Annotated in this window: 102 protein-coding genes and 3 pseudogenes (2 of these 105 only partly in view); 49 read left to right on the plus strand and 56 right to left on the minus strand. The window is 32.6% G+C overall.

From position 1 onward, the window contains the following. Positions 1 to 2367 carry the 5' portion of a TonB-dependent receptor domain-containing protein gene (locus OD917_RS19090; RefSeq protein WP_263525014.1) on the minus strand. The gene continues 21 nt to the left of window position 1, outside the view, so the window shows 2367 of its 2388 coding nt (coding positions 1-2367); the start codon lies at positions 2365 to 2367; its stop codon lies off the left edge, out of view. Positions 2368 to 2522: 155 nt separating this feature from the next. Continuing rightward, positions 2523 to 3263, minus strand: a complete 741-nt coding sequence (locus tag OD917_RS19095) for a helix-turn-helix domain-containing protein (RefSeq protein ID WP_263525015.1) — start codon at positions 3261 to 3263, stop codon at positions 2523 to 2525. Positions 3264 to 3825: 562 nt separating this feature from the next. Here OD917_RS19095 and murQ point away from each other — a divergent pair. The 12 genes and pseudogenes from murQ to OD917_RS19155 form a co-directional block, all read left to right on the plus strand. Then, the gene (gene murQ / locus OD917_RS19100; protein WP_263525017.1) at positions 3826 to 4638 is read left to right on the plus strand and encodes an N-acetylmuramic acid 6-phosphate etherase; all 813 of its coding nucleotides are present in this window, start codon (positions 3826 to 3828) and stop codon (positions 4636 to 4638) included. Between the two features lie 82 nt (positions 4639 to 4720). Then, on the plus strand, positions 4721 to 4942 hold the full coding sequence (locus OD917_RS19105) for a DUF6095 family protein (protein WP_263525018.1): 222 nt from the start codon (positions 4721 to 4723) through the stop codon (positions 4940 to 4942). Between the two features lie 27 nt (positions 4943 to 4969). Further along, positions 4970 to 5200 carry a hypothetical protein gene (locus OD917_RS19110; RefSeq protein WP_263525019.1) on the plus strand — a complete coding sequence of 77 codons (231 nt, stop codon included), beginning with the start codon at positions 4970 to 4972 and terminating at the stop codon, positions 5198 to 5200. Continuing rightward, entirely contained in the window at positions 5185 to 5499 is a 315-nt protein-coding gene (locus OD917_RS19115; RefSeq protein WP_263525020.1) for a type II toxin-antitoxin system RelE/ParE family toxin, read from the plus strand. Before OD917_RS19110 ends, OD917_RS19115 begins: the two co-directional genes overlap by 16 nt. Next, the gene (locus OD917_RS19120) at positions 5487 to 6059 is read left to right on the plus strand and encodes a pentapeptide repeat-containing protein (protein WP_111286573.1); all 573 of its coding nucleotides are present in this window, start codon (positions 5487 to 5489) and stop codon (positions 6057 to 6059) included. The genes OD917_RS19115 and OD917_RS19120 overlap by 13 nt, the downstream gene beginning before the upstream one ends. A 2-nt stretch (positions 6060 to 6061) precedes the next feature. After that, a complete protein-coding gene (locus OD917_RS19125) occupies positions 6062 to 6637 on the plus strand; it encodes a DUF1572 domain-containing protein (RefSeq protein WP_263525021.1) in 576 nt (191 codons plus the stop codon). Positions 6638 to 6729: 92 nt separating this feature from the next. Continuing rightward, positions 6730 to 7101, plus strand: coding sequence for a DNA topoisomerase IV (locus OD917_RS19130; RefSeq protein WP_263525022.1), 372 nt, complete (start codon positions 6730 to 6732; stop codon positions 7099 to 7101). Between the two features lie 174 nt (positions 7102 to 7275). Next, positions 7276 to 9195, plus strand: coding sequence for a DUF294 nucleotidyltransferase-like domain-containing protein (locus tag OD917_RS19135; protein ID WP_263525023.1), 1920 nt, complete (start codon positions 7276 to 7278; stop codon positions 9193 to 9195). Between the two features lie 2 nt (positions 9196 to 9197). Beyond that, positions 9198 to 9827, plus strand: a complete 630-nt coding sequence (locus tag OD917_RS19140; RefSeq protein WP_263525024.1) for a PolC-type DNA polymerase III — start codon at positions 9198 to 9200, stop codon at positions 9825 to 9827. A gap of 159 nt (positions 9828 to 9986) precedes the next feature. Further along, positions 9987 to 11465, plus strand: a complete 1479-nt coding sequence (locus OD917_RS19145; protein ID WP_263525025.1) for a PhoX family protein — start codon at positions 9987 to 9989, stop codon at positions 11463 to 11465. A gap of 69 nt (positions 11466 to 11534) precedes the next feature. Next, complete coding sequence (locus OD917_RS19150) at positions 11535 to 13319, plus strand: cytochrome-c peroxidase (protein WP_263525026.1); 1785 nt, start codon at positions 11535 to 11537, stop codon at positions 13317 to 13319. A 156-nt stretch (positions 13320 to 13475) separates the two neighbouring features. After that, positions 13476 to 14138, plus strand: a pseudogene (locus OD917_RS19155) (AAA family ATPase); the annotation flags it as partial. 50 nt (positions 14139 to 14188) lie between these two features. Here the strand turns inward: OD917_RS19155 and OD917_RS19160 are convergent. From OD917_RS19160 to ychF, 10 genes are all read right to left on the minus strand, one after another. After that, positions 14189 to 16903, minus strand: a complete 2715-nt coding sequence (locus OD917_RS19160) for a DNA gyrase/topoisomerase IV subunit A (RefSeq protein ID WP_263525027.1) — start codon at positions 16901 to 16903, stop codon at positions 14189 to 14191. A 23-nt stretch (positions 16904 to 16926) separates the two neighbouring features. Then, positions 16927 to 18030: a YhcG family protein gene (locus OD917_RS19165; RefSeq protein ID WP_263525028.1), complete on the minus strand. Its 1104-nt coding sequence runs from the start codon at positions 18028 to 18030 to the stop codon at positions 16927 to 16929. 19 nt (positions 18031 to 18049) lie between these two features. Then, a complete protein-coding gene (locus tag OD917_RS19170; protein WP_263525029.1) occupies positions 18050 to 19918 on the minus strand; it encodes a DNA topoisomerase IV subunit B in 1869 nt (622 codons plus the stop codon). A 163-nt stretch (positions 19919 to 20081) separates the two neighbouring features. Continuing rightward, positions 20082 to 21257, minus strand: a complete 1176-nt coding sequence (gene pncB / locus OD917_RS19175) for a nicotinate phosphoribosyltransferase (RefSeq protein WP_263525030.1) — start codon at positions 21255 to 21257, stop codon at positions 20082 to 20084. A gap of 76 nt (positions 21258 to 21333) precedes the next feature. Next, entirely contained in the window at positions 21334 to 22308 is a 975-nt protein-coding gene (locus tag OD917_RS19180; protein WP_263525031.1) for a transglutaminase domain-containing protein, read from the minus strand. A 4-nt stretch (positions 22309 to 22312) separates the two neighbouring features. Further along, positions 22313 to 22837, minus strand: coding sequence for an NADPH-dependent FMN reductase (locus tag OD917_RS19185; protein ID WP_263525032.1), 525 nt, complete (start codon positions 22835 to 22837; stop codon positions 22313 to 22315). A 101-nt stretch (positions 22838 to 22938) separates the two neighbouring features. Then, the gene (locus OD917_RS19190) at positions 22939 to 23856 is read right to left on the minus strand and encodes a YihY/virulence factor BrkB family protein (RefSeq protein ID WP_263525033.1); all 918 of its coding nucleotides are present in this window, start codon (positions 23854 to 23856) and stop codon (positions 22939 to 22941) included. 105 nt (positions 23857 to 23961) lie between these two features. Beyond that, positions 23962 to 24633 carry a hypothetical protein gene (locus OD917_RS19195; protein WP_263525034.1) on the minus strand — a complete coding sequence of 224 codons (672 nt, stop codon included), beginning with the start codon at positions 24631 to 24633 and terminating at the stop codon, positions 23962 to 23964. A gap of 8 nt (positions 24634 to 24641) precedes the next feature. After that, positions 24642 to 25319, minus strand: coding sequence for a TIGR02117 family protein (locus OD917_RS19200; RefSeq protein ID WP_263525035.1), 678 nt, complete (start codon positions 25317 to 25319; stop codon positions 24642 to 24644). Positions 25320 to 25648: 329 nt separating this feature from the next. Next, complete coding sequence (gene ychF, locus OD917_RS19205) at positions 25649 to 26743, minus strand: redox-regulated ATPase YchF (RefSeq protein ID WP_263525036.1); 1095 nt, start codon at positions 26741 to 26743, stop codon at positions 25649 to 25651. Positions 26744 to 27038: 295 nt separating this feature from the next. Here ychF and OD917_RS19210 point away from each other — a divergent pair, with 295 nt between their 5' ends. Further along, a complete protein-coding gene (locus tag OD917_RS19210; protein ID WP_263525037.1) occupies positions 27039 to 29672 on the plus strand; it encodes a TonB-dependent receptor in 2634 nt (877 codons plus the stop codon). Positions 29673 to 29758: 86 nt separating this feature from the next. Here the strand turns inward: OD917_RS19210 and OD917_RS19215 are convergent, their stop codons facing one another. Further along, positions 29759 to 30925: a hypothetical protein gene (locus OD917_RS19215; protein ID WP_263525038.1), complete on the minus strand. Its 1167-nt coding sequence runs from the start codon at positions 30923 to 30925 to the stop codon at positions 29759 to 29761. 167 nt (positions 30926 to 31092) lie between these two features. Continuing rightward, positions 31093 to 31443, minus strand: coding sequence for a 4Fe-4S dicluster domain-containing protein (locus OD917_RS19220; RefSeq protein ID WP_111286635.1), 351 nt, complete (start codon positions 31441 to 31443; stop codon positions 31093 to 31095). Positions 31444 to 31591: 148 nt separating this feature from the next. On the opposite strand from OD917_RS19220, the gene OD917_RS19225 reads away from it, so the two are divergent. The 6 genes from OD917_RS19225 to OD917_RS19250 all read left to right on the plus strand — a co-directional run bounded on the left by OD917_RS19225 (position 31592) and on the right by OD917_RS19250 (position 36546). Further along, positions 31592 to 32656: an acyl-CoA reductase gene (locus OD917_RS19225; RefSeq protein ID WP_263525039.1), complete on the plus strand. Its 1065-nt coding sequence runs from the start codon at positions 31592 to 31594 to the stop codon at positions 32654 to 32656. Positions 32657 to 32749: 93 nt separating this feature from the next. Next, positions 32750 to 33820: a 3-phosphoserine/phosphohydroxythreonine transaminase gene (gene serC / locus OD917_RS19230; RefSeq protein WP_263525040.1), complete on the plus strand. Its 1071-nt coding sequence runs from the start codon at positions 32750 to 32752 to the stop codon at positions 33818 to 33820. 139 nt (positions 33821 to 33959) lie between these two features. Next, a complete protein-coding gene (locus OD917_RS19235) occupies positions 33960 to 34910 on the plus strand; it encodes a D-2-hydroxyacid dehydrogenase (RefSeq protein ID WP_263525041.1) in 951 nt (316 codons plus the stop codon). A 102-nt stretch (positions 34911 to 35012) separates the two neighbouring features. Beyond that, positions 35013 to 35576 carry a DUF937 domain-containing protein gene (locus OD917_RS19240; RefSeq protein ID WP_263525042.1) on the plus strand — a complete coding sequence of 188 codons (564 nt, stop codon included), beginning with the start codon at positions 35013 to 35015 and terminating at the stop codon, positions 35574 to 35576. Positions 35577 to 35771: 195 nt separating this feature from the next. Beyond that, positions 35772 to 36206 (plus strand): DUF6146 family protein, encoded by a 435-nt coding sequence (locus OD917_RS19245; protein ID WP_263525043.1) that lies wholly within the window; start codon positions 35772 to 35774, stop codon positions 36204 to 36206. Between the two features lie 34 nt (positions 36207 to 36240). Continuing rightward, complete coding sequence (locus OD917_RS19250; RefSeq protein ID WP_263525044.1) at positions 36241 to 36546, plus strand: DUF6787 family protein; 306 nt, start codon at positions 36241 to 36243, stop codon at positions 36544 to 36546. Here OD917_RS19250 and OD917_RS19255 read toward each other — a convergent pair. Then, positions 36543 to 36836: a hypothetical protein gene (locus tag OD917_RS19255; protein ID WP_263525045.1), complete on the minus strand. Its 294-nt coding sequence runs from the start codon at positions 36834 to 36836 to the stop codon at positions 36543 to 36545. The two genes, OD917_RS19250 and OD917_RS19255, sit on opposite strands and share 4 nt — an antisense overlap. Before the next feature lie 236 nt (positions 36837 to 37072). Here OD917_RS19255 and OD917_RS22615 point away from each other — a divergent pair. The 5 genes and pseudogenes from OD917_RS22615 to OD917_RS19275 form a co-directional block, all read left to right on the plus strand. Next, positions 37073 to 37285 (plus strand): annotated as a pseudogene (locus tag OD917_RS22615) (ATP-binding cassette domain-containing protein); the annotation flags it as partial. A 216-nt stretch (positions 37286 to 37501) separates the two neighbouring features. Then, positions 37502 to 37951, plus strand: a pseudogene (locus OD917_RS22620) (ABC transporter ATP-binding protein); the annotation flags it as partial. Then, a complete protein-coding gene (locus OD917_RS19265; RefSeq protein ID WP_263525047.1) occupies positions 37951 to 39651 on the plus strand; it encodes an LIC_10190 family membrane protein in 1701 nt (566 codons plus the stop codon). The pseudogene OD917_RS22620 and the gene OD917_RS19265, both read left to right, overlap by 1 nt. Continuing rightward, entirely contained in the window at positions 39644 to 40408 is a 765-nt protein-coding gene (locus tag OD917_RS19270; RefSeq protein ID WP_263525048.1) for a TIGR02757 family protein, read from the plus strand. The genes OD917_RS19265 and OD917_RS19270 overlap by 8 nt, the downstream gene beginning before the upstream one ends. Positions 40409 to 40564: 156 nt before the next feature. After that, entirely contained in the window at positions 40565 to 41911 is a 1347-nt protein-coding gene (locus tag OD917_RS19275) for a DEAD/DEAH box helicase (protein WP_263525049.1), read from the plus strand. Between the two features lie 68 nt (positions 41912 to 41979). Here the strand turns inward: OD917_RS19275 and OD917_RS19280 are convergent, their stop codons facing one another. Beyond that, entirely contained in the window at positions 41980 to 43092 is a 1113-nt protein-coding gene (locus OD917_RS19280) for a lactonase family protein (RefSeq protein WP_263525050.1), read from the minus strand. 261 nt (positions 43093 to 43353) lie between these two features. On the opposite strand from OD917_RS19280, the gene OD917_RS19285 reads away from it, so the two are divergent. The 5 genes from OD917_RS19285 (at position 43354) to OD917_RS19305 (ending at position 48300) form a co-directional block, all read left to right on the plus strand. Further along, the gene (locus OD917_RS19285) at positions 43354 to 45282 is read left to right on the plus strand and encodes a vWA domain-containing protein (protein WP_263525051.1); all 1929 of its coding nucleotides are present in this window, start codon (positions 43354 to 43356) and stop codon (positions 45280 to 45282) included. A 68-nt stretch (positions 45283 to 45350) separates the two neighbouring features. Continuing rightward, a complete protein-coding gene (locus OD917_RS19290) occupies positions 45351 to 46601 on the plus strand; it encodes a dihydroorotase (RefSeq protein WP_263525052.1) in 1251 nt (416 codons plus the stop codon). 4 nt (positions 46602 to 46605) lie between these two features. After that, positions 46606 to 46932: a hypothetical protein gene (locus tag OD917_RS19295; RefSeq protein ID WP_263525053.1), complete on the plus strand. Its 327-nt coding sequence runs from the start codon at positions 46606 to 46608 to the stop codon at positions 46930 to 46932. A 36-nt stretch (positions 46933 to 46968) separates the two neighbouring features. Beyond that, the gene (locus OD917_RS19300) at positions 46969 to 47613 is read left to right on the plus strand and encodes an alpha/beta hydrolase (RefSeq protein WP_263525054.1); all 645 of its coding nucleotides are present in this window, start codon (positions 46969 to 46971) and stop codon (positions 47611 to 47613) included. A 48-nt stretch (positions 47614 to 47661) separates the two neighbouring features. Continuing rightward, positions 47662 to 48300, plus strand: a complete 639-nt coding sequence (locus OD917_RS19305; RefSeq protein ID WP_263525055.1) for a hypothetical protein — start codon at positions 47662 to 47664, stop codon at positions 48298 to 48300. Positions 48301 to 48395: 95 nt separating this feature from the next. Here the strand turns inward: OD917_RS19305 and OD917_RS19310 are convergent, their stop codons facing one another. From OD917_RS19310 to OD917_RS19320, 3 genes are read right to left on the minus strand one after another with little or no spacing between them, the layout of a single operon-like run. Further along, positions 48396 to 48824, minus strand: coding sequence for a hypothetical protein (locus tag OD917_RS19310; RefSeq protein ID WP_263525056.1), 429 nt, complete (start codon positions 48822 to 48824; stop codon positions 48396 to 48398). 44 nt (positions 48825 to 48868) lie between these two features. Beyond that, on the minus strand, positions 48869 to 49372 hold the full coding sequence (locus tag OD917_RS19315; RefSeq protein ID WP_263525057.1) for a hypothetical protein: 504 nt from the start codon (positions 49370 to 49372) through the stop codon (positions 48869 to 48871). A 12-nt stretch (positions 49373 to 49384) separates the two neighbouring features. Then, the gene (locus OD917_RS19320) at positions 49385 to 50149 is read right to left on the minus strand and encodes an MBL fold metallo-hydrolase (protein ID WP_263525058.1); all 765 of its coding nucleotides are present in this window, start codon (positions 50147 to 50149) and stop codon (positions 49385 to 49387) included. Between the two features lie 90 nt (positions 50150 to 50239). Between OD917_RS19320 and OD917_RS19325 the strand changes: the two genes are divergently transcribed. Further along, a complete protein-coding gene (locus OD917_RS19325; protein ID WP_263525059.1) occupies positions 50240 to 51700 on the plus strand; it encodes a TonB-dependent receptor in 1461 nt (486 codons plus the stop codon). Between the two features lie 292 nt (positions 51701 to 51992). Here OD917_RS19325 and bcp read toward each other — a convergent pair whose 3' ends face one another. Beyond that, entirely contained in the window at positions 51993 to 52445 is a 453-nt protein-coding gene (gene bcp, locus OD917_RS19330; RefSeq protein ID WP_263525060.1) for a thioredoxin-dependent thiol peroxidase, read from the minus strand. A 76-nt stretch (positions 52446 to 52521) separates the two neighbouring features. Here bcp and OD917_RS19335 point away from each other — a divergent pair, with 76 nt between their 5' ends. Then, the gene (locus tag OD917_RS19335) at positions 52522 to 53184 is read left to right on the plus strand and encodes an endonuclease III domain-containing protein (RefSeq protein ID WP_263525061.1); all 663 of its coding nucleotides are present in this window, start codon (positions 52522 to 52524) and stop codon (positions 53182 to 53184) included. Positions 53185 to 53231: 47 nt separating this feature from the next. Here OD917_RS19335 and OD917_RS19340 read toward each other — a convergent pair whose 3' ends face one another. The 3 genes from OD917_RS19340 to OD917_RS19350 all read right to left on the minus strand — a co-directional run bounded on the left by OD917_RS19340 (position 53232) and on the right by OD917_RS19350 (position 55667). Beyond that, positions 53232 to 54296, minus strand: coding sequence for a tetratricopeptide repeat protein (locus OD917_RS19340; protein ID WP_263525062.1), 1065 nt, complete (start codon positions 54294 to 54296; stop codon positions 53232 to 53234). Between the two features lie 592 nt (positions 54297 to 54888). Continuing rightward, positions 54889 to 55032 (minus strand): hypothetical protein, encoded by a 144-nt coding sequence (locus tag OD917_RS19345; RefSeq protein WP_263525063.1) that lies wholly within the window; start codon positions 55030 to 55032, stop codon positions 54889 to 54891. Positions 55033 to 55082: 50 nt separating this feature from the next. Further along, positions 55083 to 55667: an RNA polymerase sigma factor gene (locus OD917_RS19350; protein ID WP_263525064.1), complete on the minus strand. Its 585-nt coding sequence runs from the start codon at positions 55665 to 55667 to the stop codon at positions 55083 to 55085. A 533-nt stretch (positions 55668 to 56200) separates the two neighbouring features. Here OD917_RS19350 and uvrA point away from each other — a divergent pair. Then, positions 56201 to 58996, plus strand: coding sequence for an excinuclease ABC subunit UvrA (gene uvrA, locus OD917_RS19355; RefSeq protein WP_263525065.1), 2796 nt, complete (start codon positions 56201 to 56203; stop codon positions 58994 to 58996). 84 nt (positions 58997 to 59080) lie between these two features. On the opposite strand, the gene OD917_RS19360 is transcribed toward uvrA, so the two are convergent. The 5 genes from OD917_RS19360 to OD917_RS19380 all read right to left on the minus strand — a co-directional run bounded on the left by OD917_RS19360 (position 59081) and on the right by OD917_RS19380 (position 65584). Next, a complete protein-coding gene (locus OD917_RS19360; RefSeq protein WP_111286690.1) occupies positions 59081 to 59380 on the minus strand; it encodes a hypothetical protein in 300 nt (99 codons plus the stop codon). Positions 59381 to 59785: 405 nt separating this feature from the next. Further along, positions 59786 to 61255, minus strand: coding sequence for a polysaccharide biosynthesis C-terminal domain-containing protein (locus tag OD917_RS19365; protein ID WP_263525066.1), 1470 nt, complete (start codon positions 61253 to 61255; stop codon positions 59786 to 59788). Positions 61256 to 61301: 46 nt separating this feature from the next. Then, the gene (locus OD917_RS19370) at positions 61302 to 62591 is read right to left on the minus strand and encodes a glycosyltransferase family 4 protein (protein WP_263525067.1); all 1290 of its coding nucleotides are present in this window, start codon (positions 62589 to 62591) and stop codon (positions 61302 to 61304) included. A 49-nt stretch (positions 62592 to 62640) separates the two neighbouring features. Beyond that, on the minus strand, positions 62641 to 65247 hold the full coding sequence (locus OD917_RS19375) for a YfhO family protein (protein ID WP_263525068.1): 2607 nt from the start codon (positions 65245 to 65247) through the stop codon (positions 62641 to 62643). 49 nt (positions 65248 to 65296) lie between these two features. Next, positions 65297 to 65584: a DUF4834 family protein gene (locus OD917_RS19380; protein ID WP_263525069.1), complete on the minus strand. Its 288-nt coding sequence runs from the start codon at positions 65582 to 65584 to the stop codon at positions 65297 to 65299. Between the two features lie 124 nt (positions 65585 to 65708). Here OD917_RS19380 and OD917_RS19385 point away from each other — a divergent pair, with 124 nt between their 5' ends. Then, positions 65709 to 66677, plus strand: a complete 969-nt coding sequence (locus OD917_RS19385; RefSeq protein ID WP_263525070.1) for a transporter — start codon at positions 65709 to 65711, stop codon at positions 66675 to 66677. Positions 66678 to 66720: 43 nt separating this feature from the next. Then, the gene (locus tag OD917_RS19390) at positions 66721 to 67839 is read left to right on the plus strand and encodes a GTP cyclohydrolase (RefSeq protein WP_248726133.1); all 1119 of its coding nucleotides are present in this window, start codon (positions 66721 to 66723) and stop codon (positions 67837 to 67839) included. Between the two features lie 310 nt (positions 67840 to 68149). Here OD917_RS19390 and OD917_RS19395 read toward each other — a convergent pair whose 3' ends face one another. Both OD917_RS19395 and OD917_RS19400 read right to left on the minus strand, forming a co-directional pair. Further along, the gene (locus tag OD917_RS19395; protein WP_263525071.1) at positions 68150 to 68635 is read right to left on the minus strand and encodes a hypothetical protein; all 486 of its coding nucleotides are present in this window, start codon (positions 68633 to 68635) and stop codon (positions 68150 to 68152) included. Positions 68636 to 68758: 123 nt separating this feature from the next. Continuing rightward, positions 68759 to 70018 (minus strand): aminotransferase class I/II-fold pyridoxal phosphate-dependent enzyme, encoded by a 1260-nt coding sequence (locus OD917_RS19400; RefSeq protein WP_263525072.1) that lies wholly within the window; start codon positions 70016 to 70018, stop codon positions 68759 to 68761. Positions 70019 to 70307: 289 nt separating this feature from the next. On the opposite strand from OD917_RS19400, the gene nirK reads away from it, so the two are divergent. From nirK to OD917_RS19415, 3 genes are read left to right on the plus strand one after another with little or no spacing between them, the layout of a single operon-like run. After that, positions 70308 to 71696: a copper-containing nitrite reductase gene (gene nirK, locus OD917_RS19405; RefSeq protein ID WP_410501069.1), complete on the plus strand. Its 1389-nt coding sequence runs from the start codon at positions 70308 to 70310 to the stop codon at positions 71694 to 71696. Positions 71697 to 71712: 16 nt separating this feature from the next. Continuing rightward, on the plus strand, positions 71713 to 72495 hold the full coding sequence (locus tag OD917_RS19410; RefSeq protein WP_411970396.1) for a formylglycine-generating enzyme family protein: 783 nt from the start codon (positions 71713 to 71715) through the stop codon (positions 72493 to 72495). A gap of 15 nt (positions 72496 to 72510) precedes the next feature. Further along, a complete protein-coding gene (locus OD917_RS19415) occupies positions 72511 to 73107 on the plus strand; it encodes an SCO family protein (protein WP_263525073.1) in 597 nt (198 codons plus the stop codon). 202 nt (positions 73108 to 73309) lie between these two features. On the opposite strand, the gene OD917_RS19420 is transcribed toward OD917_RS19415, so the two are convergent. The 5 genes from OD917_RS19420 to OD917_RS19440 form a co-directional block, all read right to left on the minus strand. Continuing rightward, positions 73310 to 74533 carry a cbb3-type cytochrome c oxidase subunit I gene (locus OD917_RS19420; protein WP_263525074.1) on the minus strand — a complete coding sequence of 408 codons (1224 nt, stop codon included), beginning with the start codon at positions 74531 to 74533 and terminating at the stop codon, positions 73310 to 73312. Positions 74534 to 74674: 141 nt separating this feature from the next. Continuing rightward, positions 74675 to 75406 carry an iron-sulfur cluster repair di-iron protein gene (ric, locus tag OD917_RS19425; protein WP_263525075.1) on the minus strand — a complete coding sequence of 244 codons (732 nt, stop codon included), beginning with the start codon at positions 75404 to 75406 and terminating at the stop codon, positions 74675 to 74677. Between the two features lie 24 nt (positions 75407 to 75430). After that, complete coding sequence (locus OD917_RS19430; RefSeq protein ID WP_263525076.1) at positions 75431 to 77665, minus strand: nitric-oxide reductase large subunit; 2235 nt, start codon at positions 77663 to 77665, stop codon at positions 75431 to 75433. Positions 77666 to 77762: 97 nt separating this feature from the next. Continuing rightward, positions 77763 to 78290: an azurin gene (azu, locus tag OD917_RS19435; protein WP_263525077.1), complete on the minus strand. Its 528-nt coding sequence runs from the start codon at positions 78288 to 78290 to the stop codon at positions 77763 to 77765. 23 nt (positions 78291 to 78313) lie between these two features. Further along, the gene (locus OD917_RS19440) at positions 78314 to 78763 is read right to left on the minus strand and encodes an RrF2 family transcriptional regulator (protein WP_129748402.1); all 450 of its coding nucleotides are present in this window, start codon (positions 78761 to 78763) and stop codon (positions 78314 to 78316) included. A 200-nt stretch (positions 78764 to 78963) separates the two neighbouring features. Here OD917_RS19440 and OD917_RS19445 point away from each other — a divergent pair, with 200 nt between their 5' ends. Together OD917_RS19445 and OD917_RS19450 are read left to right on the plus strand one after the other, a co-directional pair. Next, positions 78964 to 79743, plus strand: coding sequence for an NYN domain-containing protein (locus OD917_RS19445; RefSeq protein WP_263525078.1), 780 nt, complete (start codon positions 78964 to 78966; stop codon positions 79741 to 79743). 36 nt (positions 79744 to 79779) lie between these two features. After that, positions 79780 to 81294 (plus strand): FMN-binding glutamate synthase family protein, encoded by a 1515-nt coding sequence (locus tag OD917_RS19450; RefSeq protein WP_263525079.1) that lies wholly within the window; start codon positions 79780 to 79782, stop codon positions 81292 to 81294. 51 nt (positions 81295 to 81345) lie between these two features. On the opposite strand, the gene OD917_RS19455 is transcribed toward OD917_RS19450, so the two are convergent. The 3 genes from OD917_RS19455 to OD917_RS19465 form a co-directional block, all read right to left on the minus strand. Continuing rightward, the gene (locus OD917_RS19455; protein WP_263525080.1) at positions 81346 to 81777 is read right to left on the minus strand and encodes a hypothetical protein; all 432 of its coding nucleotides are present in this window, start codon (positions 81775 to 81777) and stop codon (positions 81346 to 81348) included. A gap of 270 nt (positions 81778 to 82047) precedes the next feature. Beyond that, complete coding sequence (locus OD917_RS19460) at positions 82048 to 82455, minus strand: hypothetical protein (protein ID WP_263525081.1); 408 nt, start codon at positions 82453 to 82455, stop codon at positions 82048 to 82050. Positions 82456 to 82461: 6 nt separating this feature from the next. Then, on the minus strand, positions 82462 to 83640 hold the full coding sequence (locus tag OD917_RS19465) for a glycoside hydrolase family 88 protein (RefSeq protein WP_263525082.1): 1179 nt from the start codon (positions 83638 to 83640) through the stop codon (positions 82462 to 82464). A 285-nt stretch (positions 83641 to 83925) separates the two neighbouring features. On the opposite strand from OD917_RS19465, the gene OD917_RS19470 reads away from it, so the two are divergent. Next, the gene (locus OD917_RS19470; RefSeq protein WP_263525083.1) at positions 83926 to 84309 is read left to right on the plus strand and encodes a DUF2809 domain-containing protein; all 384 of its coding nucleotides are present in this window, start codon (positions 83926 to 83928) and stop codon (positions 84307 to 84309) included. Here OD917_RS19470 and OD917_RS19475 read toward each other — a convergent pair. Next, positions 84290 to 86068, minus strand: coding sequence for an ABC transporter ATP-binding protein (locus tag OD917_RS19475; RefSeq protein WP_263525084.1), 1779 nt, complete (start codon positions 86066 to 86068; stop codon positions 84290 to 84292). The two genes, OD917_RS19470 and OD917_RS19475, sit on opposite strands and share 20 nt — an antisense overlap. A gap of 76 nt (positions 86069 to 86144) precedes the next feature. On the opposite strand from OD917_RS19475, the gene OD917_RS19480 reads away from it, so the two are divergent. From OD917_RS19480 to OD917_RS19490, 3 genes are all read left to right on the plus strand, one after another. Next, positions 86145 to 86723, plus strand: coding sequence for a non-canonical purine NTP diphosphatase (locus OD917_RS19480; RefSeq protein WP_263525085.1), 579 nt, complete (start codon positions 86145 to 86147; stop codon positions 86721 to 86723). Positions 86724 to 86926: 203 nt separating this feature from the next. Beyond that, entirely contained in the window at positions 86927 to 88846 is a 1920-nt protein-coding gene (locus OD917_RS19485) for a DEAD/DEAH box helicase (protein ID WP_263525086.1), read from the plus strand. A gap of 207 nt (positions 88847 to 89053) precedes the next feature. Continuing rightward, positions 89054 to 89836, plus strand: coding sequence for a carboxypeptidase-like regulatory domain-containing protein (locus OD917_RS19490; protein ID WP_111286742.1), 783 nt, complete (start codon positions 89054 to 89056; stop codon positions 89834 to 89836). Positions 89837 to 89954: 118 nt separating this feature from the next. Here the strand turns inward: OD917_RS19490 and OD917_RS19495 are convergent, their stop codons facing one another. Next, positions 89955 to 91415 carry an aminoacyl-histidine dipeptidase gene (locus tag OD917_RS19495; RefSeq protein WP_263525087.1) on the minus strand — a complete coding sequence of 487 codons (1461 nt, stop codon included), beginning with the start codon at positions 91413 to 91415 and terminating at the stop codon, positions 89955 to 89957. A gap of 207 nt (positions 91416 to 91622) precedes the next feature. Here OD917_RS19495 and OD917_RS19500 point away from each other — a divergent pair, with 207 nt between their 5' ends. Genes OD917_RS19500 through OD917_RS19510 form a run of 3 tightly spaced genes read left to right on the plus strand, consistent with a single transcriptional unit; the run spans position 91623 to position 93862 of the window. Beyond that, on the plus strand, positions 91623 to 92684 hold the full coding sequence (locus tag OD917_RS19500; RefSeq protein WP_263525088.1) for a DUF3810 domain-containing protein: 1062 nt from the start codon (positions 91623 to 91625) through the stop codon (positions 92682 to 92684). A 42-nt stretch (positions 92685 to 92726) separates the two neighbouring features. Next, on the plus strand, positions 92727 to 93221 hold the full coding sequence (locus OD917_RS19505; protein ID WP_008462500.1) for an RNA polymerase sigma factor: 495 nt from the start codon (positions 92727 to 92729) through the stop codon (positions 93219 to 93221). 8 nt (positions 93222 to 93229) lie between these two features. After that, entirely contained in the window at positions 93230 to 93862 is a 633-nt protein-coding gene (locus OD917_RS19510) for a hypothetical protein (protein WP_263525089.1), read from the plus strand. A 98-nt stretch (positions 93863 to 93960) separates the two neighbouring features. Here the strand turns inward: OD917_RS19510 and OD917_RS19515 are convergent, their stop codons facing one another. Then, positions 93961 to 94770, minus strand: coding sequence for a lysophospholipid acyltransferase family protein (locus OD917_RS19515; RefSeq protein ID WP_263525090.1), 810 nt, complete (start codon positions 94768 to 94770; stop codon positions 93961 to 93963). Positions 94771 to 94896: 126 nt separating this feature from the next. Then, on the minus strand, positions 94897 to 95547 hold the full coding sequence (locus tag OD917_RS19520) for an NUDIX hydrolase (protein ID WP_263525091.1): 651 nt from the start codon (positions 95545 to 95547) through the stop codon (positions 94897 to 94899). Positions 95548 to 95639: 92 nt separating this feature from the next. On the opposite strand from OD917_RS19520, the gene OD917_RS19525 reads away from it, so the two are divergent. Next, the gene (locus OD917_RS19525; protein WP_263525092.1) at positions 95640 to 96074 is read left to right on the plus strand and encodes a DUF4268 domain-containing protein; all 435 of its coding nucleotides are present in this window, start codon (positions 95640 to 95642) and stop codon (positions 96072 to 96074) included. Between the two features lie 68 nt (positions 96075 to 96142). Here OD917_RS19525 and OD917_RS19530 read toward each other — a convergent pair whose 3' ends face one another. From OD917_RS19530 to mnmA, 5 genes are all read right to left on the minus strand, one after another. Then, positions 96143 to 98587, minus strand: a complete 2445-nt coding sequence (locus OD917_RS19530) for a T9SS type A sorting domain-containing protein (RefSeq protein WP_263525093.1) — start codon at positions 98585 to 98587, stop codon at positions 96143 to 96145. Between the two features lie 211 nt (positions 98588 to 98798). Continuing rightward, a complete protein-coding gene (locus OD917_RS19535) occupies positions 98799 to 99209 on the minus strand; it encodes a hypothetical protein (RefSeq protein WP_263525094.1) in 411 nt (136 codons plus the stop codon). 19 nt (positions 99210 to 99228) lie between these two features. After that, positions 99229 to 100173, minus strand: coding sequence for an NAD(P)H-dependent flavin oxidoreductase (locus OD917_RS19540; protein WP_263525095.1), 945 nt, complete (start codon positions 100171 to 100173; stop codon positions 99229 to 99231). A gap of 10 nt (positions 100174 to 100183) precedes the next feature. Next, positions 100184 to 101791, minus strand: a complete 1608-nt coding sequence (locus tag OD917_RS19545) for a S8 family serine peptidase (protein WP_263525096.1) — start codon at positions 101789 to 101791, stop codon at positions 100184 to 100186. Positions 101792 to 101832: 41 nt separating this feature from the next. After that, positions 101833 to 103020 carry a tRNA 2-thiouridine(34) synthase MnmA gene (mnmA, locus tag OD917_RS19550; protein WP_263525097.1) on the minus strand — a complete coding sequence of 396 codons (1188 nt, stop codon included), beginning with the start codon at positions 103018 to 103020 and terminating at the stop codon, positions 101833 to 101835. Positions 103021 to 103162: 142 nt separating this feature from the next. Here mnmA and OD917_RS19555 point away from each other — a divergent pair, with 142 nt between their 5' ends. After that, positions 103163 to 105040, plus strand: a complete 1878-nt coding sequence (locus OD917_RS19555) for a PEP/pyruvate-binding domain-containing protein (protein WP_263525098.1) — start codon at positions 103163 to 103165, stop codon at positions 105038 to 105040. On the opposite strand, the gene OD917_RS19560 is transcribed toward OD917_RS19555, so the two are convergent. The 6 genes from OD917_RS19560 to OD917_RS19585 form a co-directional block, all read right to left on the minus strand. Then, entirely contained in the window at positions 105037 to 105594 is a 558-nt protein-coding gene (locus OD917_RS19560) for a DUF4956 domain-containing protein (RefSeq protein WP_263525099.1), read from the minus strand. The two genes, OD917_RS19555 and OD917_RS19560, sit on opposite strands and share 4 nt — an antisense overlap. 36 nt (positions 105595 to 105630) lie before the next feature. After that, positions 105631 to 106104 carry a DKNYY domain-containing protein gene (locus tag OD917_RS22625; RefSeq protein ID WP_411970405.1) on the minus strand — a complete coding sequence of 158 codons (474 nt, stop codon included), beginning with the start codon at positions 106102 to 106104 and terminating at the stop codon, positions 105631 to 105633. After that, the gene (locus OD917_RS19570; RefSeq protein WP_263525100.1) at positions 106085 to 106456 is read right to left on the minus strand and encodes a DKNYY domain-containing protein; all 372 of its coding nucleotides are present in this window, start codon (positions 106454 to 106456) and stop codon (positions 106085 to 106087) included. The genes OD917_RS22625 and OD917_RS19570 overlap by 20 nt, the downstream gene beginning before the upstream one ends. Before the next feature lie 17 nt (positions 106457 to 106473). Then, the gene (locus tag OD917_RS19575; RefSeq protein ID WP_263525101.1) at positions 106474 to 107199 is read right to left on the minus strand and encodes a toxin-antitoxin system YwqK family antitoxin; all 726 of its coding nucleotides are present in this window, start codon (positions 107197 to 107199) and stop codon (positions 106474 to 106476) included. A gap of 93 nt (positions 107200 to 107292) precedes the next feature. Further along, entirely contained in the window at positions 107293 to 109206 is a 1914-nt protein-coding gene (gene yidC, locus OD917_RS19580) for a membrane protein insertase YidC (protein ID WP_263525102.1), read from the minus strand. Positions 109207 to 109287: 81 nt separating this feature from the next. Then, complete coding sequence (locus OD917_RS19585; RefSeq protein ID WP_263525103.1) at positions 109288 to 110901, minus strand: CTP synthase; 1614 nt, start codon at positions 110899 to 110901, stop codon at positions 109288 to 109290. 272 nt (positions 110902 to 111173) lie between these two features. On the opposite strand from OD917_RS19585, the gene OD917_RS19590 reads away from it, so the two are divergent. Then, positions 111174 to 111455 (plus strand): hypothetical protein, encoded by a 282-nt coding sequence (locus OD917_RS19590; RefSeq protein ID WP_263525104.1) that lies wholly within the window; start codon positions 111174 to 111176, stop codon positions 111453 to 111455. Positions 111456 to 111521: 66 nt separating this feature from the next. On the opposite strand, the gene OD917_RS19595 is transcribed toward OD917_RS19590, so the two are convergent. From OD917_RS19595 to OD917_RS19605, 3 genes are all read right to left on the minus strand, one after another. Further along, positions 111522 to 111752, minus strand: a complete 231-nt coding sequence (locus tag OD917_RS19595) for a DUF3820 family protein (RefSeq protein WP_008462478.1) — start codon at positions 111750 to 111752, stop codon at positions 111522 to 111524. A gap of 292 nt (positions 111753 to 112044) precedes the next feature. After that, complete coding sequence (gene nagB, locus OD917_RS19600) at positions 112045 to 113973, minus strand: glucosamine-6-phosphate deaminase (protein WP_263525105.1); 1929 nt, start codon at positions 113971 to 113973, stop codon at positions 112045 to 112047. A 24-nt stretch (positions 113974 to 113997) separates the two neighbouring features. Beyond that, a protein-coding gene (locus OD917_RS19605) for a sugar MFS transporter (RefSeq protein WP_263525106.1) crosses the window boundary here: on the minus strand, positions 113998 to 115343 show its 3' portion. The gene runs 34 nt beyond the window's last position; only the last 1346 of its 1380 coding nucleotides appear in the window; its start codon lies off the right edge, out of view; it ends in the stop codon at positions 113998 to 114000.

A 115343-nucleotide genomic window follows, 5' to 3' on the forward strand; every position in this document is an offset into this window, starting at 1 on the left:
CTCTTCCTGATTTCCAAAAGCGCGTTCTTTCACGTTGATCTTTTTATTTCCAAAATTGTAAATCACAGATAAACGAACAAAGCGATTACTTTCATTTTGAGTATAAACCTGTTTTACGCCATTTACAACCGAAGTAAAATCTTTCAAATAAGAACTATAAAAAATATCATTTGCCAAAAATGCAATTTGTAGTGTTTTATTAAGCAAATCTTGTTTGAAACCAATATCAAAACTTGACACATATCCTACTTCATACAAACCATTTTTAAAAGGCGTGCTGTAATTAAAATCGATCTGAAGCTTACTGTTTTTACCTAAAATAAAAGTATTATTTGTAGTAAAATCAATTTGAAGACTGTTTGATGGCGTTGCATTAATATCCTTAATGAATTCGGTTTTTGAGCCTAAAAAGTACAAAGTATTTTCACTCTGCCACCAATCTGCAAAACTAGCCGAATAACTTTCTCCTAAACCATAACTCAAACCTTTATAATAGTTTTCGCGAGTTACAATCTGCGTATTGGTTTCTGGATTTGAGGTAAAAACAACTCCATATCCGTTTGTAATAGCATTTACAAAAATGCTTGTTCTTAAAACCTCTTTATAAGAATGAGCCAATTCAAAATTATCGCTAAACGAAGGCTTCAAAAACGGATTTCCTTCAGAATAACTGTTACTATTAATATAAACCCTAAATGGATTTAGCAAATCAAACCGTGGTCTATTGATTCTTTTTCCATAATTTAAACTAAAAGTATTGTTTTCGTTTTTCTTGTACGAAGCATACAAGGTTGGAAACAACTTCAAATAATTATTTATTGTTTCTTGATTCAACGTTTCAGAAAATCCGTTTGTTTGAGTATTTTCAAGTCGTAATCCCATTTGGAGATTCCATTTTTCATTTATTTTTTTATCTCCATTAATGTAAATCGCCTGATTATTTTCAGTATATTCAAATCGGTTTGACTGGTTCGGGTCTAATTCTGGAGTTCCGCTAATAGTATTGTAGTAAAGTATATTGCTTTTGCTATTTGTAAAACTAATTTTTGCTCCGTAAGATAAGTTCAACGCCTGAAGCGGATGTTCCATATCTGCTTTAAAACTTAAATTATCAATATCTTGATTCGAAATATTTCTTCCTGATTGGTTCACATCAACAAATTCCATATCTGGCGTATAATTGTTTGCCTTAAAATCGCGGTCGAATTTTGAATGATAATTAAAATAATCCACATCAAAAGATAATTTTCTATTTAAAGAATCTAATTTGGTAATCAAATGCGCATTATAAATTTGATTACGAGAACCTTTGTCTGTGTAGCTTTTATTTAATGTAACATATTCAAGCTCATTTTGAGTATTGTATTTATCAATTCTAATATCTGAACCAAAATCTGGATTATATTTGTCATTCATAACCTGAAAACCAATAGTCGTGCGTTCAGAAAAATTATAATCCAAAGCCAATTTTCCTGAAAGATTTTCATCTTTAACTTTTGTTACAGCATTCATTGTTGAAATACCATCAGGAAAATACATTTCGAGCGATTCATTAGCATTCTTATATCCTGTTTTTCCATTGACACTTGCCGAAAATCTAAACTTATTTTTGTTGTAAAAGAAATTATCTCTTAAAGTGTAAATTCCGTATTTATTCTGATCGTAAGAAACTGTAGTCGAATTTTTCCATGAATTGCGAACTCCTTTTTTCATGATAATATTAATGAGTCCGCCCATTCCATCGGCTTCATATTTCGCTGGCGGATTGCTAATAATTTCAATATTTTTGATATCTGCCGCTGAAATTGATTTCAAAAAATTATTCAATTCCTCTCCTGTCAATTCAATCAAACGTCCGTCGATCATGACACGCGAAGTTCCTTTACCTAAAATTGTAATTACATCATTTTTCACCACAACTCCAGGCGCTGTATTAATGGCATTTAAAGCATCGCCGCCAGTTGTAGTGACATTATTTTCGAGATTATAAACCAAACGATCCGTTTTCTGCTCGATTGTATTCTTTTTAGATTGAATAACAACTTCGCCTAAATTGGTTGCAGTTTCTTTCAGAATAATAATACTTAGATCAATATCTTTTTCTAATGAAATTTCTTTTTCATAATCAGAAAATCCCAAGAGACTGATTTGAATTTTATAAAATCCATTTTTAAGATTCATTTCAAAAGAACCATCTTGTTTTGCAGTAGTTCCATCAATAATTTTTCCTTCTGAATTTAAAATCGAAACTTCTGCCCATTCTAAAGGCTTAGTTTCACTTACTATTTTTCCTTTTAATTTTAATGTCGATTGTGCTAAACAAAATAAAGGCAATACTAAAAAGATTAAAAGATGTGTTTTTTTCATGATTTCTAATTTTAACTTGTTCGATTAATTTGAAGCAAAGTTGCCTTAGAAAATATTCCTGTGCGACCGACAAAAAAAGTCGAACCATTTTCTAACTAAGAAATTGGTTCGACTTTATTAGGTTTGAAGTACGACTTTTTACAAAATGCTTATTTTCAACTATTTCTATACGCTGTCGGCGTTAAATTCGTGTATTTTTTAAAAGAGGTATTAAATGAAGATTTAGAATTAAAACCTACTTCGTATAATATTTCCAGAACAGTTAATTGATTTTTCGAATGATCTTTTAAAATTTTCATGGCTTTTTGGATACGATATTCATTCACAAAATCAAAAAAATGCTGATCAATATGGTGATTGATCAATACAGATAAATCGCGAACTGGAATATTAATCTGATTTGCCAATTCCTGAATAGTAAGCGAAGGATCCAGAAATGGTTCTTTCTCAGTCATATATTGCCTCAATATTGCTATTTGAGTATTTATCAAATCGCTTTGTTCATTAACAGCTTCTGACTCTTTTTCAATCTCGGGCAGAATTTCTTTAGTTAATTTCAATTTAGAATTAACTCCTCTAAAAAGTTCTGGATATTTTAAAGCTTTCATTATAAACCAGCACGTTATGAACAAAGCTATAGTCCCTACCAGTACATTTGCCCAAAGAAATATTTCTCTGAAACCGCTATAGCGTAAAGCATTTTTTAAAGCGACAATAGAATGTGCTGCCAAAAAAACGCACGTCATTTGGAAAAGCCATTTATAAGTCGAAATCCCAGAATTTGTATAATTTTCCAGATATATTTCTTTGTATTTCTTCAGGATAAAAAACACACTCACGATGTAGAAAACATATTGACACTCAATTAAAATCTGAATAAAATAGATTTCAGACATTGTATTTAAGGGACCAATAAAACTCCCGTCTTCAATGCGCAAATAAATTCTCGGTATATAAATTAAATTGACAATTATAAAAGGAAGTGCGTGAACTAGATGTTTCCATTTTAATCTAAAATCAGAATAACATACAGATAATACATAAAGATAAAATGTTGGCATGCCAAATAAGCAAAAAGTTGATCTGAAAATCTCTAGGCTTCTATTATCTTCAGTGTATAAATACATAAAAAAACCGCTGAGATCAATAGCAGAAAAAATAAAAAAGAAAGCAAATAGACGATTTGCGAGTTTATTTTCCGTTTTAACGGTTAGCAGAAAAAATGCCATTAATAAGGAAACGAAAACAGAAATTCGAGCAATTCCCTGTAGTAAATCTAATTTGTCCATTTATCTTTATGAATATTAAACAAATATAATATTTTCATTTTTGTAACAAAGTCACATTTAAACCGTCTTTATGCAGAAAAATAGAAGAAAAAAAATGATTTTAAATCTCTGAGACTTTGCAAGATTGAGATAAAATATATTAATTTTGACGAGTCTAAATAACGATAAAATGACATTTACAAAAACCACTGAACAAGCCTCAAAATATGAACATTTAGAGAAGATGTCTGTTCATGAATTGTTATCCAATATTAATGAAGAAGACAAAACTGTTCCCTATGCAGTTGAAAAAGCTTTGCCACAAATCGAAGCTTTGATTCCGCAGATAGTTACAAAACTAAAGCTGGGCGGCAGATTGTTCTATATTGGTGCAGGAACATCTGGCCGACTTGGCGTTGTTGATGCTTCAGAGTGTCCGCCAACTTTTGGAGTTCCTTTTGATTTAGTAAATGGTATTATCGCAGGCGGTGATACGGCCATAAGACGTGCTGTAGAAAATGCAGAAGATAACCCAACACAAGCTTGGATTGATCTTCAAAATCATAACATTAGCTCAAATGATGTTGTAATCGGAATTGCGGCTTCTGGAACAACTCCGTATGTTATTGGCGGTTTAGAAACTTGCAATCAAAACAATATTATTACAGGCTGTATTACTTGCAATGAAGGAAGTCCGTTGGCTTTAACGGCTCAATTTCCTATTGAAGTCGTTGTTGGACCAGAATTTGTAACGGGAAGCTCTCGAATGAAAGCTGGAACTGCACAGAAATTGGTTTTAAATATGATTTCGACCGCTGCAATGATTCAGCTGGGAAAAGTAAGAGGAAACAAAATGGTCGATATGCAGTTAAGCAACGTTAAACTAGTTGATCGCGGTATAAAGATGATTATGGGCGAAATTCCTGTTTCATACGAAGAAGCTTCTGAATTATTGAAAAAATACGGCAGCGTGAGAAATGCTGTTGATAATTATAATAAGTAAAAAGTTTTCTGTAAAATGTAAAATGTTGTTTCAAACTACAACTTGAAACTTCAATCAAAGAAAACTTTAAACAAAAAACAAAATGGCAACAAATAAAGAATTACTAAAAAAAGGAGTGAAATATTTATCAGGCGCTCTGCCTTTGATGTTTCTTGGGCCATCGTTGATTTACAATGCTTTTCAGAATCAAGGCAACAACTGGCATTATCTTGTTTTAGGAATTGGAATTGTGGCTTGTCTTTCTTCTATGCTTTTGATCTTTTTGGGATTGAAAATCATAATGAAAGGTATATTTAATGACTAATTTGTATCTTTACTAAAATTCTTTGTTATGGATATACAAGCAGAAATAAACTGGATTCATCAAGAAATTGATAAAGTAAAAGACCCCACTTTTGTTGAAAAACTTAAACATCTTTTACAATCAATAAATAATACCGCAATTGATTCGGATGCAGCTTATAATTTAGATATTGAAAATGCCTTAGACGATATTAAAAAAGGCAATTTTTATACTGAAGATGAAGCCAAAGAAATTGCAAAAAAATGGGGAAGAAAATAATTTGGACAAGCAATGCTTTGAACCAGTTAGAAGATATTCATTTTTACATCTTCTTTGAAAGTAAATCGATTACTATTGCTGATAAAGTAGTTAATACTATTTTTGAAAGCACAGAAATTCTTAAAACACAACCAGAAATCTACAAACTGGACAAACAGAAAACCAACAATGATGATAGTTTTAGAGTTTATTCTGTTTACGATTATTCCATTTCTTATCAAATAACGAAAGAGAACATCTATATACTTCGAGTCCGTCACAATGCACAAAAACCTAAAAAACATTCATGGAAAGTCTAATTCACATTCAGAAAACATTCGAAAAAGTTGTTTATATTGATAAGAAAATAAACAATCGCGAGTTTGAAGATTGTGTCTTTAAAAACTGTGACTTTTCCAACAGCAATTTCAATTCTAATACTTTTCTTGATTGCGAATTTATTGACTGCAATCTCTCTATGACGAGTTTGGCAGGAACAAGTTTAAAGAATGTCACTTTTAAAAACTGCAAGCTTTTAGGAATTGCTTTTAACGAATGTGACGATTTCTTATTTCAGGTTTATTTCGAAGATTGCGTTCTAGATTATGCATTGTTTTCGAATAAAAAAATGCCGAAAACTAAGTTCATTAATTCTTCCGTTCGCGAAGTTACTTTTATTGGAACTAATTTAACAAGTTCTGTTTTTGACAATTGCGATCTTGACGGTGCCATATTTAACGAAACACAATTAGCTTCAGTCAATTTTAAAACTGCTTATAATTACAAAATTGATCCTGAATTTAATCCGATGAAAAAAGCACAATTTTCTACTGAAGGAATCGTCGGATTATTAGATAAATATGATATTAAAATCGTTTAGTTATGAGCGCCAATCAATCTTATCTAGAAAGTGCCAAAAAACAGTTTTTATACTATAAAACATTAGGCGAGAAAGCTATTGATCAGCTTGAACCTGAACAGCTTTTTATTGCTGTTAATGAAGATACAAATAGTATTGCAACCATCATAAAGCATATTTCGGGTAATATGCTGTCGCGTTGGACCGATTTTCTAACTTCTGATGGTGAAAAAGAATGGCGGAACCGTGATGCCGAATTTGAAAATGATTTACAATCTAAAGAAGAAGTTTTAAAACTCTGGAGTAAAGGCTGGAATTGTCTTGAAAATGCTTTAGAAAACTTAAAACCTGAACAGCTTTCTGATATTATTTACATTCGAAATGAAGGACATACTGTAATAGAAGCCATAAATCGTCAATTGGCACATTATCCATATCATGTTGGGCAAATTGTTTTTTATGCCAAACAACTGAAAAAAAGCGAATGGGAAAGTTTATCGATTCCAAAAAACAAATCTGCAAATTACAACGCCGAAAAGTTTGCCAAAGAAAAAGAAATTAAGAACTTTACCGATGATGAATTAAAAAGATTGAAATGATCCAAGATGCACGTTATAGGCTTTAGGCAATAAACAGAGTTGCTTACTACCTTAAGCATAAAGCCTATTGCATAAAGCTTAAAACATAAAAAATGAAAAAAATTATATTCTTATTTCCGATACTAGCTTTAGTATCTTGTTATAATGCAGAACACAATTGTAAAGATTTTAAAACAGGAAAATTCAAATTTGAAACCGAAGTAAACGGAGTAAAAAAAACGACTTACTTTGAGCGTAAAGACGATATCGAAATTGAAACTTTTGAAGGAAAAACCGATACCGCAACAATTCGCTGGGTTAGTGACTGCGAATATGTGCTACAAAAGAAACACCCAAAAAACATGGCTGAAGAAAAAGCAATCAGCATGAAAATTTTAAATACTTCTAAAGATTCTTATACTTTTGAGTTTGGCTTAGTTGGTTCTGAAGAAAAACAACGCGGAACAGTTTATAAAGTTGATTAAGACTTTTTTCTTATAATAGTGAAAGCTCCACAATTGGAGCTTTTTTTATGCTATAAAATGGCTAAATCGCATAGTTTTTTTATTCTCATTTTTTAAAACTTTGCTACTAAAAAATGAACGTGTTTCTTTTACATTTCTAATTTAAATAGTATTTTTAAATTCTAATCTAACCAAATGAAAAATACCATTTCACAGAGAGTTGCAGACTTCTTAAAGAATTATCCTCCATTTAATTTTTTGCATCAGAAAGATCTAGAAAAGCTTTCTGAGCAGATTTCCATTATATATAAAGAAAAAGATGCCGTGATTTTTGCCGAAAACGACAAAACACACGATTCTTTTTATGTGGTACATAAAGGTGCTGTTGCTTTGAAAAAAAGCACTAAAAATACAGTTTTAGATATGTGCGATGAAGGAGATATTTTTGGTCTTCGTCCATTGTTGGCACAGGAAAATTATATTATGGAAGCTGTAGCACATGAGGAAAGCATTTTATACGCTATTCCAATTGCAGTTTTTAAACCTTATGCTCTGGAAAATAGAAATGTGGGTAATTTTTTGATTGAAAGTTATGCTTCTAATACTCGAAATCCATATTCAGATATTCACAAGGATAAATTATATGGAGATGATCAATTAAATGAAAATCTTCATTCTAGCAATCATTCTTTTGATTTAGCACCAATAAAATATTCAAAGAAAATTGTAACCTGCAGTCCGTCAACAACAGTTAAGGATATTGCAAAAATCATGAGCAAGAAAAAAGTTGGCGCAATTTTGATTGTAGACGAAATGCTTCCAATTGGTATTTTGACAGATAAAGATCTTAGAAATAAAATAGTTACCGGAGATTTCCCAATCACGACTACTGCCGAAACTATTATGACAAAACCCGTTATCACCTACCCTAAAAAAATGACGGTTACTGAGGCGCAGATGGCAATGATGAAAAGCAATATCAGTCATTTATGTTTAACAAAAGACGGAACGGTAAATACCAAAGCAGTCGGAATTTTATCCAAACATGATGTAATGGTTGCACTTGGAAATAATCCTGCCGTTTTGATAAAAGCTTTAAAACGAACTAAAAAAATTAAAGAAATAAAGCCAATTCGTAATCGAATTATGCAACTGTTGCAAGGTTATCTGGATCAAAATATTCCGATGACTTTGATTACCAAAATCATTACCGAATTGAATGAAGCCTGCACCACTCGTGTTATCGAAATTTGCATCGAAAAAATGAGCAGTCCGCCGCCTGTAAAATTTGCGTGGCTTGCACTTGGAAGCCAAGGTCGAGGCGAACAAATGTTACACACCGATCAGGATAATGCTATTGTTTATGAAAATGTAAATGAGGTTTTTAGAGACGAAACTAAAATTTATTTTCTAAAATTTGCTGGACTTGTCAATAAAGGTCTTTTTGAAATTGGTTACGATTACTGCCCTGCCGATATGATGGCTTCAAGTCCTAAATGGTGTATGAGTTTGGATGAATGGAAAGCTCACGTACATCATTGGATTACAAATCCAGGTAAAAATGAGGTTTTACTTTCGTTTATTTTCTTTGATTACAGCAAAACTTATGGTGATTCTGAAATCGTTAACGAATTGTCTAATTATATTTTTGAAGATGTAAAAGCCAATCCGATTTTTTATATGCATTTAGTAAGTGGAGCTTTGCAAAGCCCATCTCCTACTGGTTTCTTTAGGCAGTTTTTGGTTGAGCAAGATGGTGCCAACAAAGACAATTTTGATATTAAACGAAGAGCTTTAATGCCTTTAACCGATGCAGCGCGTCTTTTAATTTTATCCCATTCGGTAAAATCGATCAGCAATACGGCAGAGCGTTTTGAGAAATTAGCAGAACTGGAACCAAATAATAGAGAGTTGTATTTGTCTTGTTCTTATTCGTTTAAAGCCTTACTAAAATTCAGAACCAAACAAGGTCTTTTACACCATGATTCTGGTCAGTTTATCGAATTGGAATCTTTAACCAAAATGGAAAAAATCAAACTAAAACGTACTTTTAAAACTATCAAAGAACTTCAAGAGCTTATTTCTGTGCGTTTTAACATCTCAAATCTAGTATAATAATGAGTTTATTCAATTTTTGGAAAAAAGAAGAAAATAATTTATTCGATGAAAATATTACAATCGAAGAAACTCGTTTTGTAGTTTTAGATACCGAAACTACTGGTTTTGACTATGAAAATGACCGCATTTTATGCATTGGAGCGCTAGTTCTTCAAAACGGAATTATTAATGTCCAAGAGAGTTTTGAAGTGTATTTAGAACAAGATCATTACGATAAATCGACAGCTCAGATTCATGGAATCTTAAAAGATTTACTTATTAAACGACCGACCGAACTAGAGGCTCTGCAGCAGTTTTTGGCGTTTTTAGGCGATTCAATAATCATTGCTCATCATACTATTTTTGATATTACGATGATTAATAAAGCTTTGGAAAGAAACGGACTTCCACAATTAACAAATAAAACTTTAGATACTGCTTATTTATATAAAAAGACTTTAATTCAGTCTCATCTATTTGAACGAAAAGACCATTATACTTTAGATGATTTGGCAGATAAATTTGATATTTCTAAAAAAGATCGTCATACTGCTTTAGGCGATGCCTATATAACTGCTATTGCTTTTCTTAAAATTGTAAAAAAATTAAAGGAGAAAAAAGCAGTTAGTTTGAATCAGCTTTTTAAGTAATTAAGATTTTTTTAAGAGTCTTAAATTTACATTTATAACCTAGAATTTACTATTTAGTAATACAAGACTTATAAATATTAGCAATTAGAAAAAATAGCCATAACCTGTAATTTGTTTTTGAAAGATAGCTTTGCTTTAATCAAAAAAACAAAAACACTTATGAAAGCTAACTTTTTAAAATCAATTACTTTGCTTGGAATTACAGGTCTTTCTGTAATCAGCTGTCAAAATGATGACAAAGATTCTTCGAATAATGTAAACGCTAATATCGATTTTACTTCGCATTCAAATGTACCGCCATTTGTATATGCGATGACAGGTTTCGAAAATTTAAAAATCAGCACTTTAATTGCTAGTACAGACGTGCTTGCTCAATCGCCTACTTTTGTTTACGGTGCTCAACCTGATGGAGCCGGATTAATGAAAGATCCAAATGGTGATGGCTATATTATGATTACAAATCACGAGATTCTACAATCGGTTTCAAGAGTTTATTTAGATAAAACATTTAAACCTGTAAAAGGAGAATATATAGTTGACGGAGTTGGTGGTTTAACTCGTTTGTGTTCTGCAACATTGGCGACACCAGAAATCCACGGATTTGGACCAATGTTTTTAACTGCTGGAGAAAGCGGACAGGAAAGTATGGTTCACGGAATCAATCCGCTAGGATTAACTTCTGATAAAGCTAGAAAAGACAGAGTTTTGCCAGCTTTAGGAAAAGCAAGTATGGAAAACGCGGTTCCGCTACCAAAAGAAGCTTATCCAGGAAAAACAGTTATTTTGATTGGAGAAGATCAATCTTATGCAACTTCACACGTAAGTGCAGGGCAATTAATTATGTATGTAAGCACGGTTGGTGATTTGAACAACGGAAAATTATATGCATTAAAAAGAACAGACGGAAACCAAGTTGAAAAAACTATAGTATTGAATAGTTCTTATCCTGTTGAATTTGTTGAAATTCCAGATGCTAAAAACTTAACTGGTGCGGTAATCAATACAACGGTTAATGATTTAAAAGCAATTCGTTTTTCTAGAGTTGAAGACGTAGACTACAGAAAAGGAAGCGCGAACAATAATAGAGAAATATATTTTACAGCTACAGGTCAGGCGACAAATAATGCTCCAGTTGAAGGTTACACGATGTGGGGAAGAGTTTATAAATTGAAATTAGACGCTTCAAATCCATTAAAAGGAACTTTAGAATTAGCTGTTGAAGGCGACAGTACTCCTGGAACTGGAATCATCAATCCTGATAACTTATGTGTAACTGAAAACTACGTTTATATTCAAGAAGATGGTGACAGTTATTATGCCGATGCAAAACACGATTCATACATTTGGCAGTACGACATCGCTACAAAACAAAATAAAGCTTGGTTAAACATGAACCACAAAAGAACAGATGTTGCTTGGAACACACTTTATAACCAAACTGGCGAAATGAGATTTGGAAGCTGGGAATTTGGTGCTATGCAAGACATTTCAGACATCATTGGTGTTCCAGATACTTTCACGGTAAATATTCACCCTCACACATGGCAGAGCGATGCATTCAAAAATGCTGACGGTTCAGGAACTCAAACTAACAAAGAGGGAGGACAAACTGTAATTATTAGAAACGTACAACGCTAATAATTTCTACCAAAATCTTATTGACAACCCTTATTTTTCGATAAGGGTTGTTTCTATTACAACACCATTATGAAATTAAAACATCTTACTTTTCTATTCCTACTGCTTTCTTTTTTCTTTTCATGCAAAGAAAGCGAAGCCTCAAAACCAACGGTTAAACAAGAATTACTTGTCGATTTAAGTAAACTTAGCAATGAAATTACTCAATTTCAGAAACTTGTAACCAGCAATTCTTCAGAAAAAGAAATTGTCGAACAATTTAAAAAATCTCGTCTGGCATATAAAAAAGTCGAATGGGCAATTGAATATTTCATTCCTGAAACAGCTAGATTCATGAATGGCCCAGCTTTGGATGAAATGGAACTAGAAGAAAACAGATCTTTTGAACCTCATGGTTTTCAGGTTATGGAAGAAATGATTTATCCAGAATATGACAGCAAAAGCAAAGAAGATTTAATACGAGAGTTGAATATTTTTCAATCAAATATTAAACAGCTCAAAAGCACTTTTGAAGTGATTACCATTAGCGATGATTATGTTTTGGATGCCATGCAGCAGAATGTTTTTAGAGTTATTGCTTTAGGAATTACTGGTTTTGATAGTCCGATTCTGCAGTCTTCAATTCCAGAAACTGGCCAGAGTTTAATCTCAATTCCAGAAACGCTTGAAAAGATTGATGCTGGTAATAAATCGGTATCTGAATTAAGAGAGTTAACAAAAAACGCACAAAAATACTGCACTGAAAATAATAATTTCAATGCTTTCAATCGTGCCGTTTTTATAACTGAATATTTGAATCCGATTTCGAAAAAACTGAAAACTTTTCAGAAAGAAGAAAACATTAAAAATGTAAAGAAGAGCAGTCCGCTAAAACCAACAATTGAAACTTTATTTGATAAAGACGCTTTTGATGTAAATGCTTTTGTGCTTTCAAAAGAATATAATTATACTAAAGAAAAAGCAGTTTTAGGAGAAAAATTGTTTTATGATACAAGTCTTTCAAAAAACAATGACCGAAGCTGTGCAACTTGCCATAATCCAGAAAAAGCTTTTACTGATGGCTTAAAAACTAATGTTTCATTAACGGGAATGAATTTACCCCGAAACACTCCTACTCTAACCTACGCTTCTCTGCAAAATGCTCAATTTTGGGATATGCGCCAATTGGATTTAGAAAAGCAGAGTGTAGATGTGATTCAGAATAAAGATGAAATGCACGGCTCGATGGAAAACATTCATGCTAAAATTCAGCTGGATAAAGAATATGTAAAACTATTCAAAAAAGCCTTTCCAAAAACCTCAAAACCTGAAGCTTGGCAGATTCAAAATGCTATTGCGAGTTATGTACGCTCTTTAAACTCTTTTGATTCCAGATTTGATGAATATATGAGAGGAAATAAAAACGTGCTGAACAATGAGGAAATCGAAGGAATGAACCTTTTTATGGGAAAAGCAAAATGCGCTACCTGCCATTTTACACCTTTATTTAACGGAACGGTTCCTCCAAGTTATTCCAAAACCGAACACGAAGTTATTGGAACTCCTAGTGATGTTTCTGGAAAATCTTTAAGTTCAGACAAAGGCCGTTATATATACAATCAAATGCCTCAATTAATTGGTGCCTTTAAAACGCCGACGGTTAGAAATTCGGCTGTTACAGCTCCGTACATGCATAACGGAGTTTTTAAAACGCTGGAAGAGGTAGTTACTTTCTACAACAAAGGAGGCGGAATTGGCTTGGGCTACGAAGTAGAAAATCAGACCCTCCCTTTCGATAAACTGAATTTAACGGTAAAAGAAGAAAAAGCTCTTGTTGCTTTTATGAAAACGCTCACGGATAAAAAATACCAGTAAAACCAAAATAAAACTCTATTAAATAAAAACGCCGAAAATTAATTTTTTCGGCGTTTTTTCATTTTTTTATTCTTCTATAAAAAGGCGATAAGGAAATACATTTGATGACCTATTTTTTAAGTTCTTTATAAAGCTCTCGCATAAATAATCCCATTCTATGGTGCACCTCCAGGATATGTTGGTTATGAAGAAGGTGGTTTATTAGTAAACAAGATTAGACAAAAACCATATTCTATTGTTTTATTTGACGAAATTGAAAAGGCACATCCTTCCGTTTTTGACGTATTTTTACAGATTATGGACGAAGGAAAACTGCACGATCGCTTAGGTAAAGAAGGCGATTTTTCCAATGCCATAATTCTCTTTACATCGAATATTGGTGCAGATCATATCGTAAATACATTTAACAATGGTGAAATTCCAACTTCAGGTTCTTTAATGGAAATTATGGCAAATTATTTCAGACCTGAATTTTTGGGAAGATTAACTGAAATCATACCTTTTGCACCTATAAGCAAAGAAAATGCATTGAAAATTTTTGAAATCCATCTTAAAAAGGAATTTATGGATTTATTAAAAAACATCAATATTAAAGTAGAGATTCCGATGGAAGCCAAGCTCTATCTTGCTGAAAATGGTTATAATGCTAAATATGGAGCTAGACCTATTAAAACCATTATCAGAACTCATTTAAGAAGACCTCTAGCTAAAAAAATAATTTCTGGTGAAGTGCAAGATGGAGATACAATTAAGGTGATTATCGAAAACAACGAAGTGCAATGGGTTAAAGAAGAAGCTTTTACTTCCGTTGAAAAATAAATTTAAACCATAAAAAAACGCTAAGATTAATTTCTTAGCGTTTTTCATTTCTATTCTAAAACCAAACCTATTTGGCCATCATCATCTAATTCTGTTTCAACAGGATCGTCTTCTGGGATTTCTGGTTTTTCAGGAACTTCTTCAACAGGCTCTTCATAAGGAAGCGGATCTAATAAATTTACTTGTCTTAATTTATCAGTTGTCAATTGATTTCCAAGAGCTTTGAAACCTTTTACGGCTATAAAGTCTTCTACATCAATATGAAGATCGTCTTTTTGAACGCCTTTTACTTTCGCAAATACCAATTGTGCTACAGGTCTATAATCTGTAGAAACAATCTCTAATTGAGAATTTGGGTGATCTGTAATAAAGCTTTCTTCTTTTCCTTCATTTTCAACCAAGAAACGTTTCAAAAAGTAACGCTCTTTTTCTCCATCATAGTAAATTGCAGAAATCGGTTTTTTAGGTTTCCATTTCTCCAAAACAATCATGTCTTCATCGAAATGCGTAGATAACTCTGGAATAATTACTTTCAATTTCCCTGACTGACTAATTACTAAGATTTTGTCTGTCGGTTTAAATTCTCCTAGCAATTCTCCTCTTGCATCAACATTTAAACGTTTTACGGTATCGTCAAACCAAACTTTTCTTGGAAGTAAAGTCGAAATTCCTTTTTCTTTTAATTCGATCTTCTTGATTGGATATTTGGTTACTAAGTTTCCTTTAGAACCACGTCCTTTGATTGCTAGTTTCGCAAAATCAATATCGAATTTCAGCTTTTTAATTGTTCCAACCTGACGCAGTAAAATCGTTACAACCTCAGCTTCTCCATTTGGATTATGTGAAAAATAAACTACTTGAGAACCGTTTGTTCCATTTGTCAAATCGTACGCTTTATCACGTGTTACACCAGTAACATTAAAACGTTTGATATAAGATGGCCCAGATTTACCATCACGGTACATCATATTATAAATGGTGCGTTTATCGTTTTTATCAAAAACGGCAGCGTGTATAATATCTTTTCCGATAAAAGTTTTGGCATCGACTTTTGTAATCATCAATGTTCCGTCTCTTAAAAACACGATAACATCATCAATATCAGAACAATCTCCTACGTATTCATCTTTCTTTAAACTCGTTCCAACGAATCCTTCTTCACGGTTCACGTAAAGTTTTGTGTTACGTAAAACTACTTTTGTCGCTTCCACGTTGTCAAAAACACGAAGTTCTGTTTGACGTTCGCGTCCTTTTCCGTATTTCTCTTTTAATTTTGTAAAGTAAGCAATTGCAAAATCTGTTAAATGTTCCAGATTATACTCTACTTCTTTCATTTCTTCTTCCAATCTCGAAATCAATTCATCTGCTTTATCAGAATCAAAACGAGTGATACGAATCATCGGAATTTGAGTCAAACGCTGTAAATCATCGTCGTTAATTTCTCTAACGAATGATTTCTTAAAAGGTTCAAATCTATCATACAAGTATTTGTATAATGATTCTCTATCCCCGTATAATTTGAAGTCAATATACATTTCTTCACGAATGAATATTTTCTCCAAAGTAGAAAAGTGCCACTTATTTTTTAATTCTTCTAGCTGAATTTCAAGCTCTTGTTTTAGCAAATCAACAGTTCTTTCTGTTGAAATTCTCAACATTTGAGAAACACCAATAAATAATGGCTTATTATCTTCAATAACACATCCTAAAGGCGCAACAGATGTTTCGCAGGCAGTAAATGCAAACAAAGCATCAATTGTTTTGTCTGGTGAAACACCTGGGAAAAGATGAATTAAAATCTCAACATCGGCTGCTGTATTATCTTCAATTTTCTTGATTTTGATTTTACCTTTTTCATTGGCTTTCAAAATACTGTCAATTAAACTCGATGTATTGGTAGAAAACGGAATCTGTGTAATCACCAATGTATTTTTGTCTAATTGCGAAATCTTAGCACGCACACGCACACGTCCGCCTCGCATTCCGTCGTTGTAGTTGGAAACGTCGGCAATACCCTGCGTCATAAAATCAGGATAAAGCGTAAATGGTTTTCCTTTTAAGATTTTAATCGAAGCGTCTATTAATTCATTGAAGTTATGAGGCAAAACTTTTGTTGAAAGTCCAACCGCAATACCTTCAGCCCCTTGTGCTAAAAGCAACGGGAATTTGACAGGAAGATTAATTGGTTCTGCTTTTCTACCATCATACGATAGTCCCCATTCTGTAATTTTTGGAGAATATAAAACCTCTAAAGCAAATTTCGATAAACGTGCCTCAATATAACGGGGCGCTGCCGCACCGTCGCCAGTTAGTATATTTCCCCAGTTTCCTTGGCAATCAATCAATAAATCTTTTTGACCAATCTGCACCATAGCATCACCAATACTAGCATCTCCGTGTGGATGATACTGCATCGTGTGACCAACAACATTGGCAACTTTATTATAACGACCATCATCCAGCTCTTTTAAAGAGTGCATAATACGACGCTGAACAGGTTTGAATCCGTCCTCGATAGCAGGAACTGCACGCTCCAGAATTACGTACGAAGCATAATCCAGAAACCAGTCTTTGTACATTCCGGTTACTTTGGTAATAACGTCTTCGCCTTCTTCTTCCTGATTTTCGTAAAAATGTACTCCTTCAAAATGTTTTCCTTCCCCATCAATTACATCATCATCGCCATCCTGAATGTTATCCAGATTTTCATCTGAATTATTTTCGTCGTCGTTTGGAATTATGTTATCGTCTTCTTCGTCTTTCATTTAATTATATTCTAATTATAATTCTATTTCTTTTCGAGTAATTCTTTTAAAGCTTCAACACTTGGCAAAACGGTCTTATATTTACTGGCAAATATTTGCTCATTGTTTTCTGGCAAAGTATATTTTACAACCGCTTCGCTTTTATTCTGGCAAAGTACAATTCCGATAGTTTTGTTTTCATCTTCCAAGCGCATTTCTCTATCGTAATAATTGACATACATTTGCATCTGGCCTAAATCCTGATGTTTTAATTCGCCTATTTTTAAATCTATTAGGACAAAACACCGCAATATTCTATTGTAAAAAACTAAATCAATTCTAAAATGTTTATCATCAAAAGTAATTCTTTCCTGTCTTGCAACAAAAGTAAAACCATGACCTAACTCTAGTAAGAAATGCTCTAGCTTATTAATAATTTCTTCTTCTAATTGCGATTCCGAATATTGATTCAATTCAGGTAATCCTAAAAATTCAAGAATGTAAGGATCTTTGATGATATCTTTTGGTTTCTCAATAATTTGACCTTCTTCGGAAAGTTTTAAGATTCCTTCTTTATCACGGCTTAACGCTAATCTTGTATAAAGAGCAGTGTCATATTGGCGTTTTAATTCTCTTACACTCCAATTATGTTTTTCAGCTTCTATTTTATAGAAACGCCTTTCTTTTTCATCATCAATTCGCATTAAAAAAATATAATGGCTAAAAGTCAATTTAAAAAATGAAGACAAAGTTTGATAATCCACTTTATCAAATTTCGCAGACACTGACTGCGTTTTTTGAGATTCGAATTCCGCAGACACTGTCTGCGCTTTTTGAATTTGTAAAATCCGAGACAGTGACTCGGATTTTGAGAAAGTCATATAGAACTGTCTTATTTGTTCCAAATTTCTAATCGAAAATCCTTTTCCAAACTCCTTTGTCAATTGTTGAGAAAGCCCTTTTAAAAGCTGTTTACCATATTCCGCCCTATCTTTTCCATTTTGTTCTTCTTCAACTATAATTCTTCCTATTTCAAAATAAGTAATGGTCATTGTTGAATTTACGGTACGTAAAACCTGTTGTCGGGCATTTTGCAATAACTCGGCAACTTGCTGAAAAATGACTTTATTTTGAAGACCGTCTGGCACTATAACTTTTATTTAACTATTAAGCCTCCTCCAGCTCATCAATCTCAACCTTCAGATTCTTTATAATAAAGTCCTGTCTGTCTGGCGTATTTTTACCCATATAGAAAGACAACAATTGCTCGATCGAAGTATGTTTATCCATCATAACAGGATCTAAACGAATTGTATCTCCAATAAAGTTCTTGAACTCATCTGGCGAAATCTCTCCCAAACCTTTGAATCGGGTGATTTCTGGTTTTGGCTTTAGTTTTTCGATCGCGTCTTTTCTTTCTTCTTCAGAATAACAATAAATCGTTTCTTTTTTGTTTCTAACCCTGAAAAGCGGTGTCTGTAAAATATACAAATGTCCTTCTTTTATTAATTCTGGGAAAAACTGCAAGAAGAACGTAATTAAAAGCAAACGAATGTGCATTCCGTCGACATCGGCATCGGTTGCGATTACGATGTTGTTATAACGTAATTTTTCTAGTCCGTCTTCGATATCAAGTGCAGCTTGAAGTAAGTTGAATTCTTCGTTTTCATACACAATCTTTTTAGACATTCCGTATGAATTCAAAGGTTTACCACGCAAACTGAAAACCGCTTGCGTATTTACGTCACGTGACTTTGTAATCGATCCAGAAGCCGAATCCCCTTCGGTAATAAAAAGCGTGCTTTCTAAGTTTCTTGGGTTTTTAGTGTCTGGAAGATGCGCGCGACAATCTCTTAATTTTTTATTGTGAAGATTGGCTTTTTTAGCACGATCTGTCGCCAGTTTTCTAATTCCTGACAATTCTTTTCTTTCGCGTTCTGCCTGAAGAATTTTACGCAATAAAGCTTCAGCTGTCGGCGGATTTTTATGCAGGTAATTATCGAGTTTTGTTTTGATGAAATCGTTAACGAAAGTACGAACAGAAACTGCAGGAGTTCCATCGTCAGATCCCATATCTGTAGAACCTAATTTTGTTTTGGTCTGAGACTCAAAAACCGGCTCCATCACTTTAATACTAATAGCACTAACAATTGATTTACGAACGTCTGATGCTTCGAAATTCTTGTTGTAAAACTCACGAATCGTTTTTACAACCGCCTCACGGTAAGCCGCTAAGTGCGTTCCTCCTTGCGTTGTATTTTGACCGTTTACGAAAGAGTGATATTCTTCACTATATTGGGTTTTACTATGTGTCAGCGCAACCTCAATATCATGATCTTTTAAATGAATGATTGGATATTCTAAATCTTCTTCATTAATCGTTTCTTCTAATAAATCACGAAGCCCGTTTTCTGAATAGTATTTTTCTCCGTTGAAAATAATCGTTAAACCATTGTTCAAATAACAATAGTTTTTAACCATTTTTACGACATATTCTAAACGGAATTTGTAATTTTTGAAAATCGTTTCGTCTGGCGTAAAAATTACTTTCGTCCCTTTACGTTTGGTCGTATCGATTACCTCTTCTTCTAAAACTAAATTTCCTGCCGAAAACTCCGCTCCTTTTTGTTTATCATCACGAACCGATTCTACACGGAAATAATTAGACAAAGCATTTACCGCTTTTGTTCCGACACCATTCAAACCAACTGATTTCTGGAAAGCTTTAGAATCGTACTTTCCACCAGTATTCATTTTCGAAACTACATCGACCACTTTACCCAATGGAATTCCTCGTCCGTAATCACGAACAGAAACTGTTTTGTCTTTAATACTTACTTCAATAGTTTTTCCGGCACCCATAACGAATTCATCGATACAGTTGTCTAAAACCTCTTTCAAAAGAATGTAAATACCATCATCCGGTGATGATCCGTCCCCTAATTTCCCGATGTACATACCCGGACGCATACGAATATGTTCCTTCCAATCGAGTGAACGAATATTATCTTCGTTGTATTGATTTTGCTCTAGCATAAATGAATTTAGGATTTTTGGCTAATGTACCATTTATCGGTAAAAAATGAAAGTCTATTTTTTCTTTTGTTACGAATAATAACAGTTTTTAAACCAATTTAAATTGATTTTAAAAAATACGACCGTTAAAAATATAAAAAAACAACGATGAAACAAAAAAATACTATTTGATTCCGAGTACTTCTTTTGCCAAATCAATCATTTCGGGCGTTCCCGTATTTTTGTTCTTTTCGTCAGAGAGTTTTACAACGCCTTGCCAATGTGTATTATCGGGTTTTGTATCGGTTAATTTAATGACCATATTCATTGCTGGAAGACCAACATCGTTTGTGAAATTTGTTCCAATCCCGAATGACATTTTTATTTTGTCTTGACAGAAATCTACAATCTTTTTTACTTTTTCATAATTGAGTGAATCAGAAAAAACAATCGCTTTTGATTTTGGATCAATTCCCATTTTGATATAATGCGAAATTACTTTTTGAGCAAATTCTATCGGATCGCCACTATCATGTCGAACTCCGTCAAAAAGTTTGGAATATTTTTTATCAAATTGATTGAAAAATATTTCTGTAGTATAAGTATCTGTTAAAGCAATTCCGAGATCTCCGCCATAGACTTTTGTCCAGTTTTCAAGTCCAATGGAATTCGCCATTTTAAAACCATATTGCGCAGCATGAAACATAAACCATTCGTGAGCGTGCGTCCCTAAAGGTCTTCGATTATTTACCATTGCAAAATGAACATTACTGGTTCCTATAAAACTATGCCCGCCATAAGTACGTAAAGTTTCGTTTACCAAATCTTGTACATCATAAGAATGGCGCCTTCTCGTTCCAAATTCTAAGATCGAAACTCCAAGTTTATTGTAATTATCGATTTTATCTTTGGTAAGACTTTTTACAGCTTCATCATTTAAACGAATTAGATGATTGGCTTTGTAAAACAGTTCTGAAATCAAAGCCATCAAAGGCACTTCCCATAAAATGGTTCTATACCAAAATCCTTCAACAACAACTTTAATTTCTGAACCTTCTTGACTTATCTGAACTTCTGACGGATCAAAACTATAACCCTGCAAAAAATCTAAATAAGTAGGATCAAGATATTGGCAATAATGCGACAGATAACTTTTTTCTTCTTTTGTTAAACGAAGATCGGCCATTGCATCTACCGAATGGCGAAGTAAATCTGCAAAACCATCTGGAAAAATATGTTTACCACGATTTATAAATCCGTAACGAACTTTTGCTTTTGGGAAAAGTTTGATTACAGCATGTTGCATCGTAAATTTATAGAAATCATTGTCTAAAATTGATTTCAAAAAGGTTGTTTCCATGGTATTCATGTTCGGATCATTCCTCGCTAAGATACGGCAATTTCAGGAAACATAATAGATTGAAGAACTCTTATTTTTATACAATTTTAAAAGAAACAATACTACTCGTGTCAACAAAAATGGTGATATAATTACCCACATTGCTGTCAATAAGAATTTGGAATTCTAAACCTCCTCTTCTTTCTTTTGGATTTTGAATTTTAACTGGCTGATTCTTTTTATTTAAATAAAAAACCTGATTAGATTTAGAAACGTTTTTAATTTCTACCGTTATTCTATCTCCGTTTTTCACTTCGATTATACCTGTATTGGGAGTTTTGATTTTATAATCGTTTTCGATGGTTTTATTGTAAATCAAAGGTCCGTTTAAGAAATCTTCCTTGCTTAATCTATCTCCTAAAAAAGATCCAGAATCTGGAAAATGTTTAGCGAAGAAATAGTCAGGATCGGTATCAAAATAAATTGGATTAAAATCATTAACCATTCTTCCTTTGTTGCTGTCATAATAACCTTGTCCCCAAGTTACGTCAACCAAACGCCATTTTCTATCGATATAAACCATGTTCCAAGCGTGATTTGACGAAGTATTTTTTCTTCCAATATCAGCTAATCTAGTTTTAGAATCTCCCTTAACCACTTCGCACTTCAGTCTAACCTGCTCTGCTAAATTCTGATACAAAGCAGTGAAACCTTCGCAAACTGCTTTTTTAGAGTTAAAAGCTTTTTGAATAAGATTATCGTTTAGCTGTTTAATTTTTCTTTGTTTTTCAGCTTCAGAAGAATAACTGAACCCCTGCACTCTTGGCGGATTCAAAAATGCATTATAATCGTATTTTATATTTAAAGCAATCCAAGTATAGATAGCTCGTGCACGATCTGAATCTGATTTAAAATCTTTTTCGATTCTTTCGGCTAATTTTTCGGTAGTATTAAAGCTTTTCGGGTATTTTGCAACAATCTTATCGACTTCATTTACCGGTTGGGCAAAAGCTAAATTCAGAAAGAAAGTACTCAAAAAAAGACATAGAAAAGCAATCTTTTTTAGTGGCATGTATTTAAAAACTTGATGTTATAATATCTTTTAATTGTTGATCTAATTCAGGATTTGAGATTTTATTTTCGTCTAAATCAAAATTTGAATTGAAAGAAGGAAGCGAAAAAGCTCCTTTAATTTCTGCGCCATAACGAGGAAAAAGATTCTGCGCAATTCCTAAAACTGATGAACCGCCTCTTCCTCCTGGCGAAGTTGCCAATAATAACATTGGTTTGTGCTGGAAAACATCTTTTTCTATTCTTGAGCTCCAATCGAAAACATTTTTGAAGGCAACAGAATAATTTCCATTATTTTCTGCCATAGAAACTACTAAAATATCAGCTTCTTTTAATTTATTTAAAAATGCTTGAGCCACTTCATGCTGACCAACTTCTTTTTCAAGATCAACACTAAAAACTGGCATAGCAAAATCATTCAGGTCTAAAACTTCAACATCTGCATTTTCAAATAAACTTGATGCATAAGTTGCCAAACGTTTATTGATTGACTGCTTGCTGTTACTTCCTCCAAAGGCTATAATTTTCATATTGTGGTATTTATAAGTTTTATACTTTCAAAAATTAAGCCATAAAATTACAATCCGTTTTTATTTAAACAAAAAAGACAGCATCTGTTTGGTTTATTTTTTTATTTAGATTCTATTTCAAAAACCTCTTTTTGTATTTCTACTGAATAGTCATTTGGCGAAATACTTCCTCCAAAAGCTTTTGCATACACCTTCGTAAATTCTGCTCCAAAGTATAAAATAATAGCCGAATAATAAACCCAAACCAAAATTATAATTACAGAACCCGCCGCGCCATAAACACTTGCGACGGTAGAATTTCCCAGATAAAGTCCAATTGCAAATTTACCGATCATGAATAAAATTGCTGTACTTGACGCTCCTATAAAAGCATCTTTCCATCTGATAATTCCATCTGGTAAAGTTCGGAATATAATAGCAAAAAGCAATGTGATGCTGGCAAAAACAATTACCAAATTTACTACATAAAAAAAGTAAACTGTCGTATCAGGAAAATACAATTTTAAACGAGCATTTAAAACATCTAAAGTAGCGTTAACTATTAAACTGACTAACATTAAAAACCCAACAGAAACGATCATAGAAAAGGACATGATTCTGTTTTGGATAAATTTTCGAAGTCCTTTATTGGGTTTTGCACGAAGTCCCCAAATGTAATTTATGGAACTCTGAATTTCTGCAAAAACTCCCGAAGCCCCAATCAGCAGCATCACAACCCCAAAAATGGTTACAAATACATTACTGTCTGATAATTGAACATTTTTGATTGCCTCCTGAATCTGTACCGCAGCATTATTTCCAACCAACCTATTTATTTGACCGTACAATTGCCCTGTGACTGCCTCTTCCCCAAAAAAGAAGCCACAAATAGTAATTATAATAATCAATAAAGGAGGCAAAGCAAAAATGGTATAATAAGATAATGCCGCACTGAGCTTAATAGCATTATCGTCGTTGAATTCTAAAAATGTTGTTTTTAATAAATACCAAGTTTTTGAAAAGATGTTATGATTTTTCATTTGCTGATTTTTCGATATTTACTCAAATTTAAGCATTAATGAAAATTCTTTACTTCTTGGATTTTAGCCAGATTTTACATTTTTACCATGTATGTATTTTTTAATCTATTTTGAGATTTTATTATATTCTTCTTCTCTTCCTAAATTTTTTATTTTTAATATTTTTCGAAACTCACTTCTTGTTGGTTTGAGTAAATAAGAAAGTGAATCTATTTTTTGTCCTTTAATTTTGGTAACAGAATCTATTTTTTTTACATCATCAGCAAAATCAATATATTTCATTTTTAAAATATTCTTTTGCAACGAAATAATCCTTAATCGCCAAAAAAGAGAATCTCTATCACTAATAACAAGATGGCTATTAATTATTTTTGCTTTTTGATTGTATGAGAATCTAAAAATTGTATCAATATCTTTCCTGCTTATTTCTAAAGAATCTCCAATTTCAATCATAGAATATTTTTTCAAAGTTTCTCTTTCAATAAGTTGATCATTTACGATATCGAAATAATTTTTTAAAGAGTCTAAAAAACTTTTATGATATCTATCTTTAAAGAAATATTCTTTTAAAATTCTATCTTCTTCAATTCTTAAAAAAGTAGAATCTTTATCAACATACACACCTTTAAATCTTGTCGGAAAACCACTTAATTCAGAATCATTTTCTGGTTGTGGTTTTTCAAAATAAAGACAACCATAACATTGTGCTTCTGCATCCGCTTTTATACATGAAATACTTAATGATATTAATACAAAAATTAAAATAAGCTTTTTCATAATCTGGATTATTTATAATGACAAAAAATCCCTTTATCATAAACTGTCCATAAACTTGCTTTCTGGTTCGCAGCTTTCAAAGCATTGTTTGCCCAAGTGTTGCACGTATAAAAAAGACTATAACTTCCTTTGGCTTCATAAAAAGCATCTTTTCTTCCGTAGCTGTGACCTTGAATCCATTCGGGATGAATTGGATCTCTAAAACTATCTGAAATATAGGTAACTAGTTTTTGATAATTATCTTTAGAAACTAAAATACGTTTGCAGTCTTCTCCTTCGCGCAATTGTTTAAAAAATGTCGTGTGCATAGCTGATGAACTAATTCCGAATGCGGCTTTGAAAGCTGTACTTGCTTTTAAATCTGCCCATTCTGGTGTTTCAAGATAAAATCCTTTGTCACCCCAGCCAAATGCGATATAATTCATTAATGAATCTTTTGATTGGGTTTGATTGAATTGAATCTCATTTCTCCAATCTTTAATTTCATTTTTAATCGGAACTACAATATCGGTATGAACTCCGTTTGAAAGAATGTAAATTGGAATTGCATTTTGTTCTTCAACTTTTGCAATATCTGAATTGACTGTGATTTTAGAAATCAGAAATACTGATAATATATACAAAACAAGAAAACTAAAGATTCCGAAAAGTGTCCAGCCGAGAATTTTGAATGATTTTTTTAGCATTTTTAATTGGTTGATTTTAGATTAGTAATTGGTTATTTTTTCTGTAACCAATTTTTGAGCCAAAAAAAATTAATCCTCAAAATTTATTTCTCGCAACTTTTTCGGATCGGCAGATTTCCATTTTTTTGTCATCCTGAGGAACGAAGGATCACACTAGAATTTCCACAAGCTAAGTCGCCAATCTTTGTAGAGTTTCGTGTGTGATCCTTCGTTCCTCAGGATGACAAACTTTGTGGTTGCTCATTTTAAAGCATAAAAAAACTGCTGAATCTCTTCAGCAGTTTTTTCTATTTTCTTTCTTCTTTACTCTATTATCTCAAGAAAAAAAATTAAACGTTGAAACGGAAGTGCATTACATCGCCATCTTTTACTACGTATTCTTTTCCTTCAACTCTGAATTTTCCAGCTTCTTTTGCTTTTGCCTCAGAACCGTATTGAACGTAATCATCGTATGAAATTACCTCTGCACGGATGAAACCTTTTTCAAAATCTGTATGGATAACTCCTGCTGCTTGTGGCGCAGTTGCTCCAATATTAATTGTCCATGCACGAACTTCTTTTACACCTGCTGTAAAGTAAGTTTGTTGTTTTAGCAATTTATAAGCTGCACGAATTAAAACTGATGCTCCCGGCTCTTCTAATCCCATATCTTCTAAGAAAACCTGACGTTCTTCGTAGCTTTCTAATTCTGTAATATCGGCCTCTGCTCCTACTGAAAGTACAATAACTTCCGCATCTTCATCTTTTACTAATTCACGAACTTGGTCAACATATTTGTTTCCGCTTACTGCTGAACTTTCGTCTACGTTACAAACGTATAAAACTGGTTTTGCAGTAATTAACTGGAAGCTTTCTAATAAAACTTCTTCGTCATTATTTTGAGGAACGATTGTTCTCGCAGATTTTGCCTGTAATAAAGCTTCTCTAATTCTGTTTAATAAAGCTTCTTCTGTTTGAGCTTCTTTATTTCCAGTTTTTGCAGCACGTTTTACTTTTTCTAAACGTTTTTCGATTGTTTCTAAATCTTTTAACTGCAATTCGATATCGATAGTTTCTTTATCACGGATTGGGTTTACGTTTCCGTCAACGTGTACAATATTATCATTATCAAAACAACGCAAAACGTGAATGATAGCATTACACTCTCTAATGTTTCCTAAAAACTGGTTTCCAAGACCTTCACCTTTACTCGCACCTTTTACCAAACCTGCAATATCTACGATATCTACAGTTGCCATTTGTACACGCTCTGGTTTTACTAATTCTTCTAATTTGTTGATTCTTGGATCTGGAACGTTTACAACACCAATATTAGGTTCGATTGTACAAAACGGAAAGTTGGCACTTTGCGCTTTTGCATTAGATAAACAATTAAATAATGTTGATTTTCCAACATTTGGTAATCCTACAATTCCTGCTTTCATCTGTTTGTTTCTATATTATTTATTCGACCTTTTTTATTAGGTCTAAAACATTAAACCTTGTGTTTAAATGTTTTGTGATTTAAATGCATTTTTTGCTTTTCTGCCAAAATGATATTTTTCAGCTTTAAAATTTTGCAAATATAAGATTTAATAGCTCTTGCACGAAGTAAAAATGTTCAATAATATAATTTTAGAGCTAATCTTAAAAATTTTTAAACATTTTATTAATTTTTTGTTAAAAAACATTACTTTTATAAAACTAATCAACAAAAAACAAACCAAAAAACCAATTACCATGAAAAAGATTGCATTATTACTATTTCTGCTGAATTCAGCGTTTCTCTTTGCTCAGAAAGAGGTCTCAGGTGTTGTAAAAGACAAAACTGGAGCACCACTTCCTGGCGTAAATATTGTCGAAAAAGGGACTTCAAATGGCGTTTCTACCGATTTTGAAGGTAGTTATAAAATCAAAGTAAAAGAAGGTGCAACCTTAATATTCACTTACGTAGGATTCTCAACAATTGAAAAAGCAGTTACAGGCGATAAAATAGACATTGTTTTAGGCGAAAGCGAAGGTCAAGTTTTAAATGATGTTGTTGTTACAGGATCACGAAGCACTAAAAGAACCGTTGTAAACTCTGCCGTTCCCATTGATGTTATTAGCGTAAAAGATGTTACAACACAAAGTGGTAAAATTGAAATCAATCAATTATTGCAATATGTTGCTCCGTCATTTAATGCCAATAAACAATCGGGTTCTGATGGTGCCGATCACGTAGATCCAGCTTCTTTAAGAGGTATGGGACCAGATCAGACTTTGGTTTTGATTAACGGAAAAAGAAGACACCAATCTTCTTTAATTAACTTATTTGGAACAAGAGGACGCGGAAATACAGGAACAGATTTAAATGCAATTCCGGCCGCTTCTATTAAAAGAATTGAAATTTTGCGTGACGGAGCTTCAGCACAATATGGTTCTGATGCTATTGCGGGAGTTATCAATATTATTACAAATGATAATGTAAATGAATTAACAGGATCCGTAACCTATGGTGCTTTTAATACACATGCCCAAGGCGACTTTCTTCCTGGAACTCCAAACACAAAAGGATATAGATTAGATCAACACGGAAATGGAAATTCATACGGAAAAGATCAAGATTTTGACGGCGGTTCTGTTAGGGTTGCTGCTAATTATGGTGTTTCATTAGGAACTAAAGGCGGTTATGCAAACTTTACAGGTGAATTTTTAAACAAAAATAAAACCTTAAGACCGGCTTATGATTTTAGAAAAGGTTTTGGCGACGCGAGTATGCATGGAGTAAATTTATTTGCTAATTTCTCTATTCCAATTGCAGATAAAACAGAGTTTTATGCTTTTGGAGGAAGTAATTTCAGAGATACTGATGCTTACGCTTTTACAAGAAATGATGGAGAAAGAGTTGTAGAATCGGTTTATCCTGGAGGTTACACACCAAGAATTACATCAAAAATTAATGACAATTCAGTTGCTGCGGGAATTAAAACAGAGTCTTCTGGAGGATGGAAATTTGATTTGAGTAATACTTTTGGAAAAAATAAATTCCAGTACGATATTAAAGGAACGATAAATGCTTCTCTTGAAGAAAATTCTCCACATGAATTTGATGCTGGAGGACACAGTTTGCTTCAAAATACGACCAATTTTGACATTTCTAAAAACTATGACAGCATTCTTGAAGGTTTTAATATTGCTTTTGGAACCGAATTTAGAGTAGAAAAATTTGAAATTTTTGCAGGAGAAGAAGGTTCGTACACTACTTATGATACAAACGGACAGCCAATAACAGACCCAACAACTCAAAGTGCTCCAATTGATCCTATTTCAGGTAATCCTAGACCTGGAAGTTCGCAAGGTTTCCCTGGTTATAGTCCTGCTAACGAAGTAAATGAAAGTCGTACCAATTTCTCTTTATATGCTGATGGAGAGTTGGATATAACCAAAGCTTTAATGGTAAATGCCGCTGTTCGTTTTGAAAATTACAGCGATTTTGGAAGTACATTAAATGGAAAATTAGCTTCTAGATTAAAACTTGGCGATCACTTTAATTTGAGAGGTTCTGTTAGTACAGGTTTCCGTGCTCCATCTTTAGCGCAGATTTATTATAATTTACGTTTTACCAACTTCAACGCAAGCGGTGCTACAGAAGTATTATTAGCTCCAAACAACAGTGAAATTACAAGAGCTTTTGGAATTGGTAAATTAAATGAAGAAAAAGCAGTAAATGCTTCTCTAGGTTTTACAGCTTCTTATGGCGATTTTACAGCAACAATTGACGGTTATTACATTCAAGTAAAAGACCGTATCGTTCTTACTGGATATTTTGATGCAAGCGCTTTAAATCTTGGTGTTTCTGAAGCTCAGTTTTTTGCCAATGGTGTAGATACTAGCACACACGGTTTAGACCTAGTTTTATCTTGGAAAAAAGGGTTTGATTTTGGTCAGCTTGGTGCGACTTTGGTTGGAAACATCAATGATATGAAAATTGACAAAGTTAAGAATGGCACTCTTGATGAAGCTACTTTCTTCGGAAAACGTGAAAAAGCCTTTTTATTAGCTTCTGCGCCAGACAACAAATTTGGTTTAAACTTAAATTATTCCAAAAAGAAATTCGATGCTGGATTAGCTTTTACTCGTTTTAGCAAAGTTGTTTTGGTAGATTATGCTGATGAAGATGATGTTTACAATCCAAAAGTAGTAACCGATTTAACTCTTGGGTACCAATTTACTAAAAGTTTAAAACTGACTATTGGAAGCAACAACTTGTTTAATATATATCCAACTAAACAAGACGAGCAAGGAAATACAGAAGCCGGAGGTTATTGGGATGCTGTACAAATGGGTTTCAGCGGAGCATATTACTACGCAAGACTTGGATTTAACTTTTAATCTTGGGCTTCAACTACGCTCAGCGTGACAAATAATAAAAAATCCTGAACTAAATTGTTCAGGATTTTTCTTTTTCTATTTATTAATTACAATTTAAACTCTAAAGATGCGATGATAGCTTTTTCTTCATCGGTTGCGGTAAATCCCGAAATATCCCAATAATTGGTCAGGATTTTATTCTTTTTATTGAAAAGCGATTTCTCTTTAAAAACATCACTTTCACTATAAGTAAAATTTTGTTTATTGAAACCAGTCGTTACAAAACTATTTCTTACCTGAATATTTTTCGTCGTTTTATCTTTCAAAACAAGATCATATCCAATCTCTTCATTAGAACTCAATAAATAATAATCGGTTCCGTCCCATCTATAATTTACTTTTACAAACGATTTAGTAATGTTTTTATTGCCAACATTTGTTTTTTCTTCTACTTTATCAAGAGTTGCAGGCGTTACTGTAATCGTAAATTCTAAAATGATCTTTTTTACTGGATCGTAGACAACTTCAAAATTATCGATTGCTTCTTTGGCTTTATCTAAAGGAGTAATCGACATTACATAATAATCTTTGTTTTTTGGATGCCCTTTGGTTGTAAAATCATATTGTTTCTTTGCTTTCGAATCTAATAGTGGATCAAAATATTTAAAATTCGAATAATTCTCCATTATATTATTCAAATCATATCCTTTTAAATCAGCACTTACATCTGCTTCTAATAATCCATAAGAGCGATTTTGCTCAACCAGTAAAGTGGTTGCATTATTATTTTTATCAAATTGAAAATTTACCAATCCATCATTATAATACGTGTACTGATTGTCGAGTATAAAAAACTCTCTCACATATACCTTCTGTCTATGGGAGATACTAATTTTCTTTATAGAATTGTTAACCAATTTCTGCAATATTTTTTCTGGAGATTCCTTAGACAAAACTACTTCATCCAATTTATTGTTTTTACTCTTTAAATAAATAACAAATTTTTGCTCTCCATTTAAAGAAGTCCAGCGTACAGTCAAATCTTCATAATTAGTTTCAGAAACCTGAACATTAGATCCCCCAGTGAGCATAAAAGTAACTTTTCCTTCTTCATTGCTCAATAAAATCTGCTGGGTTTTCATTATTTTAACCGTAGCATTTTGTATCGGTTCCAAAGTTTCTATATCCTTAACAATAATAGAATACTCTTCGCTTTGTGCAAAACCGCTTACATAATTGAGTAAAACGATAAATAAAAGTAACAATTTCTTCATAGGCATTATTAAATTTTTAACTAAAGTATTATTTTTTCAGCAATAAATCAACCCCCTATTAAATAAAACATTCGTTATCAACAAACTAACTTTTCAAAATACCTGATATTAGGGTAAAAAAAATCCTGAGCAAAAACTCAGGATTATATATTAGGATAATTGAAGCATTATTCTCCGTGCAAGAACGCTTGTCTTTGCAATAAAGTTTCTTCGTCTTCAACGTGGTTATCATCTGGTACACAACAGTCAACTGGACAAACAGCAGCACATTGAGGCTCATCATGAAAACCTTTACATTCTGTACATTTTCCTGGGACTATATAGTAGATTTCGTCAGAAATTGGAGTTTGCGCATCATCTGCATCCACTTCAGTTCCGTCAGGTAAAACTATTGAACCAGAAAGACTTGTACCATCTTTGTATCTCCAATCATCAGCTCCTTCATATATTGCTGTATTTGGGCACTCTGGTTCACAAGCCCCGCAATTGATGCATTCGTCAGTTATAATTATTGCCATCGTTTATTAGTCTTAAAGTTAAAAGTCTTAAGTCTCAAAGTCAAAATAAAGGCAAGCATAGCTTTTGATTTTATGCCTTTTGACTTTCGACTTAATTATGCTTATTTTTGTGCAAAATTACAATCAAAACAATTCATAAGCAAACATTATGACATTAGAAACAAAAAAAAGTGTTTTTGTTGAATTAGGAAAATTTTTAAGTCAGTTTTCTGAAGATGCTTCTGCACGAAAATCTGACGTTTTATATAATGATATCTTTTTTGATGATTTCGAAAATCTGATTCATTTATCGCAATCCCATAACGGATGGTACACACCAGAGCAAGTTTATTTCTCTGTAAAGTCATGGGCAGATGCTTTAACGACCGAAAATATTGACAAATGGCTGTCTGCTTATTCTTTCGACTCTACTCAGAATGAAAAAACGGTTGCTTTGATCTTAGCGGGAAATATTCCGTTGGTTGGATTTCATGATTTTCTATCCGTTTTAATTACTGGCAATAAAGCTCTAATTAAAACTTCGTCAAACGATCAGCATTTATTGCCATTTTTAGCTAAATATTTAATTGCTGTTGATGAAAATCTAAAAGATAAAATCACTTTCGTAGAAGGAAAATTGGAAAATTTCGATGCCGTAATTGCAACAGGAAGCAATAATACTTCACGTTATTTCGAATATTATTTCAAAGACAAACCGTCAATTATTCGTAAAAACAGAAATTCGGCTGCAATTTTAACTGGAAAAGAAACCCATGAAGAATTGGAAGCTTTAGGTGAAGATATTTTTAGATATTTTGGTTTAGGATGCCGAAACGTTTCTAAACTTTATGTCCCAAAAGACTATTCATTTGAAGCATTTTTTCAAGCAATATTTAAATATCAAGACGTCATTCATTACGAGAAATACGCTAATAATTATGACTATAATAAAGCCGTATTTTTGATGAGTAATTTCAAATTACGAGACAACGGATTTTTGACTTTGAAAGAAGATTCAAGCTATGCCTCTCCTATTTCGAGTGTCTTTTATGAATATTACGAAAACTCGGAAGAACTTGAAAAACGCCTTCAGAATGATTCAGAACAAATTCAATGTATTGTAAGCAACAATTTTACACCAAATAGCGTCTTTTTCGGTGAAACGCAAAAACCTCAATTGTGGGATTATGCAGATAACGTTGATACTATAACGTTTTTGTTAACAACAAAGTAAAAAATTGTTTAATTATTTCGAATATTTTAACGCTTTTTCGGCTCTTATTGCCGAAATTTGCGTCTTTAAAATTTTCGACTATTAACAACAACCATGAAAAAACACAACTACAGCGCAGGACCAAGTATTTTACCTCAGGAAGTTTTTGAGAAGGCATCAAAAGCAATTTTAAATTTTAATGATTCAGGATTATCTATTCTTGAAATTTCGCACCGAAGCAAAGATTTCGTTGCTGTAATGGAGGAAGCTCGTTCCCTTGCTTTAGAATTATTAGGACTTCAAGGAAAAGGTTATCAGGCTTTATTTTTACAAGGTGGTGCAAGTACAGCATTCTTAATGGCACCATATAACTTAATGAAAGAAAACGGAAAAGCAGCTTATTTAGATTCAGGAACGTGGGCAACTGCGGCGATCAAAGAAGCGAAACTTTTCGGTGAAACTGTTGTCGTAGCTTCTTCAAAAGAAGACAATTATACTTATGTTCCAAAAGGTTACGAAATTCCAGCTGATGCTGATTATTTCCACTGCACAAGTAACAATACCATCTTTGGAACTCAAATGAAAGAATTCCCATCAACAAACATACCTGTTGTATGCGATATGAGTTCTGATATTTTTTCACGTGAGTTAGATTTTTCTAAATTTGACTTAATCTATGCTGGAGCTCAAAAAAATATGGGACCTGCTGGAACTACTTTAGTAGTAGTAAAAGAAGAAATCTTAGGCAAAAACGGAAGAACTATTCCAAGCATGCTAGATTACGCTAAACACATTAAAGGAGAAAGTATGTACAATACTCCACCTGTATTTGCTGTTTACGTTTCTCTTCTAACTTTACAATGGATTAAAGAAAAAGGCGGAATCGCGGCTGTTGAAAAATTAAACAACGCAAAAGCTGAATTGCTTTACGCTGAAATCGACAGAAACCCATTGTTTAAAGGTGCTGCAAAAGTTGAAGACCGTTCGAATATGAACGTAACTTTCTTATTGAACAATCCTGAACACACTGAAACTTTTGACGCTTTATGGAAAGCTGCAAACATTTCTGGATTGCCAGGACACCGTTCTGTTGGTGGTTACAGAGCTTCTATCTACAACGCTATGCCAATTGAAAGCGTTCAGGTTTTAGTCGATGTAATGAAAGCATTAGAAAGTAAAGTTTAATCTTTTATGCGTTTAATCGTTAGTTTGATTAAGGTTTAAGCGTAAAAATGGTTCCTTTAATTTATCAAAAAAGAAAAATCAAATAGCTGGTTTATCGATTAAACAATAAACGATTTACCAAATAAACAATAAACACACAATGAAAGTATTAGCAAATGATGGAATTTCTAAAAGCGGAATTCTAGCCTTAGAAAAAGGTGGATTTGAAGTTATAACTACAAAAGTAGCTCAAGAACAAGTAGCTAACTATATTAATGAAAATAATATTGACGTAATTTTAGTTCGTTCTGCAACTAAAGTTCGTAAAGATATTATCGATGCTTGTCCTGGAATCAAAATCATCGGTCGTGGTGGTGTTGGTATGGATAATATCGATGTAGATTACGCAAAAAGCAAAGGAATCCATGTAATTAATACTCCTGCTTCATCTTCAGAATCTGTTGCTGAATTAGTTTTCGGACACTTATTTTCTGGTGTTCGTTTTTTACATGATTCTAACAGAAATATGCCTCTTGAAGGAGATTCAAACTTTGACGGTTTGAAAAAAGCTTACGCAAACGGAACTGAATTAAGAGGAAAAACTTTAGGTATTGTTGGTATTGGTCGTATCGGACAAGCTACTGCAAAAATGGCTCTTGGTTTAGGAATGAAAGTAATCGCTGCTGATAGCTTTATTCCTGAAGTTGATGTGAAAGTTGAATTTTTCGACGGACAATCAATCACAACTAAAATCGTTTCTCAATCTTTAGAATCTTTATTTAAAGAAGCAGATTTCATCACATTACACGTTCCTGCTCAAGATGGTTACATCATCGGAGAAAAAGAATTTGAAATCTTAAAAGATGGTGTTGGAATCGTAAACTGTGCTCGTGGCGGTGTTATTGATGAAGTAGCTTTAGTAAAAGCTTTAGATTCAGGAAAAGTTGCTTTTGCTGGTTTAGACGTTTTCGAAAGTGAGCCAAAACCAGAAATGGCAATCTTAATGCATTCTAAAATCTCTTTGACTCCACACATCGGAGCTGCAACTGGAGAAGCACAAGACAGAATTGGTACTGAATTAGCATCACAAATCATTACTTTGTTAAGCTAATTAACTATAATTAAATTACTTGTAAGGGATTTATTAACATTGTTTAATAAATCCCTTTCTTTTTTTGTTTAAATTTGAGTTCTAATCTAAATCCTAAATATCATGTTTGAACAATTAACCCAATTAGTACAACAATATGGAGGCGATGCAGTTGTAAACAATACCGCTGTCCCAAACGAACATAATGACGCCGTAATTAATGAAACAAGCAATTCTATTTTTGAAGGATTAAAAAAAATTGTTTCTGAAGGAGGTACAGATCAAATCGCTGGATTATTTAACGGAAACTCACCTATTGACAGTTCAAATCCAGTAGTACAGCAAATTCAACAGCAGTTAAGCGGAAGCCTTGGTGAAAAATTTGGATTAAGTAGTGCCGATTCTAGCGGAGTTGCTTCAAATTTGATTCCACAGATTTTAGGTTCTTTAGTAAATAAAGCAAAAGATCCAAACGATAATAGTTTTCAAATTTCAGATATTATAAATTCAATTTCAGGAAACAGCGGACAAGCTTCTGGAATAATGGATACCATTTCTAAATACGGAATGCAATTTGGCCTTGACCAAAACAATGACGGAAAAGTTGACGTAGCAGATGTTCTTGTTGTTACAAAAAGTAAGGGAGGAATCGCAGGTTTTATAGGGAAGTTATTTGGAAGTAAATAAGCTGCTAAGGTTCTAAGATACTAAGATACTGAGCCTTACTATCAATATTTTAAAGCGGTTTGCATAGCAAACTGCTTTTTTGTTTTAAAAAAAACTTAGCATCTTAGTATCTCAGAACCTTAGCAATCTTTACCAGAATCTTAGATTCCTGTTAAACTTCTCCTTCTTCTCATCAAATATTCGTAAATTTAAGTCATGAAAAAAGTCGTTTCCATAGTAGCAATATTACTGACTATTTTAGCTTGTTCGTCAGCATCGCAAAATATTGCGAGCAATGATACTGTGCCAAATAAAAAAGGAAATGATACCGTTAGAATTTCGAATGATTCTTTAGAATATGAAGTTATCATTATCGACAACGGATTTAATTATTGGCTCAATACCAGAGCCTATCCAAGAAATTATCATACTCTAGCATTTTTGGAAAACAAAAATTATCAATACGTAACTGAGTGGAATATTCGTGCTTCACAACCAAATCGTTACAACCCAAATTTATACGAAATGACTATCGATTACCAGCCTCAAATTCATTATGGATACGAAGTAAATTACTTAATTTACAACTACATGATTTATTTTCAAAATACTTACAAACAAAAGCTCGCCGGATATGTGCCGATAAGATAATGTTAGTATATTTGTAATGATTATAAATAAATTAATGGATAAACTTAAAAAACGCTGGGGAATCACTTCCAACCTACAAGCCATAATCATACTTATTGTTTTTGCCATCACCGGATCGGCATCTGCATGGATTTCTAGACCTTTTTGTGACTGGGTTGGAATTCACAAAGAAGATTTAGGTGCTGTTTGGTTTACACTTATCCGTTTGTTAATTATTCTTCCTGTTTATCAAGTTTTATTAGTTGCTATCGGAACAATTTTCGGACAATTCCGTTTCTTTTGGAATTTCGAAAAGAAAATGCTTAAAAGAATGGGACTTGGATTTTTATTTAAAGATTAAACTTCTTTATTTCGCTGAAAGAAATAAGTATAAATCCAAGTTAAAGTAAAAGAGGGAATTACATCTGTAAAAGGCACTATTTCTTCCAAAAAAGTCAAAACACCTGCCACTTTCCCTACCCTTCCTTTATACATCCTTGCCATAATTATTGCAGCAATAGGAGCCCAGACTACATCTGAAAACTCACCCAAAAAAGGAATCGAGAAAGAAATCATACCAATTCCGTCCAAAACTAAACCAATAAGCAGTTTTGACATTCTGTTATCCTCTACAGCTTCTAAATTTTGCATAACACATTCACTTTTAAGTTATTCGAAATTAAAAATAAATTCACGAAACTCTATTATTTCTTTTCTAAATTTAATTTCCAAGATTCCCATATCAATTTATGTACCGCTTTTAGATTTTAGATTTTCTAAAAAATCGCTTCGCTCTTTTGGGGTTTAGAATTTGATATTTGTAATTTAACCATTGTAATTTGATTTTGACCATAATCTTCGTTTCTTTGTAAAAACAGTTTCATTAAATGATACACGCAAAAAATATACATAAATTCTACGACAAACTTGAAGTTTTAAAAGGAGTCGATTTACATATCAAAAAAGGCGAAATTGTTTCTATCGTTGGTGCTTCGGGTGCTGGAAAAACGACTTTGTTACAGATTTTAGGAACTTTAGATAAACCAGACCATAATCCTGAGTCATCTTTGATAATTAATGGTAAAAATGTTCTAGAACTTCAAGACATTAAAAATGACAATTCAAAACAAGAAAAGACATTTAAAATCATTACTTGGTTAGGCTCTTTTTATATCATTGTATTAGCCGTTTTTTTATTGTTTTTTAGAAGCAAAATAGAGAATGATGTTTTTGGTTATGCCACATGGGGAATATTGTGTATGCCCATTTTTTTAATGGTGGTTTATTACAATCGTTATTTTAAAAAGAAAAGCAAACAAGACAAAATATTATCCGATTTTAGAAACTTAAATTTAGGTTTTATATTTCAGTTTCATCAGCTTCTACCTGAGTTTACTGCTCTAGAAAACGTTTGTATTCCAGCGCACATTGCAGGCAAAAAGCAATCTGAAACAGAAAAAGAAGCCGTAAAACTCCTCAACTATTTAGGGCTTTCACATAGAATCAATCATAAACCAAGCGAACTTTCGGGCGGAGAACAACAGCGTGTTGCTGTTGCAAGAGCCTTAATCAACAAACCAGATGTGATTTTTGCCGATGAACCTTCTGGGAATTTAGACACGCATTCTGCCGAAAATCTTCATGAATTGTTTTTTCAGCTTCGAGATGAGTTCGGACAAACTTTTGTCATTGTAACACACAATGAAGAATTGGCCAATATGGCTGATAGAAAATTAATAATGTCCGACGGGCAAATTCTTTATTAATGATTTTAATTGCAATTAGCTGGATTTATATTTTATTCACAACCATTAATTTAGGTGTTGGTCTGGATAAAACAATGAAACTCAACAACAAAAATTTTGCAATTACTTCAATTCTAGGATTATTTTCAACTACAATGGTTGCAAGCATTTGGGCCGTTTTTGGAAGAATTAATATAGAATTTCATATCGTTTTAATACTTCTGAATGTTTTTTTATTGCTAAAATTTCACAATTCGGTTATTGATCTTTACAAGTCATTTTTATTAGAATTACAGCAATTACAAAAAAGTTTGCAGATCATTCTGGCTGTCGTTACAGTTCTTATTCTTTTACAATGTGCTTCAATTCCTTGTGTAATTGATAACGAATCCTATTATATCCAAACCATAAAATGGCTTAATGAATATGGCTTTGTAAAAGGACTTGCAAATCTTCATTTATTTTACGGACAGACGAGCGGCTGGCATATTACGCAAAGTGTTTTTAATTTTTCCTTTTTATACAAAAATTTCAATGATTTAAGCGGTTTTTGCCTCTTATTAGGAAATGTATTTGCCATTCAGAAACTAAATGAATATAGTAAAAATGGCAATAAGAATTATCTATTAGTCGGATTATTGCCTTTATTTAATATTTTCTTTTTTCAATTTATAAGCGCACCTTCTCCAGATATTCCTGTTTATATTTTTTCATTTATTTTCTTCTTTTATTTTTTAGAAAACTTTAAACAAATAACTTCTGAGACATTTTATTTGCTTTTGATTTTAGTTCTTTTTTTACTTTACATCAAAAATACAACGCTAACATTTGCTGTTTTTCCTTTAATTCTATTGCCCTTTAATTTCAAATCGTTGTCAGGAAAACTTCTAAAACCGATTTTATTAAGCGCATCAGTAATTATACTTTTTTTCATTAAAAACCTTATTATCTGCGGATCACCTCTTTTTCCGTCTAAAATATTTCCAACACTAACAACAGATTATGCTATCCCAAGTGCAATTCAGACTTTTTATTATGACAACCTAAAATATTACGGCTATTTTATTACAGCTGAACAATATAATTCAATGTCAGTTTGGGATTTATTTATAAGATGGATTACGTTGCCAAAATTGAATGGATTATTTAATAAACTCAGCGTCTTTTTCATTTTAGTTCTACCTTTTTTTATTTATAAATTTAAAAATGAAAAAGCACTTTGGCTACTTTATGCCAACATGATACTGCAAATATTTTTGCTTTTAATAACCTCTCCGCAATATCGTTTTTTCATTCAATTCGTTTTATTTTTCTCTCTCTTTTGTTTTATCTGTTTAATACAGAACAAAAAATTAATGAATGTATTATTAGTCCTTTCGCAAATCCCAATTGCAATTATTTTATTTTTCCCTTTTAATCTAAGTAAATTTGCAAATCATAAATCGTTGATGGAAATAAGTACATTTTCTACTAATAATATTGTTTTTCCTTACCAAAATTCAAAAAGCAATACCACTTTTGAAAATATACAATTAGGAAATCTAAAATATAATTCTCCTCAAAAAAATGATTTTTTATGGGCAAGCGGTAATGGAGATTTGCCTTGTGTCAATAAAAAACAAATTGATACTTTTGAAAAATATTTTCAGTACATTCCTCAAATGCGTACTAATGAATTAAAAGACGGTTTTTACGCGAAAAAAATCTCAAAAAATGAATAAATCAGAACTGAAAGAATTTCTAGACGAAAAAGTCATTCAATATAACAATCAGGATTTCATAGAAAGTGATCCTGTCCAGATTCCGCATCTTTTTACCCAAAAAGAAGATATCGAAATCGCAGGTTTTCTTAGCGCATCTATTGCTTGGGGAAACCGTAAAATGATTATCAAAAATTCGCATAAAATGATGGAATTAATGGGCAATACGCCTTACGATTTCGTCATGTCACATTCTGATGAAGATTTAGCCAGACTAGAAACATTTGTTCATAGAACTTTTAACGGAAATGATTTTGCTGGTTTTATAAAAGGTTTAAAAAACATCTACCAAAACCACAACGGATTAGAAAATGCCTTTGCTAAAAATCAAGAAAAAGACAGTTTGCAGAAAAGCATCAGTGAATTCAAAAAAATATTCTTCGAAACAGATCATTTAGCGCGAACTCAAAAACACATTTCAGATCCGTTAAATAATTCAGCGGCGAAGAGAATCAATATGTACCTGCGATGGATGGTGCGCCAAGATGCAAAAGGAGTCGATTTAGGAATCTGGAAAAGCATTTCGCCTTCAGTTTTATCTTGTCCGCTTGACGTGCATTCAGGAAACGTTGCCCGCAAACTTGGAATCCTTTCGCGAAAGCAAAATGATGCTAAAGCTTTATTGGAGTTAGACACGAAATTAAGAGAAATGGACGCTCAAGATCCTGTGAAATATGATTTTGCTTTATTCGGATTAGGTGTTTTTGAAGGGTTTTAAACTGCTTAAAATCTAAAAATATACGATTCACGCTCTTATCGTTGCGCTCTTCGACTTCGCTGAGAGTGACATTCAAAGTGGTAATACGACATCAAAAATTACAAATTCAACAAAAAACCATGAATTTAACGTACATTTGCACAAAATTTAAAGCAAATGAGCACTTTCGAAAAATTCAATCTTCCAAAATCATTACAAAAAGCAGTTGACGAATTAGGATTTGTTACGCCTACTCCTATTCAAGAAAAATCTTTTTCTGTAATCATGTCTGGACGTGATATGATGGGAATTGCACAAACCGGAACTGGTAAAACATTTGCTTATTTACTTCCCCTTTTAAAGCTTTACAAATTCACTCATACCAATACTCCAAAGATTGTAATTTTGGTTCCAACTCGTGAATTAGTAGTTCAGGTTGTAGAGGAAGTAGAAAAACTGACTACATATATGTCGGTTAAAACTTTAGGTATTTACGGAGGTGTAAACATCAATACACAGAAAAAAGCCGTTTACGAAGGTGTTGACATATTAGTTGGAACGCCTGGACGTACAATGGATTTAGCGCTTGACGCAGTTGTTCGTTTTGATGAAACTCAAAAACTAGTTATTGACGAGTTTGACGAAATGCTAAATTTAGGTTTCAGACCGCAGTTGACTTCGCTTTTTGCGATGATGAAGACCAAACGTCAAAACATTCTTTTCTCGGCAACGATGACAGATGAAGTTGATGATTTATTAAATGATTATTTCGATTTTCCTGAAGAAGTGACATTGGCCCCATCAGGAACTCCTCTTGAAAAGATTACTCAGCTTACTTATAATGTTCCGAATTTTAATACCAAAGTAAATCTATTGAAACATTTACTGGAAACCGACGAAAGTATGAGTCGTATTTTGGTTTTCGTAAACAATAAAAAGATTTCAGATATGCTTTTCAATCGCATTGATGAGCTTTTTGAAGGACAATTTGGTGTAATTCACTCTAATAAATCTCAAAATTATCGTTTGAATACAATGGCTGAATTCCAAGAAGGAAATCTTCGCGGCTTAATTACTACCGACGTTATGGCGAGAGGTTTGGATATTTCTAATATCACACACGTAATTAACTTTGAACTTCCGGAAGAACCAGAATTGTATATGCACAGAATTGGTCGTACGGGTCGTGCAGATGCAACGGGAACGGCTATTAGTTTTGTTACTCCAAGAGAAGAAGAATTCAAAATTGAAACGGAACTTTTAATGGATCAAGAGCTAAAAATAGCTGATTTCCCTGAAGAAGTTGAAATCTCAGAAAAGCTTATTGAAGCTGAAAAAGATAAACTGCCAAGAAAGTTTTTAATGAAAAAACCAAAACTAGAAGGTGATGGCGCTTTTCACGAAAAATCTAAAAAGAACCAAAAAGTCAATCTTGGTGGTCCTTCAAAAACAAAAAAGAAAACTCACGGTTCTGTCAACAGAAATATGTTGAAGACAAGAAACGAGAAGAAGAAGAAAAAATAAGTCTCAGTTTTCAGTCACAGTTTTCAGTTTGTACAATACTGAAAACTGTGACTGCGACTGAAAACTTTCTAGATCTTAGTAAAAACTAGTCCCACTGGCGAACACAACTGTATTCTTCTTCCAGTATCTGTAATTTTTCCTGTTGCGATATCTCTTTTAAAAATAACTATATCATTAGTATATTGATGCCCTACTAAAAGGTAATTTCCTGTTGGATCAATAGCAAAATCTCTTGGCCCTTTTCCTAATGTACTTTGCTGTTCTACTAATTCTAAAGCTCCTGTTTTAAGAATTTTATAAACCGAAATAGCATTAGCATCAACACGATCAGAAACATATAAAAAGTTTCCGTCAGGCGAAAGCTTAATTGCCGCTGCTCCTGTTCCTCCTTTAAAATCTTTTGGCAAAATACTTGTTTCAGCAACTACTTTTAAACTTCCTGTTTTATCCCAGCTTAAAGTCGTTAAAGTTCCATCTAATTCCTGAACTAAATAAACAAATTTCCCGTCTTTGCTGAAAGTTAAATGTCTTGGCCCGCTTCCTGGTTTTACATCTACACTTCCTTTTAAAGTTAGAATTTCGCTTTTTGAAGCTGGATTATATTTATAAATAAAAACTTTATCTAAACCTAAATCGTTCGAAAGCACAAACTTTTTATCTGGCGAAAAAACAACCATATGCACGTGCGCTTTTTCCTGACGAGCCGCATTTGGTCCTTTTCCTTCATGCTGAATCAATTGCTGAACTTCTGTAATGCTTCCATCTGTGTTTTTCTTAAAAACTACAATGTTTCCACCAGAATAATTCGCAACGATTACATTTTTATCATCATTAATCAAATGACAGGGATCTGCTCCTAAAGCATCATTTTTATTCAAAAAATTCACTTTTCCAGAACCCGAATCGTACGAAAAGGCACTTACGGTACTTTGTGTCCCGTTTTCGTTTACTGCATAAATAAACTTATTGTCAGCAGAAACCGACAAATAACTTGGACTCACAACGTTTTCAGAAGAATTTTTCAATTTATACTCACCGTTTGTAACATCAAATTCATAAACATAGATTCCGTTACTTTGGCAAGTATTGGTATAGGTTCCAACCAATAAATTGAACTTATTTTGAGCTTTAACCGTGGTTAATGATAAAGCTGAAAATAACACTAGATATATTTTTTTCATAGTTTGTTTTTTTGAATTAGCTAAAATAAGCAATAATATTTGTTCAAAATAAATTCTTTATCACAAAGAATTTACAAAAGTTCCATTTTTTGGTATTTTTTAAAACCCTATAAGTTATATAAGTCTGACTTTCGACTTTTGACTTTCGACTTTACTTATAATCTCTTACATGAACTTATATGGTTTAATAAATTTTTAATTCGTATTTTTGACCAGCATCTTCGCGAAAAACAAAACGTAGTGAAGTAAATCGAAGCCAGAATGCATTTTAAACATCCCGAAATTCTATACTTTCTGTTTTTATTGATCGTTCCATTTTTGGTTCACTTATTTCAATTAAGACGATTTAAAACTTCCTATTTTACCAATGTTCGATTCTTAAAAGAACTTGCTATTCAGACTCGTAAAAGTTCTAAAATCAAAAAAAGACTTTTATTAGCCACACGTTTATTATTACTTACTTGTGCGATTATCGCGTTTGCACAACCTTTTTTTGAAGCCGCCGACAGCAAGAACGCTTCAAATGAAATGTATATTGTACTTGACAATTCGTTCAGTATGCAGGCAAAAGGCAAAAAAGGCGAATTGTTAAAAAGAGCTGTTCAAGAATTACTTGAAAATACTCCCGAAAACACTCAGTTTTCACTTTTAACAAACACCGAAAACTTTTGGAATACTGATATAAAATCATCTAAAAGCGCTTTACAAAATCTAAAATACAGCGCAACTTCTTTTGATCTTTCGGCAATTACAGCTAAAATTAAAGCACATAAATCGGCTTACAAAAAAGATATTGTCATTATTACAGATGCCGTTGGTTTAAAAGAAAAAGATATTGCTACTATAGATTTTGAAGAGAAACCCTATTTCATAGTTCCAGAAGCAGAACAGAAAAACAACGTTTCTATTGATAGCGTTTACATTAATCAAACTTTAGAAAACTTCTATGAAATTGGCATTAATTTGTCTGCTTATGGCGAAGATTTCAAACCTATTTCTACAGCTTTATATAATCAAAACAAACTGATTGCCAAAACAATTATCAATTTTGATACGAAGAAAAAGAAAATCAATTTCACAATTCCAAAAGAAGCTTTTCATGGATATGTTGCAATTGAAGACAACGGTTTAACTTATGACAACAAATTGTTTTTCAGTATTTCTAAAAGCAAAAAAACAAACGTTATCAGCATTGGCGAACCTGAAAAAAGTAATTTCTTGTCTCGAATTTACACATCTGCAGAATTCAATTATAACAATTACCCAATCAGCGCTTTAGATTATAATAGTTTAGAAAAACAAAATACTATTATTCTAAACGAATTAATTGACATTCCGCAAGCATTGCAAACGACTTTAAAAGCTTTTGTCTCTAAAGGAGGAAATTTGGTTGTTATTCCATCTGAAAAAACATCTCTTTCAAGCTTAAATGCATTGTTGGGGAATTTTGGGAAAATTCAATTCGGAAATTTAGAAACCAACAGTAAATTAATCACTAAAATTAATTTTGATCATCCATTATTTTCAGGCGTTTTCGAAAACAAAATAACCAATTTCCAATATCCGAAAGTAAACGGTTCGTTTGCTGTTTCGAGCTCTTATCCAGCTGTTCTCTCTTTTGAAGATCAGACTCCATTTGTAACAGCTGTTCAAAATCAAGTTGCAGGAATAACTGTTTTTACAGCACCAATTAATAGTGCAAATTCTAATTTTCAGCAATCTCCTTTAATTGTTCCTTTGTTTTATAAAATAGCTCAAAACAATCAGAAAACTGGCGTAAATGCTTTAACAATTGGAAACAATCAGCCTTATTTTGTTGATGTTTTATTGACTAAAGATGCAATTTTAGAAGTAAAAGGAACAGAAGATTCTTTTATTCCAGTTCAGCAGATTCTAAACAATAAAGTAAAATTAACTTTTAATGATTTCCCAGAAACTGCTGGAAATTATGGAATTTTCGACAAAAAAGAATGGGTAGAAAATATCAGTTTTAATTACAATAGAACCGAAAGTGATTTAAGTCAAGTAAACACTAATGTAGTTTCTGATTTTAAAACTGCCGATACGATTTCGACTATTTTTAATACGCTACAAACTGAACGAACTGACAGCCAAATTTGGAAATGGTTTGTTATCTTTGCACTGTTATTTTTAGCATTAGAAATGGCAATTATAAAATTTGTAAAATAGAATTCGCGTTTGTTTAAAAGCATTTTACTTTTTACAAAAATCATTTTACGACAAAAAAATATCTACATATGAAACTAATCATCAAAAGCGCCAAAATTATCGACTCAAAAAGTCCGTTTCACAACAAGACTGTTGATCTTTTAATTGCAGATGGTGTAATAGAAAAAATAGGAGTTTCTCTTCCAAATGACGATGCAGAAGTAGTGCGATTTGATAATCTTCATGTTTCTCAAGGCTGGTTTGATAGCAGTGTTTCTCTTGGAGAACCAGGTTATGAAGACAGAGAAACCATTTCAAACGGATTGAACGTTGCCGCAAAAAGCGGATTCACAGCAATTGGATTACAGCCAAACTCTTTACCAATTATTGACAATCAATCTCAGGTAAATTTTGTAAAAAATAAAGCAAATGGTTTTGCGACAGAAATTTTCCCAATCGGCGCATTAACTAAAGCCAGCGAAGGAAAAGACATGGCAGAACTTTTTGATATGAAAAACTCGGGAGCAATCGCTTTTGGAGATTATAATAAAAGTATTGACAACGCTAATATTCTGAAAATCGCTTTACAATACGTGCAGGATTTTGACGGATTGGTAATTGCATATTCGCAAGATCCAAACATTAAAGGAAATGGTGTTGCAAACGAAGGAATTGTTTCTACAAGATTAGGCTTGAAAGGAATTCCAAATCTTGCCGAAGAACTTCAAATTTCAAGAAACTTATTTTTATTGGAATATACTGGCGGAAAACTTCATATTCCGACTATTTCTACGGCAAAATCGGTGGAATTAATTAGAGAAGCCAAAGCTAAAGGTTTACAAGTAACTTGCAGCGCATCTGTACATCATTTGGTTTTAACCGATGAAAAACTAGACGGTTTTGATACTCGTTTTAAAGTTACGCCACCATTGCGTACAGAAGTTGACAGACAAGCTTTGCTTAACGGAGTTGCTGACGGAACTATCGACTTGATTACTTCAGACCATAATCCGATTGATATTGAATTCAAAAAAATGGAATTTGATACAGCTAAAAACGGAACAATTGGACTAGAAAGCGCTTTTGGAGCTTTATTAACGGTTTTACCAGTAGAAACAATTGTTTCGAAATTAACTGCTGCAAGAAGTATTTTTGGTTTAGAAAACAACACAATTGAAGAAGGCGCAAAAGCTAATATCACTTTGTTTACAACAGAAGGAAAATCAACTTTTACTAAAGAAAACATCCTTTCAAAATCTAAAAATTCTGCTTTCTTAGGAACTGAACTTAAAGGTTCTGTTTACGGAATTTTTAATCAAAATCAACTAGTTACAAAATAATACAATGAATAATTCAATCGAAGAAGGAAAACCAATTGCGATCACTAGCTACATTCTAATTATTGGTGTTTTGATCGCCATGAGCATGAATTCTGAGAACAAAAACAGTTTTGCTTCTTTTCATATCCGTCAATCTTTAGGATTATCTTTAACCTTTATTTCTTTGGGGGCAATCATCAGTAATTTTGATAGTTTCTTCATTACTTTCCCAATGTGGATTTGTATTTCAATCCTGTGGACTTTTGGTATTTTTAATGCTATTCAAGGGCAAATGAGACCAATTCCTTTAGTTGGGGAATTGTTTCAAAAATGGTTTAAAAAAATCGGATAAAATTTACAATTCACAATTCACAATTGACAATTAAAAATGAATCTATCTTTAGAATATAAAATACAAGAACCAAAAGTAATTTTAGATAAGAATCCGTTATTGCTTTTATTGCACGGATATGGCAGCAATGAAGCCGATTTATTTTCTTTTGCTTCAGAGCTTCCAGACAATTATTACATCATTTCTGCTAGAGCGCCTTACAATTTACAATATGGGGCTTACGCTTGGTACGCGATTAATTTCGATGCCGATCAAAATAAATTTTCTGATAATGAACAAGCAAAATCTTCTCGTGATGTAATTGCTAATTTCATTGACGAATTGGTTTCCAATTATCCAATTGATACTAACAATGTAACTTTAATCGGATTTAGCCAAGGATCTATTTTAAGTTATGCTACGGCGCTTTCTTATCCAGAAAAAATTCAGAGAGTAGTTGCTATGAGCGGTTATTTCAATGAAGAAATTATCAAAGATGGTTTTGAACAAAACGATTTCAAAGATTTAAAAATATTCGCTTCACACGGAACTGTAGATCAAGTTATTCCAATTGAGTGGGCAAGAAAAACTCCAGCGATTTTAGAGAAATTAGATATTCCAGTTACTTACAAAGAATATCCTGTTGGACATGGAGTCGCTCCGCAGAATTTCTTTGATTTTAAGAATTGGCTTTCTTTATAAGTTTTCAGTATTCACTAGCAGTTTTCAGTTTTACCAAACAATTAGTTTATGGCAACAGATTGGTATCGAAGAAAATCTTGGTCGAAAACAGATGAGGAAGAATTCTTTGCAAAACTTTCTCGTGCAAGAAAAGATGGAAGAGCTCAATATCTTAAAATTCAAGCAATAGAATTAGTTGACACTAAAAAGCCTAAGCTTTTACAAGTTGCGAAGGAATTATTAAGCAAAGTTCTAAATGAATATCCAGACGACAATTTCAACAAAGCTTCTGTTTATCACACTTTTGGAGATATTTTTCAACTTGAAAACAATATTGAAAAAGCACTCGAATATTATAAAAATGCTATTGATTTTGAAAAAGTATATCCAAATGTAATTACTCAATCCTATTTAGATTACTCTGAAATAGTGGTAAAAAACCAATTAGAAGATTTATATCCAATTGCTGAAGAAATATTAGAAAGTAAAACTTCGGGATTATTATTTCCGATTGAAAAATATAAAGTTTTCTCCTTACTTGCGATAATAAATGGGCATAATTCAAACATCGAAATTGCAAAAAAGTATTCCGAATTAGCTAATGAAAATGCGAATAAAACAACTTCAGGTTTAAGTTATCATAAACATCTCGGAATAGTTTCAGAAAGAGATAATTTACTTGAAAAATTGACAAAAAAGTTTTTATAACATCCACATTACTTAAAACTTTGTCAAAGTTTGAAACTTTGACAAAGTTCTTTTTTACAATTCAAGACTGAAAACTGAGACTGCGACTGTAAACTTTATTCTCCTGTATAAAGAATCTTTCCTGCTTTTTTCAAAACATATCCTTTCCATGGAATTAACTGCCAATCCCCGTTAACCCAAGAATCTCCTTCAGATTTTCTCTCTAAAATGATGGATTCTTTTTGAGTATCTAAAAAAAGTTCTGCTTTATTTCCGTCAAAAATCACATAAGAAACAGTAGAATACGTTTTTCCATCTTCCGCATGGTTCAGTTTTGTACTATTTTCAAAAATACGAATACAGTCTTTTTTAAGTGCTGACCAAGTATAGCCGGCTGATGCTTTACAACCATGCGAATCAACATCTGCGCCAACAACCGTTTCTTTTTTTGGTTCCTTTGGAGCTGTATTTACATTTTCCTGAGAAACTTTTTTAGCGCAAGAAAACGCGCTTACAACAATCAAAAACAAAAACATCTTTTTCATAATCCTATTTGATTTAAAGGTCAAAAAAAAATAGGATTAAAATCCTATTTTTGATATAACCAAGTTTGATTTACTTCAAAGGTAATATTATCGTCGTTATCAACAAAGTATTTTAACAAGACTTCTCCCCATAATTCTCCATTACTGTAGTCTGCAATAATCCATCTATGGTTTAAGATTTTTACCTTATTGATAATAAATTTATTTGGCCCAATTTGATCTTGTCCTGTATAAGGATTCCCTTTAGGATTTGAATTAAAATCTAAAAGTTTTTCAGTTACAACTGGAATCAGTTTTTCGTACAAAATTACTTTTCCGCCAGAAGCACTATTATCAAAATAATTTTGTGCATTTTCATTGTGTTCCAAAGAAAAATAATCAGCTTCTGCCAGTTTATTTTTCATAAGACTAATGCTGTCTCTTAATTTCTTAGTTGTTTTATCATATCTATCTTGTCCAAATTTCACTTCTCCGCTATAAAATGCGTATGTAAACACATTCATTAAAATAGCAAGAATAAAAAGATAAAGCATTAAGGATTTTTTCATTGTGTGGTATAATTAAATTGTAATTTCTAAATTGTCATAAGCCAAGAAAACATTTTCAGGAAGTTGTTTCTGCACTTCTTCATGAAAACCTAAAACGTGGCTGATATGGGTTAAATAAGCTCTCTCCGGCTTTACTAAATTGATAAAGTCCAGCGCTTCCTGTAAATTGAAATGTGTATCGTGAGGTTCAACGCGCAAAGCATTTATCACCAAAACTTTCAAACCTTTCAGCTTATCAACTTCAGATTCTTCTATCGTTTTTACATCGGTTAAATAAGCAAAATCATCAATTCGATAACCAAAAACCTGCAAATCACCATGCATTGCATTTATCGGTATTGCCATTTTGTCTCCTACTGTAAAAGGCGCATTGTTATGCACTTCGATTGTTTTTACACTCGGAGCTCCAGGATATTTATTTACAGTCTCAAAAACATAATCAAAACGGCGTCTTAAGTTATCTAAAACGCGTTTATGTCCATAAATTGGAATTTCTCCTTGTCTAAAATTAAACGGGCGTATATCGTCTAATCCAGCTGTATGATCTGCATGTTCGTGCGTAAAAAGAATTGCATCTAATTTTCTACATCCACAAGAAAGCATTTGCTGTCTAAAATCAGGACCGCAATCGATTACAAATGAATGTTCCTCCCATGTAATCCAAATGGAAACGCGGAGCCTTTTATCCTTAGCATCAGTGCTTTTACAAACAGGATGATCGATTCCGATGATCGGAATGCCTTGAGAAGTACCAGTACCTAAAAAATAGACCTTCAATTGAACTTAATTTTTTTACAAAAATAGGATTATTTCTCTTTCATTAGAACCCTAATTTACTAACTTTGTAACAAATCTATTTAAAATAAAATGGGTACAGAAATAAAACTCAAAGGTGACAAGGTCATCGAACAGATTCCTTCTATAAAAGACAAAGCATTACGCATTAATTTAAACGAGAATATTTACGGAACGTTTGCTGAAATTGGCGCTGGACAAGAAACAGTTAGGCATTTTTTCAGATCCGGAGGTTCTTCAGGAACTATTGCAAAAGCGATGTCTGCCTACGATAAAGATTTTAGTGACGCCGTTTATGGCGCTGAAACTGATGGAAGATATGTTACCGAAGAGCGTTTAAAAAAAATGCTTACCCATGAAAGCCAGATCATTGAAGAGCGTTTAAGCAGAGAAAAACACCCAACAAAACTTTTCTTTAGTTACGCCAACACTGTAGCGACGATAGATTTTGCTAAACAATTTAAAGGTCACGGATGGGTTGGAATTCGATACCAAATTGAACCAGACGAGGCTTACAACGAAATTATTCTTCATATTCGTTTTAAAGAAACTGACGCAAGACTACAACAAGAAACACTTGGTATTTTAGGAGTTAACTTAATTTACGGTGCTTTTTACAAATACAATGATCCAAAACGCTTACTTCGTTATTTATACGATCACTTAGATAAAGACCAATTAGAAATCGATACCATCAACTTTTCTGGACCTCGTTTCGCCGATGTCGATAATCGTTTGATGAGTTTGCAGTTGGTAAAAAACGGAATGACTGATGCCGTAATGTTTAATCCTGAAGGGAAAAACATTCTACCTGCAGCAATTTTATACAAAAAGAACCTTTTGGCCTTAAGAGGAAGTTTCCGTCCTGTTACTAAAGTAAATATGGACATGTACGAGAAATCTTTGGAAATGTTTCTCAAAGAAAATAAGGTTGAGAAAAACAATACTCTTGTAATTTTTGAAATTACACTTTCGAATTTAAGATCAGATGGAGAAATTGACGAAAGAGATTTTATGGACAGAGCTGAATTACTTTGTTCTCTTGGTCAAACGGTTATGATTTCGAATTTCCAAGAATACTATAAAGTAGTAGAATATTTTGCTAATTACACCAAAGCTCGTATGGGATTAGCAATGGGGGTAAACAATCTTGTTGATATTTTTGATGAGAAATACTATCGTCATTTAAGTGGAGGAATCTTGGAGGCTTTCGGAAAATTATTTTACCGTGATATGAAAGTTTTCTTATATCCAATGTTAGATGAAGATGGTTCATTGATGAATTCGAACAACTTAAAAGTTCATCCTAGAATGAAAGAGCTTTATAAATTCTTTAAATTCAACGGAAAAGTGGTAGATATTGAAGATTACGATCCGAATATCTTGAATGTCTTCTCTAGAGAAATCTTAAAAATGATCAATCAAGGCAAAACTGGATGGGAACCAATGCTTCCTCCTGGAATTTCTGAAATTATAAAGGAACATCATCTTTTTGGATATCATCCGCAGAAAGAACTAGAACAAAATACATAATAAAAAAAAGTCCCTTTATTGGGGCTTTTTTTTGTTTCATGTTTTCTTTGTTTCATGTTTCAAGTTATTCCCGAAGCGAATAAAAAATTTTAACACAAAGCACACTAAGATTTTTTTTATGAGCCAAACTTAATAAAATGCAAAGTTCGCAAAGCTTTGTAAAGATCCAGCTTTGCGAACTTTTCGGGTTTTAGCTCTAGCAAAAAATACTTAGCGTGCTTTGCGGCAAAACTAAGCGTTAAGTAAAGAAACTTGAAACTTGAAAAAAAAAAAAAACCTGAAACAAAAATCTCTATTTCAAAATCTGCGAAGCGTGTTCCTTTGTTTTTACTTTTTCGATTACTTCTTCGATAATTCCTTTTTCGTCTATTACAAAAGTAGTTCTATGAATTCCGTCGTATTCTCTTCCCATAAATTTCTTTGGTCCCCAAACTCCAAATGCATTAATAACTGATTTGTCTTCATCAGCAATTAGCGGAAAAGGCAATTCATATTTTTCTTTGAATTTTACTTGCGCTTTTTGGCTGTCGGCACTTACCCCAAGAAGTTCATAATTATTAGCTTGAAAACGGTGAAAATTATCTCTCAAATCACAAGCTTCTGCAGTACAACCCGGCGTACTTGCTTTTGGATAAAAGAAAACGACCAATTTTTTTCCAGCATAATCTGCCAGTTTATGTGTTTTTCCCTCTTGATCTGTTCCTGAAAAATTTGGCGCTTTATCTCCTGCTTTTAATGTTGTCATATCTTTTATTTTAGATTTAGCAAAGATAACTTATAACTAATAATTCTTTATTTTTACAGACATTAAAATCACCAAAATGAATAAAGAAGCTCGCGTACAATTTGTTATCGATAAATTAAAAGAACTCTACCCTACTATACCTGTCCCGCTTGACCACAAAGATCCTTATACGCTTTTAATTGCTGTTTTATTGTCTGCTCAATGTACAGATGTACGCGTGAACCAAATTACACCTTTGTTGTTTGCAAAGGCTGATAATCCGTATGATATGGTTAAAATGTCGATTGAGGAAATTAAAGAAATTATACGTCCGTGTGGTTTGTCTCCAATGAAATCTAAAGGAATTCATGGCTTATCTGAGATTTTAATAGAAAAACATAATGGAGAAGTTCCGCAGAGTTTTGAAGCCCTTGAAGCTCTACCTGCCGTTGGCCACAAAACAGCTAGCGTGGTAATGTCTCAAGCTTTTGGTGTTCCAGCATTTCCAGTAGATACTCATATTCATAGATTAATGCACAGATGGAATTTATCTAACGGAAAAAATGTTGCGCAGACCGAAAAAGACGCAAAAAGATTATTTCCTAGAGAATTATGGAATGATCTGCATCTCCAGATCATTTGGTACGGACGTGAATATTCGCCTGCAAGAGGATGGAATTTAGAAAAAGATATTATCACCAAAACCGTTGGGAAAAAATCACTTATAGAAGAGATGGAAAAAACTGCAGCAAAAAAATAAGGCACAAAAGAAAAAACCTTTGTGCCTTTGTATGTTGTAACTTAATATTACATTCCCGCTTTTAAAGCGTTGTATTCTGCAGTCATATCAAGTGATCGATAAACTCCTAATAATGTTTTTGTTGCGTCTTGATTTTTTGGTTCAAGCGTAAGTACTTTTTTCAGATACGGAATTGCGCTTCGCGTGATATCGTCTTTTCTGGCATTAAGCTTATCATACTTTTGCATTTCGGCTGGAGTGGTTCCTAAAGAGGAAATTTCATCAGCTAAATCTTTCTTCATTTGTAATTTCAAATAAGCCAAATTGATATAAGCATCAATATAATTTGGATCTAATTCTAAAACATAATTGTAAATTGATTCTGCTTTAGAATAATCTTTCTTTTCTAAATAGGCGTAAGCTAAATTATTATTTACTTCGATTTTCTTGGAAGCAACAGATTCTGTTCTTGGTTTTTCATAAAGACCTTGTGCAATTGCCGATTCTCTTGCTTTTGGAGAAATAAAAACATCTTCTTCTTTTGTTTTTTTATTGGTTGCATAATACAAAACACCTTTTCCTGAAAAATTAATCTTTTTCAAAAGTTCATAATAAGTAACTGCTGAATTAAAATCTTTTGCATTAATAGATGAAGAAGCGGCATTATATAAGTTGATAGTATCTTTTTTATCAAACAAATATACTTTGTAACTTTTCTCTGCGCTTTCTTTATACTTTTCTGCTTTAAAATCTGCCATAGCTCCATTTACAAGATTGGCTTTCATATCTTTTAAAGCCATGTTTGCTTTCACAGTCCATTTAAATTTACCTGATTCATTCTCGTATAGAAATACATCTTGATAAGATTGTGAAGCCAATGTAAAATTATTAGCTGCGTCAATATTTTTTCCAGCTAAATCTTTTAAAACATTTCCTTTTAAAAAGAAGTAATCAGACTTATCTTCATCAGTTGCGTTAAGAATAAGATATTCTGTTTTAGTCAAAACAGCCAAAGCTTCCTGGCTATTTCCTTTATCAAACAAAGACTGCGCTTCCTTAATTTTGTCTTTTTGGGCAAATGCACCTACAGCTATCAACAAAAAGCATGATAGCATTTTAATTTTCTCTTTCATTTTGCGGTTAAGTTTTGGTGGATTAAATGATTTTCTTAGTTATTCAGAGGTATAGCAAAAAAATAATAACTGGTTAAAAGATTATTTTCGTCACTATTTGATGAGTAAAATACTTTCTGGTACAAATATTAGTACTCAAAAATCAAATGAACATTAAAACCTAACAAAATAAAGTAGTGTAGTTTTTCTTCATAAATGATCTGGTTTTTGGGTTAAATATTTAATTTTTAATTTATTAGTGTTTTCAATTATTCATTCAAAAAAAAACTCTAATACGAAAAATACTTCATAAAAGCTTTTTTAATGAATAAAAGATTAGTTTTTAACTAAAATAGAATTAAAAACTAAATAAACATATAAAATCGAATCAAAATATTAAATTTTAACAAAACTTGAGAAAAGTGGCATAAAAAACTTATAAAAAATTAGGAATCAAAAAATATTTAAGCGCTATAAAAGTTCCAATTAACAGAAAGAATATTTTTACAGCAAAAAAAAACTCACTGCTTGAATAATACAAGTAGTGAGCTTTTCAACCAAAACGACCATTTGGTTTTATTTTAATAAACATCCGACAGGAGCAGTGGGCTGTTTAGTTAGCTATAATCTCAAAATTTTTATCCTCAATCTTAACTACAGTTAAGGCTTTAGAATAATTTAAAATAAAAGAAACGACTTCTTTATTAGGCTTAAGATTTTTAGAAGCTAATGCTTTTTTTGAGTAAATTTTCCCCATACTATCAAAATGTTTTATAATAGTATAACGGGCTTATTATCAAAATAGTATTAGTTGGTTAAAATAATTTGATGTTTTTCAATTATTTTTCTCAAATTCATTAGCGCATAACGCATTCTTCCCAATGCCGTATTGATGCTAACGCCTGTCACTTCTGAAATTTCCTTGAAACTCATATCTTGATACATACGCATTACCAATACTTCTTTTTGATCCTCTGGAAGCTCGTGTATTAACTTTTTTAAATCAAGTTCTACCTGATCTACAATCATTTTGCCTTCAATAGTCAATGAATCATCTGACATGATTGAGAAAATAGAGAATTCTTCCGTTTCTCTGTACATTGGCATTTTTTTAGTTTTGCGAAAATGATCTACAATTAAGTTGTGAGATATACGCATTACCCAAGGCAGGAATTTACCTTCTTCGTTATAAGAATTACTTTTTAAAGTTTTGATTACTTTAATAAATGTATCTTGAAAAATATCATTTGAAATATCTCTATCAGCAATCTTAGAATATATAAAACCATATATCTTAGATTCATGCCTTTTTATTAATGTTGCCAGAGCAGCTTCACTGCCGTCAACATAATTTTTTACTAATAGAGCGTCTGGAGTATGCAGATCAGCCATAATAACTACTTTTTTAGTTTTTGTATTAAAATTTGGAGTAATTTTCTAAAAAGTAGTTTTTCTGTATAGGCGTATCTTTTGAGTTATGTTAATATTGCGTCCAAATTTAACAAATTTTAATTTTATAATCCAAATAAAATGATTAATTATTATTAGAAAAACTTTTATTAATGTACAATAAACATAAATTTTACGTACAAAAGGCTAAAAATCTCCAAAATAAAAAGGAATTACAACTGTTAAAAAACAGACATAAATACCTTACATTTAATCCTGTAAAATTATATTTTGAGTTAAATTATAGATTTAAATTACAATTTTTTCCCGATTAAATTGGACTCTTCATAATATTTTTAAATCTGGATACTTAAATTCAAATATTGCCTCAAAAATCAATCTTTTTTTCAATCATAGTTTTATTCAAATACAAGATTTAATTCGCTCTAATTATGATAAAATAGTTAAAATTTGGAACTAAATCCTTAACTAAATCCAATTCAAAATTGATTACTTTTGTAAAAATTGACTTTTTTATGCAAATTGATCTTTCTAAAATAGACCCAAAATCAAATATTATAATTAAAGGAGCACAAGTACATAATCTAAAAAATGTAGATGTGGTCATTCCGAGAAACAAACTGGTTGTCATTACAGGTCTTTCAGGATCAGGTAAATCGAGTTTAGCTTTTGACACATTATATGCCGAAGGACAAAGACGTTATGTAGAAAGTTTATCATCTTATGCACGTCAATTTTTAGGACGTTTAGATAAACCAAAAGTAGAATATATTAAAGGCATTGCTCCGGCAATTGCGATTGAGCAAAAGGTAAATACAACAAACGCGCGTTCTACAGTTGGTACTTCAACTGAAATTTACGATTATATCAAACTTTTATTTGCCAGAATCGGCCGCACCTACTCTCCTATTTCTGGACAAGAAGTCAAAAAAAATACAGTTACAGATGTTATCGCCGACGTTAAAAGTCTTCCGCTGGATAGCAGATGGCTACTTCTTTCTCCTATTCATCTTGAAGAAGGAAGACAATTAGAAGACAAACTAAAAATACTTTTACAGCAAGGTTTTGCACGTATTTTGGTAGATAATGAAATGGTTCGTTTAGACGAGTTTTCTGCTTCAGATTTACATAAATTTGACAATAAAGATGTCTTATTAATTATTGACCGTATTGTTGTTAAAGAAGAAGAGGAATTTTATAACCGTCTAGCAGATGCTGTCCAAACAGCCTTTTTTGAAGGGAAAGGAATTTGTTATTTGCAGGAATTAAATGGAGAGAAAAGATTTTCTTATTCGAATAAATTTGAATTGGACGACATTACTTTTCTAGAGCCAAATGTTCATTTATTTAGCTTCAACAATCCTTATGGAGCTTGCCCAGTTTGTGAAGGTTATGGAAATATAATTGGCATCGATGCTGATCTAGTTGTTCCAAATACTTCATTGTCTATTTTTGAAAGTGCTATTTATCCGTGGCGCGGCGAAAGTATGAGCTGGTACAAAGATGAATTGGTAAAACATGCCTATAAATTTGATTTCCCTATTCACAAACCATATTTTCAATTAACAGATGAACAGAAAGATTTAATTTGGACTGGAAATCAATATTTTCAAGGACTTAATGATTTCTTCAGAGAATTGGAAGAAAAAAATTATAAGATCCAAAACCGTGTAATGCTGTCACGCTATCGTGGTAAAACAAAATGTCATGCCTGTAAAGGTAAACGCTTACGCGAAGAAGCTTCTTATGTGAAAATCAACGGAAAAACAGTGTCTGATTTAGTTGATTTACCAATTAAACATTTGGTTACTTTCTTCAAAAACATCGAATTAAATGTTTACGAACAGCAGATTGCTAAACGTTTGATGGTCGAAATTAATAATCGTTTATCTTTTTTAACAGAAGTTGGTTTGGATTATCTTACTTTAAACAGAAATTCAGCCACTCTTTCTGGTGGAGAATCACAGCGAATTAATCTTGCTACATCCCTTGGAAGTAGTTTAGTGGGATCTATGTATATTTTAGATGAGCCAAGTATTGGTCTGCATCCAAAAGATTCAGAAAGATTGATCAAAGTATTACTTTCTCTTCGAGATCTTGGAAATACTGTAATTGTAGTAGAACACGACGAAGATATTATGAAAGCTGCCGATATGATTATCGATATTGGTCCTGAAGCGGGAACTTTTGGAGGAAAATTGGTTGCGCAAGGTACATATGACGAAATTTTAAAATCGGATTCGCTTACGGCTAAATATTTAAATGGCGATCTAGAAATTTCTGTTCCTAAGAGACGAAGAAAATTCAAAAATCATATCGATATTATTGGCGCGCGCGAAAACAACTTAAAAAACATTAATGTTACTTTTCCTCTTGATGTTTTAACTGTCGTTACAGGAGTTTCTGGAAGTGGAAAAAGTACTTTGATTAAGAAAATTTTGTTTCCAGCAATGCAGAAGAAACTAGAAAGTGCAGCTGAAAAAGCGGGACAGTTTAGTGAAATAAGCGGTTCTTTTTCTCAGATTAAGCATATTGAATATGTAGATCAAAATCCGATTGGTAGAAGTTCTCGATCAAATCCAGTAACTTACATTAAAGCGTATGATGATATTCGTGATTTGTATGCCAAAGAAAAATTATCAAAAATAAGAGGTTATCAGGCTAAACATTTCTCTTTTAATGTTGACGGAGGACGATGTGAAACTTGTAAAGGAGAAGGTTCTATAAATGTCGAAATGGTTTTCATGGCCGATGTTTCTTTACCTTGTGAAACCTGCGGTGGAAAACGATTCAAAAAAGAAATTTTAGAAGTGACTTTCGATAATCAGAACATCAATGATATTTTGACGATGACAATTGATGATGCTATTGCTTTTTTCGAAAAAAACAAACAATCAAAAATCACTCAAAAATTACAGCCTTTACAAGATGTTGGTTTAGGATATGTGCAATTAGGCCAATCTTCTTCTACACTTTCTGGTGGAGAAGCGCAACGTATTAAATTGGCTTCTTTCTTGGTAAAAGGCGCCACAAAAGACAAAGCTTTATTTGTTTTTGACGAGCCAACAACTGGTTTGCATTTTCATGACATTAAAAAGCTTTTAGCTTCATTTGATGCTTTGATCGAAAAAGGACATTCGATAATTGTAATCGAACATAATCTTGATTTAATAAAATGTGCTGACTGGATTCTAGATTTAGGTCCAGAGGGTGGTGAAAACGGAGGACATTTACTTGCTTCAGGAACTCCAGAAGATATTGTTAAAGTAAAAGAATCTGTAACAGGAGTTTATTTGAAAGACAAATTATAATAATTATTCCTTTAAAATAATTAAGCCATAAATACAATTGATTAGTTTGTATTTATGGCTTTTATTTTATTTCTCTTTTAATGTTTAAGCTACAAGACATTTTTCTTCAAAAGGAAGACCATCTTCGTCTATAGCTACTAAAATCTTTTTCTGTTTTGATGCTTCAAAGGTAAGATACAGCCAAGCAAATGACCATAAACCCAGAGTTAAACAAAAAATCATGAAATTTAAACTGTGATTAACCACTTTTCCTCCTTTAGATAAGACTGCGAAAAGCAATTCATCGTTTCTTTCTTCTAAAGTAAATCCGTTATGAACTTTGTTTGAAATCATATTCGAAAATACTTGCATGCTTTGTTCCTGGCTGAGATGATTGTCTTTCATAATTAATTAAAATCTACAATTAATCCAATACACTTTTCTTATTCCGCAATTTCTTGCAAAATTACTCCATCCAAAAAAATAAAAAACACCTACATTTATCCATTTTGTTAGAAATAATTCTACAATTTATTCAAAGTAGTTCTAAACTTTCATGATAAAGTTAATTTTTATTAAATTAATTACAAAATATTCACGTGTTAAAATTGATTATTTAATCACTTATTTTCAATTACTTAACCATAGCAAAGGAATTTTCGGTTAATAATTTAACAATACTTTTTTATTAGTAAAGAGTTTCATCTGCTTCTAGAAATTAAAAAACTAAGGCAAAAAAGAAAATTGTCTAATAAAAATTAAAGAATATTTTTAGCTAAATGATGTCTGAAACTTTTTTCAAAAATCAAATTAAATTTTAAATCCCAGTTTCTTGAAAATAGAATCAATAACATTATTAATATCTGGAGATATTCTGAATTTATAATTCAAGTACAGATACAAAATAGTTACTAAAACCGATTTTAAAGCAATGCTAATTAATTGGAAAAATGGAAATTCCCAGAAATAAAACACTAAAAACAATGCAAAAGTAAGAACCATTGAATGAATGGTTTGCTTTGTAAATGGATATAAATCTAGCTTTTTAACTACAAAAAGCAATTTAGCCAAACTATATAAAGTAATGGAAAGAAGAGTTGCAAACGCAGAACCAAAAATTCCTAAAATAGGGATAAAAATGATGTTCAGAATTACCGTTAAAACAACCAGCATTAGTCCTAAATACAATACCATTCGGTAATATTTAGTATTGAAAATAATCGCATTATTATTTCCTAAAATCAAATCGAAATACTTTGAAAGACCAATCATAAATACTACTGGAATTCCTCCACTATACTCCTTTGGAACCAATTCGTACAATTGATCAATATTTACAAAAATACAAAGCATTACAAATCCTCCCACAATCTGAAGATTAATAGAGGTCTTTTTATAAAGCTGATTTAATTCGTCATGTTTGTTTTCATGCATTAATCTCGCCGTAATTGGATACACAATTTGGTGCATAGCACGGCTCGGAACTGAAATTACTAAAGCGATATAAGTTGCAACAGAATAATACGCAATATTTTCAATTTTCATGTACTGATTCAAAATCAATTTGTCTCCGTCTAAAAGCAAATTGGCAACACTACCAGACAAAATAATATAAAAAGTATATTCCATTACACTTTTTACATTTTCAGGTATAGTGATCTGAAAATTAGGCTTCTTAATATAAAAAGCATAAAACATTGTTACAATAAAAGCTAAAAAATAAATAGCTGCTGTTACATAAACAAACTCAACCAAACTTATCCAGTTAAAATACAATCCGATTAAGGCGAAAGTTGAAAGCAATCTTAATCCAACTTCTTTAATAAAGTTTCCAAAAACGGAATGCATATGCACTCTTGCCCAAGCATAAAAAATCTCAAAGTATGCCATACAAATCCCTATAAACGGAATAAGAAGCATAAATTCACGCACAACAGGATTTTCTTTAGAAACAAAATCAGTTATATCATCGTAAAAAAAGAATCCGATAAGACCTAACGGAATACACATTATAATAGGAAATAAAGCGGTAAAAGACAGGAACTGCTCTCTTTCTTCTTCTGTTTTATATTGCGAATAAAATTTCACAAGTGTATTCTGCATTCCAATTGCGAACAATGGCATAATTACATTTGCTGCAGAAGTAATATAATTCGTTAAAGCATAATATGTTGCTCCAAGAAAAACAGGATAAAGGTATAATGTATTAATGGCTCCGATACCAAAACCAATATATGTAATTATAGTGTTTTTAAAAGACTGATTTAAGACAATACCCATGTTTGGATTTCTGAATTTAGATTTTAGATTTTAGATTTTTTACAATCTATGATTTCCTAATCAGCTGTGCTAATTGCTTCGTTAGATTTTTTCGAGAATATTGCTGTAAGCCAATTCCATGCGATTGCAATTCTCCTTTCAAAAACTGATTAAAAAAGTCCAAAAGTACACTTTTTAATTTCGCTTTTTCAGAATAATCAAAAAATACTCCGGTATTAGTCTCTGTAACAATATCTGCAAAGTCAGAACCTTGAGGTCCAATTGCAACAATTGGGCGGTTTGAAACCATGTATTCGAACAATTTTCCTGGAATAATACTTTTCGTATCTTCAGAATTAATCTCTATTAAAAGTAAAACTTGAGATTTTCTCTGATGCGCAACAGCTTCTTTATGAGAAACGTAACCCACTAAATTTAAATATTCTTTCAGTTGGTTTTCTTCTATCGCATCTAGAACTTCCTGACTAACAGCTCCGATTAATTTAATTTCTAAATGAGATTTAAATTCTGGAACTTCTTTCAATAATTCTACTAAAACCTCCCATAAAAACGGCGGATTTCTATCTGATAAAAAAGAACCAATATGAGCCAAAGTAAATTTAGTGTCTAAAGTCTGTTTTTCGATAGTTTCAACATCATAGCCGTTTGTAATTACAGTGATTGGCTTATTGGTAATCGCTTCAAATTCAGTTTTAGTGGTTTTACTTGTTACAATGATTTCATCTGCAGAATTAAGTACTTTGTGTTCTAAATTTTTATGCTTTTTTTCTGCATAAGAAGATAATCGAAGTGCTTTATGATATCCGATTGTTGTCCAAGGATCACGAAAATCAGCAAACCATTTCACTTTTAATTTTTGCTGTAATTCTAAACCAATTAAGTGCAAACTATGTGGCGGTCCAGAAGTTACAATCGTATCAATATTATTGTCTTGAATGTATTTTTCTAAATAAGAAACGGATGGTTTTACCCAAAAAACGCGGGCATCTGGAATAAAAAGATTTCCTCGAACCCAAAGAAATGTTTTATCCAAAAAGGTCTGTTTTTTCTTTTGCGGAAAAATTCCCGAACTAATTTTCTTGGTTTTATTTTTCGAAAAAATGGAAGCCAATTGGTAAGGCTCCCAAATTTTATTCTTTAAAACAATTACTTTATCTGATATTTCGCTCACCAATCCTTCATCAACAATTGGATAAGTCGGATTTTCTGGAACATAAACTATTGGCTGTACATCAAATTCTGGCAAATATTTTACAAATTTCAGCCAACGCTGTACACCAGGCCCTCCCGCAGGTGGGAAATAATAGGTAATTATTAAAAGTTTTTTTTGTTCCAAGGAAAATGGGTTTACTATTTTTAAAGTGCAAATTTAGAATTTTGAAATTCTAGACTTCTGTTTTCTTATTAGAATTTCTACTTTCAAAATAAACTCCTCCAGCTAAAAGCAACAGCATTCCAATTGAACTTATTAAAGTAATTGTTCCTCCCGTTTTGATAATCTGAGGCTCAAATTTAAATTCGATAGTGTGTTTTCCAGCAGGAACTTCCATTGCTCTTAGAACATAATCAACCGGGAAATGATCTGTTAATTTACCGTCTATATAAGCGTTCCAACCATTTTTATAATACATTTCAGAAAAAACAGCTAAACCTTCTCCGTTATTTTCTGATTTGTATTTGATATAATTTGGCTTATAGGTAACAACCTTAATCGTTCCTGTTGTGTCAAAAGCTTTCTTTAATCTCGCGTTTTGGAATTTACTTTCATGCTCGTGAACATTGAAAACCGCTACTTTTTTAGTGTCTAAAGTATTCAAGGCTTTCATTACGTCATCTGGTTTATTTACCAGTTTTACTGTACCCACAAACCAAGCATTTCCGTTAGCATCTGGATTAACAGCAGGAATTTGATTCCCTTCTTTATCTACTTGAATTACATACTTAACATTAAGCATATTAAGCACTTCCAAGTTATTTTTAGCGATTTGATAATCGTACAATTGCTGCATTCTTCTTGGTCTTACAGCACTATATCCGCCAATAGTTTTATGGAAATAAGAAGATCTTCCTTGTAATTGTCCCTGAAGATCAAATACACGGTAAACCGATGTGTCTTTTAAAATCTGACTATCTGCAGGTGTTTCTTGAAATGGTGCCGCAATCTGAACTGGACTCACAAAATCTTTAGCCGAAACATATTTTTTATCCACAAAGAATAAGTCAAAAATCAATAGAATACCTATTAAAACAATTCCTAGTTGATTATTTTCCTTTATAGAAATTAATCTCCAAACAAAATAAGCTAATAAAAATGAAATTAAAGGAACAAATGCTTTTATAGTCAATAAAGTTTTTTCTCCAATCACTATAAAAACAAAGAATACTCCCAACAATGCAAGTCCTAATAATAATATATAACTTAAGAGGATAATTATTTTTTCATATTTTAAAGAGCAATATAAAAGTCCGAAAGTGATTAAAATTAAAAATCCAGATCGCAATAAATCTGCATAATACATCGTCATTCTATCTTCTTTTAAAGCATCAACGAAATCTGGTCCGTAGCTTTCTAAGAAATATTGATCACTTGTTCCTGTAAAATGGAAGAAGCTTTTTGCTATTAATAAAATAACAAGAACTCCCAAACCAAAAACTCCTGTCTGTACTAAGGCTTTCTGCTGTAATTTTGGCTCGTCTTTAGCTTTAAAAAATGATTGTAATCCCATAACAGCTAAAACAGGGAAACATAATTCTAAAATGACTTGAATTGAAGATACCGCTCTAAATTTATCATAAAGAGGAACATATTCAATAAAAAAGTTCGTCAATAAAGAGAAGTTTTTACCCCAAGAAAGCACTAAAGTAAAAAGTGCTCCTGTAAGGAAAACATATTTAATTTTTCTTTCGTCTATAAATAGTGCCAAAACTGCTAAAAAGAAAACTACTGCTCCAATATAAGCTGGTGCAGAAACGATTGGTTGATCTCCCCAATACGTTGGCATTCCCGAAACAAAATCCTGAGCTTGAGATGCAGGAACTCCTTGTTCAACCATAAATGCATACATACGGCTGTCTGTACCAACATTTTCATGGCTTGAACCTCCAAAAATTCTTGGAGCAATTAAATTCAAACTTTCTGCAATACCATAACTATATTCTGTAATATAGTCGGTTGTCATAGAAGCTGTGGTTTCATTTTTTGATCCGTCTGGATTAAAAGTCAGCTCACTTTTATCTCTGATACTGTATTTAGCATATTCGTTTGTTGCCATTAAATTACCGGCATTAGCTCCTAAGGCAAAAATTCCGGCAATTAGTAGAACTCCGCAAGAAATTAAAAGTCCTTTAAAGTCTTTTTCTTTGATAAAATTAAAAGCAAAATAACCTGAAAGTATCAATAAGAATATCAATAAATAATAGGTCATTTGAAAGTGGTTGGCACTAATTTCTAATGCCACCGCAAACATCGTGAGCAGACCTCCTTTAATGTATTTTTTCTGGAATACGAGTATAAATCCTGCAATTACCAAAGGCATATAAGCAATGGCGTGTGCTTTGGCATTATGGCCAACTCCTAAAATGATGATCATATAAGTTGAAAAACCAAATGCAATTGAACCAATAAAGGCTTTCAATGGATCTGTTTTTAGAACCAATAATAAACCGTAAAAACCAAGGAAATATAAAAATAAGTAATCTGCAGGACGCGGAAGAAAACGCAGTACGTCATCAACTTTACCAATAAAATCGTTCGGATAATTTGCCCCAAGCTGATATGTTGGCATACCTCCAAAAGCTGAGTTCGTCCAATAAGGTTCAGCATTTTCAACAGCTCTAAAGTCATTTTGCTCTTTTGCCATTCCGGTATATTGGGCAATATCTGACTGGAAAATTTGCTTTCCTTGTAGAACTGGATAAAAATAAATTAATGATACTAAGATAAAGCCCAGTACAACAAGGGCATGCGGATAGAACTTATTTACTATTTTCAATTTTGGCTGGTTTGGGTTAAAATGAATCCTAAATTTTCAGGACACAAATCTAATCTATTTCTTCGTAATCAACATACTCCCCGACTTTTTTGGTTTCGCGCGGGTTTTTAGCATTAGCAGTATTAATAATTATTTCGTCTTTATTAGTATTCTGCCAATTATTACCTTGATTGTACTGATTGTATTGTTGTTGCTGTCTTTGAAAATTTTCACTCGCATTTTCAACTGCCTTTTTTACCAATACTGGCAAAAAGATTCGAGCTAAAAATTTCATGATATAATAAAAGGCGATAAGCCCAATAATAAATCTCAAACCTGAAAATGATGCTTCTTGCATAACTCTATAATTTTTTTCCAAAATTAATAAATCCGTTGTTTAAAAATAAAATATGAATCTTAAATAAATAATAAAATATGTACATTTGAAATGCGTTATTATTTTTTAATCCAAAAAAAATTATATGTTCAAAATTAAAAACTTACTTGCCCCGGTACTTTTTTTTATTCCACAACTGTTTTTTGCGCAATATACTGACGTTATTAATTCAAATCGTCCAGGTGAAACCATGTCAGCTTATGCTGTTGGAAAATCAGTAATTCAAGCCGAATTAGGTGTTTACGGCATTAAAGAAAAACACGATTTATTAGATTATGACGCTAGCGGATTTGGTACAGATCTGACTATTAGATATGGCGCTTTTCTTGAGCAATTAGAATTTATTGCTGATATTCAATATCAAATGGAAAACTTTGATACTTCTTACACTAGTTATAAAAAGAATAATTTCAGACAGACTGTTTTAGGTGCTAAATATCTTATTTACGATCCTTATAAAAATTATAAAAGAGAAGCTAATATTTATAGCTACAAAGCCAATCGTAATTTTCAATGGCGCGAATTGATTCCTGCTGTTTCTGTTTTTGCAGGAGCTAATTTTGTTGGTGCCGATAATCCTTATTATTTTTCTCCAGATGGTGCTATTTCGCCTAAAATCTCATTGATCACTCAAAACCTATTGGGCGGAGGATCTTGGGTTTTTGTAACTAATATTATTGCAGATTATATTGGAACAGATTATCCAAGTTATGGATATGTATTAACTTTGACGCACGGATTTAATGACAGATGGTCTGGTTTTATTGAAAATCAAGGATATAAAAGCGACTTTTACAGCGATTCTATTCTTCGTGCAGGAGCTGCTTTTTTACTTTCTTCAAATATGCAGGTTGATGCTTCTATAAGTACTAACTTTAAAAACACACCATCTATTTTATATGGTGGCGTTGGAGTTTCATGGCGCTATGACGGATGGTACAAAGAAAAGCAGATTGAAAATAAAGCAGCAGACAGAGCGAAAAAGAATCCTGACAATGAAAAACAAATAGATTATCAGGAAAAAGAAAGAAAACGTAAAGCAAAATACGAATAAAGTAAAAATAACAAACCTTTAAAAAGGACTCAATACCACCTTAATGATTACAATTAAAGAAGCCATAAGCAAGAAAGAATTAACCGAATACATCAAATTTCCTTTTTCATTGTATAAGGATAATCCGTATTGGGTTCCTCCTATTATTTCAGATGAATTGGAATCTTTTGATAAAACCAAAAACCCAGCATTTGATAATGCCGAGGCTTACTTTTATTTGGCTTACAGAGATAATAAAATTGTGGGACGTATCACTGCTATTATCAATTGGTCTGAAGTTAACAATCAGCACAAAAGGAAAGTACGCTTTGGATGGTTTGATGTAATTGATGATATTGAAGTCACAAAAGCTTTGCTTGAAAAAGTTTATGAATTAGGAAGAAAACACAATTTAGAGCATGCTGAAGGTCCAATGGGATTTTCGAATTTAGATAAAGTTGGAGTTCTTACCGAAGGTTTTGACCAAGTTGGAACCATGATTACTTGGTACAATCATGAGTATTACGTAAGACATTTTGAGGAATTAGGCTTTCAAGTTGAAAAACAATATATTGAAAGTATATTTCCTTTTTCTAATGTTAAACCAGAATTCTTTCAAAAGGCACAAGAATTAATCAAGAAACGTTACGGACTAAAAGCTCTTAATTTCACCAAAACAAAAGACATTATGCCTCACGTAGACAAAATGTTTGATTTGTTTAATGAATCTTATGAAAAACTTGCCTCGTTTGTAGCCATTTCTGATGTGCAAAAAGAGTATTTTAAAAAGAAATACATCAGCTTTATTAATCCAGAGTATATCAAATTTGTAGTTGATAAAGACGATAATTTGGTTGCTTTTAGTATTGTAATGCCGAGTTTTGTGGAAGCTTTACAGAAAATAAGAGGAAAATTGTTTCCATTTGGCTTTTTACAATTATTAAAAGCTAGAAAACACAGTAAAGATGTCGTTTTTTACCTTATCGGAGTTCATCCTGAATACCAAAACAAAGGTGTTACGGCTATTATTTTTGATGAATATTACAAGACTTTTTCAGCAAAAGGAATTCAGACTTGCATTAGAACTCCAGAATTATTAGAAAACAATGCTATTCATTTACTTTGGAAAAACTTTGACCCTACTATTCACTGTCAGAGAAAGACTTATTTGAAGAATCTTTAATTTTAGTTTTCAGTCGCAGTCGCAGTTTTCAACTATGGACTTAAATAAATCTTTAATAACAGTTTGTGACGAATGTAATAGTGAATTTTACACCGATTCATCTGTCATGAAAAATCTATGTCCTGAATGTGCACATTATATTTATGGATATGAAAATTGCTTTCATGAATTTGTAAATAAACATTGCGTAAAATGTTATTGGAACGGAAATTCAACTGAATATATAAATACACTTAAAAATTAATTTCAAAAATAAAAAAAATCCATTCGCCCCCAAACGAATGGATTTTTCACTTCATAAACACATCATTTACTCTACTTTGCAATCAACTTTAGTCAAAGTATTTTTTTGATCAAATTTTAGTTTTGATTTATCTTTAAAAGAAACTTTATCATTGGCAGTTACTACATCGCCATATCCTTCAACAAAAGTTCCATCTTTTTGCAGAAAAACAACCTCTCTTACAGACGAAACTCCTTCTGAATTAAAAGTATAATCGGCAACTAAAGTGTCGCCTTTCATATTTCCTATTAAAGTTCCTTCGTTTTTATCTTTTCCGACCAAATTATAACTTAGTTTTCCGTTTACTTCCTGATGAGAATTAACATTAAAACTCATTTCGATCACGCTTCCGTTAGATCTCCAAGCATAACATTGATCACCTGCAGGTTCTACAATTTCGGCTTCTTTTGGCGGACTTGGTGTTATTTGTATCGGTTCTGTCGTTGTGGTTTCTTTTTTACAGGAAACAAAAACAGACAACGCTATCACCGCTATTATTAGTACTTTTTTCATAATTCTATATTTTTATTTTGTGATTATGATTATAAAGTTACCTCAAATAAAAAAAATCCATTCGTAGAACAAATGGATTTTTTTACATAATTCCCACTTAAGGAAATCTATTTTTTTGAAAATTTACGAAACGTCAACCGTTGTACGCTCAGCAATTTCTTTATAAGTTCCGTTAGTCAATTTCTCACGAATTGCCTCGAAAGCTGTTAAAGTCTCTTCGATATCTGCTAATGTATGAGAAGCTGTAGGAATCATTCTTAATAAGATAATTCCTTTTGGAATAACTGGATATACAACGATAGAAAGGAAAATACCGTAGTTCTCTCTTAAATCGTTTACCATTACCATAGCTTCAGGAATACTTCCTTCTAAGTAAACTGGCGTGATACAAGTATTAGTGTCTCCAATATTAAATCCTTTTTCTTTAAGACCGCTTTGCAATGCGTTTACATTTTCCCAAAGTTTATCTTTAATTGCAGAAGATTGGCGCAATAACTCTAAACGTTTCAAAGATCCAATTGTCTGAATCATCGGCAATGCTTTAGCAAACATTTGAGAACGCAAGTTGTATTTCAAATAATCGATAACTGTTTTATCAGCTGCTACGAAAGCTCCAATATTAGCCATGGATTTTGCAAAAGTAGAGAAGTAAACATCAATCTGATCTTGAACTCCTTGCTCCTCACCTGCTCCAGCACCAGTTTTACCTAAAGTACCAAAACCGTGAGCATCATCTACTAATAATCTAAAATTGTATTTTTTCTTTAATTCAGCAATTTCTTTTAATTTTCCTTGCTGTCCACGCATTCCAAAAACACCTTCAGTAATAAATAAAATACCTCCACCCGTTTCTTCAGCCATTTTAGTAGCACGTTGCAAGTTTTTCTCCATACTTTCCAAATCATTGTGTTTGTATGTGAAACGTTTACCCATGTGCAAACGAACACCATCAATGATACAAGCATGTGAATCAACATCATAAACAATAATGTCATTTTTAGTAACCAAAGCATCAATGATAGAAACCATTCCTTGGTAACCAAAATTCAATAAATAAGCAGATTCTTTCATTACGAAATCAGCCAATTCATTTTCTAATTGTTCGTGATACGTTGTGTGTCCAGACATCATACGAGCTCCCATTGGATATGCTGCACCAAACTGAATTGCTGCATCTGTATCTGCTTTACGAACTTCTGGATGATTTGCTAAACCTAAATAATCATTTAAACTCCAGTTTAAAATATTTTTTCCGTGAAATTGCATTCTAGGACCCAACTCTCCTTCTAACTTTGGGAAAACATAATAACCTTCTGCTTGAGAAGCCCACTTTCCTAAAGGTCCTTTATTGTCCTGAATTCTTTCGAATAAATCTTTTACCATAATATATGTAGTAATTTTTTTTACTTAATCAGCGAGCAAAAATAATCATTATTAATTTAAAATGAAGAGCCTCAATTATTTTTATTTAAAAATAATCATCTGATTTTATTCTGTAAGTTTTACCTTAAACAATTATTCAGAATTAGCAGCAAACATGATTTTTATCATAATAAAAGACAAAATAGTCCTTTAATTTTGATCCATATTTAAACGAAAACAAAACCAAGTAATTATGGAAAGAAATAACAAAATTTGGATTAAAATGAACGTGCTGATATGTTCATTTTTTATGATTCTTCTTTTAGGCAGTTGCAAAAAAGATGAAGCTAAAAATTACGCAGATATTATGACTGAGGGCGAAATGGAAGCCGAGCTTACTTCTCCTCCTCATGTACCAAAACCTGTTGGCGGCAGAACAGCTATGAAACTTAAATTAAACATGGAAATTAAGGAACAAGAAGGTACAATGACTGATGGTGTAAAATATACTTATTGGACATTTGGAGGTTCTGTTCCGGGAAGTTTTATTAGAACGCGAGTTGGCGATGAAGTTGAATTTCATCTAAAAAACCATCCTGACAACAAATTACCGCATAATATTGATTTACATGCCGTAACTGGTCCAGGTGGTGGAGCAACTTCATCTCTTGTAGCTCCTGGACATGAAAAAGTTTTCAGTTTTAAAGTTGTAAATCCTGGATTGTATGTATATCACTGTGCAACAGCTCCCGTGGGTATGCATATTGCAAATGGTATGTACGGATTGATTCTGGTTGAACCTGAAGGCGGACTTCCTCCTGTTGATAAAGAATACTACGTAATGCAAGGTGATTTTTACACTCAAGGTGAATATGGAGCAAAAGGCCTTCAGCCGTTTGACATGAATAAAGCGGTAAAAGAAACACCTGATTATGTTGTATTTAATGGAAAAGTGGGTTCGTTAACAAACGGAAATGAATTGACCGCAAAAGTAGGCGAAACAGTTCGTTTATTTGTTGGAAACGGTGGACCAAACTTAGTTTCTTCTTTTCACGTTATTGGAGAAATATTTGATAATGTTCATGTTGAAGGCGGAAGTGCAGTAAACAAAAATGTTCAAACGACTTTAATTCCAGCTGGTGGCGCTGCGATTGTAGATTTTAAAGTTGAAACTCCCGGAACTTTCATTTTAGTTGATCACTCTATTTTCAGAGCTTTTAATAAAGGTGCATTGGGAATGCTAAAAGTAGAAGGAAAAGAAAACAAAAACATTTATTCTGGAACAATTCAAGAAGGCATTTATTTACCTGAAGGAGGAACAATTCAGAAAATGCCAGGAACCTCAACTGTGAAAACTGAAACTCCAAAACGAACTATTGCCGAAAAAGTTAAAATTGGTAAAGAAATCTTCGGAACAACTTGTTTCGCTTGCCACCAATCTGAAGGACAAGGAATTCCAAACACTTTTCCTCCTTTGGCAAAATCAGATTATCTCAATGCCGATTCTAAACGTGCTATTAAAACAATACTTCATGGTTTAACTGGAGAAGTAACAGTAAACGGTAAAAAATACAACAACGTAATGCCTGCTCAGAATTTATCTGATGATGAAATAGCAAATGTGCTGACTTACATTTACAGCAGCTGGGGCAATAACAAAACAGAAATTACGCCAGAAATGGTAAAAGCGCTAAGATAACAGCAAAGCAAATGGCATGAAAAAATACATTTTCATTCTTTTAATTGTCTTTTTCTCTGTGTTTACCAGTGTCATGAAAGCACAGGAAACGGGAATGGCTTTCATTAAAGAGGGATCTTTCGTCCCTCTTTATGGAGCCGTTTCTAAAAAACCTGTCGAAGTAAAATCGTTTTATATAGACATTTACCCTGTCACAAATCGTGAATTTTTAGATTTCGTCAAAAAGAATCCTTCTTACCAAAAATCAAAAATTAAAGGACTTTTCGCCGATAAAAGCTATCTCTCTTATTGGAAAAACGATTTTGATTTTGGAAATGCAAAACCAAATTCTCCTGTGACAAATGTTTCTTGGTTTGCCGCAAAAAAATACTGCGAATGCGAAGGAAAACGTTTAGCTACTATGGATGAATGGGAATATGTAGCAATGGCTGACACTAAAAGAGTTGACGCAAGAATCAAAAAAGAATTCAACGAATATATTTTGTCTTGGTATGAGAAATCGAGAACGTATGAAAATGAAATTGGAAAAACCTTAAAAAATTATTGGGGCGTTTTCGACATGCACGGTTTGGTTTGGGAATGGACTTCTGATTTTAATAGCATCTTTTTATCGGGAGAATCCAGAAAAGACAAAAGCACCGACAAAAATCTCTTCTGCGGAAGCGGATCTGTAAACGCATCCGATTTAATGGATTATGCCGCTTTTATGCGTTACGCATTTCGTGGAAGCCTGAAAGCGCAATATTCAACACGAAATCTTGGATTTAGATGCGCCAGTACCACAAAACCGAAAATCTAATTTAAATTAGTTGAAATGAAAAAAACAGCAATTGCTTTTCTTCTTCTCTTCTCATTTTACAGTTGTAAAGAAGCAGATAAAAAAGAAGTTAAAGCAGAAATAAAAAAAGAAATCAGCGATTTATCAATTTACAATCTTCCTTCCAAATGGACAACGCAAGATGGAAAAGACATCGAATTAAAATCGCTTAGAGGAAATGTTCTCGTAATGGTAATGATTTACACAAGTTGCAAAGCTGCATGTCCTAGATTAGTTGCCGATATGCGTGATATTGAATCGAAACTAGAGAAAAATACAAAACAACACGTCAAATTGATTTTAGTTAGTATAGATCCAAATACAGATACTCCTGAAAGATTAAAATCATTCGCAATTGAAAATAAAATGAATCAAGATCCTTGGATTTTCCTTCGTTCAACAGAAGAAAATACTAGAGAATTTGCAGCAGTTTTAGCAGTAAATTATAAAAAAATCTCGCCAATAGATTTTTCGCATTCGAACATTATTAGTGTTTTTAATCCAGAAGGAGAATTGGTTTTTCAGCAAGAAGGTTTAGGCGTAAATAATGATAAAACAATTGAAACAATAAATCAGGAAGCCGAAAAGATATAGACACAATTTTTAAACACATAGAAACATAGATTTTTAAGAAAGTAAAAAAAAGATGATTTTAAAAAATCTAGATTTTAACACATAGCTATGTGAATTGATGCAAGTGCAACGCCTTTTATTGAGGTTCTAAACTATGTTTCTATGTGTTTAAATTAAAATTTCATTAGATAAATAGGTTAATTAGTAAGAAACAAGAGCAGGTTTATGATAAAATCGGCTCTTGTTTTTTATTTATAATCGATGCCATAATTAGAATTAATCCCAAAACCAAAAGAATACTAAATATCAAAATACTTTGAAAATATCCTGGAATACTTCCTTCTCCAAAAAAGAAGAACCAACCTTGAAGAAACAACAAAACCTCCGTCAAAATATATCCTAAAATAAAACACTTCACTCCTGTTTTTAATGATTTAGAATTGGCAGAAAGCATTTTATTCTGCAACAATATTCCAAACAAAAATCCTGTTATGATTCCCAAAGTCGTTAAATGAATAAATCCGATTACAAAATTTCGAATTTGATGTGAAACTTCTGCTAGATTAGGAAAAATTGTCAGCAATTGAATGCCGACTTTTAAAAATAAAGAACACAAAGCCAAACCGTAAACAGCTTTTGTAGTTTTATCTAAAGCATTTCTAAAATGATTGATTTGCGGCTGAAGCATTTTATAGAAATAAATAAAAGCTCCTAATTGAATCAAAACTCCTAAAACATTGATATAACTCAAAATTTGATTTTCCATATACCAACGTACAGGAAAAGCTAACGTTAATAGTGTAGAAATGATTATCAAAAAGTAAAACTTCTTAAATTTTGCCTCATCAATTTTACTTTGAAATTGTTTTAAAAACAAAGCTAAAATTGCCAATATAAACCAGCCATTAAATTGAAAATGAAGGAAAAACTGAATCGCTATTTGATAAAAGGCACTTTGTTTTCCTAACGTGCTTACGGCTGGCCCAAGACACCACACCCCGAAAGTCGATAAAATCATAAACAGAATCGAAACCAATAAGAGTCTCTGCGAAGGAGATTTATCTGTTAAGCAGTCTTCCCAAATCAAGCGACAAAAAACATAACTCAACAAAATATGCATTGTTGAGAAAATAATCGAAAACAAAGCATATCCTTGAATCGGAAAGGCGATCATCATTCCAACAACTGAAAACTCAGTCATCCAAAATAAACGATTGTAAATGGGTTTCTGGCTTTTTTCTTTTGGAATAAAAAAATGAACGACCAAAACATAAACGATCAAATAAACCCAGCCCAACATCGCAACGTGCGAATGGGCATGAAGCAGAAAACTATAGTTTAGAAAATCTAAAGGAAAAAGATACATAAAACGCATTAATAATCCGAAAACACAGGCAATCAGAAAATTAAAAAAACAGCAAAGTATCCAACTTTTTTGAGAATTCATATTGCAACTTTTAAAACCTATAAAATTATTAAACCATATAAGTAATATANNTATATTACTTATATGGTTTAAAATAAAAACACCGATAATTATCATGTTTAGATATTCTATCGGTGCTTTTTCCACTATTAAAATTAACCCTTATTCTACTTCAACAAAGTCTTTTTCTAAAATCACAGCTTTTGGAAATAAAATATTATTTTCCAAATGAATGTGTTTGTGCAAATCTGCTTCAAACTCTTTCAGCATGGCAAAAGTTACTCTGTAAGTCGTACAAGCATCTGCTGGCGGAGTATAATTATCTGTCAACGTGGCGATTTCTCTAAAGCGTTCGCCTTCATTATCGTGTTCGTGCATCATCATTGCAATTGGGTTTGAAACGGTTCCGAATGATGGCTGATGTAAAATTCCGTCTGATTCTTTCGTTTTCACCATTCGTTTTACAAAAGGAAACAATACCAATTCTTCTTTTTTCATGTGCTGAGATAATTCTCCTGCACAGCCAATAAACAATTCATTAATCTTGAATAATTCAGGATGATTAGCACCGTGAACTTTGCATAATTTATCTAAAAACGGAAGTAAAACATTCGTTTTTTCTTCTACATAACGATGATGTGTTTTCTCAATATAATCTGCCAATAAATCTAAAGGCCAGGAATTGAAATCAATGCTTCCGCCGTTTTCTGATTGCACAACTTGAAGCACATTTTCTAATAAAACATCTGCATCAATATTTTGTTTTTCGCATACTTCAGTAACTGTTCGATTTCCTTTGCAACAAAAATCAATTCTATATTTAGAGAATACTGCAGCTGTTCTAAAATCTTCAGCTACAAACGATCCTATTGTTTTGTTTTTTAAATTTTCCATGATAATCAATTTATATTTTGTGTTTTATTTTTTGTTTTTTAATGTCAGTTCAAATACAAACCAAGCCATTGTTATGAACCCGATTCCGAAAATTGAATCTCCAATGGCACGAAGCCATTTTAAAGTAATCATTGTTGGCTGTTGCATTAATTCTGATGAACGAGCATACCACATTCCGTGATTAATACTTTCAATTGCCTGCCAAACTCCGATTGGAAGAAGGCTTAATATTGCCATTAAGAATAATCCAATATTTAATGACCAAAAAGTAATTTTAAGCAGTTTGCTGTTCCAACTTACATTTCGGTACAAACTTCTTAGTACAAACAATACCAAACCAATCCCCAGCATTCCGTAAACTCCAAATAAAGCCGTATGTCCGTGTAAAGGCGTTGTATTTAAACCTTGTACATAATACAATGCAATTGGCGGATTAATAATGAATCCGAAGATTCCGGCTCCGAGGAAATTCCAAAAGGCTACAGAAATCATAAAATAAATTGGCCATTTATAATCTGCGATCCATTGTGTCGATTTTGAGATTTTATAGTTTTGATACGCTTCAAATCCTATTAAAGTTAAAGGCACAACTTCTAATGCACTAAACGTTGCTCCTAAAGCCATAATTGCCGTTGGTGTTCCTGAAAAATACAAGTGGTGAAATGTTCCTAAAATACCTCCAGACATGAAAATAATAGTTGCAAAAAGTACATTTAAAGTCGCTGTTTTCGTTTTTAATAATCCCAAGCGAACAAATAAAAACGCAATCACAACTGTTGCAAATACTTCAAAAAATCCTTCAACCCAAAGGTGCACTACCCACCATCTCCAATATTCGGCGATGGCTAAATTGGTTTGTCTTCCCCACATTAATCCCGCTCCGTAAAACATGGCAATTGCAGTACAAGAAACTAAGAACAAAATGATTAGGTTTTTCTCTTCTGTTTTTTTCTTTAAAACTGGAAGTAACGGACGAACCATTAAAGCCAGCCATAAAAACAGTCCAACTAAAAGGAAAATCTGCCAGAAACGGCCTAAATCAACATATTCGTAACCTTGATGACCAAACCAAAAGTTTTGAACTAAATTCAGTTTCTGCATTACACCAAACCATTGTCCAGCCATTGAACCTAAAACAATAATCAGCAAAGCAATAAACAAGAAATTAATTCCAAAACATTGAAATTTAGGATCTTTACCCGAAACTGCTGGAGCGATATACAATCCTGTTGCTAGCCAAGCCGTTGCAATCCAAAAAATTGCTAACTGCGTGTGCCATGTACGTGTTACGGCATAAGGCAGAATTTTATCAATCGGGATTCCATACAAACCATTTCCTTCCACTCCGTAGTGTGCCGTGATGATTCCGAAGACCATTTGTAAAACCATAAGCAAACTCACAATCCAGAAATATTTGGTTACCAATCCCATAGATTTGGTTTTTCCTTGCTTAATAAGCGGATCTTCTTTTGGCAATGGAAATTCTTCTTCTTCACCCGATTTTGCATGATAGAAAACTAAAATTCCAACACTCAAAATCAATAAAATAATACTTACTCCAGACCAAGCTAAAAGTTCTGTTGTGGCAGTATTTCCAACCAATTCATCTGACGGCCAGTTGTGTGTGTATGAAATGGTATTATCAGGACGATTGGTAACTGTTGCCCATGTTGCCCAGAAGAAAAAGGCATTCATTTTATGCATTCTCTCTACATCTGTAATAGAATTTTTCGGAATTGCATATTCTTCTCTCAGTTTATCGAATTTTGGATCATTCGTAAAAAGACCTTTATAATATTCACTTAGATTTTCAATCGCTGCTAAACGGTTTTCTGAAATAGTAAGCACACCTGTTTCAGCATCGTAGCGATTTGTTCTTAAATCTTTCTGCAAACGAACTTTTAGAGCCGATTGTTTTTCGGCATCTAATTCCTCATACTTTTTATTAAAATCCTTTTGAGCATAAATATTCAATATAAAAATGGCTTCTCTGTGTAGCCAATCTGCGGTCCAATCTGGGGCCACATAGGCTCCGTGTCCCCAGATAGATCCCACTTCCTGACCTCCTATACTTTGCCAGATATTTTGTCCGTCTCTAATTTCGCTTTCGCTAAAAACAACTTTTCCAGAATCTGAAATAATCTCTTTCGGAACTGGCGGTGCCTGCTGATAAATTTCATATCCATAATAACCAAGCACGGCAAATGAAATACTCATTACCAATGCAAATACTATCCATAATTTTTTTTCTCTTTTCATTTCTTTGGGGGAAATTTTATAAATAAAAGACAATTTTATCTTTTATTAATTTTAAAAAAAACTCCAAATCTATTTTAGTATTTGGAGTTTATATTATTTACTCAACAATTAATACGCCTTTCATCATAGCCACGTGACCAGGGAAAGAGCAAATAAATGGGTATGATCCTTTTTTGTCAATTGTAAACTCGATTGTATCTTCTTCTCCACCACCAATTAATTTAGTGTGTGCAATGATTGAAGCTTTTTCAGATTCTGGAATATAATCAGTTGCTTTTGCGTCATTAGCTTTCAAAGCAAAAGCTGCTTGATCTGTTCCTTCTTGTAAAATCACTAAATTGTGTCCCATTGCTTCTTTCGGAATTTTTCCAACGTGTTTCAAAGTCAATTTGATTGGTTTTCCAGCAACAGCTTTTAATTCATTTACATTAAATTGCATTTGATCATTTCCTTCAATAACTAATACATTTTCCTCAGCAGCTGGCGTTACTGGAGCAGCTTCTCCTTCTGTAGATGGCTCAGTTGTTTCTGTTTGATCGGCAGGAACTGTTTCTTTTTTTCCGCAAGAAGTAACTGCTAAAAATCCCATAAGGATTAGTATCGAAATTTTGGTTTTTGTGTTCATTTTTAAGATAATTTATTAAAATATTATTCGTTTATGTTTAATGTTTTTAGGAAAAAATCGCCTGATTTTACATCTGTAGCCAATTGCTCTAAAGTCGTTTTGGTTAGCATTTCTAAAAGAAGTCCGCGTATTTTTTTAAACTCATGATGAACTGGACACGGATGCTCTTCTGAACATTCTTTTAATCCGATTCCACACCCGCTGTAAATTTTATTTCCGTCGATGGCATCTACAATCTGAATTAACTTTATGTTTTTTACCGCTTCATTAGAAACTTCAAAACCACCTCCAACTCCTTTTGCAGAATGTATGATTCCGCTTTTAGTCAAAATCTGCATGATCTTGGCCGTAAATGGCTCGGGAGAATCTATTTCTTTCGCAACATCTTTTATTCCAACTCTTATTCCTTTAGAAGATTTTGTTGCAATAAATATTGAAGCTCTAATTCCGTATTCACACGCTTTTGAAAACATACATCCTTAATTAATTCTAGACAAAGATAGAAAGGTTTTAAATAAAAGACAAATTTATCTTTAATTATTTTTACAAAGACCAAATATTATTTATAATGAAACTAATTAGTGCCAATGATTACACATATTCATCACTCAATTCTTATAAAAACCAATTTTAATTTTAACTTTGAGAGTATTAAATTTTAAATATTTAACAAATGCCTTTAAGCAATTCAAAAGATTTAAAACTGGCAGTTCTTATTGATGCAGACAATGTGCCATATAGCAATGTAAAAGGCATGATGGAAGAAATTGCAAAATTAGGAACACCAACGACGAAAAGGATTTATGCCGATTGGACAAAGCCAAATGCAAATGGCTGGAAAGCTGTTTTATTAGAGCATGCCATTACTCCTATTCAGCAATACAGTTATACGGTTGGAAAAAATTCCTCAGATTCTGCTCTTATTATTGATGCAATGGATTTGCTTTATTCGGGCAAATTAGACGGCTTCTGTATTGTTTCCAGCGATAGTGATTTTACAAGACTTGCCGTAAGACTTCGTGAATCAGGAATGAAAGTAATTGGAATCGGAGAAAAGAAAACACCAAACTCCTTCATTGTAGCCTGCGACCGATTTATTTATATTGAAGTTTTGGATGGCGCAACGCAAAAGAAAAAGCCAAAAGCTGTAGCCGCAGATACCAAAAAACCGGTTGAAAAACCTGCTGAAAAAGCACTTCATAAAATTGACAAACAAACCATTGAGCTTATCGAATCTACGATTGAAGATATTGAAGATGATGATGGCTGGGCATTTCTTGGAGATGTCGGGAACTTAATCGTGAAGAAAAAACCTGAATTTGACCCTCGAAATTATGGTTTTTCTAAACTGACTCCAATGCTGAAATCGTTAACTGATATTTTGGAAATTGACGAAAGAGAATCAGACAAAAAAGGAATCAAACACGTTTATGTACGTTTAAGATTCAACTAATTATCGCATTTATTACCTATTTAATTTTTTTAAAACATGAGAAAAAAATTCTTTATTTACGGATTCTTATTGTTTGTACTTGTTGCCGCAATTTATTATTACACCGAGCGCGGATTTTTATTAATTATTATTCTACCTATATTATTAGTTGTTGGAATCTACAATGCTCTCCAAGAAAAACACGCTATTTTACGAAACTTTCCAGTTTTGGGTTATTTCAGATATTTGTTTGAGATGATTGCACCTGAGATTCAGCAATATTTTATCGAAAGATCTACAGATGGAAAGCCTTTTTCTAGAAACCAACGTTCATTGGTATATCAAAGAGCAAAAAATATTGATTCGAGCACGCCTTTTGGAACTCAGTTAAACTTAAATACAGAAAATTACGAAGGGATCAAACATTCTATTTTCCCTGCAAAAGTAAACGACGAATTGCCTCGCGTTTTAGTAGGCGGAAAAGATTGTAAACAACCTTATTCAGCTTCTTTATTTAATGTTTCGGCAATGAGTTTTGGTTCGTTGAGTGAACACGCCGTTCGTGCCATTAATATTGGTGCAAAAAAAGGAAATTTCTACCAAAATACAGGAGAAGGCGGATTAACTGAATTTCATCTTGCTGGAGGCGGAGATATTACTTGGCAAATTGGAACTGGATATTTTGGTTGCCGTGATGCGGAAGGAAATTTCAGTCCAGAAAACTTCAAAGAAAAAGCCAATCTTCCAAATGTAAAAATGATCGAAATTAAGCTTTCACAAGGAGCAAAACCCGGTCATGGAGGTGTTCTTCCTGCTAAAAAAAACACAGAACAAATTGCTAAAATTAGAGGTGTTGTACCACACACAATGATTCTTTCTCCACCTGGACATCACGCTTTTTCTGATGCTAAGGGATTAGTCCATTTTATTAAACAATTACGTGATTTATCTAACGGAAAACCAATCGGATTTAAATTGTGTATTGGAAATACTGCTGAATTTGAAGCCATCTGTCAGGAAATGATTAATGAAGATATCTATCCAGATTTCATTACCGTTGATGGTGCTGAAGGTGGAACTGGCGCTGCTCCGCTTGAATTTGCAGATGGAGTTGGAATGCCTTTTGAACCGGCATTAATTTTTGTCAATAAAACTTTGGTGCGTTTAGGTATTCGTGATAAAATGCGAATCATTGGAAGCGGAAAAATTATTTCTGGTTATTCTATTTTACATGCAATTGCATTGGGTGCGGATATGTGTAACAGCGCCCGTGGATTTATGTTTTCTCTTGGATGCATTCAGGCTTTAAGATGTCATAACAACGAATGTCCAACTGGAGTTGCCACTCAAAACAAAATGCTTATGAAAGGTCTAGTTGTTACTGACAAATCAGAACGCGTATATCACTTTCATAAAAATACGCTTCACGCTGCAAATGAGCTTTTAGCAGCTGCAGGAAAAAGCAGCTTCGCAGATGTAGATATCAATATTTTCATGCGAGGTGATGAATTTGCCAATTTATCTGATCAGTATTTCCCAGATAACTTGACAAACGTTACTCAATTCTCATAACAAAAAGCCTCTTCGTAAGAAGAGGCTTTTCATTTAAAATCCATATTTCAATTATAATTTTGCTGTTTCCTTGTTTGGTTCAGAGGTTCCTTCTAAAACCGCTAATTCTTCCTGATCAACTAATTGCTGAGCTAAAATAACATTGTTATAAGCCAAGAAATAAACATCAAACTTCACTCCTTCTGCGATAAGAGATGGAGAAATTTGATCGTTCTTAATCATGTCTTTCAATAAAGCAGGAAAAGATTCTTTGTAGGCTAATTTATTTGCATCATTTTCTTCTAAATTGGTTTCGATTCTAATTTCAATCTTATTATCGTTTAGAAAAGCTTTTGCTGTTGTACTAGTAATACCATTCCCTTTTATCGAAGATGAATTATTGTAATTACTTACGTGTTCCTGAATTTTCTGCTTGGTATTTTTACAGCTAATTAAAAATAATGCAAAAGCAAACGCAAATGCGATTTGGGTAATTTTTTTCATAAATTTTTGGTTTTAATAGTTATTTTTAACTCAAACATAACTAATTCACAACAAAAAAACAACATTCAATTACAGAAAACGCATATACAATTCTCTGAATACAAGCCTATTACCCCCTCAAAAAAAACAAATATTTGTAAGAATAAAAACGTCTATTTTATACTTAATTTTTAGCCATAAACACAAAAAAAGCCTCTTTAAATAAATTATAAAGAGACTTCTAATATGTAAGAATTAAAATGATTTGTTTAAAAAAAAAAACTAAATCTGTTATTTCAAAAAATCTTTTAGAGATTCGCCAGTGAGCACTTCTTTATCTAAAACTGTATTATCATTTGCTAGAAAATAAACATCAAATCGAACTCCTTCTTCAATTAATTGTCTTGGAATCTGATCTTTATCAATCATCAATTTTATCAACTTAGGAAAAGAAATTACAGACGCCGATTTATTAGCTTCATTTTGCTCTAAATCTGTCTCAAATCGCAGTTCAATTTTATCGTCATTGATATAACCTCTTGCAGTCGTAATTGTTACATTTTCTGCCCTAAAACTTGGAGCAATTGATTTATTATATGTAACAACATATTCTTGGAGTTTTTGTTTGGTGTTTTTACAGCTTATAAGCATTAACACCATCATTATTGCAAAGGCAATTTGGCTTATTTTCTTTAGCATAATTTTTTATTTTAATTTCTGAAGTCTTAATAATGCCTCAAGATAGTAATAATCTGCGTAATTTATAGAACAATCTATTTCACTTCCTGCAGGTTTATGACCTGTAGAATGCAATAAAAACGCTGAATTAACATCACGACTTTGATAGTGATCTGAAAGCGACATAATCATCTTTTTAGCTTTTGTTAGGTATTCAGCTTTTAAATTCTTATCTTTTGTGTACGAACTTAATTCTAAAAGTGCCGAAGAAACGATTGCTGCTGCAGAAGCATCTCGAGGTTCATTAGGAATATTTGGCGCATTAAAATCCCAATACGGAATCAGATCTTCTGTTGTTAATTTATCCAAATAAACTCTTGCTAGCTTATGAGCAAAATCTAAAAAATTAGTGTCTTTTGTTTCTCTATACGTCATTGTAAAACCATAAATTGCCCATGCCTGACCACGTGCCCACATACTATCGTCGCTATACCCTTGCGCTGTTCTTCCTTTTATTTTTTTTCCGGTTTCGAAATCGTAAATTATAACATGATAAGAAGTGTTATCTGGTCTAAAATGATTCGCCATTGTGGTTTCGGCATGTTTTACAGCAATATCATATAGTTTTTTGTTCCCTCCGTTTTTTGAAGCCCAAAACAAAAGCTCCAAATTCATCATATTGTCGATAATCGTATTATGACCGCCCATTTTATTGTGGGGCCAAGATTGGATTGTTCCTACTTTTGGATTAAAAAGTGTTGCAAGTGTATCTGCGGTTTTAAGAATAATTTCTTTATACTCTTTGTTTTTTGTTAATCGATATCCGTTTCCGAAACTATTGAAAACCTGAAATCCCAAATCATGGTCTGCGGCTTTAGTGACTGATAAAGGCGTTAAAAAACGACTGAATTTATCAGCTTCTTTTTCCCATTTTTTATCTTTTGTTGCTTCGTACAAAAACCATAATTCTCCAGGCCAAAATCCGCTTGTCCAATCTTTGTAGCCTACAAATTTCCATTCCTTACTTCCATTGGGAATTGTTCTAGGCGAAGTTCCATCATTTGGAATCACCTGTAGTGTTTTAGAAGCTTGCTCTGCGCAATAATCTAGCTGTTTTTTTATGTTAAACGTTTTGTCTTTTTGAGAATAACCTTGATTTCCTAAAAGAAACAATGCGGCAATCAGGGTGAAAAATTTTGTATTCATGTGGTCGATAGTTTGTTTAATCGATAAATTTATGAAATAAAATAAATCTATTTTGGTTTTGTATTTTTTGACACCTAAAAATGTATTATTGATTACCTTATTCTAAAACCTTCGATCTAGTTTGTCATTCCGAGGAACGAGGAATCACACAAGTATTCGACAAAGATTGGAGAATTTCACTATGAAATTTCTAGTGTGATTCCTCGTTCCTCGGAATGACAAACGAGGCTTAATTTCTTTTAAAAATTTCATATAAATTTGCTTTAACTAAAACCCCATCTCAACTTGAACAAAACCAGAATCTACTATTTCGCAATTTTTCTAAGCATAATTTTCTTCGGAATCCTTTCAAGAAAAACATCTTTTATTCCATTATGGATTGGAGATTTCCTATATGCTGTTATGATTTATTTTTTAGTTCGAATATTTCTTCCGTTTAAAAATGCTTTCGGAATTGCGTTGCTTTCTTTATTGATTTGTTACGGAATTGAGTTTTTACAACTGTATCAAGGCGAATGGATGATTGAAATCAGAAAAACACTTTTTGGAAGATATGTTTTAGGTCAGGGATTTTTATGGTCGGATATCTTGGCTTACACTTTTGGAACTTTTTCAGCTTTCATTTTAGAGCAAATTGTTTTAAATTTTTTCAATCGAAAGTCTGTGTAATTTTATCAATATTCAAACTATTGGCCATCGCCATGAATATTTGATGATATGTTCCTTTATTATCATATAATTCATCGTGAGTTCCTTTTTCTACACATTTCCCCTTTTCTAAAACGATAATATTAGAAGCATCAATAATCTGAGAAATACTGTGGGATATTATAATTACAGTTCGATCTTTTTTGATAGCATCTAAAGACTTTTTAATTTGTTCTGTTGCTATAGCATCCAAACTTGCCGTTGGTTCATCGAGGAAAATGATTGGTGGATTTTTGAGAAATAATCTCGCAATTGCAATTCTTTGTTGTTGTCCGCCTGAAAGCAAATGTGCATCAGAATCGTAACCTTTTGGCAGTTGAATAACTTGTTCGTGAATATAAGCTTGTTTTGCGGCTTCAATAACTTCTTCTTGCGAAGCTTCAGGTTTTCCGTATAAAATATTCTCTGCAATTGTACCTTTAAAAATGTGATTCTTCTGAAGTACCAAGCCAATATTTTTACGCAGAAAATCTGTATTGTATTCAATCAAATCAACTCCATCCAAAAATATCTGACCTGACGAGGGCAAGTAGAATTTATCCAATAAATTAATAATCGTACTTTTTCCAGCTCCGCTTAATCCCACCAAAGCTGTGGTTTCATTTGGTTTTACTATAAAATTAATATCATAAAGTGCTTGAGTTCCATTTGGATATACGAAATCTACATTTTTCACTTCTATTAATCCAACAATTTTTTCTGGGATATAATTACCGCTAGTTTCTGTTTCATGCTCTGCTTCTAAAATATCAAAGAACCCTTCCGAATAAATCAAAGCGTCGTTTACTTCATCATAAATGCGATGCAATTGTCTAATTGGCGACGAAACATTATTAAACAACATTATATGAAACATAATGGCTCCAATTGTCATTTGATTATTTAAAACGAAATAAGCGGTCAGGATAATGATAATTACTACTCCTATCTGCTCGACAAAACTTTTAATGCTTTCAAAAATAAAACTAGTCTTTCTGGTTTCCAGCTGATTTTCGGTCATTTCAAATTGTATCTTTTCATGACGATCTGCTTCTGTTGATTCGCGTACAAAGGATTTAATTACCGTTATCGATTCAATTAAACTGATGATTCCGTTGTTTTTAGTTTCGCGATACTTACGCATTCTTCGTCGGAATCCGCTTAATCTAGTCGCCTGTAATTGACTGATGTAAAAGTAAATTGGAATAATGCATAAACTTACCAAACCCACATAAACATTAGCATAAAACATAATTACTAAAGCCACAAAAGCGTTTGCGAATAATGGCAGAATATCAATAAAAAAGTTTTGAACCAAACGTGTTAAACTGCTAATCCCCGCATCAATTCTAGTTTGAAGTTTTCCACTTTCATTTTCATCCGAAGTATAAAACTCCATTCGGTAGCTTAGAATTTTTTCTACTATGGTTTGAGAAATGTCACGCGTAATGAAAATACGGAGCTTTTCGCCATAAAATTTCTGCCCAAATTGCACAACCGAATTAACCAATTCTTTAGTTAACAACACAATACTAATAATTCCGAGTAAATGAAATCCTTTTGAGAGAGGTTCATGCGCTACCATTAAATTATTTATCGTATCTACAGTATATTTTAAAATCACAGCATTTACCTGTGCTGCAAACGACCCCAAGAAAGTTAACAGTAAAGTTGCAATTACCATTTTTCTGTAGGGCTTTACAAAAGGCAGGATTTTTTTATATAAAACCGATAATTGCATTTATTTTACTTTTAGGCTACATATCAAATATAAGAATTCTAAATTTGTGTTGAAATCATTTAAAAACATTAATTTTATGAAACTCGTTTTCGCTTCAAACAACAAAAATAAAATTGCCGAAATTCAAAGTATGCTTCCTGAAAGCATCAAAATATTAAGTTTAGAAGATATTAATTGTTTAGAAGATATTCCAGAAACAGCTGATACAATTGAAGGAAATGCGATTTTAAAAGCAGACTATGTTACTCAAAAATATGGTTATGATTGTTTTGCAGACGACACAGGTTTAGAAGTAAATGCTTTAAATGGCGAACCTGGCGTCTATTCTGCTCGTTATGCCGGCGAACAAAAAAATGCTGATGATAATATGAATAAATTGCTGGAAGCATTAAAAAACAAAGAAAACAGAAGCGCTCAGTTCAAGACCGTTATCACTTTAAACCTTAAAGGAAAACAATATCTATTTACTGGAATTGCTAAAGGAGAAATCACTTTAACTAAAACAGGAACAAACGGATTTGGATACGATCCGGTTTTTAAACCTGAAAACTTTGACAAAACCTTTGCCGAATTGCCGTTAGAGACCAAAAACACTATAGGTCATCGTGGAAAAGCAGTAAAGCAACTCATTGATTTTCTGAGCACCACAAAATAATTGTTTAAAATACAACATTTTAGTAGCTAAATTTTACATTTTCCGACGTGTTTTTTTGCATTTTTCTTCATTTAATAGAAAAATTTATTTCAACAAAAACGTAACTTTTTGATAATCAAATCATAAGAAATACATAATTCTTAAAATTGCATTAGTTTATCTGAATAATTAGCAGTAATTTTGCACCCTATTTTAAAACACATATGAATAAATTTGAACAATTAGGATTGAATGAATCGTTACTGAAGGCGATTTTAGATCTAGGATTTGAAAATCCGTCAGAGGTACAGGAAAAGGCGATTCCCCTATTATTGGAAAAAGACACGGATATGGTTGCGTTGGCTCAAACAGGGACAGGGAAAACGGCAGCTTTCGGTTTTCCGCTAATTCAAAAAATTGATGCCGACAACAGAAATACACAAGCATTAGTTTTATCGCCAACACGCGAGTTATGTTTACAGATTACTAACGAACTTAAAAACTACTCAAAATACGAAAAAGGTATTAATGTGGTAGCAGTTTACGGAGGAGCTAGTATAACAGAACAAGCAAGAGAAATAAAGAGAGGTGCACAAATTATTGTGGCAACTCCAGGAAGAATGCAAGACATGATTAACAGAGGTTTAGTAAACATTAAAAACATAGATTACTGTGTTCTTGATGAGGCTGATGAAATGTTAAACATGGGGTTCTATGATGACATTGTATCTATTTTATCAGACACTCCAGATGAAAAAAGCACATGGTTGTTCTCTGCAACAATGCCACAAGAGGTTGCTAGAATTGCAAAACAATTCATGAGCGAACCATTAGAAATTACTGTTGGAACTAAAAACTCAGGTTCATCTACAGTTTCTCACGAATTTTACTTAGTAAATGCTCGTGACCGTTACGAAGCTTTAAAACGTTTAGCTGATGCTAATCCAGATATTTTCTCTGTAGTTTTCTGTCGTACAAAAAGAGACACGCAAGCTATCGCTGAGAAGTTAATTGAAGATGGATATAGTGCTGCTGCGTTACACGGAGATTTATCTCAAGCACAACGTGATGGCGTAATGAAATCTTTCCGTGGAAGACAAATTCAGATGCTTGTTGCTACTGACGTTGCTGCACGTGGTATTGACGTTGATAACGTAACTCACGTTGTTAACTATCAATTACCTGACGAAATTGAAACGTACAACCACCGTTCTGGCCGTACTGGTAGAGCTGGAAAATTAGGTACTTCTATTGTAATCGTTACAAAAAGTGAGTTACGTAAAATTTCTTCTATTGAGAGAATCATCAAACAAAAATTCGAAGAAAAATCTATTCCATCTGGAATCGAAATCTGCGAAATTCAATTATTGCACTTAGCAAACAAAATTAAAGATACTGAAGTTGATCACGAAATTGACAACTATTTACCAGCAATCAACAACGTTCTTGAAGATTTATCTAAAGAAGAATTGATTAAGAAAATGGTATCAGTAGAATTTAACCGTTTTATTGCTTACTACAAAAAGAACAGAGATATTTCTGTTTCTGGTGGTGAAAGACGTGAAAGAGGAGATTCTGAGCCAAGAGAATTCAACAATAACGGAGCTGTTCGTTATTTCGTAAATATTGGTTCTAGAGACAACTTCGACTGGATGTCATTAAAAGATTACTTGAAAGAAACATTAGACTTAGGTCGTGATGATATCTTTAAAGTTGATGTAAAAGAAGGTTTCTCTTTCTTTAACACAGATCCACAACATACTGACAAAGTAATGGACGTTTTAAACAACGTACAATTAGAAGGTCGTCGTATCAATGTTGAGATTTCTAAAAATGATGGTGGAGGAAGACGCGACCACAACAACCGTGGAGGAAGACGTGATTCTAACAGAAGAGATGGAAACTTCGCTCCAAGACGTGAAGGCGGATTTAGAAGTGATAGAAATTCTTCTAGAGACGGAGGTTCACGCGAAGGCGGATCTCGTGATGGAGGTTTCAGAAGCGACAGAAATTCATCTTCAAGAAGAGAAGGCGGTTTTAGAAGTTCTGCTCCAAGAAACGAAAATGGAGGTTCTGATAGAGCTCCAAGACGTTCAGAAAACTTTGGCGACAGCTCAAGACCAAGAAGATCTAGAAGAGATTAATAATTCAATTTCTTAAAATACAAAATCCCAAATTCCAAACACAACTGGAACTTGGGATTTTTTTTACACAAGAATTCATTCGCTTTAAATGAGTTTTGCAATTCAAAAAAGCAATACTATAGCCTTTGTTAATTTTCTTATAATTAAATTCATAGACTGCAAAATATTTAATCCCGATTTACTACTTTTAGAGCTTTAAATCAGGATATGAAATATTTCGCAGTTTTCTTTTTTACACTTCTCGCTAACTTTGGATTTGCGCAAGATACGCAAGATACACAACCAACAGTTCCACAAAGAGTTTCAGGTTACGTTATCAACGATGACAGCAAACAACCTCTTGCAGGCGTAAACATCATTAACACCAATAAAGTCCGTGGTGCAAAATCTGACGAAAAAGGATATTTTGAAATTGACGTACAAGTCAACGATACACTTCATTTTTCTATTCTTGGATTTCAATCATTAAGAATCAGAGTCACAAATGACTGGATTAAAAATAAAGTGACGAGAATTCAGCTTACAGAAAAAGCAATTGCTTTGGAAGAAGTTGTTATTGCTCCTTTTTCCCTGACTGGATATCTTGAGATTGACTCTAAGTTAATTCCAACAAAAGAAAACTACCGATATAGCATTTCAGGTCTTACGCAAGGTTATGAAGCAGGAGAATATGCACCAAATGCTTTTGGAAAAGTCCTCGGCTCGATTTTTAATCCCGCCGATATGCTTTATAATTTCTTTGGAAAAAATGGTAAAGAACTCAAGAAGCTGAAGGAAATGAAGAAAGACGACACTGTCCGAACACTTTTAGAATCAAAATACGATCGTGAAACGGTTGCAGTATTATTAGGAATCAGCAAAGACGAAATTCCTGAAATTATGCATCGATGCAACTACTCTGATTCATTCATTCAAACTGCAAATGATCTTCAGATTATGGATGCAATTAGCGCTTGTTACGAACAGTATAAAGTTTTGAAAAGAAATTAATATTTTACTATAAAAAAATCCCCAATTTTTCAATTGGGGATTTTTTTATAGTCGCAGTTTACGGTCTCAGTTTACAGTTGTGTCAAACTGAATACTGAGACTGTGACTGAAAACTATTTTATTTAACTGGAATATTCTCTAAGATCTCAAGAACAAATTTCCAATATTTTTGAGCAGAAGAAATACTTGCTCTTTCATCTGGAGAATGCGCTCCATGAATTGTTGGTCCGAAAGAAATCATATCCATATCAGGATAGTTCGTTCCTAAAATTCCGCATTCTAAACCTGCGTGGCAAGCCACAACTTTTGGTTGTTCTCCGTTTTGCTTTTCGTAGATCTCTTTTAAAACTTCTAAAATTTCAGAGTTTACGTTTGGCGTCCATCCTGGATAAGAACCCGAAAGTTCAACTTCGCATCCTACTAATTCAAAAGCAGAACGTAACGAATTAGCCAAATCAAATTTTGAAGATTCAACAGAAGAACGCGTTAAACATCCTACTAATATCTCTCCGTCTTTAATAACAACACGAGCAATATTATTTGAAGTTTCAACCAAATCTGCCATATCAGCACTCATTTTATACACTCCATTTTGCGCAGCATAGATCGCTCTGATAATACCTTCTTGAACTCCTAAATCCATCACTTTTTCAGGCAAATCACCTTTTACGATTTCAATCGATAAGTTTGGCTCAGTTGTTTTATATTCTGCTTTGATGTCAGAAATAATTTCCTGCATATCATAAACATAAGCTTCATCAAACATTTGAGAAATAATCACTTTAGCAACACTTTCTCTTGGAATTGCATTTCTAAGACTTCCACCGTTAATTTCAACGATCTGTAAACCAAAGTTTTCAAATGCATCAAATAATAAACGGTTCATGATTTTATTTGCATTTCCTAAACCTTTATGAATATCCATTCCTGAATGCCCCCCGTTTAAGCCTTTTACTGTAATAGTATAGCCAACAGAACCATCTGGAACTTCTTCTTCATGATAGGTTCTTGTAGCTGTAACATCAATTCCTCCAGCACAACCAATATCAATTTCATCATCCTCTTCTGTATCCAAATTCAATAAAATCTGACCTTGCAAAATTCCACCTTTTAAGTTTAAAGCGCCAGTCATTCCTGTTTCTTCGTCAACAGTAAATAAAGCTTCAATTGCAGGATGCGGAATATCTTTACTTTCCAGGATTGCCATAATAGTCGCCACTCCTAACCCATTGTCAGCTCCAAGAGTTGTACCTCGCGCACGAACCCAGTCACCGTCAACATACATATCGATTCCTTGTGTATCAAAATCGAAAACTGTATCTGCATTTTTTTGGTGTACCATATCCAAATGCCCTTGCATTACGATTGGTTTACGGTTTTCCATTCCTGGTGTAGCTGGTTTTCTGATGATTACGTTTCTGATCTCATCTTCAAAAGTTTCTAAACCTAAGCTGTTTCCAAAGTTCTTCATAAACTCAATTACACGTTCTTCTTTTTTTGACGGACGAGGAACGGCATTTAGATCTGCGAATTTATTCCAAAGTGCTTTTGGCTCCAGATTTCTTACTTCTTGACTCATTATATTTTGTTTGACGTTTAACAATTAAGAGCTTCAAAGTTACAAAGTTTAATTGCTTTTTTTGCCACGAATTTCACCAATTAGCACAAATTATAATGCCTCTAAAATGGATAAAGTTTGTAATTAGTGAAAATTCGTGCAATTCGGGGCAAACTTTTTTTAATCACTCAAATTTGTAATTATATTTACGTATCCAAATTTTTAATTGTGAAACAAAAATATATACTTCCATTATTTCTTTTAGTTCAGATTATCTTTTTAAGAATCCTGAGATATTTTCCTGATTATGTCGAAGGGTTTTACAGCAATAATATCTTCCTTAGAATTTCTCATTTTTTAAGAATAGGTTTAGGAAAAATTCCTTTTTCGCTTGGCGATTGCATTTATGCTTTTCTAATTTTAGCCATTATAAGTTGGTTTTGGAACATCAGAAAAACATGGAAAACAGATTGGAAGAATCACGTTCTAAAAATATTGAGTAAAGTCTCAGTGTTTTATTTTTTCTTTCATCTGCTTTGGGCTTTCAATTATTATCGCGAGCCTCTTTCTGAAAAAATGGAAATCAAAAGAGAATATTCTGATGCTGATTTTTATGCTTTTACAAAAAGATTAATCGCCAAAACCAACGAAATCCAATTTGCTATCACTAAAAATGATACTTCAAAAATTATTTTCCCTTACTCTCAGGCAGTTTCATTCGATATGATTTTGAATGGTTATGATAATCTAGCAAAAGAATATCCTTATTTTAAATACGAGACATTAAGCGTAAAAAAATCATTATTTAGCACTCCATTATCTTACATGGGATTTGGAGGTTATTTAAATCCGTTTACAAACGAAGCTCAAATTAATAATTTGCTTCCAATGTACAATTTTCCGCAAACCACAGCACACGAAATGGCTCATCAAATCGGTTTTGCCAGCGAAAATGAGTGTAATTTTATTAGTGTTCTTGCCTCATTAAAAAATGACAATCTATATTACAAATATGCTGGTTATAGTTTTACTTTACATTATTGTCTACGAATCTGGAAGTTTAAAAACGAGAAAATTTTTAATCATTTAAAGAAATCAATTCATACAGGAATTTTAAAAAACTTCAAAGAAAGTCAGGATTTTAGTAAAAAGTATGATAGTTTTCTAGATGATGGTTTTTATTTTCTTTATGACAAATTTTTAAAATCAAACAATCAAAAAGACGGAATGGAAAGTTACAGCAAGTTTTTAGATTTGATGATTAATTATTATAAAACAAGAAAACTTTAGTACAACTGTAACAAAAATGATTTCATAACTACTAATACTTTTATGAGCGAAAATCTAGAACAGTCATTTGTTGCGCAATTGCAGGCAAATCAGAATATAATCCACAAGATTTGTAGGTTGTATACTGCTGGAGAAGACGCTCATAAAGATTTATTTCAGGAAATTACGATCCAGCTTTGGAAAGCTTATCCAAAATTTAGAGGAGACAGTAAATTTTCGACCTGGACTTATCGCGTTGCTTTAAATACCGCGATTACACTATACCGCAAAACCAAAAGAACTATTTCTACCGTAGATTACGAAAACCATCAGCATTTTGTAAAAGATGTTGACTACAATTATGAAGAGGAAGAACAGATTAAACTGATGTATAAAGCAGTTTACCAACTGAATGACATCGAAAAAGCATTAGTTTTTATGTATTTAGAAGACAAAGATTATCAAGAAATAGCTGAAACCTTAGGAATCAGTGAAGTGAATGCGCGCGTGAAAATGAACAGAATTAAAGGGAAACTTAAAAAAATACTAAATCCTTAAAAATTATTATGAAAGAACTGGATTTACTAAAAAAAGACTGGCAAAAGAACTCAGGTTCTTTTCAACAAATTTCTGAAACTGAAATCTATAGGATGATTCATAAAAAATCATCTTCAATTGTAAAATGGATTTTAATTATCAGTATTTTGGAAATTTCGTTTTGGACTTTTTCAAACTTATTTATCAATACGGATGATGTTTTGCGCAAAATGAATCATCCTGAAATTGTAATGGCATTAGAATTTCTAACCTATTTCAATTATATTGTAGTTCTAATTTTTGTTTACATTTTCTACAAAAACTACAAAACAATTTCGACCACGATAGCCACAAAATCATTGATGAGTGCTATTTTAAAGACTCGTAAAACAGTTCAATATTATGTTTGGTATAATCTAGGAATGATTGTAATAACGGCTATTTTAAGCTTCTTTATTGCTTTTGTCTACAATCCAGACATGGAATTTCTTAGAGAAAAATTAGCCATGAACGGAAAAGCCATGTTTGTTACAATTGGGATATTGTTTCTTGTAATTCTAGGTTTCTTCGGGTTGTTCTGGTGTTTCTACAGAATTATTTACGGAACACTTTTACGTAGATTATATGCAAATTATAAAGAGTTGAAGAAGATAGATTTTTAGAAGGTTCAAAGGTACAGAGTTACAAAGGTTCAAAGTTTTTTTTAAACTTGAAACCTGAAACTTGAAACAAAAAATCTAAACTCTGAAATCTAAAACCCCTAGTACTCCCACTGTCTTAATCTATTAAGTTCTTCTTGTGCTTTTATTTCTTCGGCAGGAATAACTTTTAAGAATGATGGATGTTGTTCAATAGCGTATTCTACTTTTTCTACGATTTCTTCGATCGTGTCATTTTCATAATCAATATCAAGAGGTTCTTTGATGATGAAAGATTGTAGAATTCCTTTTTTCTTCATTCGAAGTCCTTTTTTATCAAACGAACGACGGAAACCATCAATTACAATCGGAATTACAATTGGTTTGTGCTGTTTGATAATATGTGCAGTCCCTTTACGAACAGGCTTAAATGATTTTGTTGTTCCTTGCGGAAATGTAATAACCCAGCCATCTGAAAGTGCTATTCTAATATTTTCCGTATCATTCGGGTTTACTTCGCGTTTTTCTGTCACATCGACACCTTTTGCACGCCAGGTTCTTTCAACTGTAATTGCTCCAACGTAAGCTAGAATTCTCGGCAATAAGCCTGCTTGCATGGTTTCTTTTGCTGCAACATAATAAATATTCATTTTCGGCTGCCATAAATAGCCAATGTTCTTAATAGTGTCTTGACGTCCTGATAAACTTGCGTTAAAGACATGAAACATCGCTACAACATCTGCAAAATAAGTTTGATGATTGGATATAAATAAAACATTATTATCAGGAAGCGTTTTAATAATTTCAGATCCTTCGATCTGCAATTCATTAAAACCTCTATATCTTCTATGAGTCATGGCACCCAGAATTCGGATCAACCATTTCTTGATGAATAATATATGCCCAAAAGGATTTCGTTTAAACAATCCCATAACTATTTTATCTTATTTTTTTGTTAGGTCGCAAACATACAAAATTTATTCTTTTAGCAACACTATAAAACAATTTCTCCAATTATACTCTATTAAAATGAATATCAAATTGTTAAATATAGTTTTTTAAAGTTCATTCGAGAAAGTTGCTTTCAACACATCTCTCAATTCACTCAAAATCATTGCTGTGGCTCCCCAGACGACATGATTCTGAATATTAAAAGCTGGAACCAAAATATTTGCTCCGTAAGAAGTTGATAATCTGGCTTCGATAATTATTTCATCATTTAAAAAAACGGACAATGGCAATTCAATGATTCCCGCAACCTCTCTAACATCAGGATAAAATGCTAATTCTTCTTTCGCAATTCCTAAAAATGGATGTACTAAAAAGTTGCTTGGCGGAATATACATTGGTGAAAAACGCTTGATTATTTCAATTTTATCACTTGTAATTCCAACTTCTTCTTGTGTTTCTCTAAGTGCCGTTGTTTCAAAATTCAGATCTTCTTTTTCAAATTTTCCGCCCGGAAATGCAATTTGAGCTGAATGAACACCATCATAAGCATTTCTAACAATCAAAACAAGATGCGTTTTTTCCTGTTTAGGGTAAAAAAGCATCATTACTCCAGCCATTCTAGCATTTAATGATTCAATATCAAGATTTTTTAATCCCTCTATACGCTCTTTTGGAGCCATTTTTAAGTGTGCATTTACTGCGGGCAATTCAACTGGAATTATATTGGGAACATATTTCAAAAAGTCTTGAAAATTCATAATCAAAGCTTATTTTTGTACTTTCAAATAAAACATAAATATACTCCAGAAAACGCAGTACCGCAAGTTTTCTAAAATTAAAGCCTAAAAAAATGTACAGCAGAGAAGAATCACAAAGAATTAAAAGGGAATTTTGGGTAGCTTTTGCCGAAAAATATCCTCGCAAATGGGTGCTTTACGACACAAAAATCAAAGATTTCTCTTTTAAATTTTATGTAGATAATAAAAAGGCACAGGTTTTAATTGATATCGAACAAAGAAGCGATGAAAAACGTAATGCGTATTTCGAAAAACTAGAAGCTTTAAAAAGTATATTGGAAGAAGAATTTATCAAAGATTTGGTTTTTGAAAAAAATCACACCCTTGAAAGTGGCAAAACCATCAGTAGAATTTGGGTGGAAAAACTTGGTGTTGGTTTTAGCAATAGAAATAATTGGGATGCCATTTTTGATTTTTTCAACGAAAATATGCATGCTCTAGAAATGTTCTATTTAGAATATGATGAGTTTATTAAAGACATAGAATAATTTATTTCAAAAAATAAAAAAGGCCCGAAAATATAATTTTCGGGCCTTTTCATTAAATTTATTTTGAGTTAGTTTTTGATAATCTTTTTGGTCACAACTCCTGAATCAGAAAATAGTTTTACAATATAAGTTCCTGATTTATAATTTGACAAATTAATTTCTGCACTTTCAGCATTTTCTATTTTCGCAGAATATATCTCAGAACCATTCATTGCATAAATTACAACTTTGTTTGGAGAAATAGCATTCGAAAAAGATAAATACGCTGTATTGCTTACAGGCACAGGATAAATTTGAACATTTGATTTTAATTTATCTGGTGTTGGATTATCAGTTGACAATGTGCCCGATTTACCCACATTTACTTTAACAATAAACGATGATGCTCCATTCGCAGTATTTTTTGATGAACCTATTGCAAAAATATAATGATCTTCATTTGCTTTAAATTTTCCTGTATTAGAAGGCGCAGCATCTTCTAGAGCAACAATATCACTTATTTGATCCATTTGAACTGGCATTTCAAACTCTTTTACAAAAGTTCCGTCAAGATTAATTGCAGTTACGTTTGCATTACCCTCAGTAATGTAAATTACAGAATCTACTACTTCTATTTTTCTGTAATCATGATAACTAGAATTTCCTATTAGTGATTCTTTTTGATTTTCATTAAATTGAAGATCCATTTCGCCATCTTTTGAAAGCTTAACAATTTGATTAGGAACTGATATTCCATTAAAATTTAAAAAATCTCCTGCAAGAATAATTTCTCCTGTATCCAATACTTTTATTTTTCCAACTGTAGTATCTGGACCTGAACCGTTCAAAGTAAATGTTTCATCAAGTGAACCATCCATATTAAATCTTAAAATTTTATACGAATATGGTATCGCACTAAAATCATTATACATTGCGCCAACAATAATTTTATCATCCTGAAGCTCAAAATTAAGTCCTGTAAACCAATAGTAATTTTCAGATTGCAAAATATAATTCTTTTCCTGTACACCATCTGCGCTTAAAAGAACTAAACTCCATTGATCGGTAATTAGAATTTTGCCATTGTCAAGCACTTTAAACTTTTCAACTCCAAGCAATGCAGTAACATCTTTATATACAAAATCTTTTAAAATTACTCCTTCATTATTTAATTTCAGCAATTTACTTTTTGTGCTTACAAAAATGGTTTCATTATCAATAACCTGAAATTGCTTGATATCTCCAAGATAGTTTGGAAGTACAAAAGACTCATCAACAGCACCATTTTCATTCAATAATCCAATTCCAAAAGTTTCAACATCATTAATTTTGACAAAATCACCTTTAACAACTAATTTTCCATTAAAATACTCGCCTTTTTCAAAACTTCCGTATTGACTTGCTTTTAATTCTGAAGAATCAAGTGAAGCACCATTTAAATCGCTTACTGATAATCCAAATTTATTCCCAACATTTCCTGAGTTGCTATAAATTATTTTATCATTTACAATTGCCATTGTAAACAATTGACAACCAAATTCATTCAATTTCACAGGCACAAAATTCTGATTAACTGATCCGTCCGAATTAAGTTTTACTAAAATACTCGTTGATAGTGCAGCTTCATACCATGATAAATATATATCTGAGTCTTTTACTGCAACTGTAGATACATAAAAGTTAGAATAAGTGCTAGTAAAAGTGTTGTCAACTGTTCCGTCAGTATTTAACCTACACATATTATAAGTAGGTTCGCCGCCCAGCATTCTGTAAAAATTTCCTCCAATTAATAATTTACCATCATCTTGAAGGGTTAAAGAAAATACTCTTCCATTTATATTATCGCTAATATCAAATGTATTGTCAATATTTCCACTTGAATCCAACTTTACAAGACTGTTCTTTGAAACTCCACTAATGTCACTAAACGAACCTCCAACATAAATGTTATTACCAGAAACTGCAACAGTATTTGTTGACCCGTTAAATGCTAAGTCATTATTAAATGTTTCGTCAAGAGTAAAATCACTATTAAAACGATTTAAATAACAGCTCGTATAACTGTAATATCCAATTGATCCGCCCGTAACCAATATTTTATCATCAGTTTGAACAGCTATAGATGTAACATTAAAAAGGGTATTTACTTCATTTAAGATATCTCCATTTGTACCGAGTTGATACAGTTTAAAAAAATCTGGAGCCCCTAAATTATCTTTTGTAGTTAAAACAATAATATTCCCGTTACTCTGAATTTTAACATCTTTAATCTCTGATGTCAGATCTCCATTAAAAACAAAAGTTTCGTCAAGCGAATAATCGGCATTCAATCTAATAAGATTGCTTACTTTTTTATTTTTATAAAAATCAATTTTTCCTCCTAATAAGATTTTACCATCAGAAAGTTCTTTTATTACAGAAATTTTTGCTGCTTTGTAGGCAACTGGTTGAACAAAAGTTTCGTCTATAGTTTGCGCATAAGAGGCAAAAAGTCCGAAAAAAGTAAATAATAACAACGTGTAAAGTTTCTTCATACGCAAGAATGGTTAATTGTTTTTTTTGATTTTAGTAAAGCTAAACAGTTTTCCTAGGTTTGATAAAAAACCCTTAGAACTAATTTAACGAATCAAATATAACAATTCCCCACATACGTTAGTATGCACGAAGGAAAATAAATTATTAAGAATAATTTGAATTATTTTTCTTGATTTTATTCCGTGTAGATTTAATGTTTTTAGGAAGATATTAAACCGTAATAATATTATAAACGATAATATGATCGTCATAATTAATATAAAGCTGTTTACGATAATCTTGCTTTTTACGCGTTATAATCGATAGTTTGCACTCTCGTCCGTCATTGTCTTTACACATAAAAGAATACACAATATCGGTGTCATTTTCTTCTCTTTCAATATAATCTAAAATACTATAAAGCTGAATTTCCTGAGAATAAACTACAATCCTGTGTTTATTTGTATCTAAAACAACTGAAAGATTTACCAAATCAAGATTAGACCATTCGCCCCATTTTCCTTTTTGATTTTTCTCCAAAACGCTAAAACCAGAAGTCTTAAAATGATAAGACTGACTTTGAACATGTTGAAGTCCAAATGCTAAAAAAAGCAATATTATATAGGTGCGTAAAGAATTCATAAAATATTTCGTGCAGTAATTAAAAATCAAATGTAATCTTTTCTTTGGATGCAACTTCAAATTCGGTAATCATTTGTCGAATAATTTCTTCAACTGGCAAAATTTCATGAATTAATCCTGAAACCTGACCAATCTCTAATTCTCCCTCATCCAAATCTCCTTCAAACATTCCTTTTTTGGCTCTTGCTCTCCCTAAAAGCTGCACCAATTCTTCTTTTGACGGACATTTTTGGTACAAGTCCTGGACATCTTGATAAAATTTATTTTTCACCAATCGAACAGGCGCCAATTCTTTCAAAGTCAATTGTGTGCCTCCTTCTTTAGTATTAACTATTGTATCTTTAAAGTTATTGTGTGCAGAAGATTCTATCGATGCTGCAAAACGGCTTCCAACTTGAACTCCATCTGCTCCTAAAATCATAGCAGCAAGCATTCCTCTTCCTGTTGCAATTCCTCCAGCCGCGATTAACGGAATCTTAATTTTTTCTTTTACCATTGGAATCAAAGTCAACGTTGTTGTTTCTTCGCGGCCATTATGACCGCCTGCCTCAAAACCTTCAGCTACAACTGCATCTACCCCAGCCTCTTGCGCTTTTAGAGCAAAAACACTGCTACTCACAACGTGAACTACTGTAATTCCTTTTTCCTTTAAAAAAGAAGTCCAAGTTTTCGGGTTTCCAGCAGAAGTAAAAACGATTTTCACACCTTCTTCAACCACAATATTCATAATTTCTTCAATGTTTGGATATAACATCGGAATGTTGACTCCAAAAGGCTTATCAGTCGCTTTTTTACATTTCTGAATGTGTTCTCTTAAAATTTCTGGATACATCGATCCTGCTCCAATAAGGCCTAAACCTCCAGCATTACTAACTGCCGACGCTAATTTATAACCGCTATTCCAGATCATTCCACCTTGAACAATTGGATATTTTATATTGAAAAGTTTCGTGATTTTATTCATCAAAAAGAAATTATTGTTTGATTATCTTTCCTGTTTTATGCAGATTATCAGCATCAAAACTATAAAAATAAAGTCCGCTTTGAAGTGACTGTAAAGAAAGAGCTGGATTTGAATTAGTAATTTTCCCTTCAATTAATTTCTGTCCTAATACAGAATAAATAATTACTGATGCCGCATTATTTGCAGTTAAAAAAGAGAAAGAAACTTCATTTTTTGTCGGGTTTGGATATACCGAAAAAGACGCTTCGGCTATAAAACTGTCAACACTTAAAGTAGCTCCAAAATTTGGAATTCCGTATCCGTAATTATTATCTGGATTTGTATATCGATCTGCAGAAGCCAAAATCATCTGTTTGATTTCTCTGTTTGTTTTTGACGGAAAAGCTTGCCATAATGAAGCCGCCATTCCTGCCATGATCGGACATGAAAATGAAGTTCCGTTTGCTGTTCCTATAACACCATTTGGATCAGAAACTACAGAAGCCGTTCCTTGCGCCATAATATCAGGTTTTATTCTACCGTCGTAACTTGGACCAATAGAACTGAATCCTGATTTCACTTTAGTAGCAGTAACCGAACCTATTGCTAAAACCGAAACGGCATCTGCCGGAGCGCCAATGTGTTTTTCAGGTTGACTTCCTTCATTTCCTGCAGAAGCTAAAACTAATATTCCTTTGCTGAAAGCAATTTCTGCACCACGAGAAATAAAGGTCGTAGTTCCGTTCATATCACTGTAAGAATGATTATAATCAGGATTATCGCGTTCTCCAAAATATCCTAAAGAAGTTGTAATAATGTCAACTCCCAAAGCATCTGCTTTTTCAGCCGCTTCCACCCAAAGAGATTCTTCTAATGGGTTTTCAAATGCATCAATTTCTGTAATAAAAAGATAATACGATGCATTTGGTGCAGTTCCTACTAATGAATTTTCTTTGTAACCACCCATTGTTGAAAGCACTTTTGTTCCGTGATCATCTCCTGTATAGAAATCACTATTTCTAGTAGTAAAATCGTAGCCACCTAAGATTTTGCTGTTATTTCTAAGATTTTCAAATGGCTGTGCTGTATTTACTCCTGGAAATCCTGCGTCTAAAACTGCTATGATTTTTCCTTCTCCCGTATAATTCTGCTGATGCAAAACTTGGCCATTTAGCATTTGAATCTGACTCGCAGAATTGCCATAAGTATAATCAACAGCTGCTTTTAACTTGTCTTTACTTTGGCTTGTTGAAGTTTCAGAAACTCTTTTTGAAGTAGTATTTAAAGCTTTATTAGCAAACTCTATTTTAGATACAAAAGATAGTAGTTTCAAAGCATTAATATCAGCTTGTGTTCCCTGAACATGAAGCGCATTTAGCCATTTCGACTGCGCCATTACTGTAATTCCCGTACTTGCTGTTACTTGACTTATGTATGAAGCTTCTATCGGAGCATCTGTAACCTCTAATGCTATGTTTTGATTTGTTCTTCGATCTAAAGCTCTTTGCGAAAGTTCAGTCAGCGGGTTATCATAAAAAGCCTGTACATTAGGTTTTCCACTAAAATAAACCCATGCATCTTCTTGCGCAAATACTGAGAACGAAAGAAGTATTAAAAGAAAAGTAAAGTTATATTTCATATTATACCTTTTAAGGAATTTCTCCCAAATAAGGTATAAAGCTAAGAAATTACTCCCGAACCAACTAATTCATTTTCTAAATACCAAGCAACAAATTGTCCTTCTGTAATAGCAGACTGTGGCTCTTCAAATTCGACATACATTCCGTCCTCAAATTGGCACAGAGTTGCTTTTTGAAGAGGCTGACGATAACGAATTCTAGCCATCACTTCCATTTTTTCACCTGCTTTCAAAGTCATATCTTCTCTAATCCAATGTACTTCAGAATTTCCTACGAAAAGCGCTTTTTTAAACAAACCTGGATGCTCGCTAGACATACCTGTATAAATGGTATTAGTTTCAACATCGGTTGCAATTACAAACAAAGGATCTATTGTTCCGCCTACATTTAATCCTTTTCTTTGTCCAACTGTAAAATAATGAGCTCCTTGATGTTTTCCAACTATTTTTCCCATTGTTGGAAGATATTCTAATTTTCTAGATTCAAATTTTAATTCTTCTTCTAAAGAAATTCCAGCCGGTTTTTCTACAGTATAAATTGGATCATTTTTATCCACTTGAACAATTTTACCTTCTTTAGGTTGTAGTTTTTGCTGTAAAAATTCTGGAAGACGCACTTTCCCAATAAAGCATAAACCTTGTGAATCTTTCTTTTCTGCTGTAACTAATTCCATTTCAGCTGCAATTTCGCGCACTTCCGGTTTAGTCAGAGCTCCAATTGGAAACAAAGCTTTAGACAATTGTTCTTGAGACAATTGGCAAAGGAAATAAGATTGGTCTTTATTGTTGTCTGCTCCTGCAATTAATTGATAAACAGGTTTTCCGTCAACTTCAATTTCGCTTTTTTGGCAATAATGTCCAGTTGCAACATAATCTGCACCAAGACTTAAAGCTATTTTCATAAACACATCAAATTTGATTTCGCGATTACAAAGCACGTCAGGATTTGGAGTTCTTCCTTTTTCATATTCGTTGAACATATAATCAACGATTTTTTCTTTGTATTCTTCACTTAAATCAACAGTTTGAAACGGAATTCCTAGTTTCTCAGCAACAAGCAAAGCGTCATTACTGTCTTCCAGCCAAGGACATTCGTTAGAAATAGTAACCGAATCATCGTGCCAGTTCTTCATAAAAAGGCCAATAACTTCGTATCCTTGCTGCTGCAATAAATATGCTGCAACACTAGAATCTACTCCACCTGAAAGTCCAACAACTACTCGTTTCATTTTGAAATGTTTAATTTTTTAAGGTTGCAAAGGTACACCAAATAATAGAAAATTTCACAATGGTTTTCATTAGTTTAAGCAATCCTCCAGTAGATAAAACTTATTACTTTTTTAATTACATTTAATCATACATTTTTAAACCATGAAAAAATACATTTACAGTCTGTTTTTCTTTCTTGCCTTGACTTCTTTAAGTGCGCAGCGATTTAGCGCGTCCCTGCCCAATTACGAAGCTTACAAGGCATTTAGAGGAAAACCTTTGTCTGATAAATTCTCAAATATCGAATCGGTTAAAGTGATTTACGATTTGCGAAAACAGAAAATGTATTACTTCAACAGTAGTGTTATTTTACTTCATTACGATTTTGTAACCAATTATTTAGGCTATAGCCAAGATCTTGAAGTTTTTAATAATGAAAATTACAGCGATACGGAGAAAAGCAGAGACTTTCTTCTTGGAAATCTAAATCACATTAAAGGAACTGAAAAATGGATTTTTGAATTGGCAGCTTCAGATCATATGCCAATTCAATTAATTGAGCGATTTTTTAATTTGGTCAAAAATTCCACTTTTATTGGTGAAAAACTAAAATTCTACTTGAATAATCCTGAAATGATGGAATGGTTTCAGCAACAGAAATTCAAGATTCCTTGCATAAAATCAGATTATATTTTTGGCGAATTAAAATATCAAGAAGTGGTTCGTGGCAGTAATATTGGAATTCTGAAACAATATAAAATCAAAGATTTAGAAACTACAAAACCTAATTCTGATGAAATTATTATTTTGGATGGAACACCAGATATTCTTCCAAATGTTCGGGGAATTATTGTAAATGAACTTCAAACTCCATTAAGCCATTTGGTTCTTTTAGGAAAAAACAGAAAGATTCCGATTATGGCATATACCGATATTGAAAAAGATAACAATATCAAAAAACTGCTTTCTAAAAAAGTAGAATTAAAAATAGAAGTCGATACTTTTTTCATAAAAGAAACCACTAAAAAAATTCCAGTGAAATCTACTGGAAAAAAGAAAAAACTAACAATCGACAATTCTGTAACTGATTTGGTCAACTTATCTGAAATTCCAAAAAAGGGAGTGAATTATATTGGCTCGAAAGCACAAAACATGGCGTATTTAATTGCAATTTCAAAAGAAATTCCGTTTAAAGTTCCAGAAAATGCGCATGCCATTCCGTTCTATTTTTATACACAACACATTCAAAAAGCTTCTATTTCTCCTTTAATTGTCGAACTTTTAGTTTATCCGCACAAAGATTCAACAGTTTGGATTAATAAACAATTGAAGAAAATCAGAGACGCTATCAAAAAAGAAAATGTTGATCCCGCTTTAATTGCCAAACTGAACGAAACTTTTAAAAATGCAAAATTCAAAAACTTCCGATTCCGTTCATCAACAAACGCAGAAGATCTGGATGATTTTAATGGAGCTGGATTATATGATTCTAAAACTGGAATTTTAGGCGATTCTGTCAAAACTTTTGAAAAAGCAATCAAACAAGTTTGGGCAAGTGTCTGGAATGAAGCTTCGTATAACGAAAGAGAGCTTTTTGGAATTGATCAGCAAAATATTGCAATGGGCGTTCTCGTTCATCGCTCTTTTCCTGACGAATTGGCAAATGGCGTCATTATCACTAAAAATATATTTAGAGAAAATTTTCCGGGAATTACGGTTAATATTCAAAAAGGAGAAAACTCGGTTGTAAAACCAGAAAAAGGAGAAATTTGCGAGCAATTTGTTGCCTATCATTTCAACGATGGAAAAGACGACACTGATTTTGATATTGATTATACTTCCAACTCAAATTTGAATAATAACGAGCCTTTATTGAGCCGAAAAGAAATGAGTAATCTGTATGATGTCAGCAAGAAAATCGAAACCAAAATGTATCGCTATTGGCGCAAAAACCAATTTCATCCAGTAGATATCGAGTTTAAAATTGTGGGCGAAAAGAGAGATTTGTATATCAAACAAGTTCGTCCGTTCAACGATTAATAGAAAACCAATAAATCTATTTCGTTGGCCGTCGTATTGATTAATACAATTCTAAAATCGAAATCTTCAATCTTAATTTTTTCTTGAATTGATTTTCGAATTGCTTCTGAATTTAAAGAAAAATTATCGTCAAGCGGAATTTTCACATCAACGGAATTCAGGTATTTTGAAGCTTTTTTATTGACGATAATCGAAGCTACTACATAAAATCCGATAATAATGATTTGAAAGAATAACAGCAATTCAATCTTTTCAAACGGATACATAATATCGAGAATTGACAATGTAATTGTCGCAAAAAGAAAAATTATCGCATTTACGGTAAAAGATTGTGTTCTAAAACGAAGTATAGAGAAAATGGCAAAAAGACCAAAACCAATTCCGACTCCAATTTCTATTTTGGTAAAAAGATAACAAAGAGAAAAAGTACAAAGCCCAACAATAACCATCAACGGATTTATAGTTGCATTATCTTTTCTGTTGGAGAAAAAATACAGAACTAAAATTGAGCAAAACAGCAGTGAAAATCGTCCTAAAAGTTCATTTAAACCCATTGGTTACAATAAATTGGTTACTCAAATGTAAACAATTTATCTTTTAATTTTACTTTCGGCTTCCTTATTACGAGCAATCGTTTCCGCTACATATTTCTCAAACTCTTCGCTCGAACAAATAGTATCATTTAAATAGAAATGGTTTTTATCTTTTGCATATTGAGTCGGCGTTTCGAATATCGATGAAACAAATACTATCTCAAAAGATTCTGCATCAGCATCTTTTATTAATCGATTAAAATAATACACCCTATTTTGATCTATGGAATAGAAATATTTATCATGCAATTTTTTCCAAGTTTTTGGATTGGCTTTTGAAAGAATATTTTTTCCGTAAAAAACAGAATTTTCATCATACCCAAAATCTCCATCGTTTAAAGATTTAAAAGAGGACGAAATAGCTTTTTTTAAAACTTTAGTTTTACCTTGAAAATCATAATAAAAAACATTATTTGCATCTTTAGCAAATCCATAAGGAACAAACGATTCTTTACCTTGTTTTTTTATTATTTTCTATAAATACAAATGTAATTCCCAAAGACTTTTTACCAGTGTCACAAACTTCGAAAGTTTTAGTATCAGCTTCTGGAATACGTCCTTCTAATGTCCAAACATTATTCTTATCTTTAGCGAAAGCATAATTTAGGACTTCAAAAGTTAAACTATCTCCATCTTTAAGTTTACTACCTCCTGAATAACAATAATTCTTATCTTTTGCCCAACAACCCGGAAATTGCTCAAAAGAATCTATATCAACATTTTTAATTTTATTTTCACGAAAATAAACTACTTTTCCATCCGTCCAATACAATGCATTTTCATTATTAGCATCATAAAGCTCTGCCAATTTACTCCCTTTCATTCTATCAAATATATTGTTTACTTTTTCGGTGCTGGACCTTTCTCTGAAGCTTTATTAATATTTTTAGGATCACTCATATTTACTTCTTTCACCAATTTCCCTTTTTGATAAAACTGCCAAATACCAGCTTTTTTACCATTTACAAATTTCCCTTTAGAAGCAACAGATTTGTCTGAATCATAAAAAACAGTTTCTCCGTTGTATTCGTTATTTTTGAAATAAGATTCTTCTAAAAGCGTTCCGTCTTGTCCTATTTTTTTATAAGGTCCTTCTTTCAAACCGTTTTTATAAGTCATCTCTTCTGCAACTTGTGCATTTGGATAATAAATAGTTCTTAAACCTTCTAGTTTTCCGTTTTTGTAATTCTCAACCGTCATCAAAACTTTAGAAGCTTTATGGTAATATTTCCATTCTCCTTCGCGAGCTTTTCCTATCTCTTTTCCTTCGCTTACTTTGTTTTTATTTTGATCAAAAAAAACAGTGTAAGAACTTCCATCATTAGCACTAAAATCTCTTGTAGCTATAATGTCTCCTTTTTTTGTATCGTCAAAAAATTTAAAAACACCAGTTTCTTTTCCGTGATCAAAAGTTCCTTCATAACGAGGGCGTTTAGATTCAGCATAAGTTCCTTTCCAAAGTCCGTCTTTTTTTCCTGCTGCATCAACTTTATTAATATCGGTTTGTGCATTCGAAACTAATGTTGTTACGAATAATAATCCAAATATGATTTTTTTTGAGATCATGGTAAATTCTATTTTTAAGCTAAACGAAAATCTTAATTATAAATTATAATGGTATAAAAAAATCCCGATAAATCGAGATTTTTTTATTGAGAATTATTTCTTTTTATTCTGAGCTTTTGCTGCTTCTTGCTGTTCCATTACTTCTTGAAGACGCTGTTGGAACTTACTTGGCTTTTTAGGCTCTCTTTGTTTGTTCTCTTGAATCTGAGCGTGAATTTTATCACTGTCTACAATATAATTCTTGATCACAAACATAATTCCGATTGTAATTAAGTTCGAAATAAAGTTGTACAAACTCAATCCAGCACCATAACTATTGAAGAAAATTAACATCATTAATGGCGAAACATAAATCATGATTTTCATCATTTTTGCCATATCTGGCATACCTTCTTGCTGAGGAGCTGCCATTTGCTGATCTCCAGAAGTCATTTTCATGTAGAAGAAAATTGCAATTGCCGCCAAGATTGGAAACAAACTGATATGGTCTCCGTACATTGGAATATTGAATGGTAATTTTACAATTGAGTCAAAAGAAGATAAATCATCTGCCCAAAGGAAACTTTTTTGTCTTAATTCAAATGCTGCAGGGAAAAACTGGAACGATGCGTACATGAAAGGCAACTGAATCAATGCCGGGATACATCCTGCCATTGGGTTTACTCCTGCTTTGTTGTACAGTTTCATTGTCTCCTGTTGTTTCTTCATTGGGTCTTTTTTGAATTTCTCTCCCAACTCAGCGATATCAGGTCTTAAAACTTTCATTTTAGCCTGAGACAAAAATGATTTGTACGTAATTGGCGACATAGCCAATTTGATGATAATTGTAAATACAATAATTGCAATTCCTAATGACAATCCAATTGTAGAACTTAAGAATCCGAATAAAGGAACAAAAATAAATTTGTTGATCCATCCGAAGATTCCCCATCCTAAAGGAATAATTTTATCGAAATTTTTATCGTAAGCTTTCAATGTTTTGTAATCTACGGGACCCATGTACAAATTCATTTTGTAATCGATCTCTCCGTTTGTGAACGCTAAAGGCAAATTAGCTCTAAACTGTTTAGTAAAAACAGTATCGATTTTTTCATCCTTTACTAAATCGTCCGACTGTAATTTTGACGTTTCGAAAGGTTTTTCTGTAGATAAAATAGTAGCAAAGAAGTGCTGTTTAAAAGCTACAAAACTGACTTTTGTCGGTGTTTCTTCTTTACCTTGCCCATGTTGGCTTACATTATTATATTTTGATTCTTCATATTTGTAATCGATTTGAGCAAAACGATTTTCATAAGAAACACTTTTTTCATTTCTATATGTTTTTAAATCCCATTGCAAATCAACTGGTTTAGCAGAATTTAAAACTCTGTTTAAACCTTGAGAACGGATATCAAAACCAACTAAGTAATCGTTCGGCTTTAAAATGTATTTATATTCTAAAAATTCATTAGCACCAGCTTTCAAACGCATAGAAAGAACTTGGTCTGCACCAATTTTTTCTAATGTCGGTTCGAAATACAAATCTTTAGAGTTTAATGTTCTATTGTCTGTAGTAAGAAGCTGTAAATTTAGGTTAGAGTTATTATTTTTAATTAACTCAACTAATTCACCAGAACCTTTTTTAAACTTTTCAAATTCTTTTAAAGTAGCTTCAACAATATATCCACCTTTATTAGCAATCTTTAATCTTAATTTTTCGTTTTCGATTGTAGTAAAAGCTTCTTTTGCAGAAGGAAGTGTTGCAGAATAAGCAAATCCTCCTAAAGTTTTTTGCAATTGAGCCAATTGAACTGTATCTCCAGGAGTTACAGCTGCAGCTGGTAATGACGCAGTTTTAGCTTTATCTGCTTTTGCTTGTGCTTCTTGTTTAGCAACTAATTCTTTCTTGGCTTTCTCAGCAGCAATTTCTTTTTCAGAAGGCTGATTTTGATACATGATCCAAATCAAAATTCCAAAGATCAACACAAAACCAATGATCGAATTGAGGTCTAATTTTTTTTCTTCCATTATTAATTTAAAAAAGTTATTCGTTGAAGGTTATTAGTAATGAGTTTCACTCAAATGTTACATCTTCACAGAATATAATTATTATTTTTTATGTGCATTTACAGCAGCAGCCACAAAGTTCACAAAAATAGGGTGCGGATTTGCAACGGTACTCTTGTATTCTGGATGGTATTGTACACCAATGAAGAACGGGTGATTTTCAAGCTCCACAATTTCAACTAATCCTGTATCAGGATTAACTCCAGAAGCTTTTAAACCAGCTTTTTGCAATTCATCAGCATATTTATTGTTGTACTCATAACGGTGGCGGTGACGCTCCGAAATAGTTTTTTCTCCGTAAATTTTGTATGCTAAAGTGTCTGGTTTAATATCACATTTCCAAGCACCTAAACGCATTGTTCCTCCTTTATCGGTTACATTTTTCTGCTCTTCCATTAAACTCACAACCGGATGAGACGTTTTGTCGTTCATCTCTGTAGAGTTCGCTTCTGCATAACCTAAAATATTTCTAGAATATTCGATAACAGACATTTGCATTCCTAAACAAATTCCGAAGAAAGGAATGTTGTTTTCACGCACAAAACGAACCGCTTCGATTTTTCCTTCAATACCTCTTTCACCAAAACCTGGAGCAACTAAAACTCCGTCTAAAGAACCTAATTTTTCTTCCACATTTTCAGCATTGATATGCTCTGAGTGAATTGAAATTACGTTTACTTTTGTTTCGTTTGCAGCTCCTGCATGAATGAACGCCTCTAAAATAGATTTGTAGCAATCCTGCATTTCTACATATTTACCAACCAAACCAATGTTTACAGTTTGTTTTGGACTTTTTAATCTTTTTAAGAAAGTATTCCAGTTTTTAAGATCTGGAGATGCTTTTTTAGGCAAATCTAGTTTCTTTAAAGCCACAACGTCTAATCCTTCTTCAAGCATTAAATTTGGAACTTCATATATAGTAGAAGCATCAATTGACTGAATAACCGCTTCTTTTTTCACATTACAGAATAAAGCTAGTTTTTGGCGTAATTCCTGAGACAATTCGTGCTCCGTTCTACAAACCAAAATATCGGCTTTAATACCGCTTTCCATTAAAGTTTTAACAGAGTGTTGAGTTGGTTTTGTTTTTAACTCTCCTGCTGCTGCCAAATAAGGAACTAATGTTAAGTGAATAACAATTCCGTTATTTTCACCTAATTCCCAAACTAATTGACGAACAGATTCTATATAAGGTAGAGATTCGATATCACCAACAGTACCGCCAATTTCAGTAATCACAATATCATAATCGCCAGATTTTCCTAGCAATTGCATTCTGTCTTTGATTTCGTTTGTGATATGAGGAACAACTTGAACCGTTTTTCCTAAAAATTCTCCTCTTCTTTCTTTTTCAATAACCGAAAGATAAACTCTTCCTGTTGTAACGTTATTAGCCTGAGATGTAGGAACGTTCAAGAAACGCTCGTAGTGTCCTAAGTCTAAGTCAGTTTCAGCTCCATCATCTGTCACATAACATTCTCCATGCTCGTAAGGATTCAAAGTTCCCGGATCTACGTTAATGTATGGATCAAATTTCTGAATTGTAGTACGGTATCCTCTTCCTTGTAACAATTTTGCCAAAGATGCCGCGATAATCCCTTTTCCTAATGAAGAGGTCACACCTCCTGTAACAAAAATATATTTTGTTTGATTCATTCTGTTGTTGTTTGTAAGTAGTTGTGTAAAAAACTTGGCAAAAGTACAAATTTAATTAGACAATTTATCAATTCGAGAATGAGATAATTTTTAAATTTTTAAACAGATTGATTACTCGTTTTTGTAATCGATAATTTTAGCTTTAAATTGATCTGTTTTTTTGAATATTCCGCTTATTCGTTAGTACCAGTTAAGAGATTAAAAAAAATCTACAAACCTTCTATCTTAACATTCCAGACCCCATGTAATAAAACATTATTATAAGAGAAATAATGATAATCGAAACGGCAATTATTCCTAAACATAATCCAAGTTGCGAAATAATTAGCGAACTATTGCTTTTCCTTGCTTGCGACATACCAATCACACCTGAGATTACAGCAAGGAAACCTAGAAAAATTGCTAATAGACCAAAAGGTATTGCAATTAGCGGGCTTATAAAAAAAGTCAAACAACAAAGTCCTGCTGCAATAATAGCCAAAAATGACAGTATTAACGATATTATGCTTAAAGTCTTCCCTGAACTTTGTTTTTTAATATTATTTCCCATTTAATTAACTTTCAATCTATAAAAATAAAAACGTTTTCAAAATCACAAACATAATTAAACTTATCTTTTTTTAGGGCTTTGGATATTGTTTCTTAATATTTCGAATCAATTCTTCTAAACCATTCAATTTCAATTCATAAATAAGTTGTAGTTGCTGACCAAGCTCGCCTTTTGGAAAACCTTTATTATGATACCAAACCACGTAATACTCTGGAAGATCAATTAAATATTTCCCTTCATATTTTCCGAAAGGCATTTTGGTGTGTGCTAATTTTATGAGTTGTTTTTTGTCTTGATCCATAGTTTTTAAGAAGAAAGAAGCAAGAGGAAAGACTTATACTTTCTTCTTGCTTCAATTATATGCAAAGCTATTATTTATTTGCCACAGATTAAAAGGATTCTCACAGATTATTAAATCAAAGATTAAAAACTTAGAATCTCAGAATCTTAGAACCTTAGCAACTTTAAAAAAAAGAAGCAAGAAAAAAGAACCAATTATCGTCCTCTCTTCCTGCTTCAAAAATATTATTTAAAAAAGTTCAGCACAGATTAGAAACCTCTGCCCCTTTGTCACTCTAAACCTTTGTCACTTTTTAATAATGCCATCTCACGAAAGCCTCCATTGCCGCATAAGTCGCTAAACCTAATTGGTGGTACAATTCAGCTGTTTCACGGTTTCTGTCTTCTGCTCTCTGCCAGAACTCTCTTGCATCTGTTCCTTGGAAAACAACTCCATCTTTTTGAGATTGGTGTTTGAAAATTCCGTGACGTTTTGCTAAAACCTGATCTGGACTCATTGGAACTGCCATTTCAACTTCGTCAATTCCCCACTCTTGCCAAGCTCCACGGTACAACCATAACCAGCAATCGTTCATGAATTCTTTTGGCTTTAAAACTTTTACAGCTTCAAAAATAGCATCCAAACAAACTTTATGCGTTCCGTGTGGATCTGCTAAATCTCCAGCTGCGTAAATTTGGTGCGGTTTAATTTTTTCAATTAAATCAACTGTCAACTGAATATCTTCTGGTCCAATTGGTTTTTTCTCAATTGTTCCTGTTTCATAGAAAGGCAATTCCATAAAGTGAATCTGAGAATCTGGAAGACCAACAAAATAACTTGTAGCTCTCGCCTCTCCTTTTCTAATCAAACCTTTAATATAACGAACTTCTGGAATATCAATTTCGCTGTTCTTTTTGTTCTGTAAAAACGCTTCAGCTTTTTTGTAGATATTATCAGCTTCTTCGCTTTTGATTCCGAATTTCTCGTTGTAATCAATTACGAATCTTGCAAAACGCAATGCTTCATCATCTGCAACTGCAATGTTTCCAGAAGTTTGGTACGCAACGTGTACTTCATGACCTTGCTCTTGCAAACGCATAAAAGTTCCTCCCATACTAATGATATCATCATCAGGGTGCGGACTGAAAAGCAGTACACGTTTTTTAGCAGGTTCAGCTCTTTCAGGACGATTAGAATCATCTGAATTTGGTTTTCCACCTGGCCAACCTGTAATTGTATTTTGTAATTTATTAAATATCTTAATGTTAGTATCATAAGCTGGACCTGAATCTGCCAACAAATCACTCATACCGTTTTCGATATAATCTGCATCCGTAAGCATTAAAATTGGTTTTTTAAGATCTAATGCCAATCCTAAAACTGCTTTACGAGTTAATTTGTCTGTCCAAACGATTTTCTCAACCAACCAAGGCTTGTTGATTCTTGTTAGTTTAGAAGAAGCTTCTTTGTCCAAAATAAAAACTGCATTATTGTGCTCTTGCAAAAATGAAGCTGGAACTCTGTTTGTAACTTCATCTTCCACAGATTTTTTTACAATATTTGCTTTTCCTTCTCCCCAAGCTAATAAAATCACTCTTTTTGCTTCCATGATTTTTTTAACTCCAAGCGTAATTGCAGTTCTTGGTGTATTATTTAAACCAAAGAAATCTTTGCTTGCAGCAACTCTCGTAATATGATCTAAAGCCACTAAACGAGTTTTAGAGTTTTGAAGCGAACCAGACTCATTAAATCCGATGTGTCCGTTTCCTCCAATTCCAAGAATCTGAAGATCAATTCCACCTAAAGCTTCGATTTTAGCTTCATATTCGTGACAATAATCTGCAATTTGTTCTTTTGTCAAAAGCCCATCTGGAACGTGAGCGTTTTCAGGTAAAATATCGACATGATCAAACAAAAGCTCTTTCATGAAACGAACATAACTGTTGATTGAATTTGGTTCCATTGGATAATATTCATCCAAGTTAAAACTAATTACGTTTTTGAAACTCAAACCTTCTTCTTTATGCAAACGCACTAATTCAGCATATAGTCCTTTTGGAGAAGAACCTGTTGCCAAACCTAAAATACAAGGTTTACCTTCATTTTGTTTTTCTCTGATTAAAGCTGCAATTTCCTGCGCTACTTCTTTTGAAGCATCAGTTGAGTTTTCAAAAACAACTGTATTGATGTTTTCGAATCGTTTTTCGAAACCTGTTGCCTTGTCGATTTTACTTTTTAACATGATATATTAATTTTTTATTTTTGTTCAACTACTCCATTTCCTGTATTTATGCCCTTTCATAGCATAAAATAAAATCATCGCATAAGACGGTAACAATATCAAATAAGCCACCTGATTACCGCTTCTTGAAACATCTTGCATATTTTTTGCAACAATTGATGAATTCACACTTTCTACAATCATTCCGTAGAAAAGAGGAAAAACGGCTCCACCTATAATTCCCATAATCAAAATTGCACTTCCAATCTTTGTATATCCGCCCAAATCCTGCAAAGCCATTGGCCAAATTGCCGGCCAGCATAATGCATTTGCCAATCCTAAAAGTGCTACTAATAAAATAACTAGAGGAATATTTGGAGTTCCAGGCAATGCAACTGTAATTTTTGGCGAAATCAAAACAATCGTCAAAACCAGCACTAAACCTAATAGTCCTGAAGCTTTTAGAGCTGCAACTTGAGAAACATATTTAGGAATTAAAACGATTCCGAGTATATATCCAACAACCATTGCAGACATTGTAAACGAAGTTAATTTTAGATAAAAATTTCCCTCTTCTCCATAAACTCCAAGCTGTTTTCCGAAACCTCCAATAGAGTCTCCAGCAAGCACTTCAGCAGATAAATACAGCATTAAAGTGATTACTCCTAAAACCAGTTGCGGATATCTAAATGCGTTTTTTATCTGTTTGAAAATATTTAAATGCGATACATTTCCTTCTTCATCCAAATCAATTTCTGGCAAAGGAGAAAATTTAACTAACAAAGCTAAAACCGTAATAATCAATCCTATATAAAGATACGGTCTTTGCAATTGCAATGCAAGAGAATTTAGCGCATTTGTTTTTGCAGCTTCGTCCATCAAAGCAATTTTATCGGCTGTAAAGTCTTGCATATTAGACAAAACCAAAACTGTAAGTACAATTGGCGCTACAAATCCTGCTAGTTTATTTGCAATTCCTAAAACACTGATTCTTACCGCTGCACTTTCTCTCGGCCCAATTACAACAACATACGGATTTGAGGCTGTTTGTAAAACCGCCAAACCAGTTCCCATTACAAATAATGCAACTAAAAAGAAAAGAAATGTTCTGCTTGAAGCCGCAGGATAAAACATAAAAGCTCCAGCAGCGATAATAAGTAAACCTAAAGAAATTCCGTTCTTATACCCCACTTTTTCAATGATATAAGAAGAAGGAACTGCCATTACAAAATAAGCAATATAAAATGCGAAAGTCACAAAATACGCTTGAAAAGAAGTCAATTCGCAAGCCAATTCAAAAAACGGAATTAGCGGCCCGTTTAGCCAGGTTACAAATCCTAGAATAAAAAACAATAAAGTTAAAATCACCATTGGAACAACGGTGTTTTTTT

Source organism: Flavobacterium sp. SH_e, from assembly GCF_025717045.1.
Taxonomy (GTDB): domain Bacteria; phylum Bacteroidota; class Bacteroidia; order Flavobacteriales; family Flavobacteriaceae; genus Flavobacterium.

Bases quoted from the DNA above. Each gene is read 5' to 3' on its own strand.
- OD917_RS19445 (WP_263525078.1), top strand. From the start codon at position 78,964: ATGCCTTTAAGCAATTCAAAAGATTTAAAACTGGCAGTTCTTATTGAT.
- OD917_RS19295 (WP_263525053.1), top strand. From the start codon at position 46,606: ATGAATAATTCAATCGAAGAAGGAAAACCAATTGCGATCACTAGCTAC.
- OD917_RS19270 (WP_263525048.1), top strand. From the start codon at position 39,644: ATGAATAAATCAGAACTGAAAGAATTTCTAGACGAAAAAGTCATTCAA.
- serC (WP_263525040.1), top strand. From the start codon at position 32,750: ATGAAAAAACACAACTACAGCGCAGGACCAAGTATTTTACCTCAGGAA.
- OD917_RS19545 (WP_263525096.1), bottom strand. From the start codon at position 101,791: ATGAAATATAACTTTACTTTTCTTTTAATACTTCTTTCGTTCTCAGTA.
- OD917_RS19525 (WP_263525092.1), top strand. From the start codon at position 95,640: ATGTACAGCAGAGAAGAATCACAAAGAATTAAAAGGGAATTTTGGGTA.
- OD917_RS19130 (WP_263525022.1), top strand. From the start codon at position 6,730: ATGAAAAAAATTATATTCTTATTTCCGATACTAGCTTTAGTATCTTGT.
- OD917_RS19240 (WP_263525042.1), top strand. From the start codon at position 35,013: ATGTTTGAACAATTAACCCAATTAGTACAACAATATGGAGGCGATGCA.
- OD917_RS19490 (WP_111286742.1), top strand. From the start codon at position 89,054: ATGAAATATTTCGCAGTTTTCTTTTTTACACTTCTCGCTAACTTTGGA.
- OD917_RS19225 (WP_263525039.1), top strand. From the start codon at position 31,592: ATGACATTAGAAACAAAAAAAAGTGTTTTTGTTGAATTAGGAAAATTT.
- OD917_RS19120 (WP_111286573.1), top strand. From the start codon at position 5,487: ATGGAAAGTCTAATTCACATTCAGAAAACATTCGAAAAAGTTGTTTAT.
- OD917_RS19110 (WP_263525019.1), top strand. From the start codon at position 4,970: ATGGATATACAAGCAGAAATAAACTGGATTCATCAAGAAATTGATAAA.
- OD917_RS19170 (WP_263525029.1), bottom strand. From the start codon at position 19,918: ATGCTAGAGCAAAATCAATACAACGAAGATAATATTCGTTCACTCGAT.
- OD917_RS19340 (WP_263525062.1), bottom strand. From the start codon at position 54,296: ATGAAAGAGAAAATTAAAATGCTATCATGCTTTTTGTTGATAGCTGTA.
- OD917_RS19285 (WP_263525051.1), top strand. From the start codon at position 43,354: ATGCATTTTAAACATCCCGAAATTCTATACTTTCTGTTTTTATTGATC.
- OD917_RS19265 (WP_263525047.1), top strand. From the start codon at position 37,951: ATGATTTTAATTGCAATTAGCTGGATTTATATTTTATTCACAACCATT.
- ric (WP_263525075.1), bottom strand. From the start codon at position 75,406: ATGGAAAATTTAAAAAACAAAACAATAGGATCGTTTGTAGCTGAAGAT.
- OD917_RS19315 (WP_263525057.1), bottom strand. From the start codon at position 49,372: ATGAAAAAATCCTTAATGCTTTATCTTTTTATTCTTGCTATTTTAATG.
- OD917_RS19395 (WP_263525071.1), bottom strand. From the start codon at position 68,635: ATGAAAAAAGTACTAATAATAGCGGTGATAGCGTTGTCTGTTTTTGTT.
- OD917_RS19415 (WP_263525073.1), top strand. From the start codon at position 72,511: ATGAAAAAAACAGCAATTGCTTTTCTTCTTCTCTTCTCATTTTACAGT.
- OD917_RS19290 (WP_263525052.1), top strand. From the start codon at position 45,351: ATGAAACTAATCATCAAAAGCGCCAAAATTATCGACTCAAAAAGTCCG.
- OD917_RS19440 (WP_129748402.1), bottom strand. From the start codon at position 78,763: ATGTTTTCAAAAGCGTGTGAATACGGAATTAGAGCTTCAATATTTATT.
- OD917_RS19585 (WP_263525103.1), bottom strand. From the start codon at position 110,901: ATGAATCAAACAAAATATATTTTTGTTACAGGAGGTGTGACCTCTTCA.
- OD917_RS19595 (WP_008462478.1), bottom strand. From the start codon at position 111,752: ATGGATCAAGACAAAAAACAACTCATAAAATTAGCACACACCAAAATG.
- OD917_RS19310 (WP_263525056.1), bottom strand. From the start codon at position 48,824: ATGAAAAAGATGTTTTTGTTTTTGATTGTTGTAAGCGCGTTTTCTTGC.
- OD917_RS19410 (WP_411970396.1), top strand. From the start codon at position 71,713: ATGAAAAAATACATTTTCATTCTTTTAATTGTCTTTTTCTCTGTGTTT.
- OD917_RS19345 (WP_263525063.1), bottom strand. From the start codon at position 55,032: ATGGGGAAAATTTACTCAAAAAAAGCATTAGCTTCTAAAAATCTTAAG.
- OD917_RS19540 (WP_263525095.1), bottom strand. From the start codon at position 100,173: ATGAATAAAATCACGAAACTTTTCAATATAAAATATCCAATTGTTCAA.
- OD917_RS19430 (WP_263525076.1), bottom strand. From the start codon at position 77,665: ATGAAAAGAGAAAAAAAATTATGGATAGTATTTGCATTGGTAATGAGT.
- OD917_RS19515 (WP_263525090.1), bottom strand. From the start codon at position 94,770: ATGGGATTGTTTAAACGAAATCCTTTTGGGCATATATTATTCATCAAG.
- OD917_RS19455 (WP_263525080.1), bottom strand. From the start codon at position 81,777: ATGAAAAAAATTACCCAAATCGCATTTGCGTTTGCTTTTGCATTATTT.
- OD917_RS19360 (WP_111286690.1), bottom strand. From the start codon at position 59,380: ATGAAAGACAATCATCTCAGCCAGGAACAAAGCATGCAAGTATTTTCG.
- OD917_RS19125 (WP_263525021.1), top strand. From the start codon at position 6,062: ATGAGCGCCAATCAATCTTATCTAGAAAGTGCCAAAAAACAGTTTTTA.
- OD917_RS19465 (WP_263525082.1), bottom strand. From the start codon at position 83,640: ATGAATACAAAATTTTTCACCCTGATTGCCGCATTGTTTCTTTTAGGA.
- OD917_RS19160 (WP_263525027.1), bottom strand. From the start codon at position 16,903: ATGAAAGACGAAGAAGACGATAACATAATTCCAAACGACGACGAAAAT.
- OD917_RS19390 (WP_248726133.1), top strand. From the start codon at position 66,721: ATGATTACAATTAAAGAAGCCATAAGCAAGAAAGAATTAACCGAATAC.
- OD917_RS19335 (WP_263525061.1), top strand. From the start codon at position 52,522: ATGAATAAAGAAGCTCGCGTACAATTTGTTATCGATAAATTAAAAGAA.
- OD917_RS19305 (WP_263525055.1), top strand. From the start codon at position 47,662: ATGGCAACAGATTGGTATCGAAGAAAATCTTGGTCGAAAACAGATGAG.
- OD917_RS19280 (WP_263525050.1), bottom strand. From the start codon at position 43,092: ATGAAAAAAATATATCTAGTGTTATTTTCAGCTTTATCATTAACCACG.
- OD917_RS19140 (WP_263525024.1), top strand. From the start codon at position 9,198: ATGAGTTTATTCAATTTTTGGAAAAAAGAAGAAAATAATTTATTCGAT.
- OD917_RS19190 (WP_263525033.1), bottom strand. From the start codon at position 23,856: ATGAAAAATCATAACATCTTTTCAAAAACTTGGTATTTATTAAAAACA.
- OD917_RS19145 (WP_263525025.1), top strand. From the start codon at position 9,987: ATGAAAGCTAACTTTTTAAAATCAATTACTTTGCTTGGAATTACAGGT.
- OD917_RS19300 (WP_263525054.1), top strand. From the start codon at position 46,969: ATGAATCTATCTTTAGAATATAAAATACAAGAACCAAAAGTAATTTTA.
- OD917_RS19115 (WP_263525020.1), top strand. From the start codon at position 5,185: ATGGGGAAGAAAATAATTTGGACAAGCAATGCTTTGAACCAGTTAGAA.
- OD917_RS19560 (WP_263525099.1), bottom strand. From the start codon at position 105,594: ATGGGTTTAAATGAACTTTTAGGACGATTTTCACTGCTGTTTTGCTCA.
- OD917_RS19235 (WP_263525041.1), top strand. From the start codon at position 33,960: ATGAAAGTATTAGCAAATGATGGAATTTCTAAAAGCGGAATTCTAGCC.
- mnmA (WP_263525097.1), bottom strand. From the start codon at position 103,020: ATGAAACGAGTAGTTGTTGGACTTTCAGGTGGAGTAGATTCTAGTGTT.
- yidC (WP_263525102.1), bottom strand. From the start codon at position 109,206: ATGGAAGAAAAAAAATTAGACCTCAATTCGATCATTGGTTTTGTGTTG.
- OD917_RS19150 (WP_263525026.1), top strand. From the start codon at position 11,535: ATGAAATTAAAACATCTTACTTTTCTATTCCTACTGCTTTCTTTTTTC.
- nirK (WP_410501069.1), top strand. From the start codon at position 70,308: ATGATTCTTCTTTTAGGCAGTTGCAAAAAAGATGAAGCTAAAAATTAC.
- OD917_RS19195 (WP_263525034.1), bottom strand. From the start codon at position 24,633: ATGAAAAAGCTTATTTTAATTTTTGTATTAATATCATTAAGTATTTCA.
- OD917_RS19275 (WP_263525049.1), top strand. From the start codon at position 40,565: ATGAGCACTTTCGAAAAATTCAATCTTCCAAAATCATTACAAAAAGCA.
- ychF (WP_263525036.1), bottom strand. From the start codon at position 26,743: ATGAAAGCAGGAATTGTAGGATTACCAAATGTTGGAAAATCAACATTA.
- OD917_RS19185 (WP_263525032.1), bottom strand. From the start codon at position 22,837: ATGAAAATTATAGCCTTTGGAGGAAGTAACAGCAAGCAGTCAATCAAT.
- OD917_RS19475 (WP_263525084.1), bottom strand. From the start codon at position 86,068: ATGCAATTATCGGTTTTATATAAAAAAATCCTGCCTTTTGTAAAGCCC.
- OD917_RS19365 (WP_263525066.1), bottom strand. From the start codon at position 61,255: ATGGGTATTGTCTTAAATCAGTCTTTTAAAAACACTATAATTACATAT.
- bcp (WP_263525060.1), bottom strand. From the start codon at position 52,445: ATGACAACATTAAAAGCAGGAGATAAAGCGCCAAATTTTTCAGGAACA.
- OD917_RS19200 (WP_263525035.1), bottom strand. From the start codon at position 25,319: ATGCTAAAAAAATCATTCAAAATTCTCGGCTGGACACTTTTCGGAATC.
- OD917_RS19245 (WP_263525043.1), top strand. From the start codon at position 35,772: ATGAAAAAAGTCGTTTCCATAGTAGCAATATTACTGACTATTTTAGCT.
- OD917_RS19210 (WP_263525037.1), top strand. From the start codon at position 27,039: ATGAAAAAGATTGCATTATTACTATTTCTGCTGAATTCAGCGTTTCTC.
- OD917_RS19510 (WP_263525089.1), top strand. From the start codon at position 93,230: ATGAAAGAACTGGATTTACTAAAAAAAGACTGGCAAAAGAACTCAGGT.
- OD917_RS19135 (WP_263525023.1), top strand. From the start codon at position 7,276: ATGAAAAATACCATTTCACAGAGAGTTGCAGACTTCTTAAAGAATTAT.
- OD917_RS19325 (WP_263525059.1), top strand. From the start codon at position 50,240: ATGGGTACAGAAATAAAACTCAAAGGTGACAAGGTCATCGAACAGATT.
- OD917_RS19590 (WP_263525104.1), top strand. From the start codon at position 111,174: ATGATAATCGAAACGGCAATTATTCCTAAACATAATCCAAGTTGCGAA.
- OD917_RS19400 (WP_263525072.1), bottom strand. From the start codon at position 70,018: ATGGTAAAAGATTTATTCGAAAGAATTCAGGACAATAAAGGACCTTTA.
- nagB (WP_263525105.1), bottom strand. From the start codon at position 113,973: ATGTTAAAAAGTAAAATCGACAAGGCAACAGGTTTCGAAAAACGATTC.
- OD917_RS19485 (WP_263525086.1), top strand. From the start codon at position 86,927: ATGAATAAATTTGAACAATTAGGATTGAATGAATCGTTACTGAAGGCG.
- OD917_RS19180 (WP_263525031.1), bottom strand. From the start codon at position 22,308: ATGCCACTAAAAAAGATTGCTTTTCTATGTCTTTTTTTGAGTACTTTC.
- OD917_RS19350 (WP_263525064.1), bottom strand. From the start codon at position 55,667: ATGGCTGATCTGCATACTCCAGACGCTCTATTAGTAAAAAATTATGTT.
- azu (WP_263525077.1), bottom strand. From the start codon at position 78,290: ATGAACACAAAAACCAAAATTTCGATACTAATCCTTATGGGATTTTTA.
- OD917_RS19105 (WP_263525018.1), top strand. From the start codon at position 4,721: ATGGCAACAAATAAAGAATTACTAAAAAAAGGAGTGAAATATTTATCA.
- pncB (WP_263525030.1), bottom strand. From the start codon at position 21,257: ATGGAAACAACCTTTTTGAAATCAATTTTAGACAATGATTTCTATAAA.
- OD917_RS19385 (WP_263525070.1), top strand. From the start codon at position 65,709: ATGTTCAAAATTAAAAACTTACTTGCCCCGGTACTTTTTTTTATTCCA.
- OD917_RS19420 (WP_263525074.1), bottom strand. From the start codon at position 74,533: ATGAATTCTCAAAAAAGTTGGATACTTTGCTGTTTTTTTAATTTTCTG.
- OD917_RS19220 (WP_111286635.1), bottom strand. From the start codon at position 31,443: ATGGCAATAATTATAACTGACGAATGCATCAATTGCGGGGCTTGTGAA.
- OD917_RS19530 (WP_263525093.1), bottom strand. From the start codon at position 98,587: ATGAAGAAACTTTACACGTTGTTATTATTTACTTTTTTCGGACTTTTT.
- OD917_RS19095 (WP_263525015.1), bottom strand. From the start codon at position 3,263: ATGTCTGAAATCTATTTTATTCAGATTTTAATTGAGTGTCAATATGTT.
- OD917_RS19215 (WP_263525038.1), bottom strand. From the start codon at position 30,925: ATGAAGAAATTGTTACTTTTATTTATCGTTTTACTCAATTATGTAAGC.
- OD917_RS19380 (WP_263525069.1), bottom strand. From the start codon at position 65,584: ATGCAAGAAGCATCATTTTCAGGTTTGAGATTTATTATTGGGCTTATC.
- OD917_RS19570 (WP_263525100.1), bottom strand. From the start codon at position 106,456: ATGAAAGGGAGTAAATTGGCAGAGCTTTATGATGCTAATAATGAAAAT.
- OD917_RS19520 (WP_263525091.1), bottom strand. From the start codon at position 95,547: ATGAATTTTCAAGACTTTTTGAAATATGTTCCCAATATAATTCCAGTT.
- OD917_RS19505 (WP_008462500.1), top strand. From the start codon at position 92,727: ATGAGCGAAAATCTAGAACAGTCATTTGTTGCGCAATTGCAGGCAAAT.
- uvrA (WP_263525065.1), top strand. From the start codon at position 56,201: ATGCAAATTGATCTTTCTAAAATAGACCCAAAATCAAATATTATAATT.
- OD917_RS19555 (WP_263525098.1), top strand. From the start codon at position 103,163: ATGAAAAAATACATTTACAGTCTGTTTTTCTTTCTTGCCTTGACTTCT.
- OD917_RS19535 (WP_263525094.1), bottom strand. From the start codon at position 99,209: ATGAATTCTTTACGCACCTATATAATATTGCTTTTTTTAGCATTTGGA.
- OD917_RS19480 (WP_263525085.1), top strand. From the start codon at position 86,145: ATGAAACTCGTTTTCGCTTCAAACAACAAAAATAAAATTGCCGAAATT.
- OD917_RS19575 (WP_263525101.1), bottom strand. From the start codon at position 107,199: ATGATCTCAAAAAAAATCATATTTGGATTATTATTCGTAACAACATTA.
- murQ (WP_263525017.1), top strand. From the start codon at position 3,826: ATGACATTTACAAAAACCACTGAACAAGCCTCAAAATATGAACATTTA.
- OD917_RS19450 (WP_263525079.1), top strand. From the start codon at position 79,780: ATGAGAAAAAAATTCTTTATTTACGGATTCTTATTGTTTGTACTTGTT.
- OD917_RS19495 (WP_263525087.1), bottom strand. From the start codon at position 91,415: ATGAGTCAAGAAGTAAGAAATCTGGAGCCAAAAGCACTTTGGAATAAA.
- OD917_RS19255 (WP_263525045.1), bottom strand. From the start codon at position 36,836: ATGCAAAATTTAGAAGCTGTAGAGGATAACAGAATGTCAAAACTGCTT.
- OD917_RS19250 (WP_263525044.1), top strand. From the start codon at position 36,241: ATGGATAAACTTAAAAAACGCTGGGGAATCACTTCCAACCTACAAGCC.
- OD917_RS19460 (WP_263525081.1), bottom strand. From the start codon at position 82,455: ATGCTAAAGAAAATAAGCCAAATTGCCTTTGCAATAATGATGGTGTTA.